Source organism: Mesorhizobium sp. YM1C-6-2 (assembly GCF_003666685.1).
Taxonomy (GTDB): domain Bacteria; phylum Pseudomonadota; class Alphaproteobacteria; order Rhizobiales; family Rhizobiaceae; genus Mesorhizobium_K.
In genome coordinates this window covers 1-109,893 of record NZ_RCIZ01000009.1, presented here as the reverse complement: position 1 = coordinate 109,893, position 109,893 = coordinate 1, and the positions used below count along the sequence as shown (strand labels likewise).

Below are 109,893 nucleotides of genomic sequence, written 5' to 3'. Positions count from 1 at the left end.
CCGCGTCGAGGAGATTGCCGGACGCGCGGCCGGTGCGCAGCGACGCGACGTCGTGCTTGAAGGCGTTGATCGCACCCTCCATGCGCCGCTGAATGTCCTGAAAATCTCCGCTTGCCATATCCGTCTCCTCGAACTTTCCCGTTCGGTTCTTGTCAGTCTTAGCGGCATCGGATTGATCCGCAAACCGCTTCGCGCCTTTGTGTCCGATGTTTAGCCCGCAATCCTGATCGGAAAACCGGCTTTCGCCTTCCCGGAACTGATCTAGTCGGCAACCACCGTGCAGCGACCGCCGCCGCGCAGGATTTCGCCAAAACCGCCCTGCTCGTGTATCGAATAGACGATTATCGGAATGTGATTTTCGCGCGCAAGCGCGATGGCCGCCGTATCCATGATCGACAGGCCCTTGGTGATGACGTCGGCATGGCTGATGTGCTCGAAGCGGGTCGCGTTCGGGTCCTTCTTGGGGTCGGCCGAATAGACGCCGTCGACCTGAGTGCCCTTGAAGAGCGCATCGGCGCCGATCTCCGCGGCGCGAAGGGCGGCTGCCGAATCGGTCGTGAAGAAGGGATTGCCGGTGCCGCCGGCGAAGATCACCACCTTGCCCTGGTCCATGTAGGCGGTCGCCTGGCGCTGCGAGAAGCTTTCGCAGAGTTCCGGCATGGCGATCGCCGAAAGCACGACCGCATCGACGCCGAGCTTGACCAGCGAGGTGCGCAGGGCGAGCGAATTGATGACGGTGGCGAGCATGCCCATGTGGTCGCCGGTGACGCGGTCGCCACCCTTCGAGGCCACCGCGACGCCGCGGAAGATGTTGCCGCCGCCGATGACGACGCCGACCTCGACGCCCATCGCACGGGCCTCGGCGATGTCGGCGGCGATGCGGTCGACCACTGATACGTCGATGCCGAAATGCTGCTCGCCCATCAGCGCCTCGCCCGAAGCCTTGAGCAGGACGCGGCGGTATTTGGGCCTTGCCGTCATGGGATCCTCGTGATTGTGGGCTGCCGGTATCGGATAGCCGCCAGACGCGTCGGGGACGCGCGGCGGCGCGGGGTTGCGATACACGAAGGGCGCCGCGATGTCACGCGGCGCCCTTCGATTTCAGTGTCCGAAACGGTGCGGAAGCGGTTGATGCCGCGTTACTTTTTCACCGTGGCGGCAACTTCCGCCGCGAAGTCGCTGACTTCCCGCTCGATGCCCTCACCGAGCGCGAAGCGGACAAAGGCGGTGATCTTGGCCGGCGCGCCGATTTCCTTCTCGGCATCCTTCAGCGCCTGCTCGACGGTGACGTCGGGGTTGATCACGAAGGCCTGCTTGAGGAGAACGACCTCCTCGTAGAACTTGCGCAGGCGGCCCTCGACCATCTTCTCGATGATGTTCTCGGGCTTGCCGGACTGGCGGGCCTGATCGGAGAAGATCGCCTTCTCGCGTTCGATCGCGGCCGGATCCAGCGCGTCGATGTCGAGCGACATCGGGTTGGTCGCCGCAACGTGCATGGCGACCTGGCGCGCGAAGGCGCCGGCCTTGTGCGCGTCACCGGCCGTCTCGATCGCGACCAGAACGCCGAGCTTGCCGAGGTTGTCGGCGACCGCGTTGTGCACATAGGTCGCTACGGCGCCCTGCGGCACGGAAAGCTTCGCCGAGCGGCGGAAGGAGATGTTCTCGCCGATCGTGCCGATGGCGTCCTTGATCGCCTCGGTGACGGTCTTGTCCGAGCCCGGATACTTTTCGTCGGCGACCTTCTGCTGGTCGCCGCCGAACGCGAGCGCCACCTTGGCGACGTTGCGCACGATGTCCTGGAAGCCGTCGTTGCGGGCGACGAAGTCGGTCTCCGAGTTGACCTCGACCAGCACCGCCTCGCGCAGGCCGGCATCGGCGCCGATCAGGCCTTCGGCGGCGGTGCGGCTGGCCTTCTTGTCGGCCTTGGAGATGCCCTTCTTGCGCAGCCAGTCGACCGCTTCCTCCATGTTGCCGTTGGTCTCGGTCAGGGCTGCCTTGCAGTCCATCATGCCCGCGCCGGTCAGCTCGCGGAGTTCTTTGACCTGTGCTGCCGAAATGCTCATCCTTGCCTCTTCGTCTCGAAACGCGCCGGAGCACCATCGGCTTTCAATGGCGCCCCGCTGCGAAAATCACGCATTCATCAAATGGGAAGGCCGCCGAGAGGCGGCCCTCGAAATCAGCCCTTATCAGGCTTCCGGCTTCGCCGCGTCGTCGCCGAGCACCGGCTCGACCGGAGCTTCCGCCGAGGCGCCGAGGTCGACACCGAGAGCGCCCTGCTGGCGGGCGATGCCGTCGATCGCCGCCTTGGCGATGAGATCGCAGTAGAGCTGGATCGCGCGGGCCGCGTCGTCATTGCCGGGGATCGGGAAGTCGACCTTGTCCGGATCGCAGTTGGAATCGATGACCGCCACGACCGGAATGCCGAGGCGCTTGGCCTCGAGGATGGCGATCGCTTCCTTGTTGGTGTCGATCACGAACATCAGGTCGGGCGTCGAGCCCATGTCCTTGATGCCGCCCAGCGCCTTGTCGAGCTTCTCGCGCTCGCGGTCGAGGTTGAGGCGCTCCTTCTTGGTGAAGCCCTGGCCACCTTCGCCGGCCAGAATCTCGTCGAGCTTGCGCAGGCGGGCGATGGAGTTCGAGATCGTCTTCCAGTTGGTCAGCATGCCGCCGAGCCAGCGCGAGTTGACGTAGTACTGCGCCGAGCGCTGCGCGGCGTCGGCGACGATGTCGGACGCCTGGCGCTTGGTGCCCACGAAGAGCACGCGGCCGCCCTTGGCGACGGTGTCGGAAACCTGCTTCAGAGCCTGGTGCAGCAGCGGCACGGTCTGGCTGAGGTCGATGACGTGGATGTTGTTGCGGGCGCCGTAGATATACGGGGCCATCTTCGGGTTCCAGCGGTGGGTCTGGTGGCCGAAGTGAACACCAGCTTCCAAGAGCTGGCGCATGCTGAAATCAGGCAGAGCCATTCAAAAGTTCCTTTCCGGTTGACCTCCACGGACGTCGACATCTTTGGGCTTGGGCCCTCTAATGCCACCGGCGGTCGCCTCCGGATTTCTCCCGGTCGGAAACCAAAGTCCGTGTGTGGAATGGCCGCGCATATAGACGCTGCAGCGCAGCAATGCAAGCGGCGCAGGCTTTAGGCCGGATTTCAGCCCTCGCGGAAGGGATTTGGATAGGCTTTAAGGCGCCCGGCAGCGCCCAGCATTCCGTTGATGCCGTCCAGCGCCTCCTGCATACGCTCGCGCAGCAGCGCCAACGCCTCGTCGTCCGAACCAGCGACCTCATGCATCGCGAGCGGCTCCGGCACGCGCATGATCGCCGTGCGCGGACCGGCCGGACGCGGCACGTAGCGGTTCAGCGTGTCGCGCAAAATGCCTTTGCAATGGTCGTTGCGCATCCGTTTGATGTGCTCGGCAAGCTCTTCCTGCGTCACCGTTTCGCCCTCGAAGGCGTATGGACCCAGGCGCAGATTGAGCGCCAGCCGGTCGATGGCCGACTTGATCTGCGGCGCAGCCGGATCGGTCCTGGTCTCGCGCAGCTTGCGACGCGCAAGCCGCAGAAGCTCGGACGGTTCGGACGGCAACTTGTCCAGTGAAAGCAATCCGGCAAGGCGCTTGCAGACCGTCCGGATCAGCATCCCATGCCTTGCGGCGAAGGATTGTCGAGGCCCGGGGTCGATGCCGAGATCGGCCTCGTCCCGCGAAAGCAGCGTCTCGTAGAGCCGGTAGACCCGGTCGGGCAGCGAAAGCCCCTCGCCCGGCTCGATCCGCAGCCGTTCCTCGACATAGGCGCATTCCTTGAGAAGCCCGGTCTCGACATCGCGATCGAACACCAGTTTCCAGACGACGGGCGCGATGAAGGCTTGGAATGCCGGATTTTGCTTTCGGCCGCGCCGCAGCGCTTCTTGCGCCATCTCCACTGCGCCCGGCATCAGCGGCGCGACATGGTTGGAATGCCAGCCCACCGCGCCCTCCGGGTGCAACAGCACGACCTTGCCCCGAAGCGCCCAATCGACCGAATGCTCCCGCGCGGGTTCGCTGTTGCCGGGGATCTGCGCGATCAGATTGTTCGCCAGCCAGAATTTCTGGGCCAGGCTGCCGAGCCCGTTGACCACGCCGTTCGTCGCCCAGAACGCAGCCTCCGGAAAAAGGCGTGCGGAAATCTCCTTGTCGAGCATCCAGTCGGTGAAGAATTCGGGATGGTTGGGCGTGACGAAGGTCGCCCTGCCCTCGCCGCAGACGGCCGCGAGCCTGCCTTGCTCACTCTCGGGAAAATCGATCGCACGGATGTCGCAGACGCCGCGCAGCCCGAGCAGGCCACGAAGCATGAAGGACCGGTTCACCGGCGTCATCGAACGGATGAGCCATCTGTTGGGCCGTGGCGGAACAAAGGCGTCGAGCCGGCTCAAACGGTCTCCCTGACCCTGGCAGGGATCGGCCCCTTCTGCCGGTGCACCTTGCCGTTGTGGACTTTCACCCGCCGGAACACCGCGACGATCTCTTCGCGCGTGCAGGCGACCGCGCCGAGCTTCAGCGCCCGGGCGCGCTCCAGGCCGGTGATGTCATAGTGCGGGGCGGAGGTTTTCGGCGGACCCTGGTAGAGCAGCCGATGGACGCCGATCGTCGCCGCGAAGCGGTGAAGCTCCTCCTCGCTGTCGGCCAGCATGTGGCACCATTTGTGCCCGGCCCAGCGCCAGATCGGTTGATCCACGTATACCGCCACGCCTGGCGCGCCTTACCGATCGCAGGTCGACTTGTCGTCCGGCTCGAATACGGCGAGGTCGACGAGCTGGCCGCGGATGATGAAGTCGCCATAGTCCATCTGGAGGTCGCGCGTCAGCCCGTTCTCGTGGAGCTTGAAGCTGATGCGGTACTCGGGCGTGTCCTCGCCGCCGTCTTCCGACGTCTCGTCGAAATAGGCGATGTCGACCGGCCAGAACTTTTCCTGGCTGAGCCCGTCGAGCGCCTTGCGCTCCGGATCGTTGCTGGTGGCGGTCGCCTGCTTGCCGACGATGACGGTGGTGGTCATCGCCTTGTCGGCGTCTTCCGAGCCGTCGAAGATGCTGGTCTCGTAGAAAGTCTCGCCTTCCTTGGCGCGGTGGATCAGGTCGACGAGGTGCTGAGTCGGGAACTGGGTCGGCTGCAGCTCGAAGCTTTTCGACTCGGGCTTGTCGATCGTGATCTTCACGCCTTCCGGCTCACGCGTGGCGTTGCCGCGCAGCTCTTTGTCGAGAGCCTGGTCGGTGTAGGACTTCGTCGCGAAGCTGAACGACTTGCCGTCGGCATCCTCGAATGTGGTCGTCTGCTGGTCGGTGATCTGCGAGGCATCGCGCGTGCTCGACTGGGTGACATAGCGGAATCGCACCGTATAGCCCTCGCAGGCCGAACCCCTGATCTCATAGACCATGCGGCCCGATATGCCCGTGATGCCCGACCGTTCCGACGCCTCGGAAAGCTGCAGATCGTAGACGGCGCGATGCTGGACGAGCGGCACCGCCGCCGCGACGCTGGCTCCGGAAGCAAGAACAGGCGAGAGGAAGAACGGAAGGCATGCTAGGCGCAACAGGCGCATGTGGGACTCCGGCCAGCGCGGCATCCCGCCGCGGTAAAGTTGCCTCACCTTAAAAAAAGTCGTGGCGGAAGCGAGGCAAAAATAGCAGTTTCGGCCGCCAATACGGTCACAGCACAGAGATAGGGAAAGACGATGGGCGAAACAATCGAAAAGCGGCTGAGCGATCTCGGCGTTACTTTGCCGGCTGCCGCCGCGCCTGCCGCGAACTATTTGCCCTTCGTCACGAGCGGCAACCTTCTCTTCACCTCCGGCCAGCTTCCGATGCGGGACGGGAAGCTGCAGGTCTCCGGTGTGGTCGGCCGCGATCTCGATACCGCGGCCGGCATCGAGGCGGCAAAGCTCTGCGCGATCAACGTGCTGGCGCAGGCCAAGGCGGCGCTTGGCGACCTCGAAAAAATCGCCCGCCTGGTGAAGATCTCGGTTTTCGTCGCCTCGACGCCCGACTTCACCGAGCAGCATCTTGTCGCCAACGGCGCATCCGATTTCTTAGCGGCGGCGCTCGGCGAGCGCGGCAAGCATGCGCGCGCGGCGGTCGGCATGGCCTCGCTGCCGCTCAACGCCGCCGTCGAAGTCGAAGCGGTCATCGAGATCGCCTGACATGGCGAAGCTCTCCTGGCTGACCCGGCGGCCGATCGCGCATCGCGGGCTGCACGACCTGAACAAAAAGGTCTGGGAGAACACGCTCTCGGCCTTCCGTCGCGCGGCGGACAGGAATTTCGCCATCGAATGCGACGTGCACCTCTCCTCCGACCGCGTGCCGGTCGTCATCCATGACGGCGACCTGAAGCGGCTCACCGGCGCCGACGGCTTTGTCTGGCAGCGCACGGCCGCCGAATTGCAGGCGTTGAAGGTCGGCGGCACCAAGGACCATGTTCCGCGCCTCAGCGAACTGCTCGACCTCGTGCGCGGCAAGGTCCCGCTGGTGATCGAGCTCAAGGGCATCGCCGGCCACGACGACGGCCTGGTCGAGGCGGTCGCCGCCGCGCTGAAGGGCTACAAGGGCAAGGTCGCCGTCATGTCCTTCGACCACTGGCTGATCCGCGACTTCAAGAAATACATGCCGGACCTGCCTGCGGGCCTCACCGCCTACGGCCGCGAGAACCAGCTCATCGAATCCCATTTCGCCATGCTGGCACACGGCCTCGACTTCACTTCCTATGCCGCCGGCGACCTGCCCAACCCCTTCGTCAGCTTCGTCCGCGACAGGCTGAAGATGCCGGTCATCACCTGGACGATCCGCGACAAGCCGGCGGTCGACCTCACCTTCAGATACGCCGACCAGATGACCTTCGAGGGTTTCGACCCGGACAAGGAATCCACTCGTAATGCCTCGGCCTAGGCTTCCGCTGTTGGGGGCCGTTTGAAAACCGGTCCAGGAACTGCATCGTGGTCGATCAGGCCTGCGCAGCCCGCAGACGCTCCCTCCCTTCCGGACATAGAGCGATCTGCTGGAGAAGCATTCCGGCAGATCCCGGATCTTGCCTGGATCGCCGACGACACGGTCCAGTCGGAAGAGCGCCACCTGCAATTGATGGAAGGCGGGGCAGCCTGGGTCGCCGTCGACGCAACCGATGTTCCCGTCGGTTTTCTCAGCGGCGAACTGCTCGACGGTAATCTTCACATCTGGGAACTCGCGGTGGCCAGCGATCACCAGCGGCGCGGCATCGGTCGCCGGCTGCTTGATCGAGCCAAGCATTGGGCGGCTCAACGGAACCTTGCCGCGGTCACTCTGACCACATTCCGCGAACTCCCCTGGAACGAGCCCTTCTACCGCTCGCAGGGCTTTGCGACCTTGCTCCCCGGAGAACTCACTCAAACGCTGCGCGACGTCCTTGCCAGCGAAATCGACGCCGGCCTGCCGGCGGAACGGCGGTGCGCCATGCGATACCCGGTACCCGCCCCTGACGCGCCGCAGTAGGACGAGCGCCGTCCATGGACAGCTTGCTTATGCTGCAGGGCAGCATAGACTGGACGAGCCGCGGGCGGCGGGATTTCGGCCAGCGTCGTTGACGCCCGGAAACGCTCGCGAAAAACACCTCCCAGGAGACAAGCCATGACCTCGCGCTCGATGACTTCAATCTGCGCCGCCGTGTTTCTTTGGGGGAGCATGCTCGTTTCCACCGTGGCCGAAGCCTGCACGCGGTTTGTCTATCTCGGCAGCAGCGACCAGGTCATCACCGGGCGCTCGATGGACTGGAAGACCGACGTCGGCACCAATCTCTGGGTGTTCCCGCGTGGAATGAAACGGTCCGGGGAGGCGGGGCCGAACTCGGTCGAATGGACCGCCAAGTATGGCAGCGTCATTGCGTCGGGCTACGACGTCTCGACCACCGACGGCATGAACGAGGCCGGCCTCGTCGCCAATGTGCTTTGGCTGGTCGAGTCCTCCTACCCCGCCTACGACGGCAAGGGCCCGGGGCTGACGATCGCCGCATGGGCGCAATATGTGCTCGACAATTTTGCGACCGTGCAAGAGGCCGTCGATACGCTCGCGAAGGAACCCTTCACCATCGTCACCGACAGCGTGCCGGGTGAAGACAGGCTGGCGACCCTCCATCTGTCGCTTTCGGACGCGACCGGCGACAGCGCCATCGTCGAATATATCGACGGCAAACAGGTCATCCACCACAGCCGCGACTATCAGGTAATGACCAACTCCCCGATCTTCGAGGAGCAGCTTGCGCTGAATTCCTACTGGCAGCAGATCGGCGGAACCGTGATGCTTCCGGGCACCAACCGCGCAGCCGACCGTTTTGCGCGCGCCTCCTTCTACGTGAATGCCATCCCCAAGAGCGAAGAGCCGGTGGAAGCGATCGCCAGCGTGTTCAGCGTCATCCGCAACGTCTCGGTGCCTTTCGGCATAACGACGCCTGACCAGCCCAACATCTCGTCAACCCGGTGGCGCACCGTGGCCGACCAGAAGCGTAAGCTCTATTTCTTCGAATCGGCGCTTACCCCGAACATCTTCTGGGCCGATCTGACCCGGTTCGATTTCTCCGAAGAGACCGGCAAGGTGATGAAGCTCGATCTCGGTCCCAACCAGACCAACATCTATTCCGGCCTGGTCAACGCCGAGTTCACGGAAGCCGAGCCATTCAAGTTCCTGGGGCTCTGACTTGTCAGCTTGGGAAGCTGACAACCGACCTTGCGTATGCTGCAGGGCAACATAGATTAGACCGGCAATGGCGAGCGAACAGGAAAGCGTGAACGGGTCTGCCGCGGGCGGCGGGCTGTCGATCCGCATCGTGCCCAGCATCGCGGCGTTCACCGAAGCCGAATGGAGCGCGTTCTCCGGTGCTTCGCGAGACAATCGCGAAACACCGTACAACCCGTTCGTTTCATTCGATTTTCTAAACATCCTTGAAGAGTCCGGCTGCGCCGTGCGCAAGACCGGATGGCAGGGCCATCACCTGAGGCTGGAGGATGCTGGCGGCGCGGTGCTCGGGGCCGTGCCCTGCTATGCGAAGTCGCACAGCCAGGGCGAATATGTGTTCGACCACGGCTGGGCCGACGCCTTCGAGCGCGCCGGCGGCAGCTATTATCCGAAGCTGCAGGCATCCGTGCCCTTCACTCCGGCGACCGGCCCGCGCCTGCTCGTCAGCAGGAACGCCGATCCGGCGGCGGTGAAAGCAGCACTCGCGCAGGGCCTGCGGCAGGTGGCTGAAACGGTCGGCGTATCGTCGGCGCATGTCACTTTCGCCCAGAAGGGCGACATGGCGGCGCTCGAAGGCGCCGGCTTCCTCGCCCGCACCGACCAGCAGTTCCATTTCTTCAACGAGGGCTATTCGACCTATGACGACTTCCTAGCCACGCTCGCCTCGCGCAAGCGCAAGGCGCTGAAGAAGGAACGCCGCGAGGCTTTGGCCGGTGGCATCGCGATCGACTGGCTGACCGGCAGCGACCTCACCGAAAAGGTCTGGGACGATTTTTTCACCTTCTACATGGACACCGGCGGCCGCAAATGGGGCCGGCCCTATCTCAACCGCAAGTTCTTCTCACTGGTCGGCGAGCGCATGGCCGACGACGTGCTGCTGGTCATGGCGAAGCGCGACGGCCGCTACATCGCCGGCGCCATCAACTTCATCGGCTCCGACACACTGTACGGCCGCAACTGGGGCTGCATCGAGGACCACCCCTTCCTGCATTTCGAGGTCTGCTACCACCAGGCGATCGACTTCGCGATCGCCAAGGGCCTGAAGGTCGTCGAGGCGGGCGCGCAGGGCGAGCACAAGCTGGCGCGCGGATACCGGCCGGTGACGACGCAGTCGGCGCATTTCATCGCCCATGCCGGCCTGCGGCAGGCGGTGGCCGACTATCTGAGGCGCGAACGCCGCGAAGTCGAGCACATGGCGGAATATCTCGACGAGCACGGCCCTTTCCGCCGCGGCGAACTCCAGCAGGCCGATTTTCGACCGGTCAGTGAACGATCGTCTTCGACCACAGATTGATGACGATGACGCCGGCCATGATCAGCCCCATGCCGGCCAGTGCCGGCAGGTCGAGCACTTGGCGGAACCAGACCCAGCCGATCGCGGTGATGAAGATGATGCCGAAGCCGCACCAGATCGCATAGACCACGCCGACAGGCATGGTGCGCAGCGGCAGCGACAGGAAGTAGAAGGCGAGCGAATAGCCGGCGATCGAGACCAGCGACGGCACGAGCCGCGTAAACCCCTCCGTCTGCTTGAGCGCGGTCGTCGCGATAACCTCGAACAGGATTGCAACCACGAGGTAGAAGTAATTCAGAAGCATGATGCGCCCTGCCCCATTGACCAGACGATTCGCCGAACCATTATGGCATCCGCAAAGCCGAGAGACCTTACGATGAGCTATGACGACACCAACATCTTCGCAAAAATCCTGCGCGGCGAACTGCCCTCCCACAAGATCTACGAGGATGCCGACACCTTCGCCTTCATGGACATCATGCCGCGCGGCGACGGCCATTGCCTGGTGATCCCGAAGCAGCCGTCGCGCAACATACTCGATGCGGACGCCGCCAGCCTCGCCTCGCTGATCGCCTCGGTGCAGAAGGTGTCGCGCGCGGTGGTGAAGGCTTTTTCGGCCGACGGCGTGACGGTCCAGCAGTTCAACGAACAGGCCGGCGGCCAGGTCGTGTTCCACCTGCATTTCCACGTCATCCCGCGCTTCGACGGCGTGGCGCTCAGGCCCCACACCGGTGATATGGAGAAGCCCGAGACCCTCGCCGCCAATGCCGAAAAGATAAAGGCCGCCCTGGCTCAATAGCCGAAATAGAAGCCGAGGCCGAAGATCGCTTCGGCGACGACGATTCCGATCAGCACTTTTCGCGCGATGAAGAAGTAGGCCGCGAACCCCATCGCGGCCGAAAATACCCGCAGCGCCAGCGTCGTCTCCGCCGCCGGCCCGGAAGGCAAGCAAACGAGATTGCCGATGACCGCCGCCACCAGCGCGGTCGCGATAGCGCGCACGAGCACGAGGATTTCGGAGTCCTCACGGATGCGCCCACCGAGATAGACGCCGAGCGCCCGCCAAGGATAGGTCATCGCCCAGCCGGCAAGCACGATGAACAGGTAGGGCCACCACCAGGCGTCGATCGAGCCGAGCGTCATGCCGAGCGGTCCTTGATCAGATGCGCAGCGAAGGCAAGCCCGCCGCCGATCAGCCCGGCGCCGAGCAGGTCGAAGGCCGGCGCGAACATGTGGATGAGCGGGCCGAGCACGAGGCCGAGCACCATGGCGATATGCGAGGCCTGTTCGCGCGCCGACCCCCAGAGCGAGGTCAGGAAATACATCGGCGTCAGCAGGAAAAGGCCGGCGGCGACGACGGGCGGAAGCGCAGCGGCGACGGCGAACACGATCGCCACCACGATCATGTTGGTGACGACGAGAATCGAGCCGAGGCCGAAATAGTAGCTCGTCCGCACCTCGCGCGGCATGCCACGGATCGTCTCCATGGCGATCACCCACGAGGTGATGGCGATGAAATGCGCCAGCAGATAGAGCGTGAGCTTTCTGGTCCGGCTTCCCCGCAGTTCCGGCACCAGCGATACGACCATCGGCGTCAGCCGCACCGAGGACAACGCGACAGCGAACGCCGTGGCCAGCAGCCCCACGCCGGACAGCACCGCGCCGACGAACACGACCATGCCGGGCAGCGCCCAGATGATGCCGACCATGAACACGGCCTGCGCCATCGTTATTCCGGCCTGCTGCGCAAGGTCGGCGAAACCGATGTGAGCCGTGCAGAGGATGAGGCCGGGAACCGACGCCACATTCGACGCACCGCGCAGGAACCAGCGGCAACGTTCGGCGAAACCGGGGGTTGGAAGGACGGTATCGTCAGGCATCTGCATGCCGGATAACACACGCCCCCTGACGTGGCGATGCGAAACCCGTGCTGGTCCGCATGATTTGGCGCGCCTGTCGATTCTGCTTTACGTTGATCGACGTAGGATTGGCGGCTCGGGCCGCATTGCCATCCGTGCCCGGATTCGCCATCTCTTTCAGCGGATGATCGTCAACGCGAGCGCCTGAGCCATGGCAGTCGACAAGATGAAGCGCAAGCTGACGACCATCTTCTGCGCCGACGTGCAGAGCTATTCGGCGCTGATGGCTGGCGACGAGGCCGAGACGCTGGCGAGGCTGCGGCGCTACCGCTCCATCATGGGCGAGTTGTTCGAGCGCCATGAGGGCCGCAAGGTCAATACCTGGGGCGATGCGGTCATTGCCGAGTTCTCGTCGGTGGTCGAAGCGGTCCGCTGCGCCGTCGAGATCCAGGATGCCATCGGCGCCGAGAACCGCGACCTGCCCGAAAACAAGCAGATGTGGTTCCGCATCGGCATCAATCTCGGCGATGTCATGCAGGACGGCGGCGATCTCTATGGCGATGGCGTCAACGTCGCGGCACGGCTTGAATCGCTCGCCGATCCGGGCGGCATCATGGTGTCTGAGACGGTGTTCAATCTGACCAACCGCCATCTGGCCCTTGGCTACGATTTCGCCGGCGAGCAGAAGGTCAAGGAGCAGGACGAGCCGATCGCCGCCTATCGCGTGCGCATGCCGGGCGACCGGCTCGAAGCCGGCAAGGCTGGGACGGAGGCCGGCAAGCCTGCCGGCGCGCTCCGCGGGCCTGTCGCGTCAGCACCGCCGAGGCCAACCGGCCGGCCCGCCACCAGGCTCGGCAGATGGGGGGCATGGTTCGGACGGCAGTCGCCGCGCGCCGTGCGCGCCTCGATCTTCATGATCCTGATGTTCGCCATGATCAATCTGCTGACGAATGGATTTTCCCACATCTGGTTCGTCTACCCGTCGATCCCGTTTGCGTTCTTCCTGGTCGTGAGGGGCTTCAGCGGCCGGGGGTAGACGGCTGCCGGTGCAGCGCCACTCCGCCCATCACCAGGGCGATGCCGGCGAGATCCCGGAGCGAGGGGATCTGCAGCAGCACGAGCGCGCCGATCGCGGTCGCCATCGCCGGAAGCAGCGCCAGCATCAGCGCGAAGCTCGCACGCGGCAGGCGCGACATAGCCAGCTGGTCGGAGACATAGGGGATGACCGACGAGCAGATGCCGACGCCGATACCGGCAAGGATGAGCTCGGGCGACGACAGCACGCCGATCACCTCCGAGATGCCCAGCGGGAAAGCCGCGACGAAAGCGACCGCCATCGCCGCGCCCAGTGTCTCGACGCCCTTGCCGGCCCCGCCTTCCGCCGCCTTGTGGCCGAGCACGATGTAGACGCCGAACAGGCCCGCGTTCAGCAGGGAGAACCCCAGGCCGACGAGGTCCGACGACCAGCCGAAGCCGATGAGGACGAATACGCCGGCGGCCGCCAGCGCCAGCGCCAGAAAATTGCGCCCGCTGCGCAGCCCATAGAGCGCGATCAGGATCGTGCTGACGAACTCCATGGCGGCGACCAGGCTCATCGGCAGGCGGTCGAGCGCCAGATAGAACGACACGTTCATCGCTGCCAGCGTAAGGCCGAGCGCGACCAGCAGCATGCGTGTGCGGCGGTCGGCGGCCTTGATGGTGTGCAGCGGACGCGTGAACGGGGCGAAGATCAGCGCGGCGGACGCGATGCGCATCCAGGCAACCCCGAGCAGGCCGACCGCCGGGAAAAGCAGCACCGCGAAGGCCGGGCCGAGATAGTGGAAGACCGCGCTCACCGCGAACCAGAGATGCGGCGGCGCTTTTGCGGCGGCTTTGTCGAGCACAAGCATGCGGCATTTGCTCCTCGCAAGATCATATTCTGCGAGGCGGAATTGGCGTTTCCCATGAGTTTGGAAAGGCGTACTCTCCTTGCTTCAAACGAAACAGAGGCAACGAGGATGAAACGCCTTCGATATGAAGACGGCCCTCTCGATGCAGTCGACGCGCGCATCATCAAGACTCTCGCCGAGGACGCGCGGACCAGCGTCGCCGACATCGCCAGGCTGGTCGGACTGTCGGGACCCAGCGTTTCCGAGCGCATCCGGCGGCTCGAGGAAAACGGCGTGATCGACGGCTACACGGTGAGGCTCAACGCCTCCGGGATCGGCCTGCCGATCGCCGCCTGGCTGCGCGTGCGGCCGCTGCCCGGCGAACTCTCGCGCGTCACCGAGATCCTACGGGGCCTGCCGGAAGTCGTCGAATGCGACCGGATCACCGGCGATGACTGCTTCATCGCCAAGGCGCATGTGCGCTCGATGGAGCATCTGGAGAAGGTGATCGACAGGATCATCCCTTTCGCGATGACCAACACCTCTATCATCCAGTCGTCACCCGTCAGGCGGCGCCTGCCGGCTTTTGGGGAGCCTGAGGAACCCGGAGATACAGGCACAAAAAAGCCCCGGCGGACCGGGGCTTTCTGATTTCTCTGGCCTCGCTGCCGTCAGCTCTTGCGCGGCAGTTGCGGCACCAGGCTGCGCTTGTTCGTCGCGTCCGGAGACTTGGCAGCCGGCTTGGCCTTCGCGGCGGGCTTCTTCGCCTTCTTCGGCGCGATCTTCGCCTCTTCCCCGGAAGGATCCTCCTTCTTCGGCTTGACGCGCAGCTCGTCGGCGATCGTCTCCAGCTTGAGGCCGGCCTTGCCGTCCGCGTCGTTCTCGACCGTGACGCGAACCGTGCCGCCCTTCTTCAGCTTGCCGAACAGCACCTCGTCCGCCAGCGGCTTCTTGATGTGCTCCTGGATGACGCGGCCGAGCGGACGCGCGCCCATGCGCTCGTCATAGCCCTTGTCGGCAAGCCAGGCGATCGCCTCCGGCGACAGGTCGAAGGTGACGCCGCGCTCGGAGAGCTGTGCCTCGAGCTGCATGACGAACTTCTGTACGACCTGGTGCACCACCGGCACCGGCAGCGACGAGAACGGGATGATCGCGTCGAGCCGGTTGCGGAATTCCGGCGTGAACAGGCGGTTGATCGCCTCCACGTCGTCGCCCTCGCGCTTGGTGGAGCCGAAGCCGATCGCGGCCTTCTGCATGTCGGACGCGCCGGCATTGGTGGTCATGATCAGGATCACGTTGCGGAAGTCGATCTGCTTGCCGTTGTGGTCCGTCAGCTTGCCGTGGTCCATGACCTGCAACAGGATGTTGAAGAGGTCCGGATGCGCCTTCTCGACCTCATCGAGCAGCAGCACGCAGTGCGGATGCTGGTCGACGCCGTCGGTCAGCAGCCCGCCCTGGTCGAAGCCGACATAGCCGGGAGGTGCGCCGATCAGGCGGCTGACCGTATGGCGCTCCATGTATTCCGACATGTCGAAGCGCAGCAGCTCGACGCCGAGTGACGCCGCAAGCTGCTTCGCCACCTCGGTCTTGCCGACGCCGGTCGGGCCGGAGAACAGGTAGCAGCCGATCGGCTTCTCGGGTTCGCGCAGGCCGGCCCGCGCCAGCTTGATCGCCGAAGTGAGCGCGGTGATTGCCGTGTCCTGGCCGTAGACGACGCGCTGCAGCTCGACCTCGAGGCCGGCCAGCACGATCTCGTCGTCTGCCGAGACGGTCTTCGGCGGGATGCGCGCCATGGTGGCGATCGTCGCCTCGATCTCCTTGATGCCGATCGTCTTCTTGCGCTTGCCCTCGGGGAGCAGCATCTGCGACGCCCCGGTCTCGTCGATCACATCGATCGCCTTGTCCGGCAGCTTGCGGTCATTGATGTAGCGCGCCGACAGCTCCACCGCCGCCTTGATGGCGTCGTTGGTGTACTTCACCTTGTGGAACTCCTCATAATAGGGCTTGAGGCCCTTCATGATGGCGATGGCGTCGTCGACCGTCGGTTCGTTGACGTCGATCTTCTGGAAGCGCCGCACGAGCGCCCGGTCCTTCTCGAAGAACTGGCGGAACTCCTTGTAGGTGGTCGAGCCGATGCAACGGATCGCGCCCGACGACAAAGCCGGCTTCAGCAGGTTGGACGCGTCCATCGCCCCGCCCGAGGTGGCGCCGGCGCCGATCACCGTGTGGATTTCGTCGATGAACAGGATCGCGCCCGGATACTCCTCGAGTTCCTTGACGACCTGCTTCAGCCGCTCCTCGAAGTCGCCGCGGTAGCGGGTGCCGGCGAGCAGCGTGCCCATGTCGAGCGCAAAGATCGTGGCATCCTGCAGCACTTCCGGCACGTCGCCTTCGACGATGCGCTTGGCCAGCCCCTCGGCGATGGCCGTCTTGCCGACGCCGGGATCGCCGACATAGAGCGGGTTGTTCTTCGAACGGCGGCAGAGCACCTGGATGGTGCGGCCGATCTCCGAGCTGCGGCCGATCAGCGGATCGATCTTGCCGGCGCGCGCCTTCTTGTTGAGGTCGATGCAATAGGCCGTCAGCGCGTCCTGCTGCTTCTTCTTGCCGTCCTCGCCCTGCTCGGCGGCGCCGCCGCGCTGCTCTTCCTCGGCGCCGCGCGGGGTGCGCGCCTCGTTGGCGCCCGGCCGCTTGGCGATGCCGTGGCTGATGTAGTTGACCGCGTCGTAGCGGGTCATCTGCTGTTCCTGCAGGAAATATGCGGCGTGGCTTTCGCGCTCGGCGAAGATGGCGACGAGCACGTTGGCGCCGGACACTTCCTCGCGGCCCGACGACTGCACATGGATGACCGCGCGCTGGATGACGCGCTGGAAGCCGGCGGTGGGCTTGGAGTCCTCATCGTAGCCGGTGACCAGATTGTCGAGCTCGGTGTCGATATAGGTGAGGACGGTGTGTTTGAGTTCGTCGAGGTCGACGTTGCAGGCGCGCATCACGGCGGCGGCCTCTGCGTCGTCGATCAGCGCGAGCAGCAGGTGCTCGAGCGTCGCGTATTCGTGGTGGCGTTCGTTGGCGAGAGTGAGCGCCTGATGGAGCGCCTTTTCCAGGCCTTGGGAGAAAGCCGGCATCTACAAAGTCCTCACTTCTTCTCCATCACGCATTGCAGCGGATGCTGATTCTGACGGGCGAAGTCCATGACCTGGGACACTTTGGTCTCGGCGACTTCGAATGTATAGACCCCGCATTCGCCCACTCCGTGGTTGTGAACGTGGAGCATGATGCGGGTCGCTGCCTCGCGGTCCTTCTGGAAGAAACGCTCCAGCACGTGGACCACGAATTCCATCGGCGTGTAGTCGTCGTTGAGGATCAGGACCCTATAGAGGCTGGGCTTCTTGGTCTTCGGCCTGGTCCGCGTTATGACCGCGGTGCCACGGTTCGTTCCGCCGCCGCGGTCGTCTTCGCCATCCTGCATGCGTGTCATGCTTTTTGCGATGGCCGCCCCGCCGATCTTCACCCGGTCAGTCCTCATTTCAATGCTACACCCGACAGCGCTATGTAGTGCTCCGAGTGACGATTTTAAGCCCTTCTGTCTTGGTGACAATATGGCTGCCTCCGACGCGGGCGGGATTCATGCAATCGTGAACGCCTTCCGGCGTCCGGCGGGCGGCAAGCACCCGTCCGCCGCATCGGACTGCGATGCGGACGCCGGCAACTTGCCGCGCAGGGAAGCTATTTCGCCTTGGCGACCAGCGACTCGAACGGCCTGCAGGCATCCTTCGCCAGGTCAGCATAGAGCTGGCTCATCCTGCTGCTTTCGGCGATGAAGCCTTCATAGGCCTCTTTCGCATAGGCGGTCTGGATCTCGATCACCTTCTCGATCGATTTCGCAGAAAGCAGCTTCTCGGCCGCCGCCGTGCCCGTCTCGAAGACCTGCTTGGCGTAGTTCGACGCCTCGCCGGAAATGGCCTGCGCGTCGCGGGTCACCGCGGCGATGCTCTCGAAACCGGACTCGAGGAAGTCCCTGCCGTATTTACCGGCGTCGTCGAATGCCTGCGTCATCTGCATTTCCTTTCGGTGCGTCTGAACCGCCCTTCGAAAAATCTATTGTGCACCGCACAACAAGTCAAACGATCGGCCCGCGGCCCGGAGTCGAGCGGCTTTGCACCGCTTTGATTTTCGGAAAATCCGTCTCAAAGCCGGACAAAAGTATGAACGATCCGGTTACCATAAACGGATTGGTAACGCTGACCCCGCTACTGTCGCCCGAATGCGAGACGGGCCTTTGCCGTCTCTCCCCTTGCAACGTGCGACCTCAAAGGGTGTAACAGTGCGTCAATTGCTGACTGGCATCGCTCGCCGGACCATTTCTTCCTGCAAACTGACGCTCGCCGCTTTGGCTGCATTGGGTATCACCAGTGCGACGGTGCCGTCGGCGCAGGCCAATTCGAAATATGCGGCCATCGTGGTCGACGCCAACACCGGCAAGACGCTGTTCTCGTCGAGCGCCGACGCCGCCCGCTACCCCGCGTCGCTGACCAAGATGATGACGCTCTACCTGACCTTCGAGGCGCTGGAGAGCGGTAGGCTGAAGACGTCGAGCAAGGTGCGCTTCTCCAAGAACGCCGCCGCCGAGCCGCCGACCAAGCTCGGCGTCAAGGCCGGCGGTTCGATCACCGTCGAGACGGCGATCCTTTCGCTGGTGACGAAGTCCGCCAACGACTCGGCCACCGCGCTTGCCGAACTGCTCGGCGGCTCCGAAGCAGGCTTCGCCCGCATGATGACTGCCAAGGCGCGGCAGCTCGGCATGACGGGCACCATTTTCCGCAACGCCCACGGCCTGCCTAACCCCGCGCAGCACACCACCGCCCGCGACATGGCGACGCTGGGCATCGCGCTGCACGAGCACTTCCCGCAATATTACGACTATTTCTCCACCCGCTCCTTCACCTACGGCAAGCAGCGGCTCGCCAACCACAACCGGCTGCTCGGTCGCATCAAGGGCGTCGACGGCATCAAGACCGGCTACACCCGCGCTTCCGGCTTCAACCTCGCTTCCTCCGTGTCGGACGGCAATCGCCGCATCGTCGCCGTCGTCCTGGGCGGGCAGACCGGGAAGTCGCGAGACAACCACATGGCCGAGCTGATCCGCACCTGGCTGCCCAAGGCCTCGACCCGTCGTGGCAGCGGCGATCTCGTCGCCAAGGCGGGCGCTGCCTCCAATTCCCCGATCCGTGCGCTGACCGCCCTGCTGCCCGGCGCCAAGGAAGCGCCGCGGCCGAAGCCGCGCCCTGAAGAAGAACTGACCGCCTTCGCCGATACCGAAGAGGCCGAGGTTGTCGAGCAGGGCGATGCCGAGCCGGATCTCGTCGAACAGGCCTACGCGGCGCCGATCCCGGCCCGCATGGCCGACATCGACCCGATCAGCACCGCCGCCGTGCCGAAGTCGGGCTGGTCGATCCAGGTCGCCTCCTCGCCGAGCGAGGTCGAGGCGCGCGCCTTCCTGACCAGGACCACCAGACAGGCCGGCGATGCGCTCGCCGATGCGTCGCCCTACACCATGACCTTCGAGAAGGGCGGCGTCACCTACTACCGCGCCCGCTTCGGCGGCTTCCAGAACAAGGGCGACGCCTGGGACGCCTGCAAGGCGCTGAAGAGGAAGAAGATCGAGTGCTACGCCGTCGAGCAGTAGACGGCGCGATCGAGGAACTCCGGAATGTACCGTGTAAAAGGAGAATTACCCGTGATTGGAGAGCAGGACGTCCTTGGCTTCGTTGATCCGCGCCGCCAGGAAAGAGGTCCCTCCGAGGTCGGGGTGCAGGCGCTGCATCAGGCGGCGGTGCGCCTTGCGGATATCCGCAGAGGTGGCTCCCGCTTCAAGACCAAGGACCTTGTAGGCCTCCTCCTTAGTCATGGGGCCAGAACCTGGCGCAACACCATGCCGGTCGTCACCATCCGGCTTAGCGTTGTCGCGCCAAGCGGGGAACCGGCCGTCAAGATACGTCTCTAGGAGCTGCCGGCTCTCACCGTCGCCGGCGAGATCGTCATAAAGCTCCTTCAACTGCTTCAGCGTCATGCCGGAGAGCATTTTCTGCTCATGGCGCCCGGCAAGGACCATGCCTTCCAGCGCGCCGGTATCGTGGTCGAGCTCCATCTCCAGGGCAGCCGTCCTGACCGTCGAGCGCTGGCCTCGCGGCTTCGCCACCCGCCCCTTCGCCCGGCCGAGCCCGTACCAGGCGAAGGCGCCCGACAGCAGCATGCCGCCGATGGCTGCGCGTCCGGTGACGGTGAGAAGCGCGCCGGCAATGGCAAGCACCGCCGGCCCGGCGAGGCGCAAGCTTGCGGCAAGCTGCGAAGCATCGACGCGCAGGAACGCGGCGACCAGGCCGACCGCCACCAGCAACACGGCAAGGATGCCAAGCACCACGCTCATCCCGTCTTGCCGCTCCGCATGCTCTCGATCATCAGCCGGTCCTCCGGGCGGCCTCGCGCCTCGAGCGCCTTCAGCCCGCCCGTGGCAAACACCGCGACTGCCGACAGCAGTTTTGCCAGCGTCGCGGCGGAATTGCGGTCGAAGCGGAACCAGGCGCCCCTGGACAGCCGCGCGATCTCCTTGAAAGCCCTTTCCGCGATGGGGTCCCTGCCCTCCTGGAAGACGAAGACCGGCACGCCGCGCAGACCCAGATTGCCGGCCTTGGCAGCGAGTTCGTCGAGTTGTTCCTCCATGGCGTCGCCGATATAGACCAGCGCATCGACCTTGCTCGCCGCAGTCTCCTTCAGCGCATGGCTGAGCACCTTGCCGATCTGCGTATTGCCGCCTCGGCAGGAGATGCTCGTCATCAGCCGCTTCAGCGCATCCGTGTCGCCGACGAACTTCGACGCCTGGCATTCACCGAGACCGCGGAAATAGACGAGTTGCACGCCGAGTGCGCCCGCCTTGCCTCCTGTCTGGCCGACAGCGTCGAACATCTCCGCCTGCAGCGCGCAGGCCATGTCCCAGGTCGGCTGGCGGCTCATCGTGGCGTCGAGCGCGAGGATCAGGCGTCCACCCGCCGTGCGCGTGGCCGCGACCGCCTTCGCCTGACGCAGGAAGGCGTCGATCTCGCCGGATGACGACCGCTTCTCCGGCGCTTTCATGGCGCTCTTGGCCGGCAGAGGCGCTTTGTCCTTACTCATGGGCAAAAGATGTGACGACGCCGCGCAGCTTGCAAGCCCGGCAAGGGTTACGCGACCTATATAGTGCCCTTGCGCCGTTCTCTAATCTGCAGCCATGATCTGAAGGCGTCTGCAGAAATCATGAAGACAGAACCTGCCATTATCGTGAATACATATTTCCAATATTCCTGCCCATACACCGGAATTGCGAGCACGGCCATGGCTGTGTAGCAAAGTTCAACCATCCAACGGCAATAGTTCTTTGTAAGTCTCGGAATAAACGGCAAAGCCTTGTCGCGCTCGATCTCCGCTTCCAACGCCAACCTATCCCTGACATCCCAAGTGAGGGAATAAGCCATTCGCAACGGTAGCCTTCCAGCGATCAAAGCTAAGGACAAACTTGCAAATATAACTGCCGTCGACCCTACGAAAAAGGCATAGTTACCGGCGACGTAGGCCAAGACCGCAAGAACCAGGAAGACTGCATTCAGCACTGAGACCACGATGCCCCCTACTCGCACGTCGCCTTACAGAAGTCCTAACTCCGCCAATTCCTGCCTCAGCTTCGGCGGCATCTCGGCGATGCCCTTGCGGCCCTTGCCAAGGTCGGCGGGCGCCTCGTTCTGCTTCAGGTAGCGCCAGCCCTGGAAGGCGCGGCGTGGCTGCCATTCGGTCCGCACCACGACGGGATCGAGCATCAGGCGGCAGCGCGAGATGCCCTCGTCGTCGACGAACGGCCTGACTTCCAGCAGGCGCTGGCGGCACTGCACGCTGCCCTTGATGACCCAGTAGAGCGACCCGCCATCCGTGATCTCGGCTGCGCGCGTCGGCACCATGCGCGTCGTGTGCCAATGCTCCACCGGCTCGCCGGCGCGGCGGCGCTGCTCGAGCTTCTCCGCGATCCATTCTTCCAGATCTTCGACGCTCTCGCAGCCGACGCAGAGCTTTAGGATGTTCAGGGACATGCAGAAGATTTAGCGACGGCACAGCCGCGGTTCAATCGAAAGCCGCGTTATGCACAGGCGTAGAGGCCTCACGTCATGTTCGAATATGAAAATTAGCCACATCTAATTGATTTGAAAGATTATCTTTTGGCGACGGCTCCCGCCGCGATTGGAAATGCTCTAACGTCGCCTCCTTCCGGAGGGGGAGCAGATGACAGTTCTGGCGCAGCCGCGTGGCCGGTCTTGGCTCCCTGCGGCCACGATCGGCTTGCTGGCAGGGGTCGACAATATCGCGGCCTCGCTGGCCATAGCCGCGCTGCTTTTCGCCGGACCACTGTCAGCCGGACTGGGCGTCGGCGTCGGCATCGTGCTCGTCGGCGGTGCCATCCTCGCATTGGTTGTCGCGCTGCGAAGCACGCTTTCCAATTCCGTCGCCCTGGTACAGGAAAGCTCGGTCGCCATTCTGGCCGCTGCGATCATCGGCGCCACCGCACCGCTCGCCGGACCCGCCGAAGTCAGGGTCGCCACCGCCGTGGCTGTTCTTGGCGTTTCCACGCTGGCGACTGGGGCTCTCTTCTGGATCACCGGCCGGCTGAAACTCGGCGGGCTCGCACGGTTCCTGCCCTATCCTGTCGTCGCGGGCTTTCTCGCCGGATCGGGATGGCTGCTCGTCGACGGGGCGGCCGTCATGATGACCGGCAGCCACATCAACCTGGAGATGATCGAACGCGCCAGCCAGCCGGCAACGGCGCTTCTCATCGTTCCGGCCATCCTTTTCGCGATCAGCCTCCAGCTTGCCATCGATTGGCTCAGGCATCCGGCGACGATCGCGGTGGTCATGGTCGCTGCGGCGGTCGCGTTCTTCCTCGTCCTTGCTCTCTCTGGCATGTCGATCGAAGAGGCCCGTTCGTTCGGGTATTTCCCGCCATTGACCGCGCATGGCGGCGTTGAATTCCCGACCCTCGACATGCTCGGCCGGGTCGACTGGCAGGCGGTGTTCCTTGCTGCCCCGACCATCATTGCCGTGGCCGCCGTCAGCATGGTCGGGCTGCTGCTCAATCTCGGCGGGCTGGAGTTGGCCGTCCGGCGCGACATCGACGTCAATTCCGAGCTGAAATCCACCGGCATCGCCAACCTTCTCTCGGGCATCGTCGGCGGCCCCTCGGGTTATGTCGGGCTTGGCATGACCATCCTGGCCGAGCGCACCGGCGTTCACGGACGCGGTGCGGGCATAGCGACGGCGATTGCCATGATGGTCGGGCTCGTCGCCGCCGGTTCGTTCATTTTCCAGATACCCGTCTTCCTCGCTGCCGGCTTCGTGCTTTTCATGGGCATTGGCCTGCTCAAGGAATGGCTGATCGCCACACGCCGCGAGCTGCCGCTCGGCGAATGGCTGATCGTGCTCTTCATCCTCGCCTGCATCGTGCTGCTCGGGTTCCTGGAAGGGCTTGCGGTCGGCCTTCTGGTCTCGATCGCAGTCTTCGTCTTCAACTACGCCCGGCTGCCCATCGTGCGCGTCAGCGCAAACGGCATCGAATACCGCAGCTCAGTCGACCGTTCCGCCTCGGCCACGCGCTTCCTCGGCCGGCATGGCGAAGCGATCGAGATCATCCAGCTCCAGGGATATCTCTTCTTCGGCTCGGCCGACGGCATGGTGAAATACGTGCAGCGCAGGCTGGCGGATACCCAACGCATGCCGCTGCGTTTTCTCGTCCTGGATTTCCGCCATGTCACCGGTCTGGATTCCGCCGCCACGAGCGGCTTCCTCAAGATACGCCGGCTGAGCGAAGACCACGCGGTCAAGGTGTTCCTGACCCACGTGCCGGACGACGTCCGCAAGATCCTCGAACTGGCGAGTATCCGGTTTGGCGACGACGGGACAATGACGCTGGAAACCGACATCGACCATGCGCTGGAGCATGCCGAGGAGGCCATCCTCTGCGAGCAGGAGGACGACAGCGAGACGGGACTCCTCGGCCACTTCAACGCATTGGCCGGCCCGCACCCCAGGATGGGCGATCTCCTGTCGCTGATGACCAGGGTGCCGGTCGAGGTTGGCGACAGGATCATCACGGCGGGCGATAGGGCGGATGATCTTTTCTTCATCGCGCACGGCCGGGTCCGCGTACAGGTGACATTCCCGAATGGACGGAAGCTGCGTCTTCGCACGATGACGGATGGCTCCTTCGTCGGCGAGATCGGCCTCTACATGAGGCAGGAACGAACGGCGGACGTGATCGTGGAAAAGGCCTCGGAGATATTCCGGCTGGGCGCTGACGACCTGGCGCGGCTGGAGACGGATGACCCGGAGCTGGCCCTGCTCGCACACCGCCTGCTCGCGACCAACCTCTGCGAGAAGCTCAGCGTGGCGAACCAGACGATCAAGCGCGGCGAGCGCTGAGGCAATTCCAACAGGTTTGCCTCAGGACGTGCAAAAACTGGTAGTGCTCAGCACTCCACGACGTTGACCGCCAGCCCGCCGAGGCTGGTTTCCTTGTATTTCTCGCTCATGTCGAGGCCGGTCTGGCGCATCGTCTCGATCGCCGCGTCGAGCGGCACGAAATGCGTGCCGTCGCCCTTGATGGCGAGCGAGGCGGCGGTCACGGCCTTCACCGCGCCCAGCGCATTGCGCTCGATGCAGGGCACCTGGACGAGACCTCCGACGGGGTCGCAGGTCATGCCGAGATGATGCTCCAGCGCGATCTCGGCTGCGTTCTCGACCTGCTCCGGGGTGCCGCCCATGACGGCGCAGAGGCCCGCCGCCGCCATCGCCGAGGCCGAGCCCACCTCGCCCTGGCAGCCCACCTCGGCGCCGGAGATCGAGGCGTTTGTCTTGATGATGCCGCCGACCGCCGCCGCCGTCAGCAGGAAGTCGCGAATGCTTTCCTGGTCGGCTTCCGGGTGGAAATGCAGCCAGTAGCGCAGCACGGCGGGCAGCGTGCCGGCCGCGCCGTTGGTCGGCGCGGTGACGACGCGGCCGCCGGCCGCGTTCTCCTCGTTGACGGCCATCGCGTAGATCGACAGCCAGTCATTGGCGAGCAGCGGGTTCGGGCGGTTGGTGCGCCAGTCCTCGTTCAGCTTGTCATGCAGCGCCCGCGCGCGGCGCTTCACCTTCAGTCCGCCCGGCATGATGCCGTCCTGCGACAGGCCGCGCTCGATGCAGCCGAGCATGGCGCCCCAGATCGCATCCAGCCCCTCGTCGAGCTTCTCGCGCGCCATGTGGACTTCCTCGTTGGCGCGCTTCATTTCGGCGATCGAAAGGCCGCTTTTCTTCGCCATCGCCAGCATCTCGGCGGCGTTCCTGAAGGGATGGGGCACGCGCGTCGAGGACTTGTCCGGCCCCTTGGACTTCAGCCGCTGCAATTCCTCCTCCGACACGACGAAGCCGCCGCCGATCGAATAGTAGATGCGTTTCAGGAGCAGCCGGTCGTCCGCATCATAGGCCGAGAAAGCCATGCCGTTGGCGTGGCCGAGCAAGGGCGTCTTCTTGTCGAGCAGCAGATCCTTCGCTGGATCGAAGCGGTAGTCTGGATGGCCCGACGGCGAGATCCGCTTCGCCGCCGCGATCCCCGCGACAATGCCGTCGGCCTTGTCCGGATCGACCGTCTGCGGCGTCTCTCCGGCAAGGCCGAGGATCACCGCGCGGTCCGTGCCGTGGCCGACGCCGGTATAGGCGAGCGAGCCGTGTAGGCTGACGAAGATGCGGTCGACCTTTGCGCCCGCCGGGCGAGGCCAGTCGTTTCCGGCAATCTCGTCGAGAAAGCGCCGCGCCGCCGTCATCGGCCCCATCGTGTGCGAACTGGACGGACCGATGCCGATCTTGAAGAGATCGAATACCGAAAGGAACAAGGACTGGCTCCCTGCGCTGACCGACTGCGCTGTCTGAGGCTGTTTCGGGCCTTTTTCAAGGCCGGGCTTCACGTCCGCCGACTTCGGATGATCCGCCAGCGACATTGCGTATATAGTGCCCCGACCGGATGCAAGAAACGGGTTGCCGCATGCCCCTGTCCACCGCCGATCTCGCCGCTCTGGCTTTCTTCCTCGTCGTCTGGGCGTTTCACTCGCTGGCGACTGACGGGAGGCTTTTCAACCGCGTCTCCCTCTCGTCTGCCATGAACAGGCAGCGCGAGACCTGGATGCGCACCATGGCGCGGCGCGACCTGCGTATGATCGACACCTCGATCATGCTCGGCCTGCAGCAGGGCACCGCCTTCTTCGGCTCGAGCTCGCTGATCGCCATCGGCGGCTGCTTCGCCCTCATCGGATCGAGCGACCGCGTGCTCAACGTGCTTTCCGACCTGCCACTGTCCAACGCCGCAGCGGCGCGGCCGGTCTTCGAGGTCAAGGTGATCGGCCTGATCCTGCTGCTCGCCTATTCCTTCTTCAAGTTCGGCTGGTCCTACCGGCTGTTCAACTACTGCTCGATCCTGATCGGCGCCGTGCCGGTGCAGAAGGACGAGCCCGGCCACGCGGAAGAGACGGAAAAGGCGGTCCAGCGCGCCGCCAGGATGAACGTGCTGGCCGGCAAGCATTTCAACGCCGGCCTGCGCATGATCTTCTTCTCGATCGGCTATCTCGGCTGGTTCGTCGGCCCTGCCGTCTTCGCGCTGACCACGCTGCTGATCCTCGCCGTGCTTGTGCGCCGCCAGTTCTTCTCGGCGGCGCGCCGCGCCGTGCTCGACGGCTAGCAGTTCCAGAAAAGCGGGACCCGGTTTTCCGTCCGGAATTGCGGCGGACGGGAACTAGTCGTTCGGGCCCGGGAAGACGGAATCGATCCGTCCGACGAACTTGTAGGCGACCAGCCCGAACCATTCGCGGATCGCCATCGTCGTCGTCTGCAGGGAATCGGCCGGGTTGTCGCGCATCACGCCGACGCCCTCCTGGCCCGAGGTGCGGTAGTCGACCGGCCAGGGCACCACCGGGAACGCCGCCTTGCGGAACAGGCCGACCGAACGCGGCATGTGGAACGCCGACGTCACCAGCAGCCAGGTCTCGTCCTTGCCGGGCATCACCAGCCGCCGGATGTTCTCGACATTCTCGTAGGTGTTGCGCGATTCCTTCTCGAGCACGAGCCGGCTCTCCGGTATGCCGAGCGCCGTAAACAGCTTCGACGCGGTGTCGGCATCCCCCTCGCCGTCCAGCACCAGCGTACCGGTGCCGCCCGAAACCACGATCTTGGCGTCCGGATAGCGGCGCGCCAGCACCGCCGCCTCGATGAAGCGGTCGCCACCGCTGTTCACGTCATAGCCGCCGCGCGCGAGGTTGATCGCACCCTCGAAACCACCGCCGAGCACGATGATGCCGGCGACCTTGTCCGGCGCCGGCGGGCGCGGAAAACGCTCCTCCAGCGGATTGAGCATCAGCGCGCCGAGCGAGGTCCATGCCGACAGAGCGAGGATCAGCAGGGAGAGGAACGCGGAGACGCCGCCGAGCTTGCGCCAGCCGAACAGCGCGACAAGCAGCGAGAAGGCGAGCAGGAAGATCGCCAGGTTGAGCGGCTGGGCCAGGAACCAGAAGATTTTGGAGAGATAGAAAAACAAGAAGAACTCCGCCGCTTGCCGACCCTACCAAACTCTGCCCGCCAGACAACCGGCCCCGGCTCTTGTCCTCAGCCGCCTTGGTGTTTCACCGGCCGGGCCGCATAACCAGCGGCGTCACCACCACTTTTCCGGCGCGAAGCGCCCGGCGGCCTGCTCGATGACGTGCCCGGTCTGGAACAGCGTCTCCTCCTCGAACGGCTTGCCGATGAGCTGCAGCCCGAGCGGCAGCCCCTTGGCGTCGAGCCCGGCCGGCACCGCGATGCCCGGCAGTCCGGCCATGTTCACCGTCACCGTGAAGATGTCGTTTAGATACATCTTGACCGGATCGGCGGCCATGTCCTGGTCGGCGACACCGAAGGCGGCCGACGGGGTCGCCGGCGTCAGGATGACGTCGACGCCCGCGTCGAACACCTTTTCGAAGTCGCGCTTGATCAGGTTCCTCACCTTCTGCGCCTGCAGGTAGTAGGCGTCGTAATAACCGGCCGACAGCACATAGGTGCCGATCATGATGCGGCGCTTGACCTCGCGGCCGAAGCCGGCGGCGCGCGTGTTCTCGTACATCTCGATGATGTCCTTGCCCGGCACCCGCAGGCCGTAGCGCACGCCGTCATAGCGGGCGAGGTTGGACGAGGCCTCGGCCGGCGCCACGATGTAATAGGCCGGCAGCGCGTATTTGGTGTGCGGCAGCGAGATGTCGACGATCTCGGCGCCGGCATCCTTCAGCCAGGCGATGCCCTTCTGCCAGAGCGCCTCGATCTCCTCCGGCATGCCGTCGACGCGATACTCCTTCGGGATGCCGACCTTCATGCCCTTGACCGAGCGGCCGAGCGCCGCCTCGTAGTCCGGCACCGGCCGGTCGACCGAGGTGGTGTCCTTGGGATCGACCGACGCCATCGATTTGAGCAGGATCGCGGCGTCGCGCACGTCGCGCGCGATCGGGCCGGCCTGGTCGAGCGACGAGGCGAAGGCGACGATGCCCCAGCGCGAGCAGCGGCCATAGGTCGGCTTGATGCCGACCGTGCCGGTGAAGGCCGCCGGCTGGCGGATCGAGCCGCCGGTGTCGGTCGCGGTCGCGCCGGCGCAGAGGAACGCTGCCACGGACGCCGCCGAACCGCCCGACGAGCCGCCGGGCACCAGGTCGGCATTGCTGCCATTGGCGCGCCAGGGGTTTATCACCGGCCCGTAATGCGACGTCTCGTTGGACGAGCCCATGGCGAACTCGTCCATGTTGAGCTTGCCGAGCATCACCGCGCCGTCGGCCCAGAGGTTGGACGTCACCGTCGATTCATAGCGCGGCTTGAAGCCGTCGAGCACATGGCTGCAGGCCTGCGTGTGCACGCCCTCGGTGGCGAACAGATCCTTGATGCCGAGCGGAATGCCTTCCAGTGCCCCGCCCTCGCCCTTGGCGAGCTTCGCATCGGACGCCGCCGCCATCGTGCGCGCCTTCTCCGGCGTCACCTCGATATAGGCGTTCAGAGCCGGGTTGGCGCGCTCGATCGCGGCCAGATAGGCGTCGGTGATCTCGGCCGCCTTGATCTCCTTGGCGCGCAGTTTTTTCCTGGCGTCGGCAATCGTCAGTCTGGTCAGGTCGCTCATGCAGAAATCTTCTTTTCGTAAAAGCGCGAAAATCCCGAGTCCGGGTAGTCGAGCACTGCGCCGCAGACAGTGAAGCCGCCGCGCTCGTAAACCCTGTAGGCCGGCTCGAAGCCCACGGCCTCGCCGGTTTCGAGCACCAGCCGCGAAATCCCCTTTTCGCGCGCCAGCCTTTCGATGCGCTGGAGGAGGAGCGAGCCGACGCGTCTGCCCCTGACTTCCGGCAGCGTGAACATGCGTTTCACCTCGCCGAGCCCGCCGCCGTGATCCTTGAGCGAGCCCATGCCGACATGGCGTCCGCCCTCGTCGCGCGCGACGAACACGGTGATCGACGGATCGGCCATCTGCTCGACGGTGAGCTGGAACTGGAACTCGCGCGGCGTGAGCGGGATCATCGTCGCGTTGAGGTCGGCGACCATGGCGCGAACGTCGTCCTGCAGGGGCGTCTCTTCCGCGATCGTGATCGCCACGGCCTACTCCACCACCTTCGGCACGAGGAAGAAATTCTGGTCGGTCGCCGGCGCGTTGGCGACGATGTCGGCGGCCTTGTTGCCGTCGGTGACGGCGTCCTGGCGCTCCTTCATCTCCATCGGGATGACGGAGGTCATCGGCTCGACGCCGGTGACGTCGACCTCGTTCAACTGCTCGACGAAGCCGAGGATGGTGTTCAGCTCGCCGGTCATGCGCGCGGCGTCCTCCTCGCTGACCGCGATGCGGGCAAGGTGCGCGACGCGCTTCACTGTGGCGATATCGACGGACATGCGAAAACTCCGGCAAACCGGCTGGAACAGGGTGTCCGGGCTATAGCGAGGCGAAGCGTGCGGCGCAACAGAGATGCTGAGCGCAACGCCCCGTATGCGCGCCCCAAGAGATCAAATTCATATGAATGATGGCGGACCGGCGGTCCTGCGGTCATTCATATGTGACGAAGGAAAAGACGTTCCCGTCGGTGTCGCGGACGTGAAAATCCGTTCCGCCCCATTCCTTTTTCGTCGGCGTCTGCGCGAACGCGACGCCGCGTTGCCTGAATTCCTCGAACAGCGCCCGGACATCCGAGACCTCGATCGTGGCGAGGATCAGCGACACCTCCCGCGCTGCGAGTTCGGCGAAGTTCGGCTCATGAACGCAGCGCAGATGCAGGCACGCCTCGCCACGCGAGACCGAACCGTAGAACGGCGGGTCGCCGTGCAGGAAGTCTATCGCGAAGCCCAGCTTCTCCTTGAAGAAGCCGGCGCTCGCCGGCACGTCGCGGACGAACAGGATCGGGACAGCCGGTCTTATGACGACATCGCTCATCGGTATCCCCTCCATCGCGTCGTTCAAAAACGCAGGCGCTTTCCCAAACCTGTCAGGATGCTCAAGCGTCGTTTCCGTAACCGCTCGGCGTGGCCGAACGCAACCGTCCGCGTCACCGCAGACAGCGCGGTTACGGCTCCCAGGACTTGGCCTGGCCTGTCGCGGCGTCGATCTTGAGTTCGACCTTGGCGTTGTCGGACGTGTAGTAGGTGATGTTGTAGGTGCCTTCGCTGTCCCACTCGATATCGCTGACGTACCGAAAGCTCTCCCTTTGCTCGACCTTGGCGATGATCTCGGAAAGCTTGATGGCTTTTTCCGGCGGAACGGACGGCGGCTTTGTCTGCGCCTGGACTGCCCCGCCAAGCATCAGGAACGTGCAGGCGGTAGCAGCAAGGATTGTGTTGCGGGACATCGATGTTTTCCTTTCGCGGAACGCGACAGAAGAACGGGAAATCGACATCGCGGTTCCAGGACGGCCCAGGGCGGCGCGGGGGGCGCCCTGCCCCACCGCTACAATTCGACAGCCTTCCCCAGATCCGGCACGACCACTTTGGCGCCTGAGCCTTCCATGCCCTCCACGAACTTGTCGGCCGTCTGGTCGAGCAGACCGAAGGTCTTGTAGTGACAGGGAACCACGGTCTCGAAGTTGAAGAAGCGGCGGCAGGCGAGCGCGGCCACTGCACCGCCCATGGTGAAGCGGTCGCCGATCGGCACCAGCCCCACCTGCGGCTGGTGCAGCTCGTTGATCAGCGCCATGTCGGAGAAGATGTCGGTGTCGCCCATGTGGTAGAGCGTCTTGTCCTCGGGGAAATGCAGCACCAGGCCGAGCGGATTGCCGAGATAGACGTTCGAACCGTCGCCATTGTTGAAGGACGAGGAATGCAGCGCCTGCACGAAGGTCGTGGTGAAGCCCCCGCAATCGACGGTGCCGCCGGTGTTTCCCGGATTGATCTTCTCCGGCGATACGCCTTGGCCGACGAGATACATGCAGATCTCGAAATTGGCGACCAGTTGCGCCCCCGTCGCCTTCAGGATGGCCGCCGAGTTGCCGATATGGTCGTTGTGGCCATGCGTCAGGAGCACATGGGTTACGCCTTCCGCCGGGCCCTCCCAGCCCTGGTTCCAGAGCGGACTGTCGAGGAACGGATCGATCAGGATCGAGGCGCCTTTGACGTCGACGCGAAACGCCGACTGCCCGTACCAAGTCAGTTTCATCGAATTCTCCCTGATTTCTGCGGCTGGAGCGTCACGCCTTAAAAGGATAGAACGCAGGCGATCCGTGTCAAAGGAAGACCCTTGCCAGTCATTGCCATAGACGATGTAGCGGCCGCGCTGGAAGGCGGCAAGACGCTCGCCGGGCTGGACCTCGGCGAGAAGACGATCGGCGTCGCGGTGTCGGACCGCGGCCTTTCCTTCGCGCATCCGCGGCCGGTCATCCTGCGCAAGAAGTTCTCCATCGATGCAGCGGTCCTGCTGGATCTGCTGACACGCGAGAACGTAGGCGCGGTGGCGATGGGCCTGCCCGTCAACATGGACGGCTCCGAAGGTCCGCGCGCCCAGGCGTCCCGCGCTTTCGTGCGCAACATGGCGAAGCTCACCGATCTGCCCTTCGTCTTCTGGGACGAACGGCTGTCGACGGTGGCGGCGGAACGCACGCTGATCGAGATGGATTTTTCCCGGAAGAAACGCGCCGGCAAGATCGATTCGGCGGCGGCCGCCTTCATCCTGCAGGGCGTGCTCGACCGGCTTCACGCACTCGGCGAAGCGTCCGCTCCGAAATAGCGCCGGTGCGCGGCGCGAGCCACCCCGCGATCGCCTTGCGGCGACGGAACGCCCAGATCGCCAGGATGAGCAGCGTATCGAGGATGCAGGCCTTGGCGACGAGCAGGGGGATCGTCGACGGTTCGATGCCGAGCGCATCGCCGTACAGCTGGAAGAACAGGTCGTGCACCTGCCTGGTCAGCATGACGTAGCCGAAATTCATGTCGTTGAGCGACAGGAAGTACCAGCCCCAGAAGATGCCCATCGGCAGGGCCCAGGCTGCGAAGACCCAGCGCATCAGGATATACCTCCCGCTGCGCTCGCGTTTCCGTTCGGCGCCACGGCTTCTCTGGCTATCAAGCTGTTCGACACAGGCCGCATGAGAATCCCTTCGCTGTCTGGAGAGTGGTCCTCGCCAAAACGGGATGCAATGTAAACCATTTGTTAAGGTTAACAAAAAGTTGCCGTGGACGATCGACTTGTCCGCTTGACGGCCCTCAACGACGTGGATCTGCGCGATTCTTCAGTTTGCCGGCGGGTACAGCGTGTCGATGATCAGCCGCGCATCGTGGCGCGCGTCGATCATGCCGTAGGTGGTGCGCCACTGGCCGGCGAGCCGGGTCTCGATGAAGGCATCGGCGATCCGCCCCGCCCCCATGCGCTTCAGCTCGGCGGCGGCCGCCGACAGCGCCAGTTGCTCGGTGAGGATCCTGGCCGAACCCTCGTCGGAGCTGGCGACCTGCATGGCGGCTTTCAGCACGGCGACCGTGCCCGGTCCCCCGGCGCCGAGATCCTTCTCGATGCCGGCCAGCACCTCGTCGAACAGGCCGGGCGCCCGGCCGAGCACGCGCAGCACGTCGAGCGCCATGACGTTGCCGGAACCTTCCCAGATCGCGTTGACCGGCGCCTCGCGGTAGTAGCGGGCGAGCGGCATCTCCTCGACATAGCCGTTGCCGCCCAGGCACTCCATCGCCTCGTAGAGCAGCGCCGGCGCGATCTTGCACACCCAGTATTTCACCACCGGGGTCATCGCCCGCGCGAAGGACGCCTCGCGCTGGCTGCTCGCCGCCTCGTCGAAGGAGCGCGCCAGCCGGAAGGACAGCGCCGAGGCGCCAGCGACGTCGAGCGCCATGTCGGCGAGCACGCGCTGCATCAGCGGCTGGTCGACCAGCTTCTTGCCGAACACCTCGCGGTGGCGCGTGTGGTGGATGGCTTCCGCCAGCCCTGCCCGCATCAGCCCGGACGAGGCGACGGCGCAGTCGAGCCTGGTCAGCGTCACCATGTCCATGATCGTCTTGATGCCGGCGCCGGGCTCGCCGATCATCTGGCCGATGGCGTTGACGAGTTCGACCTCGGAGGATGCGTTGGAGCGGTTGCCGAGCTTGTCCTTCAGCCGCTGGAAATGGATGCCGTTGCCGCTGCCGTCGCCCAGCACGCGCGGCACTAGGAAGCAGGAGAGCCCCTCGCTCGCCTGCGCCAGCATCAGGAAGGCGTCCGACATCGGCGCCGACATGAACCATTTGTGGCCGTTGAGGCGATGGAAGTCGCGGCTCGCGCGCTCCGCCCTCGTCGTGTTGGCGCGCAGGTCGGTGCCGCCCTGCTTCTCGGTCATCCCCATGCCGAGCGTAAGCCCGGTCTTCTCGATCGGCGGCTTGCTGCTCTGGTCGTATTTGCGGGTAGTGACGCGCGGCGCCCACTCGCGGAACAGTTTCGGGCTCGCCATCAGCGCGGCGAGCGAGGCGCTCGTCATGGTGATCGGGCAAAGATGCCCGGTCTCGAGTTGCGCCGACAGATAGAAGCGCGCCGCCCTCACCTGGTGGCGCCGGCCCGTCTCGGCCGCGCCGTTCTCCCATATCGAGGAATGCAGGCCGCTCGCCACCGAGCGGCGCATCAGCGCGTGATAGGCCGGATGGAAATCGACCGTGTCGATCCGCCTGCCCTGCCGGTCGTGCGTCCTCAGCACCGGCGGCTCGACATTGGCGAGCCGCGCCGTCTCGTGCGCTTCCTGGCTGAGCACGAAGCGGCCGAGATTGTCGAGGTCCTTGCGCACCGGCGCGGCGAAATCCTCGGCGATCTGGATAAGCAGCGGATCGCCGCGCCAGGCGTTGCCGCCGGTGATCGGCGGCGTCTGGTTGGTTACCTCGTCGACCACGCGCTGTCCTTGTTGCTGTCAGCCGGCCACCGAATCCGGCTGGCCCTTGCCGGCTTTATATAGCCGAAGCGATCGTTAACGCGCGACCAAAATACCGGGGAGAAGCCTTTCAATCCAAAGCTCTCCGGCTTGCGAGCAGGCGACTGCCCGCCTATAGCAGCGCCTTGAGATGACTGAAGCGCCCCCTCCGCCGCTCTTCCCGCACCGCCATTTGCTTGGCATACGCGACCTGTCCCCCCCTGACATAGAAATGCTGCTCGACCGCGCCGATGCGGCCGTCTCCATTTCACGCCAGCCGGAGAAAAAGACCTCGACGCTGCGCGGGCGGACCCAGATCAACCTCTTCTACGAAGCCTCGACGCGCACGCAGTCGTCCTTCGAACTCGCCGGGAAACGGCTCGGCGCCGACGTCATGAACATGTCCGTCGCCAGTTCCTCGGTGAAGAAGGGCGAGACCCTCATCGATACCGCCATGACGCTGAACGCCATGCGGCCGGACATACTGATCATCCGCCACCAGGCTGCCGGCGCCGCCGCGCTGCTGGCGCAGAAAGTCGCCTGTTCGGTGGTCAATGCCGGCGACGGCGCCCACGAACACCCGACCCAGGCGCTGCTCGACGCGCTCACCATCCGCCGCGCCAAGGGACCGCTGTCGAAGCTGATCGTCGCGATCTGCGGCGATATCCTGCATTCGCGCGTCGCCCGCTCGAACATCATGCTCCTGAACGCGCTCGGCGCCCAGGTGCGCGTCGTCGCGCCCTCGACGCTGCTCCCCTCCGGCATCGAACGCATGGGCGTCATCGTCGCCAAGACCATGGCCGAGGGCCTCAAGGATGCCGACGTCGTCATGATGCTGCGCCTGCAGCGCGAGCGCATGGCCGGCGCCTTCGTCCCTTCGGTGCGCGAGTATTTCCGCTATTTCGGCCTCGACGCGGAGAAGCTGAAAGCCGCCAAGGACGACGCGCTCGTTATGCACCCCGGCCCGATGAATCGTGGCGTCGAGATCGCCTCCGAAATCGCTGACGGCCCGCAAAGCGTCATCCAGGAGCAGGTGGAGATGGGCGTCGCCGTGCGCATGGCGGTGATGGAGGCGCTGCTCGATCCGCGCCGCAATCCGGACGGAGGCGCGAAATGACCGTCACCGTCTTCCAGAACGCACGCATCGTCGACCCCTCGCGCGGCATCGACGAGACCGGCAGCGTCGTCGTCGAGGGCAAGAAGATCGCCGCCGCCGGCGCTTCCGCCCATAACCAGGGCGCGCCCGAAGGCGCCACTGTCATCGACTGCACAGGCAAGGCGATTATCCCGGGCCTCGTGGATTCACGCGTCTTCATCGGCGAGCCAGGCGCCGAGCACCGCGAGACCATTCACTCGGCGAGCCAGGCGGCTGCCGCGGGCGGCGTCACCTCGATCGTCATGATGCCCGACACCGACCCGATCATCGACGACATCGCGCTGGTCGAGCACGTGCTGCGCGCCGCGCGCGACACCGCGTCGGTGCATGTCTATCCGGCCGCCGCGATCAGCAAGAACCTCGAAGGCCACGAGATGACCGAGTTCGGCCTTTTGCGCGAGGCGGGCGCTGTCGGCTTCACCGACGGCCGCAACACCATCGCCAGCTCGGCGCTGATGCGCCGCGCGCTCACCTATGCGCGCGACTTCGGCGCTGTCATCGCGCATGAGACGCAGGACGCGGAGCTGTCGGCCTCCGGCGTGATGAACGAAGGCCTCTACGCAAGCTGGCTCGGACTGTCGGGCATTCCGCGCGAGGCCGAGGCGATCCCGCTCGAGCGCGACCTGATGCTTGCGCGCCTGACCCGCGGCAACTACCACGCGGCCAAGATTTCGACGGCGATGTCGGCCGCGGCGATCGCCCGCGCCAAGGCGGACGGCGCCAATGTCACCGCCGGCGTCTCGATCAACAACCTCTCCCTCAACGAGAACGACGTCGGCGAATACCGCACCTTCTTCCGCCTCTCGCCGCCGCTGCGCGCCGAGGACGACCGGCTCGCCATGATCGAGGCCGTCAAGGACGGCTCCATCGACGTCATCGTCTCCTCGCACGACCCGCAGGACGTCGACACCAAGCGGCTGCCCTTCGCCGACGCCGCTGTCGGCGCCATCGGTCTGGAAACGCTGCTCGGCGCGGCGCTGCGCCTCTATCACAATGGCGATCTGCCCCTGCTCAGGCTGGTCGAGGTTCTTTCCACCGCCCCGGCAAAACTCTTCGGCCTGCCCGGCGGACGGCTTTCGCCCGGCGCGCCGGCCGACCTCGCCGTCGTCGACCTCGACGAACCCTGGGTCGTCAACGAGGCCGACATACGCTCGCGCTCCAAGAACACCTGCTTCGAGGGCGCCCGGATGCAGGGCCGGGTCTTGCAAACCATGGTCGCGGGCCGCACAGTCTTTTCGTCGTAAGGCGGCAGCAAGCCCGCCGGGGAGGTCTCATGTCCTACGCGACGCTGATCGCGCTGGTTTTCGGCTATCTTCTGGGCTCCATCCCCTTCGGCCTGGTGCTCACGCGCGCGGCGGGCCTCGGCGACGTGCGCAGCATCGGTTCGGGCAATATCGGCGCGACCAATGTGCTGAGGACAGGCAACAAGGGCCTGGCCGCCGCGACCCTGGTCCTCGATGCGATGAAGGGCACGGCGGCCGTGCTGGTCGCCGCCCACTACGGCACCGAGGCCGCCATCGCCGCCGGCCTCGGCGCCTTCCTCGGCCATCTCTTCCCGGTCTGGCTGCGCTTCAAGGGCGGCAAGGGCGTCGCCACCTATATCGGCGTGCTGTTCGGCCTGATGTGGCAGGCGGCGCTGCTCTTCCTCGCCATCTGGATCGCGGTCGCGGTCGCTTTCCGCTACTCGTCGCTCTCGGCGCTCATCGCCTGCGTCGTCACGCCGGTCGCGCTCTGGTTCTGGGGCCAGCTCGACCTCGCCGTCCTCTTTGCGGTCTTGAGCATCATCGTCTTCATAAAGCACCGGGCCAACATCTCGCGGCTCCTTGCCGGCAGCGAAGGCAAGATCGGGGCGAAGGGCTGATGCGGTGAACAAGCCGGCCGCTGCCCCTCGCCTCAGCGACCGGCAACGGCTCAACTGGCTGCGCCTCATCCGCACCCCGAATGTCGGCCCGGCGACCTTCCGCGACCTGATCAACCGCTTCGGCTCGGCCGAGGCGGCGCTGGAGATCCTGCCGGAGCTGGCGATAGCCGGCGGCGCCGGACGCGCCATGCGCATCCCTTCCGTGGGCGAAGCCGAGGCCGAAATTGCGGCTGCCGCGAAGCACGGCGCGCAGTTCGTCGGCATAGGCGAGCCGGACTATCCGCCGCTGCTCAAGCGCATGGACCACCCGCCGCCCCTGCTGGCGGTCAAGGGCACGCCCTCGGTGTTTGCGCTGCCGCCGGTCGCCATCGTCGGCGCGCGCAATGCCTCGCTCGCCGGGATAAAGATGGCGCGCATGCTGGCCGGCGAGCTCGGCCGCCAGGGCTACGGCGTCGTCTCGGGCCTTGCGCGCGGCATCGACACGGCCGCCCATGAAGGCAGCCTGTCAACCGGCACGGTCGCGGTCCTGGCCGGAGGCCTCGATAGGCCCTATCCGCCCGAAAACATCGGCCTTCTCGAGGAAATCATTTCGGGCAGCGGCGCGGCCGTCTCCGAAATGCCGTTCGGCTGGGAACCCCGCCCGCAGGATTTCCCGCGCCGCAACCGCATCATCGCCGGCCTTTCCCTCGGCCTTGTGGTGGTCGAGGCGGCGAAGAAATCCGGCTCGCTGATCAGCGCGCGCCTCGCCAGCGAGATGGGCAGGCTGGTCTTCGCCGTGCCCGGCTCGCCTCTCGATCCGCGCGCTGCCGGCGCCAACGGCCTGCTCAAGGAAGGCGCAACCCTCGTCACGGAGGCGACCGACATCATCGAGGCCATCGCGCCGCTGACGGGCGCCGCGATCCAGCTTCCCCCTAAGCTCGACGAGCCGCCCGATTTCGGCTCCACACCGCCCCCCCAGGACGGCGACCGCGAGCGCGTCATCGAGGCGCTGGGGCCGACGCCCGTCGGCGTCGACGAGATCATCCGCCACACCGGCCTCCATCCGGCGCAGGTCTTCATGATTCTTTTGGAACTCGACCTCGCCGGCCGGCTCGAACGCCACTCAGGCGGAGCTGTTTCGCTTCTGCTCGGTGATGCGTAGGTTCGAAATCAGGCGGCTTTGTCCTGCCGGGTTGAGCGGATGAGGATGTCTCCCGAAATACCCAGGCCTTCGTTGAGGCGCCGGATCATTTCGATCGAAAGCCCTCGTTTCCTGTTCATCACCTCCGCAACGCGTGCACGCGATCCGATGTATGGCTCCAAATCCTTGCGAGTCAGGCCAAGCTGTTCCATCCGGAACTGGATAGCTTCGATCGGATCGGGAGGATCGAAGACGTAGAGCTTCTCCTCATAGGCCTCTATGAGCGTCACCAGAACGTCGAGCCGATCTCCTTCCGGCGTTCCGCTTTTTGCGCCCCAGAGCCGTTCGACTTCTGCCATCGCGCGCTCATGATCGGCCTCGGTCCGGATCGGCTTCAGGTCATTTTTCATGCTCGATCTCCGCTACGTCGATCCGATCGTACTGCAGGTGGGTTCCTATCCACTTGATCCAGACAATCGCCTTTTCATAGTCGACAGACACCACAAGTCGGTAATCGTTGCCTTTGATATTGAAGACGATCCTGTCAGCGCCGACGATGCTGGCCGTAGCATACAGTCGCTTCACGTCAGTGGAATTGCGCCAGGCCGCCCTGCTTACTTCAGCATACCATGCATCAACCGCGGCACGGACAGCACGCTGGTCCTTTCGGCCGGCAAGTTTATCTACGAAGACGCGCAGAGTTCGCCGGGCGATTATCCGCATTACCAGATAATATCACGCTCCCATAATGGGAGCAAGTCGCTCAAGCCGAGCTGTTTCGCTTTTGCTCGGCACCCCGTGAGCGGCGCTCGCCATTGAGGAGGTCGCTTGCTTCGAGGTAGGCCATTTCGATCAGGTAGGCGAGCATCTCGCAGCGCTCGGCTTCCGCCATGCTGCGCAGCTGTGCCAGCATCGACTGCATGTAATCGAGCGTTTCCGTACGCTTTCTGCTGGGCAGGGCATGCATCGTGCAAGACTCCATTGCCACCCCAGGCGCAGTTCATATGCGCGAGGCCATCGTTCAGTCTCTGGAATATTTTGCGGTTGTTCGCGACAGTCTCTTCCCATGAATATCACTAGCATATTTACTACAGGTTGCAAGGAATTTTTCCCTAGCGCAAAAGTTGCACAGGGTCGTGCGATCCGTGATTTTCGGCCCGCGGACTTGACCGAATGGAAAACCGCAGCCATTTGACGGACGATTCCGAAAAATCCGGCGCAGCCTTTCTTTATCTTGCGCCGCCCGCAGGGAAGTTTGAATCGCTCATGGACGTCGTCGTCGTCGAATCGCCTGCAAAGGCGAAAACGATCAACAAATATCTCGGCCGCAACTATAAGGTCCTGGCCTCCTATGGCCATGTCCGCGACTTGCCGGCCAAGGACGGCTCGGTACGGCCCGACGACGATTTCTCCATGTCCTGGGAGGTCGACGGCCCCTCCTCCAAGCGGCTCACCGACATCGCCAAGGCGGTCAAGGAGGCTGACGGCCTGATCCTCGCAACCGACCCCGACCGCGAGGGCGAGGCGATCTCCTGGCACGTGCTGGAGGTCTTGAAGAACAAGCGCGTGCTGAAGGACAAGCCGGTCAGCCGCGTCGTCTTCAACGCGATCACCAAGCAGTCCGTGCTCGATGCGATGGCCAATCCGCGCCAGATCGACGCGCCGCTGGTCGATGCCTATCTCGCCCGCCGCGCGCTCGACTATCTGGTGGGCTTCACGCTCTCGCCGGTCCTCTGGCGCAAGCTGCCGGGCTCGCGTTCTGCCGGCCGTGTCCAGTCGGTGGCGCTGCGGCTGGTCTCCGACCGAGAGGTCGAGATCGAGAAGTTCATCCGCGAGGACTACTGGCAGATCGTCGCCCAGCTCGGCACGCCGCGTTCCGATAGTTTCGAGGCCCGCCTCACCGGCTTCGAGGGCAAGCGGCTCCAGAAGCTCGACATCTCCTCGCAGGTCATGGCGGACGACATCCGCGCCATGCTGGAAGGCGCGTCCTTCAAGGCGCTGTCGGTCGAAGCAAAACCGACCAGGCGCAACCCCGGACCGCCCTTCACCACCTCGACGCTACAGCAGGCCGCCTCCTCGCGCCTCGGCTTCTCGGCGACGCGCACCATGCAGATCGCGCAACGACTCTATGAAGGCATCGACATCGGCGGCGAGACCGCCGGCCTGATCACCTATATGCGAACCGACGGTGTGCAGATGGCGCCGGAGGCGATCTCCAGCGCCCGCGATGCGATCGGTAAGGAATTCGGCGAAAAATACCTGCCGGAGAAGCCGCGCTACTATTCCACCAAGGCGAAGAACGCGCAGGAAGCTCACGAGGCGATCCGCCCGACCGACTTCTTCCGTACGCCCGGCCAGATGAAGCAGTATCTGGATAGCGACCAGCTGCGCCTTTACGACCTGATCTGGAAGCGCGCCATCTCCTCGCAGATGAACCCCGCCGAGATCGAGCGCACCACCGCCGAAATCGAGGCGGTCAACGGCTCGCGCACGGCGACCCTGCGCGCCGTCGGCTCCGTCATCCGCTTCGACGGCTTCATCGCCGCCTACACCGACCAGAAGGAAGACGACGCCGAGGACGAGGAAAGCCGCCGCCTGCCGGAGATCCGCGCTGGCGAATCGCTGAAGCGCGAGAAGATCGACGTCACCCAGCACACGACCGAGCCGCCGCCGCGCTACACCGAGGCGACACTGATCAAGAAGATGGAAGAGCTCGGCATCGGCCGCCCCTCCACCTATACGGCGATCCTGAAGACGCTCGAGGACCGCGAATATGTCACCATCGACAAGCGCCGGCTGATCCCGCAGGCCAAGGGCCGCCTGCTGTCGGCCTTCCTCGAAAGCTTCTTCGAGAAATATGTCGAATACGACTTCACCGCCTCGCTGGAGGAGAAGCTCGACGAGATTTCCGACGGCAAGCTCGCCTGGAAGGAAGTGCTGCGCGATTTCTGGCGCGATTTCTCCGCGGCGATCGACGAGATCAAGGACCTCAGGATCTCCGAGGTGCTCGACGCGCTGAACGAGGACCTTGCGCCCCTGCTCTTCCCTGCCCGCGCCGATGGCTCGAACCCGCGCACCTGCCCGAAATGCGGTACCGGCACGCTGTCGCTGAGGCTTGGCAAGAGCGGCGGCTTCATCGGCTGCTCCAACTATCCCGAGTGCAACTACACCCGCCAGTTCGGCGCCGAGGGCGCCGAGAACGGCGAGGCCGAAGGGCCGAGGGAACTCGGCAAGGATCCCTATACCGGCGAGGAGATCACGCTCCGCAACGGCCGTTTCGGCCCCTATCTGCAGCGTGGAGAGGGCAAGGAAGCCAAGCGCTCCAGCCTGCCCAAGGGCTGGACGCCCGACAGTATCGATCACGAGAAGGCGCTGGCGCTGCTGTCCCTGCCGCGCGACGTCGGCCAGCATCCGGAGAGCGGCAAGATGATCTCTGCCGGCCTCGGCCGCTACGGGCCGTTCGTCCTGCACGACGGCACCTACGCCAATCTCGAATCCATCGAGGACGTCTTCTCGATCGGTCTCAACCGCGCGGTCACCGTGATCGCGGAGAAGCTCTCCAAGGGCCGCGGCGCGCGGAACGGCGGAACTCCGGCGGCGCTCAAGGAGTTGGGCGAGCATCCGGACGGCGGCAACATCACCGTCCGCGACGGACGTTTCGGCCCCTATGTGAACCATGCGAAGATCAACGCCACCCTGCCGCGAGGCAAGGACCCGATGTCGGTGACGCTCGACGAGGCGCTCGCGCTGATCGCCGAGAAGGCTGCCAAGAGCGGTGGCGGCCGGCGACCCGCACGCAAGGCGGCGGCCAAGACCGGCACCGCTAAGAAGCCGGCGGCAAAGAAGAGCGCGGCCAGAAAGAAGGCATAGTTGGCAAGGCGAATTCCCGGCACCGGCCAGAAAGCGTCCCGCAAAGCCGCGGGCAAGGTTGCCGCATCGAAGGGCGACTTCCGGCCGTCGAAGGATGACGTCCTCAAATACATCGCCGAAAACCCCGATCGCTCGGGCAAGCGCGAGATCGCCAAGGCGTTCTCGCTGAAAGGCGACGACCGCATCTGGCTGAAGGACATGCTGCGCGACCTGCAGGACGAAGGCCTGCTCAACAAGGAGCGCAAGCGCCTCACCCGCGCCGGCAGCCTGCCGCATGTCAGCGTGCTCGAAATCTATTCGCGCGACGCCGATGGCGGGCTGCTCGCGCGGCCCAGCGAATGGAACGAACGTTTCGGCGAGCCGCCGGTCGTCTCGCTCCGGCCCTCGCGCAGCGGCCCGGCGCCGGGCGTCGGCGACCGCGTTCTGGCGAAGACATTCCCGTCGGAGGAAGCCGAAGGCCCCGCCTATACCGGCCGCGTGATGAAGGTGTTCGAGAAGCGCGCCGAGGCAGTGCTCGGCGTGCTGCGCCAGGCGGCGGACGGCTCCTTCCGCATCGAGCCGGTCGAGCGCCGCCAGTCGGAGATGACCGTCTCGCGCGACGACCTCAACGGCGCGGAAAAAGGTGATCTCGTCGAGGTCGAGCAGACCTCGTCCGCCCGCTACGGCCTGCCCCGCGCGCGCGTCCTCCAGGTGCTGGGATCGCTGACCTCGGAAAAGGCGGTCTCGATGATCGCCATCCACGCGCACGAGATCCCGCACATCTTCCCGCAGGACGTGCTGGCTGAGGCCGAGGCGGCAAAACCCGCCACCATGGCCGGCCGCGAGGATTTCCGCGACCTGCCGCTCATCACCATCGACCCGGCCGACGCCAAGGACCATGACGACGCCGTCCATGCCGAGCCCGATGCCGACGAGAAGAACCTCGGCGGCGTCATCGTCACAGTCGCCATCGCCGACGTCGCCGCTTATGTCCGCCCGGGCTCGCCGCTCGACCGCGAGGCCCTGCGCCGCGGCAACTCGGTCTATTTCCCCGACCGCGTCGTGCCGATGCTGCCCGAGCGCATCTCCAATGACCTCTGCTCGCTGAAGGGTGGCGTCGACCGGCCGGCGCTCGCCGTGCGCATGACCTTCTCGGCAGAGGGAAGGAAGATCCGCCACAGTTTCCACCGCGTGATGATGAAGTCGGCGGCGAAGCTTGCCTACCGCCAGGCGCAGGCGGCGATCGACGGCGCCCCCGACGACGTCACCGGCCCGATCCTCGACACCGTGCTGAAGCCGCTCTGGGATGCCTATGCGGTGCTGAAGCGCGGCCGCACCGCCCGCCAGCCGCTCGAGCTCGACCTGCCCGAGCGCAAGATCCTGCTGAAACCCGACGGCACCGTGGACAAGGTGGTCGTCCCCGACCGCCTCGACGCCCACAAGCTGATCGAGGAGTTCATGATCCAGGCGAATGTCGCGGCGGCCGAGACGCTGGAGGCAAAGCTCCAGCCGCTGGTCTACCGCGTCCACGACGCGCCATCGCTCGCCAAGCAGGAATCGCTGCGCGAGTTCCTCGCCACGCTGGGCATGTCGCTGGCGCGCGGCGCCTCCCTCACCCCGCGCCAGTTCAACGGCATCCTGGCGCAGGTCGAGGGCGCCGACAACGAGGCGCTGGTCAACGAGGTGGTGCTGCGTACCCAGAGCCAGGCGATCTATTCGCCGGAGAATCTCGGCCATTTCGGCCTGAACCTGCGCCGCTACGCGCATTTCACCTCGCCGATCCGGCGCTATGCCGATCTCATCGTCCACCGCGCCCTGATCTCGTCGCTGAAGCTCGGCTCCGACGGCATCACCCGCGCCGAGGAGGAGCGGCTGGAGGAGATCGCCGGCCTGATCTCCGCCACCGAGCGCCGCGCCATGGCCGCCGAGCGCGAGACGGTCGACCGGCTGATCGCCGCCTATCTCGCCGAGCAGGTCGACCAGACCTTCGAGGCGCGCATCTCCGGCGTCACCAAGGCGGGACTATTTGTCCAATTGCCGCAGTATGGCGCCGATGGTTTCATCCCCATATCTTCGCTCGGAGACGATTATTACCATTTCGATGAAGCCGCGCGCGCCCTGTTCGGCAGCCAGTCGGGCAAGGGTTTCCAGCTCGCGGACCATGTTGAGGTCAAGCTGGTCGAGGTGGCGCCGCTCGCCGGCGCGATGCGCTTCGAGATGCTGAGCGAGCCGAAGCCCCTGCCGGGGTCGAAGCGCTCGTTCCACAAATCGAAGGGCGGCCGGAAATTGCGTGAACGCGCGTCGCAGTCGCGCCGCGGCAAAAGGAGATGAGAATGGAAACCCAGGTCTTCGGCGGCGAGCACCACACCGGCCGCATCGCCCGGCCGCTCTGGAACGCCATGTGGAACGGTTTCCGCTGCCGCTGCCCGAAATGCGGCGAAGGCAAGCTCTTCTCGGCCTTCCTGAAGATCGCGCCGGCCTGCGATCGCTGCGGCGAGGAGTTCCATCACCACCGCGCCGACGACCTGCCGGCCTATCTGGTCGTGGTCATCGTCGGCCATGTGATCATCGGCGCCTTCATGGGTGTCGAGGCCAACAGTTCGCTGTCCACCTGGCAGCATCTGGCGATCTGGGCGCCGCTGACGGTCATCATGTCGCTCGCCCTGCTCCGCCCGGTCAAGGGTGCGGTCGTCGGCCTGCAATGGGCGCTCTACATGCACGGCTTCGGCGGCGAGACCGACGCCATCGACACCCATCCGGAAGCCTAGGCGCGTCCCTGCGGACGCGCACTGCGCACCATTCTGAGTCCTTGAAACTGCCCGCCGGAACGCCGGATTGTCCGATCCCGGCGTCAGCGCGTCCCGCCCGGCCAGGGATATTCGAGCTGCGTGGCGACGAATTCCGCCGTCCGTGTCCCGTAGCGGGCGGCAATCGCCCGCAGCGCCTCGTCCAAGGCAAGCGCCGGCCGCTCGGCGATTTCAGGCAGCGTCTGCCCCTCCGGCCAGCCGGCCGCGACCTCGTCCGGCAGCACGCGCAAGCCGTTCCGGGTTTCCACGGCGCCGGCGTCGCCTGCGAAAGTCACCGCCCGCGACCGGTAGGTCCGCGACCATGCGTCCGCCACCAGCGCAAGCGACACTTCGTCGACCCCGGGCGCGAGCTCCAGGCCGAGCTTCTCCCGGTTCCAGAAGGCGAGCGTGTTGCCGATCGCCGTCAGCGCGAACTGGCGCGTCAGCTGGAAGGCGCGGCTGTCGTGCCGCGCATCCCAGTCGGCGAGGCCGAGATCCTCGGCGACCGCCTGCGCCTTGTCCCGGCCGGCAATCGCCTCGATCAGGGTGAGCGACATCGGCATCGACGCGGAGATACCGGTCGTCGTCGCGACGCCGTCGTCGACCACCAGCCGCCGGTCGGCGACATACTGCATGCGCGGGTTCTCCTCGCGCAGCTCCTCCAGATAGTACCAGTGGGTCGTCGCCTGCCTGCCGTCGAGCAGCCCCGCTTCGCCCACGACCTTCGCTCCGGCGCACACCCCGATGACGATGGCGCCCTTCGCCGCCTGGCTGGTGATCCAGTTGAGCGCCGCCGGGTCGTCGTCGCGGCTCATCGCCGGCACGATCACATAATCGGCGCCGTCTGGATGCTGCGCGTCGAACTCGGCGGTCGTCGCCTGCGGCTCGACCCGCAGCGCCGGGTAGAGCGTCACCGGTCCCGGCTGCGTCGCCAGCGCCACCACATCGGCGACGTCGGCGCGCTTCAATATGCCGTAGGGCATGAGGTAGTCGGTGGTTTCGGTGGCGTCGTTGATGCCGATGATGGCGATCAGCGGACGCTGGCGCTTCGGCGGCTTGAGGCTCGCGACGGTGGCGTCGGTCTCCTGCCTGGCGATCGGCGGCGGCGCTTCCGTCCGTTCCGCCGAAGGCAGCGACAGAAGCCAGCCCGCGCCAAGCGCCGCCAGGAGCGCGACGACGCCCAGGCCGCTCCACAATGCGAGACGGGTATTGAAGACCATGTACTTTTTTCTCGCCGAAATGCCGGAGAATTGCATCCCCGGCGACCCGAATCCCGCCGGACGAATTCCATCCGGGTCTTTAATGAACTAGGGTAACCCCATGGATGGAATGAGCAAAGCCCAAGTGGATAAAGCCGACGCACGCGACAGGGCCCTTGGCCCCGGTCCGCTGCGCCCCCGCGACGCCGCCACCCTCGTCCTTCTCGACCGCAAGGGCGGCGACTTCCATGTGCTGATGGGTCGCCGCCACATGCGGCACGCCTTCATGCCGGGCAAGTTCGTCTTTCCGGGCGGCCGCACCGACCCTTCCGACAGCCGCGTCGCCATCGGCTCCGGCCTGCATCCGCACGAGGAAGCGAAGCTGACTGCCGGCGTTGGCCGCACCAGCCTTGCGCGCGCCCGCGCCATCGCGCTTTCGGCGATTCGCGAAACCTATGAGGAGGCCGGCCTTCTGATCGGCGAGAAGGCACCCTTCGTCGCCGGCAAGGCCGAATGGCAGGCGTTCGCCGACCATGGCGTGCGCCCCGCCCTCTCGGGCCTGCGCATGATCGCCCGGGCGATCACCCCGCCCGGCCGCGTGCGCCGCTTCGACACCCGTTTCCTCAGCGCCTGGAAGAGCGACGTCGCCGTCGAGTTGCCCGAGGGCGGCCCGACCAACGAGCTCGAGGAACTGGTCTGGCTGCCGCTTGGGGATGCCAAGAACGCCGACATACCCGACATCACCCGGGCGGTGCTGGGCGAGCTTGAAAAGCGGCTGGCCGAAGACCCGCAGCTTACGCCGGGTGGTCCGACGCCCTTCTACCGCATGATCAGGAAACGCTTCGTCCGCGAATTGCTCTGAAGGCCCGGAGCCCTGCTCCAGGACGATCACTGCGACTCGGGCGTCAGTTCCCTGACCTCGAAGCGGGACAGGTTGAGCTGGGTCTTGGCACGGCCGGTCTGCGCGGCGGCCAGTTCGAAGCCGACCAGCGAGCCGCCTTCGGGCGCCATCGCCTCGAACTCCGCCACCGGGCGGTCGTTCACCTTGAAGGTGACCATGTTGCCCTTCATCACCGCCGAGATCTCGAACTTGTCGCCGGCGGCGAATTTGCGGCCGCCCGGCAGCGCCGTCCAGTTCACCGGGGTCAGCCATTTGTTGTTCTGCAACCGCTGCACGCTGTAGATGCCGACCAGCGGGGCCACTTCGAAGGCGTAGTAATTCTCGAGGTCGACGCCCCAGACGATCAGCCCGACATAGGGCTGCGTCTCGCAGCGATCGGCCTCCGTGCAGTTGTAGGTGACCGAATAGGTCGCGCAGGCGACGGCATTGTCGAAGAAGCCCCACTGGCTGATCGCGCGCTTGACCGTGCCGGCGGGATAGTCGGTCGACAGGCCCTCGCCGTCGACGCGCTCGAGCTTCGGATCGATCGCCACGCCCCAGGCGCGGTTCAGCTTGTTGAAATTGTCCTCCATCAGCACCTTGCCGCCCTCGCAGGCAAAAGCTGCCGCTGGCGCCAGCAGCAAGCCCGCCGCCACCGCAGCCGCACTCAGGAAAGCTCTCAACATACGCGTCCTCTCAAGGCTCCTCCGCCGCCCGCCGCGGCGCTTTCCCGGCAACAATAGCATGTCCGGCGGTCACGCATAGTCTCGCTCCGCGCTAATACAGCAGCCGGACCGGTCTTTCGGCGAAGCCACGTTGCAAGACCAGGCATGCGTCAGCTTCCGACCCCATTGTCGCCGTTCGGGGCGTTTCCGTCGCCGCCCGAAACTTGCCGTTCGTTAAAATCCGCCACCGCAGAGCTGGGCCGACTTCGGACGGCCCGGTTACCGAAGCGGTCGGGGAAAACTGTTGCTCTAAGGCGAGCCTTCGGCGAGGTGCCCCCTCTGCGTGCTTTCAACTTGACCGCATCCTCGACCTCCAGATAGCGTCGAGAATCAACGACAAGGAGCAGGATGTTGTCGGCTGCTACTTTGCCTAGAAGAGGCTGCTCTTTCGTCGTAACGGCCATTGCGATTCTCACCTTGGCTCCAGCGGCCATAGCTTCCGGATCAGACCCAACCGGACCTTTGCCTCAAACCGACAGATTGTCGGAAATGTTCACATGGTGGAACCAGGCAATGAAGACGCCCGGGGCATTCACCGCCGAAGCATTCTCAGAATATTTTACCGATGACGCGCCGCTCGTCATCGACGGCAAGGAAGTCATGCGGGGGCCTGAGGGCTGGGCGGATCGCTTTCGAGCCATTCAGGCCGCCACCGACGCCGTGGAGATCGTCGTCCCTTTCAGGCACGTATTCCAGAGCGGTGACCAGATCTACACCTACCACATCATCCGCAGCCGGGCGCAGGGCAAGGTCTCGTGCATGCTGGCGGCGGGCCATGCCGACCTTGTCGACGGCAAGCTAGGTGCCGTGACGCTGGTGCGCGCCGAAATCGATCCGGCTTCCGATCCGGACTGCTGGCGCGAATAGCGCAACCACGCCGTCACGCAATCCAACGAGGACAAGAGCATGCGCCTGAATCCAATCGCCCTGTTCGCGATGGCCGCCATCGCGGGCGCTGCGCCGCAATCCGCTATCGCCGAGCCCAAAGCCCTGATCGCGGCGGGGTATGTCGATGTGTTGAATGGCGACTTGGTCCGTGACGCGGTCATCATCGTCGATGCCGGCCGCATCGTCGCCGCCGGCCCGGCGTCGGAAACTCAGATTCCGGACAACGCCAAGCAGATAGATTTGCCCGGAAAATGGCTGATACCCGGCCTGATGAATGTGCATGTCCATCTGGGGCTGATCCTGCCCGGGATCCAGATGCTCGAACTGGCGGGCGAAAGCGAAGCGGCGCTGGCGCTGCGGATGGCCGACAATGCCTACAAATCGCTGCTCAGCGGGGTGACCACCATCCGCCTGACCGGAGAGTTGAAACACGCCGACCTGGCCGTGGCCCATGCGATCGCCCGCGGGCAGTTTCCCGGCCCACGTATCTTCACCGCCGCCGAGATCGTCAGCATCACCGGCGGCCACGGCACCACGCTGGAGCCTACCAATGACGGCCCCTACGAAGTGCGGAAGGAAACCCGCAGGCAGATCAGGGCCGGTGCCGACTGGATCAAAATCGCCATTACCGGCGGGATCGGCACGCCGGGCGGCGGCGTCCAGCAGGGTCTCATGATGCCCGACGAGATCGAGGCGGCAGTCGAAATCGCCACCCGGCACGGCATCAAGGTGACGGCGCATTCCGGCTCGTCCGAAGCAACACGCGAGGCGGTGGCGCTCGGGGTCAAGGGGATCGAGCACGGCTACTTCCTTGACCGCGAAGTGCTCCAGTTGATGCATCAGCAGGATGTCTGGTTCGTGCCAACCATGATCGTCAGCCAGCCAGCGACCTTCGAGTTCTTCAGGCGCATCGGGGCGCCGGACTGGTACATGGCGCGGGTGAAGGAGGTCGGCGTCGATCACTGGAACGCGATGAAGATGGCGGTCGAGGAGAACGTGAACATCGCACTTGGCAGCGATCAGTTCCCGTTCGAGCCGAATGACGGCACCACGGCGACGATCCGGGAGGCCGAATATTATCTTGAAGCGGGGATGAGCCCGCTCGAGGCGTTGCAGGCGGCGACGATCCAGCCGGCCAGGATGCTCGAGGCCGATGCGGACACTGGCTCGATCACGGTGGGCAAATTCGCCGATATCGTCGCGATCGACGGCAACCCGCTGGAGGATTTCAAAGCCCTGCGGTCGCTGGGATTCGTGATGAAAGGCGGCCATGTCTACCGCAATGACTGGGGCGACGACGATGCGCGGACCGTGCCACTTCCCGACGAAGAGGCCGGGGACGGGCACTATCACGATCCGTTCTGAGCTCGCTCGAAGGCGCGTTGTCGCCGAAGCTCGTTGACTCGGTGAAGGTCAGCTTCTCGACGTTGCCGCCCGAAACCCTCTAGTCTGCAATCCACCCCATACTCGCCGTTCCGATATGACTCTGATTATGCCGAACTACCGCATGGCCGAAAACCGGCATATCAGCCGCCAAACACGACCATACGGCATAATGCGTCCTATGCCGTCGGCATAAGGGCCAATGGATCCGCGCTGAAGTCCTGCGCGACCCGCGATTCTACCTCATCTGCCTGGGCGTGCTCGCTCCCGCCTTCGTCGGAACGGCCATCTTCTTCCACCAGGTCTATCTGACCGAACTCAGGGGCTGGCCGCTCGAACTCTTCGCCAGCGCCTTTGTCGTGATGTCGGCGACGACGGCGGCCTTCGCACTGCTCGGCGGCTGGCTCATCGACCGCTTCTCCGCGGTCCGGCTGCTGCCGCTTTTCCTGCTGCCGCTGGCGCTTTCCTGTTTTGCGGCTTCCTAGCTGACGGCGCCTTTCGCGATCTTCGTCTTCATGGCCCTGCTTGGCATCAGCTACGGCTTCTCCTCCACCCTCGAAGGCGCGATGCGGCCGGAAATCTACGGGACCGACCATCTCGGCTCGATCCGCTCCGTCGTGGTCGCCGCGATGGTCCTGTCGTCGGCCGTGGGTCCTGGCGTGACCGGTTATCTGATCGACATCGGCGTCGACCACTCGCTCCAGTTGGCGTCGATGGGGGCCTATGCCCTGGCGGCGACGGTCCTCATGTGGAAAGTGTCCCGGAGCCTCGCCAGGCGCCACGGATGAGGCCCCGCTGCCCGCAATTCGCCCGAAATGCCCGCCAGAACACACGCCCGAACGCTCCATCCGGATGCCCGCCCCGGTTGGGAGGCTGCTCCGTATGCGGCCTTGGCCTCACCATTTCCTGTCGCCGCGCATTGACACTGCGTCCGATTTAGGCGACCGGCGTCCCATCCCGAACCGTCCCCCGAATTCGGCATAGCCGCCCGTACATGCACTCACCCGCCAAGGACCCCGACAAGCTGCATTGGCTGCCCATCGCGGCCGCCATTTCCTCGATCTCGGTGGTGGGCATCGCCATCGGGCTCGGCATGCCGCTGCTCAGCATCATTCTGGAGACGCGCGGCGTCTCCGCGACGATGATCGGCGCAAATACCGCCGTCGCCGGTCTGGCGTCGATCGCCGCAGCCCCGCTCGCCACGCCGCTCGCGGCGCGTTTCGGCGTCGTCTGGACCATGCTCGGCATGATCATGCTCGGCGCCTTCGCCTTCCTCGGCTTCCATTTCGCAACCAGCTTCTGGATGTGGTTTCCGCTGCGCGTGGCGCTCCACATCGCGCTCACCGTGCTCTTCATCCTCTCGGAATTCTGGATCAGCACCTCCGCGCCGGCCCGCCGGCGCGGTTTCGTGCTCGGCCTCTACGCCACCGTCCTGTCGCTCGGCTTCGCCGGCGGGCCCTGGCTTTTCGCGCAGATCGGCAGCCAGGGCTTCCTGCCCTTCGGCATCACTTTCGTTCTGGTCACCCTGGCGGCCATCCCCGTCCTCGCCGCCTGGCGCGAAAGCCCGGACATCAGGGCGGGGAGCGAGGACGAGACGACCGGCTTCCTTCGCTTCATCTGGCTGGTGCCGACCGCCACCGCCGCCGTGCTGGTCTTCGGCGCGGTCGAGACCGGCGGCTTCGCCCTCTTCCCGGTCTACGGCGCCCGCATTGGCTATACGGAAGCCGACGCTGCGCTGCTCCTCAGTATGATCGGTCTCGGCAACGTCATGCTGCAGATCCCTATCGGCATGCTCTCCGACCGCATCGGCGACCGCCGCCATCTCCTGCTCGGCTGCGCCGTGGTCGGCCTCGTCGGCACCGTCCTGATGCCGCACCTCTCCGCCAACTGGCACGTCATGGCGGCGTTGCTCTTCCTCTGGGGCGGCGTCGTCGCCGCCCTCTACACGATCGGGCTCGCCCATCTCGGCTCCCGCCTGTCCGGCCGCGACCTTGCCTCGGCCAACGCCGCCTTCGTGCTCTGCTACGGGCTGGGCATGGTGCTCGGCCCGCAGGCGGTCGGCATCGGCATGGACCTCTTCGGCACCAACGGATTCGGCTGGTCGCTGTCCCTCTTCTTCGCCGCCTATGTCGCGCTGGTCGTCTGCCGCCTCATCCCCGGCCTCAGGCGGCATCTCGGCTGAAACGAGCCTCTATTCCGGACCTTGGCCGGTTCCCCGGCCCTCGGGGTTGAAGATATCGAACCGCCTCCATTGTCATGAACCGGACATCCACTTGACTTTCGGGCAGCGATCTTTATGTGTCGCGCCAAGTTTTCCGCGGCAGGGCCAAGGTCCGGACCAGCCCCGCGTTCAGGCGGCATGAACTCCAGACAATCCAACGGACGAAAAAATGGCCAAGGCTGCAAAACTCAAGATCAAGCTTCTGTCGACCGCCGATACCGGTTTCTTCTATGTGACGAGCAAGAACAGCCGCACGAAGACCGACAAGCTGTCGTTCCGCAAGTACGACCCGGTCGTCAAGAAGCACGTCGAATTCAAGGAAACCAAGATCAAGTAAGATCGGGGTCATTCCTGAAGATCAAAACGCCGCCTTCGGGCGGCGTTTTTGTTTGGCCTATGGCTTTTTGAAACCCGGCGGATGCTTGTGAACAAATAAGCGCCGGTCCGGCCGTCCGTTCAGCGCAACCCGTTGCTTCCGCGCGGCTTTTTGAATGCGCGATTTGCCGGACAGCGTTTTTTATCCACGCCGCGCCCGTACAGGCCGATTTCTCGGATTCCGGATTATCAAGCATAAACAATGCGCTCTGAGGGTTTCAGAATGCATTGCAGGAGATGGGAATCGAGGGGGCCGGTCGGCGGTTGGCAGCGGTACGAGGAGGCCACTATGTGCCAGCGCCGGCCGGCCGACCCCACGGACCCAGGAGATGCGGCGGACCTGAGCATCATGGGGTATCTGTCAGGCGGTACGGCTCGTCTTTTCCTCGTCCCGGCGCCTGCTTGATGAAGGCACCTTCGCGCAGAGACGCTTGGAAATCAATACTTTCTTAACCAACCCTCGCGAATCGCTTGGGTTAAGGTAAATTCTGGAAAAGCCTGTCTTGACGTGGTTTTTGCTTGCCGGCGGCTCACGCTGCCCTGGCGACCACCCGGTTGCGGCCGCCGCTCTTGGCCTCGTAGAGCGCGACGTCCGCCCGCTTCAGCAGTTCGGCCACGGAATCGACGCCGCGCTTCAGCGACGACACCCCGACGCTGACCGTCACAGGGATGCTTACGCCGTTGATAACAAAGGGTAATCCGGCGATTTCAGCCCGCACCCGCTCGGCCACCTTCTCGGCGACCGCCCCCTCGGTGTCGGGCATCACCACGACGAATTCCTCGCCGCCGAACCGGCAGGCGAGATCGATGCCGCGCACATTCTTCCTGAGCCGCCGGGCGAATTCGCGCAGCACCTCGTCGCCGCCGTCATGGCCATAGGCGTCGTTGATCGACTTGAAGCGGTCGAGGTCGGTGATCATCAGCGACAGCGGCCGCCGCCGCGCCACCGCGCGCTCGAACAGCGTATCGAGGTGGCTGTCCAGGTAGCGGCGGTTGTGCAGGCCGGTGAGGCCGTCCGTCACCGCCATCTCGATCGTCTGCGTGACGCTCGCCCGCAGATGGTCATTGTAGCGCTTGCGCCGCACCTGCGTGCGCAGCCGCGCGGTCAGTTCCTGCCGGTCGATCGGCCGGGTCAGGTAGTCGTTCACGCCGAGCTCCAGCCCGCGCAGGATGCGGTCCTCCTCGCCCTCGTCCGCCAAGAGGATGATCGGCACGAAGCGGGTCCGGTCGAGCGAGCGCAGTTGCGAGCAGAGGCGCAGCGGGTCGAACTCGGCGAAGCCCGTGGAGACAAGCACGCATTCATAGGGCTCCTCCGCCGCCTGGAAGAAGCCGACATGCGGGTCCGCCACGACGTCGACCTTCGCCGTCTTGCCCAGCATGCCCGCGATTCTGGCGCCAGACGCCTGCCGCTCGTCGATGAGCAGAACCCTCGGCACCGCCTCGCTCGCCGGCTGCCGGCCCGACAGCAGCTCTTCGATGCCGATGTTTCTCGTGGTCGAAGCGCGCAGCCTGAGTTCGTCGGTCAGCATCTTCAGACGCACAAGGCTCCGCACCCGCGTCATCAGTTGCAGGTCGTTGACCGGCTTGGTGAGGAAATCGTCGGCGCCGGCCTCCAGCCCGCGTATGCGGTCGGACACGTGGTCGAGCGCCGTCACCATCACGACCGGGATATGCGAAGTCGCCGGGTCACCCTTCAGCCGTCGGCAGACCTCGAAACCATCCATGTCGGGCATCATCACGTCGAGCAGCACGACGTCGACCTTGCCGTTCTCGCAGCTTTCCAGCGCCTCGGCGCCATTGCCGGCGGTCAGCACCTCGAAATATTCGGCAAGCAGCCGCACCTCGAGCAGCTTCACATTGGCCGGGATGTCGTCGACGACGAGGATGCGCGCAGTCATCAGGCGTCACCCAGATAGGACTTGATCGTCTCAATGAAGCGCGGCACCGAGATCGGCTTGGAGATGTAGGCCTCACAGCCGCCCTGGCGGATGCGTTCCTCGTCGCCCTTCATGGCGAAGGCCGTCACCGCGATCACCGGAATCTTGTGGAGGTCGTCGTCCTCCTTCAGCCAGCGCGTCACGTCGAGGCCGGAAACCTCCGGCAACTGGATGTCCATCAGGATGAGATCGGGCCGGTGCAGCCGCGCCAGATCGAGTGCTTCCAGCCCGTTTCGCGTGCGCACGGTCTCGTAGCCGCTGGCCTCGATCAGGTCGCGAAAGAGCTTCATGTTGAGCTCGTTGTCTTCGACGATCATCACTTTTTTCGGCATCGACTTCCCGTTTCAGCCGCCCTAACCGATCGGGCAGGCATCGCCGCAACGCCTCTCAGGGCGTCAAAAACCCCGTGGTGACATTACGCCAAGAACATTGACGAAACGCAAACCCATAGGCTCGAAGGCAGTCTTTCCGGCATATTGCGGCCGCCGGAATCGATCTTGCGCCTAGGACTTAGGATAGGTACTCGAATCGCGAACCGAAAGGCTAGGACAGCATGACCGACGACCGCCAGAAACACTGGAATGCCGAAGCGCTGGCAATCCGGGCGCTCGGCTTCGTCGCCGCCGACCCGGAACTTCTGCCGCGTTTCCTGGCCATCACCGGCATCGAGGCGCAGGCGATCAGGCAGGCGGCGCGAGAACCCGGCTTCCTCGCCGGCGTGCTGCAGTTCATCGCCGCGCACGAGCCGACCCTGCTGCGCTTCTCCGAGGAAACGGGCATCCCGCCGCAGCAGGTTTCCCGCGCCCTGCGCGCGCTGCCTTTCGGCGACGACAGCCACGACCGCTCAGCTTGAGCATTTCCTGCGGGATTCAAAGGACATAACGCATCAACGGCCGGCCGGCCTTGCGCTCCACGACACGCGCAAAGCCGGCCCTCTCGAAGACACGCGTCGAGCCGACGAACAGGCTGATGGAGCGCGAATCCTTCGACAGATCCATCGGGCACGCCTCGACAAACCGCGCGCCACTGTCTCTGGCAAACGCAAGCCCGCCTTGCACCAGTTGGTGGGTAAGGCCCCGGCCCCGAACCCCGGTGCGCAGAAAGAAGCACGAAATCGCCCAGGCTGCCGGATCGGACGCGTCGGCAGGATCGACGGGCGCCGAACCCCTGCCGGCATTGTTCCATTCAGGCACGTCCGCGCGCGGCCCGATCTGCATCCAACCGACGGCCCGATCGCCTTCGAAGGCGAGCAGGCCAGGCGGCGGCCCGCGCTCGATCCGCGCCCTGATATGCTCCTTGTTGCGCTCGCGGTTGTTCTCGCGCCGTGTCGCCGGCGGCAACCGGAAATGCGTGCACCAGCAGCCGTAGCAGGCGCCCTGCTTGCCGAACAAATCCTCGAAGGCAGGCCAGAGATCCGGCGTCAGCGGCGAAATGGCAACAGGCATGGCAGCATCCTCCCGTACCGCCTTGCCCACGGGCGCACGGTGCAATAACATTTGCAATGTTCTCTTTATGTTCGCAGTGATGGCGGCCCCTGTCAACGATCCCGAGCACGGTTTCTGCCGCGACTGCCTGACCCTGCAGGCGAACGAGAAGCCGCGCTGCGACCGCTGCGGCAGTCCACGCCTTGCGCGCCACCCCGAACTTTACCGGCTGCGGCTTGCCCATATCGATTGCGACGCCTTCTACGCTGCGATCGAAAAACGCGACAATCCCGCGCTGAAGGACAAGCCGCTCATCATCGGCGGCGGAAAGCGCGGCGTGGTATCGACCGCCTGCTACATCGCCCGCATCAAGGGCGTGCGCTCGGCCATGCCGATGTTCAAGGCGCTCGAAGCTTGCCCCGAAGCCATCGTGCTGCCGCCCGACATGGAGAAATATGCGCGCGTCGGCCGCGAGGTGCGCGGCATGATGCAGGCGCTGACGCCGCTGGTCGAGCCGCTGTCCATCGATGAGGCGTTCCTCGACCTCTCGGGCACGGAGCGGCTGCATGGACGTCCGCCAGCGATGGTGCTTGCCGACTTCGCCCGCAAGGTCGAGAGCGAGATCGGCATTACCGTCTCGGCAGGCCTTTCCTACTGCAAGTTCCTGGCAAAGGTCGCATCGGACTTCCGCAAGCCGCGCGGCTTCTCGGTGATCGGCGAGGCCGAGGCGACAGAATTCCTCGCCGAACAGCCGGTGACGCTGATCTGGGGCGTCGGCAAGGCGTTCGCGGCGACGCTCGAACGCGATGGCATCCGCATGATCAGCCAGCTCCAGAAGCTCGACCGCGCCGAGCTTATGCGCCGCTACGGCTCGATGGGTGACCGGCTCTACCACCTTTCGCGCGGCCAGGACGAGCGCGTCGTCTCGGCCGACCGGGACGCCAAGAGCGTGTCGGCCGAAACCACTTTCGACATAGACCTCGCCTCGCCGGCGGACCTGGTGCCAGTACTGCGTGCGCTGTCCGAGAAAGTCTCAGCGCGGTTGAAGAAGGCGGGCATTGCCGGCCGCACGGTCGTGCTCAAGCTCAAGACGCAGGATTTCAGGATCCGTACCCGCAACCGCCAGCTCGGCGATCCCACAAGGCTGGCCGACCGTATCTTCCAGACGGGCCTGCACCTCCTGGAGAAAGAGGCGGACGGCACCAAATACCGGCTGCTCGGCATCGGCGTCAGCGACCTGACCGGCGTCGAGAAGGCCGATCCGCCCGATCTCGTCGACGTCACCGCCCGCAAGCGCGCACTGGCCGAAGGCGCCATCGACAGCCTGCGCGAAAAATTCGGGAAGACGGCGGTCGAGACCGGCTACACCTTCGGCAGAGGCCGCAGTGCGAATCCGCCGGAATTGCTCGACCGGGACGAGGACTGACGCCGGCGTTCAGGAGCGGCTGAGGTCGATCCTGCCGGTGACGACGGTCCGTCCCGTCTTCGGATCGACGTCCGTGGTGGTGAGCTTCATGCCGTCTTCGCCCACCTTCTCGACTTTCATCTGCGCCTCTCGATCGCCGTTGACCGACTTGGCCCAGCGTATCGACAGGTCGAAGCCAGTGCCTGTCCGCCTGCCGGACAGGCCGGCTGACCCGGTCGTCGAGCCGACATAGGAGCCCGACACCCCTTCCCCGTCGGTCTTCAGCTTGACGCCGATCCGGCGGGAGACGACGACCATGCCGCGGCATTTGCCTTCGAGCGACAGGCTGGTCGGCGACGTTGCGGCGTCAAACGCGCAAGCGACCGACATCGGCGACGATCCGGCCGTGATGCGGAATTCGCCCTTTCCGCTCCAGCTTCCGGCGAAGGAAGCGAGGAATGCCTCGTCGTCGGCCAAAGCCGGCGAAGCGGACGCAGTCACTGCCGCTGCGAGCAGAATTCCGAAAGCTTTGGTCATGGCGGCCTCCGAGAATCAGACGCTGAAGAAGGTCGACGCGCTTCTCGCACGCATGTTTGACAGGCGTGTGTAGGCCGATCTCCGTCTGGCCCAGACGATTGGTCTCTTCAAAGGGTTGCGAGCGAGCGCGTCGCTTGCCACAGAACCCGGCATGACAGAGACGCAATCGACAGTCCGGGCGGCGCTGTGGATGGGAGGCTCGATCGCCTCCTTCGTCACCATGACGGTCGCCGGCCGCGCGATCATGCCGGAGCTCGACGTTTTCCAGGTCATGGAGATGCGCTCCGTGATCGGCTGGTTCATTCTCCTGCCGATGGTTTTCGCGGCGGGCGGTTTCGCGGCGATGCGCACTAGGCGGCCGCTGCAGCATATCGGCCGCAACGTGGCGCATTATGCCGGACAGTTCCTCTGGCTGCACGCGCTCACCATGATCCCGCTCGCCGAGCTCATCTCGATCGAGTTCACGACGCCGGTCTGGGGCGCGCTTCTGGCGGTGCTTTTCCTCGGCGAACGCATGAGCCTGCGCAAGGCGGCGGCGATTCTGTTCGGCCTCGTCGGCGTCTTCATCATCGTGCGTCCCGGCGTCACCGAGGCCGACCCGGGCCACCTGATCATGCTGGCGGGCGCCGTCGGCTTCGGCATAGCCCTGGTCATGGTGAAGTCGCTCACCCGAACCGACAGCGTGGTCGCCATCATCTTCTGGATGCTCATCATCCAGTCCGTCATCGGCCTGGTTCCAGCGATCGCGGTATGGCAGGCACCAGAGCCGTGGATGTGGCCCTGGATATTCGTCATCGCCTTCACCGGCATGTCGTCGCACTTCTGCATGGCCGGCGCGCTGAGCCACGCCGAGACGATGGTGGTGATGCCGATGGATTTCCTGCGGCTGCCGTTCTTCGCCCTGACCGGTTTCCTGCTCTACAACGAGCGGATCGATCTCTATACCGCGATCGGCGCGGCGCTGATCCTGGCCGGCAACCTTTTCAACATCCAGCGCCGGGCGCGCGAGCCGGAAATAGCGACGTCCTGAGCGTCACTCCCCTTCGTCGGGTATCTTCAGCAGATGGCCACATGCCTTGCAGTGAACGGCGTCCGGCTCGTGACGGCGCAGCCCGCAGCTTGGACATTCGAAGAATACCTTAGCCGGACGAAAGACCGCCTGCGCCAGCTTCACGAACAGCGAGATACCGACGATCATGGCCACGATCGATGTGAGCTTGCCGGCAGTGCCAGGCAGCGTGATGTCGCCGAAGCCGGTGGTGGTGATCGTCGCCACCGTGAAATAGAGCGCGTCGACATAGCCTTCGATGCCGGCGCCATCCATGAAGAAGAAGGTGTAGACGAAACCCGTTACGATGAAGAGGAAGGTGACGAGGTTGACCACCGCGACGATCGGCTCCCGCCATTTGAGCAGGCCGCGCTCCTCGAGTGGGGTCAACAGCGCCCGGCTATGCGCCAGCGACCAAAGCCTGAGGATGCGCAGGAAGCCGAGATTGGCGAGCGCCTGCGGGAAAAGCAGCGTCGCGAGGATGAAGATGTCGACCCATGAGGTCGGCTGGCGCAGCAGCCTCAGCATGTCGGTGGAGGCGAGCAGCCTGGCGATCATGTCGAGCGCGACCACCGCCGCGACCGAATAGTCGATCCACAGGAAGGTCGGCGTTTCCGACAGCACCGGCGTGGCGATGAAAAAGGCGATGATGGCGAGGTCGATGACGATCACCGCCACCTGGAAGCGGACCGCCGCCGGCGTGCGGCCGTGGTAGAGCCGCCGCAAGGTGTCGCGCAGCTTGGCAAGCCCGGTCAGGGGTTTTTCACTGTCAGCCTGCGTCGCCACCATGAAAGCCCCCCTCCGCGCCGCCGGACGGGCAGCCAAACTACAAACGCCTTGGCGTGAGCGAGGTTGCCTATACCAGCTCCACCTCGACGACGCCCGGCACCGCGCGCATGGCCGACGCCACTTGCGGCGAGATACGATAACGGTCCTGGAGTTCGATTTCGACCTCGCCCTGGCCCTCGGCCTTGATGACGATGATGCTGACGCGCCCATCTCCGCGCTGCGTCAGCTGCGACTGCAAGGTCGGAGCCGGCCGGTCGTCGCGTATGAATACGCGCATGGCCTTCTGGGACTGCGAGGCGGCCTCGTCCAGCGACTGCACGGTCCCGATGCGCATGTTGATGCCCTCGGGCCTGTCCTCGGCCGATACGGTGATCACCAGCGACTTGCCGGGCTCCAGCATGTCGCGATACTGGGCGAGCCCCTCGGAGAAGAGCACCGCCTCGTACTGGCCGGACGTGTCGGAGAAGTTGACGACGCCCATCTTGTTGCCGGTGCGCGTCTTGCGCTCCTGCTTCGAGGTCACCGTACCGGCCAGCCGGCCGGCGGTGGCGCCCTGCTTCACGGCCGCCGAAAACTCCGCATAGCTCTGCACCCGCATCTTCTTCATCGCGGCGCGGTACTCGTCGAGAGGATGCGCCGACAGGTAGAAGCCGACCACCTGGAACTCGCGGTGCAACCTGTCGGCCGGCAGCCACGCGGCCGTCACCGGCAGATGCAGCTTCGGCTGGCTGGCAGCCGAGCCGCCGAACATGTCGGTGATGCCGAGCGCCGCATCCTCGTAAGCGCGCGAGGCAAGGCCCATCATGCGGTCCAGGCCCGCCATCATGGCGGCGCGGTCGTAGCCGAAGCAGTCGAGCGCTCCGGCCATGATCAGCGTCTCGAACACACGCTTGCCGACGACCTTGGGATCGACCCGCTCGCAGAAATCCTCAAGGCTGGCGAACTGCCCTTCCTTGCGCTTGGCGACGATGTGCTCGACAGCGGCGTCGCCAACGCCCTTCAACGCGGCCAGCGAATAGAAGATCTTGTTCTCGCCGACTTCGAAATCGCGGAAGCTGGTCTTCACCGAAGGCGGCACGACGTCGATGCCGAGCCTGAGCGCATCCTGACGGAAATCGGCGAGCTTGTCGGTGTTCGACATGTCGAGCGTCATCGACGCGGCAAGGAACTCGACCGGATAGTGCGCCTTCAGGTAGGCCGTCTGGTACGAGACGACCGCGTAAGCGGCCGCGTGCGACTTGTTGAAGCCGTAGTCGGCGAATTTGGCGAGCAGGTCGAAGATGAAGTCCGACTGCGGCTTCGACAGCCCGTTCTTCACCGCACCGTCGACGAAGCGCACGCGCTGCGCGTCCATCTCGGCGCGGATCTTCTTACCCATGGCGCGGCGCAGAAGGTCTGCTTCGCCCAGCGAGTAGCCGGACAGTTCCTGCGCGATCTGCATCACCTGCTCCTGGTAGACGATGACGCCCTGCGTCTCCTTCACCAGGTGGTCGATCTTGGGATGGATCGAGGCGATTTCCTCCTCGCCGTGCTTGCGCGCATTGTAGGTCGGGATGTTCTCCATCGGACCGGGACGGTAGAGCGCGACAAGCGCGATGATGTCCTCGATGCGGTCCGGCTTCATGCCAACCAGCGCCTTGCGCATGCCCGCACTTTCCACCTGGAAGATGCCGACCACCTCGCCGCGCGACAGCATGGCGTAGGTCTTCTCGTCGTCCAGCGGTATGTGCGCCAGGTCGATCTCGATGCCGCGCCGGCGGATCAGCTTCACCGCGCGATCGAGCACGGTCAGCGTCTTCAGGCCGAGGAAGTCGAACTTCACCAGCCCGGCGTCCTCGACCTTCTTCATGTTGAACTGCGTGACCGGCATGTCGGAGCGCGGATCGCGGTACATCGGCACCAGTTCCGACAGGGGTCGGTCGCCGATCACGATGCCGGCGGCGTGGGTCGAGGCATGGCGGTACAGGCCTTCGAGCTTCTGCGCGATCTCCAGCAGCGTATTGACGATCGGCTCCCTCTCCGCCTCCTCGGCAAAGCGCGGCTCGTTGGCGATGGCGTCGGCAAGCTTCACCGGGTTCGCCGGGTTCTGCGGCACCATCTTGCAGAGCCGGTCGACCTGTCCGTAGGGCATCTGCAGGACGCGGCCGACGTCGCGCAGCACAGCGCGCGCCTGCAGCGTTCCGAAGGTGATGATCTGCGCGACCTGGTCGCGGCCGTATTTCTCCTGCACGTAGCGGATCACCTCGTCGCGGCGGTCCTGGCAGAAGTCGATGTCGAAGTCGGGCATCGACACGCGGTCTGGATTGAGGAAGCGCTCGAACAGCAGCGAGAACCGCAGCGGGTCGATGTCGGTGATGGTGAGCGCATAGGCGACCAGCGAGCCGGCGCCAGAGCCGCGCCCCGGCCCGACCGGAATGTCGTGTACCTTCGCCCATTTGATGAAGTCCGACACGATCAGGAAGTAGCCCGGGAACTTCATCCGGGTGATGATGCCGATCTCGAATTCCAGGCGCTTCTCGTAGTCCTCGACGGTATAGCCCGGCGTCGGCCCATGTGCGTCCAGCCGCCTTTTCAAGCCTTCGCGGGCCTGGCGTGCAAGCTCATCCGCCTCCGCGGCGAGCGCGGCTTCCGCATCGGCCGCATCCGCGCCGGTGAAGCGGGGCAGGATCGGTGCACGATTCTTCGGGTAGTAGGAGCAGCGCCGTGCGATCTCGATCGTGTTGTCGATCGCCTCCGGAAGGTCGGCAAAGAGCGCCGCCATCTCCTGCTGGGTCTTCAGGTAGTTGCCGGGCGACAGGCGGCGGCGCTCGTCGCTGGCGATCACCGAACCTTCCGCTATGGCGATCAGCGCGTCGTGGGCCTCGTAGTCTTCCCGCGCCGGGAAGAACGCTTCATTGGTCGCCACCAGCGGCAGATCGTGGCTATAGGCGAGATCGACTGTCTTCGCCTCGACCACGCGGTCGTAGCCCTCGGCACGCTCCAGTTCCACGTAGAGCCGGTCGCCGAAAATCTCTTTCAGCGCGAGAAGCCGGTTTTCGGCGAGTTGCGAATGGTCGGTCTTCAGCGCCGCGCCGACTGCCCCCCGCGGGCCACCGGTGAGGCAGATCAGGCCTTCGGAAAGCTCTGCAACCCAGCCTAGCGAGGCATGGACGGGGTCCCCCGGCCCGTTGCCGAGATAGGCGCGGCTGACCAGGCGCACGAGGTTGCTGTAGCCGGCCTCGTTGGCAGCAATCAGCACGAGCGGAAACACCTCCGGCCCCTGCCGCTTGTGGTGGCTGCGGCTGGCGTCCGAACTCTCGTCGCCGAAGGATATGTCGAGCTGGCAGCCGATCAGCGGCTGGATTCCGTCCTTGACGGCATATTGCGCGAATTCGAGCGCACCGAAGAGATTGTTCGTGTCGGTGATGGCGATCGCCGGCGCGGCGTCCTTCACCGCATGGGCCACGATCTTCTTGGCCGGGAGAGCGCCCTCCAGCAGCGAATATGCCGAATGCACGCGCAGATGCACGAAAGGCCGAGCGTCGGGCTCGGGCGTTGCCGTCTTCGTCATCGCTTCACGCAGGATAGGATCGCGTGGCGGCCGCTCGCTGCTCATTCTTGCCTGTTCCGGGACTCAAAGGATTCGAGGCGCCATTGTTTCGGAATGGGACCGTCGGGTCGAGCGGAAATAGGCATTGGACACAGCCGTTTGAAGACGGCCGTCGATCCCGGGCTATTGGCTGTTACTGCCCTTGCCGAGGATATCCTGGGCCAGCGCGATCGCCGTGCGGCGGTCCGCCTCGCCGGCAAGCGAGAAGGCCTCTTCCTGCATGCCGCGGATCCACGGCTGGTCGGCGGGCGACGCCCGCTCGAGCGCCGCCGTCATCATGGCGAGCCCCCGCACCACCCTGCCGCTCTGGAAGAGCAGGTTGCCGAGCGTCGCCTGCGCGCCGGCGTGGCCCTTTTCGGCGGCAAGCTGGAACCAGCGGCCGGCCTGGCGAACGCTGGCCTTCACGCCGCCCTCGCCCTTCAGGAACATGTTGCCCATCTCGTACTGGGCGCTGGGGTTGCGATAGGTGGCGGCCGCGCGCATGTAATATTCCTGCGCCGCAACCGGGTTGGCGTGCACCGGAGTGCCGGGTATGCCGGTTTTCAGGTAGCCGGCGAGCGCCACCAGCGCGTCGGACACATAGCTCTCGTCGCGGCTGCCCGGCTCGACATCCTGTTCGACGATCTCGGAGAAGAACTTGAACGCCTCGTAGTCGTCGCGCGCCACGCCGTCGCCGGACGCATACATGCGCGCGAGCTTCCAGGTGGCGCCGATCTGGCCGTTCTCAGCGGCGTAGCGATAGGCTTCGGCAGCCTGGTCCTTGTGGCCGCTCTTGTAGGCGGAATAACCGAACTGGAAGACGGCCCAAGGGTTGGATTCGGCCTTCACGCCGCCGGCCTCGTCGAACACCTTGTCGTCGAACGCCAGCGCGCTGTCCGTGCCCGCGGCCGAAGCCGCGGCGACGGCGCCGCCGAACACGCAAACCCTGACTAACTCAAATATCCGCATAGCAATGTGTTTCTTTCGCACCCCCCGGATGGGTGACCGCCCCGTCGCGGGCGGAACCGACCGTTTGTGCATATTTCCAGATCGCGCCGGACTGGTAGTCGGTCTTGCGCGGCTTCCAACGTTTCGCCCGATCCGCCAGTTCCGCTTCCGGCAGCGCCACGTCGATCGTGCCCTTGGTGGCGTCGATCGTGATGACGTCGCCGTTCTCCAGCAGCCCGATCGGACCGCCCACGGCCGCCTCCGGCCCGACATGGCCGATGCAGAAGCCGCGCGTTGCGCCCGAGAAACGCCCGTCGGTGATGAGGGCCACCTTGTTTCCCATGCCCTGACCGTAAAGCGCCGCCGTCGTCGACAGCATCTCACGCATGCCAGGGCCGCCCTTGGGACCCTCGTAGCGGATGACGAGAACCTCGCCTTCCTTGTACTTCCTGTTGCTGACCGCCTCGAAGCACTCTTCTTCCGAGTCGAAACAGCGCGCCGGCCCCGAGAATTTCAGCTCGGACATGCCAGCAACCTTCACGATCGCACCCTCGGGAGCCAGGTTTCCTTTGAGGCCGACGACGCCGCCGGTCACCGTGATCGGCCGGTCGGCTGGGCGCACGACGTCCTGATGATCATTCCAGGAAACGTGCTCCATATTTTCGGCCAAAGTGCGGCCTGTTACCGTAAGGCAATCCCCGTGCAAGTAGCCGTTTTCAAAGAGAGTTTTCATGAGGAGCGGAATCCCTCCCGCCTCGAACATGTCCTTCGCCACATATTTGCCACCAGGCTTCAGATCGGCGATGTAGGGCGTCTTCTCGAAAATGCGCGCGACGTCGAAAAGATCGAACTTGATGCCGGCCTCATGGGCGATCGCAGGCAGGTGCAGGGCGCCGTTGGTGGAGCCGCCAGTGGCCGACACCACGGCCGCCGCATTCTCCAGCGCCTTGCGGGTGACGATGTCGCGCGGGCGGATGTTCCTGGCGATCAGCTCCATGATCTTCTCGCCGGAGGCGAAGTTGAAGCGGTCGCGCATCTCGTAGGGCGCCGGCGCGCCGCAGGAATAAGGCAGCGCAAGCCCGATCGCCTCGGCGACCGTCGCCATCGTGTTGGCGGTGAACTGCGCGCCACAGGAGCCTGCGGAGGGACAGGCCGCCTGCTCGACCTCGAGCAGTTCTTCGTCGGTCATCTTGCCTACCGAATGCTGGCCGACCGCCTCGAACACGTCCTGGACGGTTATCTGACGGCCGCGCCAGGAGCCGGGAAGGATCGAGCCGCCGTAGATGAAGATCGAGGGCACGTTGAGGCGCACCATCGCCATCATCATGCCGGGCAGCGACTTGTCGCAGCCGGCCAGCCCGACCAGAGCGTCATAGCAATGGCCGCGCATGGTGAGCTCGACGGAGTCGGCGATTACCTCGCGTGACACCAGCGACGACTTCATGCCCTGGTGGCCCATTGCGATGCCGTCGGTGACGGTGATGGTGCAGAATTCGCGCGGTGTGCCGTTGGCAGCGGCGACACCCTTCTTCACCACCTGCGCCTGGCGCATCAGCGAGATGTTGCAGGGCGCGGCTTCGTTCCAGCAACTGGCGACGCCGACCAGCGGCTGGGCGATCTCGGCGGCCGACAGGCCCATGGCATAGAGATAGGAACGGTGCGGGGCGCGCGCCGGACCCTCGGTCACGTGGCGGCTCGGCAAATCTGACTTCGAGATTACCCTGGCGTCCATTCTCTTCCTTGCCGCCCAACTTACGGCACGTTTCCCGTCGTCTGCGTCTTTGTCGCGGCGCCGCTCCGTATGGGAGGCCTTCCGGGTGCGCCCGGTTTATGGCGGCAACGGGGCAATTCGTCCGGCCGGAACCTTAGCGCAATGGATGTTGAGAGAGTGTTGCCGAAACGTCACAAATCACGGATGGGACGCAAACGTAGCGCGGCGGCAACACCGTCATCCGTGCCAAAAGAAAAGCCCGGCATTGCCGGGCTTTTTTCTTTTTCCTTTGAGGAGCTTACCACTGGATCTTGTAGCCTGCTGAAAGCGCATAGACCCAGTCGCCCCCGACGCTGTAGCCGAAACTCGCGCCTCGATCGACCACACCGGGCAACTGGGGTTGGGTTTCGGCCGACACGCTGGCAGAGGTCAGGTAGCTGATGGCGCCACCGAAACGGACTTCCCCGCCGAGCTTGTCCTTGATCGAGACGCCGGCCGCCGCCGTATAGCTGTCGCTCAGCGTGTCCTCTGTCGTCGATACGCCGCGATCCCAAGTGAAGCCAACAACGCCGGAAATGGTCTCGCTGAAGACATGCCCGATACCGCCGGTCACCGTCCAACCGTCCTTGTAGTAATATTCAAGTTCCTTAGCCCCGCCGATAGGCTGCGGAGCGACGAAAATTGTATAGTCAAGCGTGTCCAGCACGCTCCAGTCAGTCCATCGGACGGAGCCGAATGCCAGCCAGCCGGGAGCAATGCCGGACTGAAGTTTGAGTTCCAGCGACTGAGGAAGCGTTCCGTTTCCGACGGTCGGGGCCGGGCCGCCAATCATCGGATCAAGTGGCGACGTGAACGTACCGTCAGGCGTATGCTCAACTTTCGAGCGATACATGATCTGTGCGCGCAACGCGATCTCGGGTATTTCGTAGGCAGCACCTATCCGGAAGCCGGGTTCGTAGCCGCCATCGAACTTGAGCGTCCCGGTGCCGCCACCAACTATGGGAAATATATCCGCGAACTGGACAGTCTGCGAATAGCTGAAGTCCTGCAGGAAGCCGCCGCCCAGAAGCCACGCCCGGCCTTTTGCGAGATCGAATTTGTATCCGCAGGTCAGTCCGAATTCATTAGTTTCGAACCCCTCGTTTATCGTACCGGTACCATCTGCGGCCATGCCGAACAGGATGGCTTGCGGTCCATACTCCGAATCCGCGCCGAATGGCTGCGTGTAAGTGCCTGCGCAACGCAGGTCTTCCATCACATTGAACTTAATGGCAGTCGAAGGGATGGCGTATGTCTGGGTGTAATCCCCGTCGGTTGCGGGAACAGAAATCGAAGTGCCGGGGACCGTCAGAGTCTCGTACCCGCGCCGCGGCATGACCACCGTCACGCTCGCCCGCATGTTGAAGTTGCCTTCCTCGAAGATGATATCGGTGTCGGCCACGCCGCGGCTGAAGCCACCTGCTCCTGCCTGGCCAACGGCCACAAGCGTCGTGCATCCCGCAAGAAGCGCTGTGACATGCAGCCTTTTCATGGCTCTCTCCGAAATGCCCCTCCGCCAAAGCTAAATTGAATTCGTTGATTCTTCGCAACTGACAAATCCGCAGACCGCGTCACGCCAAGGCAGGTGACGCGGAAAACCTCCGCGAAAGACTGGAGAAGAGCCGCAAAATGCCGTCCGTTCCGGATGGCTTTGCCAGCTTGTGTCGACCGAAACCCTTGGAAGTCCGGGCTTTGGCCGCGGAAATCCGGCTCAGTTCACAAAGATGTTACATTATCGCCACAGCGCAGCAGAAAATTCCGCTTTTTCAAGCCTCACGCTGCGGCATATGGGCTCAACGAAGCCCGCGCCGCAGCGGCAAGCTTATATCCCGCTCAGCCCCCGCTCCGCACACGCGAAAGCGCGGTGTCGAGCTTGGCCTGCGCCTCGCGATATTCGTCGAGCTTTTCGCGTTCGGCGGCGACGACATCCTCCCGCGCGTTGGCGACGAATTTCTCGTTCGACAGCTTCTTGTGCAGGCGCGCGATCTCCTCGGTGACCTTGGCGATCTCCTTCTGCAGCCTCGCTGCTTCGGCCTCGACGTCGATCAGCGCGCCGAGCGGCAGGCATGCGGTTGCCTCGCCGACCACGAACTGCGCCGAGGCGGCCGGCGCGGCCTCAGCATGGCTGATCTCGCCGACGCGGGCGAGCCGCCGGATGGCAGCCTCGTGACGCGCCAGGCGCTCCTTCGTTTCGTCGTTCGCGCCGAGCAGCACCAGCGGCGCGATCGCCGCCGGCGGCACGTTCATCTCCGAGCGCACCGAGCGGACGCCGGAAACGAGATCGATCAGCCAGTTGATCTCGGCCGCCGAACCGGCGTCCTCGAAGTCCGGCTGCGGCCATGCGGCATGGCAGAGCAACGTCGACCGGGTCTGCCCCTCGCCCGCTGTCTGTGCCCAAAGCTCTTCGGTCATGAACGGCATCATCGGATGCAGCAGCTTGTAGATCTCGTCGAGCACGAAGGCCATCGTCGCCCGGCTTTCGGCCTTGGCCGCTTCGTCGTCGCCCATGAAGACCGGCTTCAGGAGCTCGACATACCAGTCGCAGACATAGTTCCAGACGAAACGATAGGCGGCCGCACCCGCCTCGTTGAACCTGTAGGAGGCGATGCCGTCGGTGATCTCCTTCGCCGCACGGGTCAGCTCGGTCAGGATCCAGCGGTTGACGGTCAGCTTCGCGTCGTTCAACCAGAACTCGTCGTTGCGCGCGACCCCGTTCATCTCGGCGAAGCGGGTGGCGTTCCAGAGTTTTGTGCCGAAGTTGCGGTAGCCGGCGATGCGCGCCGGGTCGAGCTTCACGTCCCTGCCCTGCGCCGCCATGATCGTCAGCGTGAAGCGCAGCGCATCGGCGCCGTATTCGTCGATAAGCTGCAACGGGTCGATGACGTTGCCCTTCGACTTCGACATCTTGGCGCCGTTCTTGTCGCGCACCAGCGCGTGGACGTAGACCGTGTGGAACGGCTCCTCGTCCATGAAGTGCAGGCCCATCATCATCATCCGGGCGACCCAGAAGAAGATGATGTCGAAGCCGGTCACCAGAACGTCGGTCTGGTAGTAGGTCTTCAGCTCCGGCGTCTCGTCCGGCCAGCCGAGCGTGGAGAACGGCCACAGCGCCGACGAGAACCAGGTGTCGAGCACGTCCTCGTCGCGGGTGAGTATCTCGCCCGGCGTAAAATTCTCGAGCTTGTCCTCGACCCAGGCCTTCCACGGGCCTTCGAGCGCCAGGTAATATTCGACCGCGGCATCCAGCGCTTCCTGCTCGGTCTTCTCGACGAAGACGTGGCCGTCAGGCCCGTACCAGGCCGGAATCTGGTGACCCCACCAGAGCTGGCGCGAGATGCACCAGGGCTGGATGTTCTCCATCCAGTCGAAATAGGTCTTTTCCCAGTTCTTCGGCACAAATTCGGTGCGGCCCTCGCGCACCGACGCGATGGCCGGCTTCGCCAGTTCGGCGGCGTTGACGTACCACTGGTCGGTCAGGAACGGCTCGATCGGCACGCCGCCGCGGTCGCCATGCGGAACGGTATGGCGGTGCGGCTCAATCTTCTCGAGGAAGCCGCCCTCCTCCATGATCTGGACGATCAGCTTGCGCGCCTCGAAACGATCGAGCCCGTGCAGCTGGTCCCACACGCCTTGGCGCTGTGGCGTCGCTTCAACGCCTTCGAGGAAATCCTCGTTATCGTTGATGTTTATCTTTGCCTCGACGGTCAGGATATTGATCGCCGGAAGCTTGTGGCGCTTGCCGACCTCGAAGTCGTTGAAGTCGTGCGCAGGGGTGATCTTGACCGCGCCGGTGCCCTTTTCCGGATCGGAATACTCGTCAGCGACGACGGGAATCCTGCGCCCGACGATCGGCAGGATGACCTTCTTGCCGACAAGATTCTTGTAGCGCTCGTCGTCGGGATGCACCGCGACGCCGGTGTCGCCGAGCATCGTTTCCGGACGGGTCGTCGCCACCGTGATGTAGGTCGAGGGATCGTCGGCATTATAAGTGACGCCGTCGACCGGATAGCGGAAATGCCAGAGATTGCCGTTGAGCTCGACCTGCTCGACCTCGAGGTCGGAGATGGCGGTCAGCAGCTTCGGGTCCCAGTTGACCAGCCGCTTGTCCTTGTAGATCAGCCCTTGCTTGTAGAGCGTGACGAAGACTTCGAGCACCGCCTTGGACAGGCCCTCGTCCATGGTGAAGCGTTCGCGCGACCAGTCAGCCGAAGCGCCGAGCCGCTTCAGCTGGTTGAAGATCATGCCGCCGGATTCAGCCTTCCACTCCCACACCTTCTCGACGAACTGCTCGCGCGTGAGGTCGCGGCGGTGGATCTGCTTCTCCATCAACTGCCGTTCGACCACCATCTGCGTGGCGATGCCGGCATGGTCCATGCCCGGCTGCCAGAGCACGTTCTTGCCGCGCATGCGCTCGAAGCGGATCAGGATGTCCTGCAGCGTGTTGTTGAGCGCATGGCCCATGTGCAGCGAACCGGTGACGTTCGGCGGCGGGATGACGATGGTGAACGGCTCGGCGTCCGGCTGCGCACCGGCCCCTGCCGCGAAGGCGTCGGCATCTTCCCAGATTTTCGCGATCTTCGGCTCGACGGTCTTGGCGTCGTAGGTCTTTTCAAGCATGGGGCTATCGCTGTCCGGATTTTTCGCGACCGGTAAATCGGAAGGGCGGCGGCAAGTCAACCGGAGGCGGGAGCCCCGGTCGTCGTCAATGAAAAACGCCGCCCGGAGGCGGCGCTTTTCATATATAGGTAGTCCGTGGCGAAATTACTGCGCGCCGCGTGCCACCCGCTCGATCTCCTCGCGCACCAGGCGCTCCACCAGCGTCGGCAGGTTGTTCTCCATCCAGTCGCGCAGCAGCGGCTCGATCATCTCCTGCGCCATCTCGTCGAAGCGCTTCTGGCTGCGCGCCGCGAAAGCTTCGGAAAGCTCGCTGAACGACGCCGCAACCTGGCGCTCGACGCGTTCGGAGAGAAGCGCCGGCTTCGGAGCCGTGCTTTCCACAGCCGGCAGGCGGCTCGGCGCCGCGGCGGCGGGCCGTTCCTCGGCCAGAGTTTCCCAGACCGGCTCCGGCTCGCTCCGGTACGGCTCGGAAGGCTGGGCGCTGTTCGCCGGCTCGGGGATGCCCAGCAGCGCACGGGCGTCCTCGCGCGCGGCACGCGAATTCTCGATCGCCTTCTTTATGTCGTCAGGCGACCGCTCATAGGGTGGCCGCTCGGTGACAGGCCTCTCGGCGACAACGGGTGCAGCCGGCTCGGGATCCATCCAGCGCGACGGCACGGCAGCAGCCTCGGCCGTGATCTGCGCCTGCACCTCGGCAAGCGTAACCGGCTTCTTCTGCGGAGGCATCTCGCGCGATACCGGCGCACTCGCTTCGGCCTGCTGCATCCGCAACTCGCTACGGAAGGCGTCGACCTCGATTACCGTCCGCTCCGCCGCGGCCGGCGCCGAGGCGCGCGCCTGGCTCTGTTCGGGTTCGCCGGCCTGTCTGCGGCCGGCATCGTTGTCCTCGATAATCCGCCGGATCGAGGCCAGAATCTCTTCCATGGAAGGTTCGCGCTGTGCGCTGCTTGCTTGTGCCATCGTCACGTCCGCCCGCCCTGTGGCCAGTTCGGCTTTGCCCTCGCGGCTGGCCGAATCATCGATAGAAAGCGTAGCGGACGGGCGGGTCTGCGAGAATCCCCAAACTCAGGGCGCCGGGGATTTCAACAAGATTGCTAATTCAACGACTTGCAGTGGATTCGAGCGACGGCAGCTCAGCGGCCGTCAGGCGTCCTCAGACCGCCCCACTTGTCCTTGACGGCATTGTAATGCTCCTGCGGCCGGTGCACGGCAACCTGCAGCCCGAGGCGTTCGGCCGACAGCGCGCCCATCGACTGGACGATGGCGTAGCTCGCCACCACGACGTCGCGCTGCGCACTGGCCAGGTCGATCTGCGCGGCGATGACGTCGGCCTGCGCGTCGAGAACGTCCAGCGTGGTGCGCTGGCCGACATTGCGTTCTTCGATCACGCCGTTGAGCGCGAGCTGCTGGGCCGCGACCTGCTCGGTGTTGGCGGTCACGCTCTCGCGCGCGGCCACGTATTGGGTCCAGGCCGAGACGACCGCCTGACGCACCGTGTCGCGAGTGACATCGACCTGGATGCGGGCCTGGCCGAGCGATTCTTTCGACTGCCTGACCTGCGCCGAAGTCCGCCCGCCCGTGTAGATCGGGATCGTCAGCGTCGCGCCCACGCTTGCGGAATTGAACGTTCCATCGGTGCCCGTTCCGACACCCGGCAGGCCCTCGGTGTTCTGGTAGCTGCGCGACACGCCGGCGGACGCCGAAACCTGCGGCAGCAGGCGACCTTCGGTCGACTTCACGGTGAAGCCGGCCGCGTCGACCAGATATTCCATGGCGATGATAGCAGGATGCTCCCCGGCGGCCATCGCAACCGCCTGGTCCATGCTCTTTGGCAGCATCTTGGCGAGCGGCTGCCCTGGCTGAAGTTTACCGGGGGCGTCGCCGACTATCTGCTGGTAGGTGGCCTCACTCGCCTGGGCCTGCGCCCGCGCTGCGGCGAGCTGGGCGACCGCCGCCGAGCGGCTCGCGTCGGCCTGGGCAACGTCGGTGCGGGTGCCCTCGCCGACCTCGAAGCGCGAGCGCGCGGCGCGTGCCTGTTCGGTCAGGAACTGAAGGTTCTGCTCGGTGAGCACGGCGATCCGCCGGTCGCGGATGACGTCCATATAGGCGCTCGCCGCGTCAAACAGCGTGTTCTGCTCGTCGTTGCGCAGGCTCTCGACGGAGGCGCGAACCTGCGCCTCGGCCGCACGGACGTTGTTCCTGGTCTGGAACCCGTCGAACAGCATCTGGTCGATCTGCACGCCGAAGGAGCCAGTGGTCAGTCGGGCGGATCCCAGCGTCCTCTCACTGGAGGTGTAGTCGATATTGCCGCTGGCGCCGATGGTCGGCCGAAAGCCGGACTTGGCAATGGGCACGTTCTCGTCGGTGACGCGAACGCCGGCCCGGCTGTAATTGAGCGTCGAATTGAGCTGATAGGCCTTCGAAAGCGCGCCGAACAGGGTTTCGGCGTTTACTGCCGTTGAGGACATCGCCGTCGCGGCAAAAAGCGCAGCGGCGAAAACATTCTTGGCTACCAACGACACACTACCCTCATTCCGCTTCGCTGGAATCGCGGACCGATTCGGTCCCACCAGACTCCTCGCCGGCTGTCCGGCCCTCGGTTTCCGGCCAATCCGACGCGATGCGTCGATCGGCGACAACGGTCCCAGCCATTAGAGCATCACGGCTCGACGGCGCGTGCAAGAGCCAGGCCGTCAGAATTCGAACGCAGGAGTGCGTTCGAATCCCGGTAGTGGCTTTACTGCCGCATTAAAGGCGCGGCGACCTGTCGCAACACCGTTGGATTTCAGATAGATGCGCGCCACCGCGCCGGCGCCGCTGCCTTCGACCACCACCAGCCGCCCGCCCTCGGCGAGCTGCTTGGACAGGGTTTCCGGGAGTTCCTCGACCCCGCCTTCGACAATGATGGCGTCATAAGGCGCGCCCGCCTTGTGTCCGGCATTGAGCTCGCCGCGCACGACCGAGACATTGTCGCAACCCAGGTTCGCCAGCCTCGACTCGGCCGCGGCGGCAAGCGAATCTTCGCTTTCCAGCGCGACGACGGACTTCGCCAGGCGCGAAAGAACGGCCGCCGAATAACCGGTGCCGGTGCCGACATCGAGCACCTTGTCGTTGGGGCCGACCTCGGCGAGTTGGACCAGCTTGGCGAAGGGCGACGGCTTCATCAGATAGCGTGCGCCTGGACCGGCCTTTTCGGAGATCAGTATGTTCTCGTCGATATAAGCGAGCGCCTTGCGGCTGTCCGGCACGAATGCCTCGCGCGGAATCTCGAGCATGGCCGAAAGCAGCGGCAGGCTGGTGACGTCGGTGGTGCGCAATTGGCCATCGACCATCTTGACGCGGAGTTCGGAGAAATCTGCAGTCATCTTCGTCAGGCCCGAACTATGCGCGCACCGCGCGCCCCTCGATTACGCGTTCCCTGGCGATTCTGCGGTCGCCCGGTCGCGTCGCACGAAGTGGAGGCCTCGCCCGGAATCGAACCGGGGTGCAAGGATTTGCAGTCCTCTGCGTAACCACTCCGCCACGAGGCCTCGCCGCTTCGGCGCATCGGTTCAATAGGTTGCAGCGCAATGGGCGTCAAGCGGCTGCGCAGCGTTCCGAGACGTTTCCGCAGATACCGCCGCGTCCATATCTCGGGCTTGGCCGGCTGGCAGCCGGCTGCGATTTTCGCAACCTCACAAATGGTTTATCGGATGTTCCTTTAGGAACTCCACAGCGCGCTGCTTGAAGCTCCTGTCGCCGACAGCCAGCATGTGGTCGCGTCCTTCGATGGCGAAGCTTTCGGCGTTGGGCATCAGGCCGGCGAGTTCGTCGGGCGAGCCGCCGATATCGTCATTGGTGCCAACAGCAACCAGCGTCGGCTGGGTGATGCGGGCAACCTCGGCCTCGGTCAGATCGGCGCGCGAGGTAGCGATGCAGGCGGCGAGCGCCCGGCGGTCGCTCTTTGTCTGGTCGGCGAAGGCGCGGAAGGCCTTGCCGCGCGGATGGGTGACGCTGGCCGCGTCCTCGGCGAGCAGCGCGGAGGCGATCGGGTCCCAGTCGCCGACGCCGTCGACCATGCCGCTGCCGAGCCCGCCGAAGATCAGCGTGGCCACCAGTTGCGGCTCGGCGAGAGCCAGGAAGGCAGCGATTCGCGCGCCCATCGAGTAGCCCATCACATGAGCGCGGGATATGCCGAGATGGCCGAGCAGCGCCGCGGCGTCGCCCGCCATCTTCTGCGGCGTATAGTCGGCGGTGTCGTAGCTCTTCGACGTCGAGCCGTGGCCGCGATTGTCGAGGGCGATCGCCCGGTAGCCGGCGTCGGTGAGCGTCTTCACCCAGCCCGGCGATACCCAGTTGACCATATGCGTGGAGGCGAAGCCGTGGATCAGCAGCACCGGCTCGGCCTCGGGCGACGGCTGCTGGTCGATATAGGCGAAGTCGAAGCCATCATGGCTGAAGAACTGCATTGCGCCGGCTATTCCCTTGAGGATCGAGACCAACCTACTTACCGCCCCGATTCATCTCAGGCCAACCCCTGGCCACGCGCTAGCCGCCATTGCCGGCACCGGACGTCGCGTCGATCGCCGGGTGGCGAAGCAGGTCGCCGTCCTTTATGCCGGCCTTGTCGGCGGTGCCGCGCTTCAGCTCAAGGACGAAACGCACCGGCTTGCCGGGCGAGATGACCGCCTCCGAGAAAGGTTCGCCCGGAAGGATGCCGCGGACCCGCCCGTCCTCGCCGATGAAGATCAGGTCGAGCGGCATCGGCGTGTTCTTCATCCAGAAGCCGGCTTCCTTCGTCTCGGGAAACACGAACAGCATGCCGTGGTCGTCGTCCATGTTCTCGCGGAACATCAGTCCGGCTGAGCGCTCGCTCGTATCGTCGGCGACCTCGATGGTGAAGGATCGCTCGCCGCCGGCCGTTTCGACGACCAGCGGCGCCGGGTCGACCGGCAGGCGCATCGACTGGTCCGCCGACGACTGCGGCATGCCGAGGTAGAAGCCGAGCGCGGCGACGATGACGACAACCGCCACGATGGCCAGCAATATCTTGCGAATCATTCAGGCAGTCCCCAGGCCGTCGCCGACGGCCGCGACGGGATCTCTAGTGCGCGACCGGCAGGGTCCCGATATCGGGGTGAATTTCGGCGGCCATAAGGCCCTTGTCGCCGCGGCCGTAGCGCACCAGCACGACCTGCCCCGGCCGGAGCTCGGTCAGCCCGTAGCGCCTGAGCGTCTCCATGTGCACGAAGATGTCCTCGGTGCCTTCGCCGCGCGTCAGGAAACCGAATCCCTTCGTGCGGTTGAACCACTTGACCAGCGCCCGCTCCAGCCCGCTCTCCGGCGTGACGACGACATGCGTGCGCTGCTCCTGCATCTCGGCCGGATGCACCGCGGTCGAATTGTCCATCGAGAGGACGCGGAAGGCCTGCAAACCGCGGTCGCCCTTCTTCACCAGGCAGACGACCCGCGAGCCCTCGAGCGCGGTATGGAAACCGTCGCGCCTGAGGCAGGTCACATGAATGAGAACATCACTGAGAGCACCGCCGTCAGGCAGGATGAACCCATACCCCTTCGCGACGTCGAACCATTTGATGGCGCCGGAAACCTCGATGACCCCCGCATCGCTGTCTTCGTTGCCGACAAAGGCTTCGTCTCTGGCATCTTGATGCCTCGTGATAGAGGCTTTTTCCCCCATCAGAACGCCCCCTGTCATGGACTGGCACAGCTGATTCTAGATTTAAAGATTAACACTGCGCGCAAGCTTATGTGCAAGGGCTGCTCAGGCTTTTTTCACACATCACCCAGGATTTGAAGGTCTGATGGTAAATCGCGCCAGTAAAGCCCGGCCGCGCGGGTTGCCGGCCGCAGTGCCCCGCCCTATGTTCCCGCACCGCTGAAATCCGAGGAAGAGACATGCGCTATCTGCACACAATGGTCCGCGTGAAGGACATCGACGAAGCACTCGATTTCTACGTCAGGAAGCTCGGGCTGAAGGAGGTCCGCCGCATGGAGAACGAGCAGGGTCGCTACACGCTGATCTTCCTCGCCGCGCCCGAGGACGAGCAGAGCGGCATCAACGAGAAGGCGCCGCTCGTCGAGCTCACCTACAACTGGGATCCGGAGGACTACAAGGGCGGGCGCAACTTCGGCCATCTCGCCTACGAGGTCGACAATATCTACGACACCTGCAAGCGCCTGATGGATGCCGGCGTCACCATCAACCGCCCGCCGCGCGACGGCAACATGGCCTTCATCAAGTCGCCGGACGGTATCTCCATCGAACTGCTCCAGAAGGGCCCTGCCCTCGACAAGGCAGAGCCGTGGGCTTCGATGGCGAACACCGGGAGTTGGTGACGGCACAATCCGCCGGTCGTTCGGCGCGATAAAGCAAGGGACTGCAGAACGCCCGTCGCTCGCCGCGACGGGCGTTTTGTTTATTGGAACGTTTTCGCGATGGCGGGGGTTTTGGTCTGAGCTGTTTGAGGGCCCGGCTCGTCCAAACAGAAAGGAACTCCCCCATGAAACTCTTCACAGCAGCAGCCGTCGCCATCCTGCTTTCGTCGGGCATGGCTTTCGCCCAGGACAGCACGACCACGGGCAGCACCACCGGCGCTGACTCCGATCCCTCCAACTACCTGGCGGGACCCAACATCCACCGCTTCTACCAAGACGACTCCATGACCGAGTTGAAGTCCGAAGCCGACTTCAAGGCGGCCTGGGATGCGATGACCGACAAGGATCGCTCCGATCTCAAGCAGGCATGCATGGGCAACAAGGACAACAGGTACAATCCGCTCTGCAACTCGGTTGCAGCGATGTAGCTCCTCTCCGAACCATCTGAAAAAGGCTCGCCCGACGGCGGGCCTTTTCCGATCCTGCCGGCCGGGGCCATTCAGGCGATGGCGTCGGCCATCGTCGCCAGCGCGACCACCGTGTTCCAGTTGCGCGCCGTGTTCGGCACGCCGATCCCCTTGTCGAATTTCTCCGCCAGCTTGGACGTGCCGAAACCCTCCGGCGTGTGGATGTAGGCGACATTGCCGGCGATCTCTATGGCCTCGCCGACTCTTGCGAAGGCGCGCAACGCCTCCACCTTCCCTTTCTCCGGCTTGCCGGCCAGCACCGCCGCATGGAGAAACTTCGGGATGGCGACCGCGTCCGGAAACGGATTGTTCCCGATCAGCTCGCGCCACTCTTCCCGCGTGACCACGTGGATCGCCTTGTCGAAGCCGAATTCCTTCTTGGTGATTTTTGCGATGTCGGTAGTGACGCTCGCCGCGCTCTTCCTCGACGACAGCACCGCGTTGCCGCTGTTGATGTAGGTGGCCACGTCCTTGAAACCCGCAGCCGTCAGTGCCTCGCGCAGCGGCTTCACCGGAAGCTGAGTCGCGCCGCCGACACCGCGGAAGAGGATGATGTAGACCGTCATATCACCAGCCCCGCGATCGTCTCGTTGTCGGTGATGTCCTGATACGCCCAGCCCGCCTCGTGGAAGCGCTTCGCCAGCACGTCGAAGTTCTTGCGGTCCTTCGTCTCGATGCCGATCAGCACCGAGCCGAAATTGCGTGCCGACTTCTTCAGATATTCGAAGCGGGCGATGTCGTCGTCCGGTCCCAGCAGGTCTAGGAAATCGCGCAGCGCGCCCGGCCGCTGCGGGAAGCGGAAGACGAAATATTTCTTCAGCCCTTCGAAGCGCAGCGCTCTCTCCTTGACGTCGGGCAGCCGCTCGAAATCGAAATTGCCGCCGGAGACGACGCAGACGATCGTCTTGCCGCGGATCTCCTTGCGCGCAAAATCCTTCAGCGCGTCGATCGCCAGCGCGCCGGCCGGCTCGAGCACGACGCCTTCCACATTGAGCATCTCGATCATCGTTGCACAGAGCCGGTTCTCCGGCACCAGCCGCACCGCATCGGCCGGAAAGTCCTTGAGGTGCCTGAACGGCTCGCGGCCAATCTCGGCCACGGCCGCCCCGTCGACGAAATTGTCGACGCTTTCGAGCTTCAGCCGCCGCCCCGCGGCGAGGCTCTGCGCGAGGCTCGGTGCGCCTGACGGCTCGCAGAACAGGAAACGCATGTCACGGCCGGTTTCGCGGAAATACTGCGTGACGCCAGCCGAGAGACCGCCGCCGCCGACCGGCAGCATCATGATGTCGGGTACACGCCCGCCCGGCATCTGGTCGGCGATCTCCATCGCGACGGTTGCCTGCCCCTCGATGATGTCCTTGTGGTCGAAGGGCGGTACCATATGCGCGCCGCTCGCCTCAGCGAACTCCAGCGCCGCGCGATAGCACTCGTCGAAGAAGTCGCCGTGTAGCCTTATCTCGACGAACTCGCCGCCGAACAGCTTCGTCTTGTCGATCTTCTGCTGGGGCGTCGTCACCGGCATGTAGACGACACCCTTTTTGCCGAAATGACGGCAGACGAAGGCGAAGCCCTGCGCGTGGTTGCCCGCCGAGGCGCAGACGAAAACCTCCGCCTGGTTGCCCGCCGCGAGCGCATGCCGGAAGAAGTTGAACGCGCCGCGCAGCTTGTAGGAGCGCACGGGCGTCAGGTCCTCGCGCTTCAGGAACACCTTGGCGCCGTGCTTCTTCGACAGATAGTCGTTCTCCTGCAGCGGCGTGGCGGGAAAGATGCCGCGCATCGCGCTTGCCGCATCCGAGACTTTGTTGGCGAAGCTGGCCATGACGGGCTCCTCGTTGCATGGCTTTCCTGCCGCCCTTTTGGCTTTCGCGCAACAGTGCAGAGCCCGTCGCACGCCGCCGTGCCCATTTATCGCCTTTGCGCCTTGTTAATGCCTTTTTCGGAGGTTCGGGGAGGTTGGGCCAAAAACAACAGGCCGAATGGCCGGAGACGGTAGACAGTGGTGAACCCGAAACTTCTGATCCTCGCCGCCGCGCTGCTCGGCGCCGGCTGCATGACGAACGACAACGCCACCGATCTCGTCGGCACGTCGGCAATCCAGGTCCCTGTCACCGAGATCGCCGGCAATCATTCGATCTTCGTCGCCACGACGCGCAAGGCCTCGGCCGACGCCAAGGTCTTCGGCAATTCGCGCTCGGCGAAGCTGAACTTCGCCCGCGTCAACGTCACCGTGCCGAAATACCACAAGACCGGCCAGATCGAGCGCAAGAAGCCCGGCAAGGCCGACGACCCGCTGCAATTCTTCACCGCGACCGAAGTCGTCTCCTATGATGCGCAGCCGCAGTTCTCCTCGGCGCTCAGCGCCGACATCGCCGCGCGCGGCGGACGCGCCATGATTTTCATCCACGGCTACAACACGTCCTTCGACAGCGCCGTCTACCGCGCCACGCAGATCGCGCACGATTCCGGCTATCCGGGCACGCCGGTGCTTTTCTCCTGGGCATCCGGGGGCACGACCAAGGACTATGTCTACGACCGCGAGAGCGCCAGCGTGGCGCGCGACCAGCTCGAAGCGACGCTGCGCCTGCTCGCCCAGTCCGGCGCCCGCCGCATCGACATCGTCGCGCATTCCATGGGCACGTGGGTGACGATGGAGACCCTGCGCCAGCTTGCGCTGACCGGCGACCGCAATCTCGGCGGCAAGCTCGGCGATGTCGTCCTGGCTTCGCCCGACATCGATATCGACGTGTTCCGGAGCCAGATGGAGCGCTACGGCAAGCCGGACCGCCCCTTCTTCCTGCTGCTGTCGTCCGACGACCGCGCACTCAGGCTTTCCGGCATCCTGGCGGGCAACAAGCCACGCGTCGGCGACTTTGGCGATCCCGCCGTCCTTGCCGACCTCGGCGTCATGGTCGTCGACGTCTCGCACGAGAAGAGCGGCGACCGGCTGAATCACACCAAGTTCGCCGACAATCCCGAGATCGTGAAGCTGCTCGGCCAGCGGCTGCGCGAGGACGACGGTTATGCGTCGGATCGCGAGGTGACGGACCGCATCAACATGCTCAACCAGGGTTCCTGAGAGGCTGACCTTTACCGTAACTTACAGCCGCTCGCGCCATTTTGGGCTGGACCGCCTGTCCTCCAGGCCCTATCGGTGCTGATAACGTCGGACGGGGCGACGCGGAGTTCGTAAGTGCGTCCAAGGCTGCTCATCGTCGTGTTCCTCGCGCTGGCCGCCTCGGGCTGCATTAGCGAGCGCAAGCATGAGTTGCTGGCCGCCAATCCCGCGGCGCCGCCTCCCGCAGGGGTCGAGGCCAAGCACGACATCTTCGTCGCCACCACCCGAAAAAGAGCCGCCGATCAACGCGTCGTATTCGACCGGCAACGGTCCGACATGCTCGCCTTCGGCCGCGTCGGCGTGACCGTGCCGAAGGGGCACCAGATCGGGCGGATCGAGCGCGCAAAGGACGGCAATCCGGGCGATCCGGCCAAGGATTTCACCGCCGTCGACCTCACCATCTACGATTCCCCCTCGGCCTTCACTACCGCGGTCGCCAAGCGCGGCGACCGCGTCCTGGTTTTCGTTCACGGCTACAACACCGGCTTCGACGACGGCGTCTATCGCCTGACGCAGATCGCGCATGACACCAAATATCCGGGAACGCCGGTGCTCTTTTCCTGGGCTTCCGGCGCAAGGACGCGCGACTACGTCTACGACAAGGACAGCAGCACCGCCGCCCGGGACGATCTCGAGTCGGTACTCGTCATGCTGTCGCGGACGCGCGGTATCAAGAGCATCGACATCATCGCACACTCGATGGGCAACTGGCTGGCCATGGAGACGCTGCGCCAGCTCGCGATTGCCGGGAACCGCGACCTCGGCGGCAAGCTCGGCTACGTCGTGCTCGCTTCGCCAGACATCGACGTCGACATCTTCAGGAAGCAGATGGAGCGCTACGGCAAGCCCGACCGGCCCTTCGTGGTGCTGCTCTCGAACGACGACAAGGCCTTGCGCATATCCAGCCTCATCGCCGGCAAGGAAGCCCGCGTCGGCGACTATTCCAATGCCAAAGAACTGGCATCGCTGGGCGTGACGGTCGTCGACCTCAGTGCGACTGCGGGGGGCGACAAGCTCAACCACGCCAAATTCGCCGACAACCCGGTCCTCGTGCAGCTGCTTGGCGAGCGGCTGCGAATGCCGGAAAGCCTCGAGCCGACGCCTCAGCAGGCGAATGAGCGGGTCAACGAACTGGCCGGCGGACTGGGCCAGGCCGCCTCCGTCATCATCACGACGCCGCTGAGGATCATCACCCTCGGCGCCATCCAATAAGGCGCAGTCGCCTCAGACGAACAGCTCGACCTTCTCGAACGTCCTCACATCGACCAGTCCCACATCCGAGATCCTGAGCTCTGGGATGACCACCAGCGCCAGCAGCGAGTGCTGCATGTAGGCGTTGTTGAGCGTGCAGCCGCAGGCGCGCATCGCCTCGGTCAGCTTCTCGGCCTTGGCAGCGACGATCTCGGCGCGCTCGTCCGACATCAGCCCGGCGATCGGCATCTCGACCAGCGCGAGTTCCTTGCCCTCGGAGAATAGCACCACGCCGCCACCTACCTCGGCGAGCCGGTTCGCGGCCAGCGCCATGTCCTCTTTGTTGGTGCCGACAACGATCATGTGGTGGCTGTCATGCGCGACGGTCGATGCCAGCGCGCAGTCCCGGCTGTAGCCGAAGCCCGAGACCAGCGCGTTGACCACCTTGCCAGTGCCCTTGTGGCGCTCGACGACCGCGATCTGGCAGACGTCGTTCGCGCGGTCCATCGCGACCAGCCCCTCCTCGACCGGCAGGTCGGCCTCCAGCGCCTTGGTCGGCGCCTGGTTCTCGATCACGCCGATCACACGCGCCCTTACCTCGTTGGCGCCGGCCGGAGCCTTGATGTCGAAGTCCCGCGCCTCGATCGTCCTGCCGACATGCACCGTGTTGCGCGCGCTCTCTGGATAGTCGTAGGGCGGGATGTCGATGACGAGTTTTCCGGCCTCCGCCGCGAGCACGCCGCGCGCATAGACCTGGTCGATCTTCAATTGCGCCAAGTCGGACACGACGAGAAAATCTGCAAGCCGCCCCGGCGCGATGGAGCCGATCTCGCGCTCCAGCCCAAAGTGCTGCGCCGTGTTCAGCGTCGCCATCTGGATCGCAGTCACCGGCTTCAGCCCCTGCGCCATCGCATAGCGCAGCACGCGGTCCATATGGCCTTCATTGACCAGCGTCCCGGAATGGCTGTCGTCGGTGCAGAGCACGAAATTGCGTGGGTCGATGCCCTGTTCCGTCACCGCCTTCACCTGCTCGGCGACGTCGAACCATGCCGAGCCGAGGCGCAGCATCGCCTTCATTCCCTGCCGCACCCGCGCGATGGCATCCGCCGCGCGCGTCCCCTCGTGGTCGTCCTCCGGTCCTCCGGCGACGTAGCCCGCGAAGGGCAGGCCGAGATCGGGAGAAGCATAGTGGCCGCCGACCGTCTTGCCGGCCTTCATCGTCGCGGCGATCTCCCCGGCCATCTTCGGATCGTTGGCCGAGACGCCGGGGAAATTCATCACCTCGCCAAGACCGATGATGTTTTCCCACGTCATCGCTTCGGCCACCTCGGCTACGCCGAGCATGGCACCGGGATTCTCCAGCCCCGGCGCGGAAGGCACGCAGGAGGGCATCTGCACATGCACATTCACAGACATCGCCAGCGCCTCGTCATGCATCAGTCGAACACCCGGCAGGCCGAGCACATTGGCGATCTCGTGCGGATCAATGAACATCGAGGTCGTGCCGTGCGGGATCACCGCGCGGCAGAACTCGGTCACCGTCACCATGCCGCTCTCGACATGCATATGCCCGTCGCAGAGGCCCGGCACGAGATAGCGCCCATCCGCATCGACGACTGTGGTCCCCTCGCCGATCGCGTGGCTGGCGTCCGGCCCGCAATAGGCGAAACGCCCGCCTGCTATCGCGATGTCCGTGCCGGCAATGATCTCGCCCGAATGGACGTTCACCCAGCGCCCGTTGCGCACCACCAGTTCGGCGGGCTTGCGGCCGGTCGCGACGTCGACCAGCGTGGTCGCCATCTCGGCCCAGGGTTTCGGCTTTCCAGCCCCATTCGCCATGAACATGCTCCTTGCTTTCGCCGGACTTTGCCAACAGTGACCGTGAAGCGCCAGTATCCGTCCTTTCCGATACGCGCAATGATCCCGGAGCCCCATGGCAGGCCGCCGAGCCTTCCCCAGGGGCACCCGTCCGCTATCTAAGCCTTTCGTCTAGCAACGCCCGTGCAATGGCTTTCGCGGCGGGTTTTCAGTTGATTTTCCGCGCGAAACAGAAATGTTGAGGTCAAAACGCCCGGCGCGGGGGAACTGCCGTGTGCGAGCCAGAACAGTTCGTTCCCGGAATTACCGGAACCAGGGAGAAGACAATGAAATCGCTTTTAGCATCGATTGCCCTTGCCGGCGCTGCCTTCGCGCTGCCGCACGCCGCATCCGCCCAGACCTATCCGGAGCGCACCATTACAGTGGTCGTGCCCTTCGCTGCCGGCGGACCGACCGACACGGTGACGCGCCTCGTCGCGGAATCGATGTCCAAGGATCTCGGCCAGCAGGTGATCGTGGAGAATGTCGGCGGCGCCGGTGGCACGCTCGGCGCCGGTCGTGTGGCGCAGGCCGATCCCGATGGCTACACGCTGCTTCTCCATCACATCGGGATGTCGACCAGCGCGACCCTCTATCGCAAGCTGCCCTACGACACGCTCAACGCCTTCGAATATATCGGCCTCGTCACCGACGTGCCGATGACCATCGTCGCTCGCAAGGACCTCGAGCCGACCGATCTCAAGGGGCTGATCGAATACGCCAAGGCCAATGCGGACACCGTCACCGTCGCCAATGCCGGCATCGGCGCAGCGTCGCATCTCTGCGGCATGATGTTCATGAGCGCGATCGAGACGCCGCTCGTCACCGTCCCCTACAAGGGCACCGGCCCGGCCATGACCGACCTGCTCGGCGGCCAGGTCGACATCATGTGCGACCAGACCACCAACACCACCAAGCAGATCCAGGGCGGCACCATCAAGGCCTATGCGGTGACCTCGCCCGCCCGCCTCGACGTGCTGCCCGACGTGCCGACCGCCGAAGAGGCTGGCCTGCCCGGCTTCCAGGTCGGCATCTGGCACGGCCTCTATGCTCCGAAGGGAACGCCGGCGGAAATCACCGAACGTCTGTCGAAATCGCTTCAGGTCGCGCTGAAGGATCCGAACGTGGTCGCGCGCTTCGCCGAACTCGGCACTGCCCCCTCGCCCGAAGCCGACGCGACGCCGGCCGCACTCAAGGCCAAGCTCGAAGCCGAGATCGCGCGCTGGAAGCCGGTGATCGAAGCCGCCGGCCAGTACGCCGACTGATTTCCGACCCTCGAACCATGAAACGCATGAACCGGGCGTCGCCGCTGGGCGGCGCCCGGTTCAACGCAGCCCCGGTTGCCTGCACTTGTCTCGCCGTTTTGTCGGGCAGAGTATGGAGACGGGGGAGTCGGCTCCGCATCGTCCGGGAGCGCGCGGCCTGAATTCGAATCTGCCAGCAGGGAGGAACAAACTTCATGAAGCAGGCGACATTCGACCCGACCAACATCATCTGCGGCGCATTCTTCATCCTTGTTGGAGCGGTTTTCGCCTGGCAGTCGCTTGAGGTCGAGCTCGGCAGCTGGCTGCGCATCGGCCCCGGCGGCATGCCGCTGGCGCTCTCGCTGCTTCTCATCCTTCTCGGCCTGATCATCCTGCTGGCGGCGCTGCGTGAGGTCGGCGAACCCGTCGGCGCGATCGCCTGGCGCGGCATCGTCTTCATCACGCTCGCGCCCATCATCTTCGGCTTCACCGTTCGCGGCCTCGGTTTCGTCGGCGCGGTCTTCATCACCGCGCTGTTCGCCTCCTTCGCTTCGCTGAGGATGACGCCGCTGCGAGCGCTGCTGCTGTCTGCAGCACTCGCTGCCTTCTCGACGGCGGTGTTCAGCTATGGCCTTGGCCTGCCATTCGAACGCATCGGCCCCTGGCTGCGCTGAGGAGGACAGGCTCATGGATCTCCTTGGCAATCTTGCACTCGGCTTCGCTACCGCCTCTACCCTGGCGAATGTCGGCTTCTGCCTGATCGGCGTCCTGCTCGGCACGCTGATCGGCGTGCTGCCGGGCATCGGCGCCACCGCCACCATCGCCATGCTCTTGCCGATCACCTTCCAGATCGGCGACCCGGTCTCGTCGCTGATTATGCTGGCCGGCATCTATTACGGCGCCCAGTATGGTGGCTCGACCACCGCCATCCTCATCAACATGCCGGGCGAATCCTCCTCGGCCGTCACCGCTATCGACGGCTACCAGATGGCGAGGAACGGCCGCGCCGGCGTGGCGCTCGCCACTGCCGCGATCGGCTCCTTCGTCGCCGGCACGATCGCCACGGTGCTGATCGCCCTCTTCGCGCCGCCGCTCACCACGATCGCGCTGAAGTTCGGCTCCGCCGAATATTGCTCGCTGATGGTCGTCGGTCTCGTCATGTCGGTGGCGCTGGCCCACGGCTCGGTCGTCAAGGCGATCGCCATGGTGGTGCTCGGTCTGCTGCTAGGCCTCGTCGGCCAGGACGTCATCTCCGGGGCATCACGCCTGAACTTCGGCCTTATCCAGCTTGGCGATCAGCTCAATTTCGTCGCCATCGCCGTCGGCCTGTTCGGCATCGCCGAGATTCTGCGCAATCTCGAGGATGAACGGACCCGCGAGGTGCTTATGGCACGGGTTACCGGCCTGATGCCGACGCGCGAGGATTTCCGCCGCATGGCCGCCCCCATCCTGCGCGGCACCGCACTCGGCTCGGCGCTCGGCATCCTGCCGGGCAACGGCGCGGTGCTCGCCGCCTTCGCTTCCTATTCCATCGAGAAGCGCGTGTCGGATCGGCCGGAGGAATTCGGCCGCGGCGCGCTCGCGGGCGTCGCCGGTCCCGAATCCGCCAACAATGCCGGCGCGCAAACCTCCTTCATCCCGATGCTCACGCTGGGCATTCCCGCCAATCCGGTCATGGCGCTGATGATCGGCGCGATGATCATCCAGGGCATCGTGCCAGGCCCGAACGTGGCTGCGGAAAACCCCGCCCTCTTCTGGGGACTGATCGCCTCCATGTGGATCGGCAACCTGCTGCTGATCATCCTCAACCTGCCGCTGATCGGGCTTTGGGTGAAGCTGCTCAAGGTGCCTTACTACGTGCTGTTCCCGATCATCATGGCGTTCTGCTCGATCGGCGTCTACAGCGTGAACTCCAACGTCTGGGACCTTTACGTCGTCGCCTTCTTCGGCCTGCTCGGCTATTTCCTGCTGAAGCTGCGCTGCGAGCCGGCGCCGCTGTTGCTCGGCTTCGTCCTCGGCCCGCTGCTGGAGGAAAACCTGCGCCGTGCCATGATCCTGTCGCGCGGCGACCCCACGACCTTCGTCACGCGGCCGATCAGCGCCGGTCTGCTGCTCTTGGCAGTCGCCGTGCTCGTCGTGGTCTTCCTGCCGTCCGTCCGCAGGAAGCGCGAGGAAGTGTTCGTCGAGGAGGAGTGATCGCCCGGCTACTGCCGGATGATTATGCGCGTGTTCGCCAGACCCTCGGCCTTCGTCAGCGAGAACAGCTTGGCCGCATGGTCCGGCGCCAGGCGAACGCATCCGGCGGATGCCGGCCGGCCGAGCTTGTTCGTCTGATAGGTCCCGTGCACCGCGAAGTTTCCGTTGTAGAAGATCGAATACGGCATCGGCGCGTTGTTGTAGCGACTGGACTTGTGATGCCGCGACAGCCATTTCGCGCTCCAGTTTCCGGTCGGCGTCACCTTGCCCCGACGGGCAGTGGAAACCGGCCAGCGGCCGACAACCGTGCCGCGATGGATGACGGTCATGGTCTGGCTGGAGATCGATACGTTCGCCGTGAGCGTCGCGGCGGACGCAGCGGGAACCTGGAGGAGCGCGAGACCGACGGAGGCTGCGATCAGTGGTAGAAATCTTTTCATGACAGCGTTGCCTGTGATGAACCGACGCTATTAAGTCCCACGAATCGTTGCCAATTTATTGATGGCCGAGCACAACTGCCCGGCGAACTCGCGTCTCGATGCACTGGCTTGCCAGCATATGAGCGCGCGCTCATACTCCGACCCGGCCTGCGGCTTGCAGGCGTGGGAGGGGGACCAATGGTAAACTGGACGTCTATCGGCCGCCTTGCCGGTCTCTGCATAGCTGTCGTCCTGCTGGCTGCAACCGCAGCAGGGCTCGGCGGCGCGGCCGCTGCAACAGTCACGATCCAGCGCACGACCATCTATATCAACACGCTGCCGAAAGGCTGCGTGAAGACCGTCTACAACAATGGCGAGGTGGTCATCTGGAAATGCGGAAAGCTCTACTACCAGCCCTATAACGGCCGTTACGTCCGCGTTTACATCAGCTGAATCGGCAAGCCGCCCCCGGCGACCCGCGCCGGAGAAGTATCTGGTGCGGACGGTGGGACTCGAACCCACATGCCGTAAGGCGAGGGATTTTAAGTCTTCTGCGCGGCCCCCAAAAGGCTGAAAATGCGGCATTTTCGCGAAGAGCGAAGGCACCATTTGGGCACGGCGGGCACAGGATTGGTCACGAGTTTGATACCTCCGATCGTTGTCATTTCATCAGGGATATGTAATCCCCGGTATGCGCTGCGGGCGTGGAGGAATTGGTATACTCAAGGCACTTAAAATGCCTCGGCCCTAGGCCATGCGGGTTCAACTCCCGCCGCCCGCACCAAGCTTCCTAGCATTCAAGAAGGATTTCGCCTTGGCCAAGAAGCGAGCACAACAACAAATTCCCGCAGGACCACACAGCCTCGCGCTGCGGTTAGACGTGATGGGCATAACCGCATACATGACGAAACCTGCGATTGAAGAACTTATTAGCCAGTTGAAAAGGATAAGTGAGGCTGCTCCGGAGGAACTCTACGATGTGCATATTGCTATGCACTTTGGAGGCTGGAGTGGCGAAGGTGACTACATCCCTCCGAGTTTTGGTCACCACGACGGCCTCGGACCGGTCGTCAAAAAACTCCGTAATGAGAACAATCAACTGAAGGCTGGGATGTCACAGCAGGAGATTGAAATCGGCATTACACCCGACGAGGCATACCGCCCCTTCGACATCACCATCATGCACGTTACTCCCGAAGTAGTTCAGAAAGTTACGGCGGAAAACAACGAGCTCGATTTTTGACCCCTGCGTGGTCACAAAATCCCTTGTGAAAAAATATATCTGCGCGCTAAATTCGGCGAGAATGCTAAACCATTGGTTTTAAATGCTAATCTGGACAACGCAGATGTGGCGCGTGCATTGGTGACTGATATTTAGGAACAAGACCAAAAATACGACCTTAAACGAACGCCTAAGTCATTGATTACATTAAAGACGGAACACTAAAGGTTTTAAGTCCCTTGCGTCTACCGGTTCCGCCACGTCCGCGCCGCCCGTCTTTTCAGGCCCCGCGCACGAACCGTCAAGCGGCCCGGCGGCTTTCTCCGGCTGAAAAGGACACGGGGGCCTGTGTCGTCCCTCACCCGGCGTGCACCGGAACGCGCCAGCGGCACCGGCCGCTTTTGGCGGGCCAGCGTGTCGATCGTCTTGAAACACCGGCAAGCCTCGACGGCTATGCCGCCTTGGCCATGACGAGCCGCAGCCTGGTGCCTGCGATTCGCCCCTCTCCGATCCGGATCGGCTGCTCGGCATTGGCAAGCGAGGCGAGTTTCATCGCCTGCCCCATTCCAAGCCCGATCAGGACCACATCACCGAATTCCGCAGGCACGTTCTCGACAGTGTCGAGCACCGCCCACGTGCAAGTCGGTTCCTGCACGGCGACAAATCTTTTCATGGACGCAGCAAGCTCCCCAGCACAGTGCGAACGCCGCGAGACTATCCCGCACCGCCGCCATATGCCAGCCCCGGAGGCGGATTCGTCCGAATCAGGGGAACGGAAGGGGCAAGTTGGCCGTTCACGGGCTGCGGATCATCGAGATGCGTCATGGCCGCGGCATTTCGGGGCGGACCCTGTCGAACGGAGATTCTGGCATGAGCACCCCCGAGGAACGTGAGAACCGCGCTGCGAAGACGGATCGGGAGGCTTGGATCCTGCTTGTTGCCGAGCGGAAGGCGCGCGACGAGAAGACGGCCCGCCTCCGGGCGCTTCGCCAAGCGGCAAGCGAGCCACCGCCTGCGAGAAAAGCCAGGCGAAAGTCGAGCCGACCGAGCCGGCCCTAATCCGGGACGAGGCCCGGCAGCTCCGATCGAGCAAGGTTTCGTTAACCATCCTCACCGCGAACCTTGAACCACTGCCGCACCGCGCCGTTCTGCCTGGCGAGGTACCTCATGGACAACCACCACCGGAGATTTCGCTGCCTGCCCGAACCGTCGGGAACATGGATGGTGTGGGACGAGGCAACCGGCGCTGTCGCGACGCTCGGCGGCTGCGCGCTCCGGGGGCGCAGCGAGGAGCGCGCCAGGGCGGCCTGCGAGATCCTGAAGCGCATCTACCGGAACCGGCTCGACGCCGCTTCGATGCGCGACGCGAAACGTTCCGGCCTGGACCGCAGGCGGTCGGGCGGCCTGCGCCTCGCCAGCCGCTGATCGGCGAAGCGGCGGTTGCCGGTTACGCGAACGCTTTTGCGGCGATCCGCTTTATCATTGCAGCCACCCGGTCGCCCGCCATGAACTGCAGCATGTGCCCCTGGCCCTCGGCCAGGTCGAAATCCAGCCCGGCGATCTTTTCGCGCATCGGCAGCCCGTGCCGCCTGTAGTCGAGCACCCGGTCGGCCGCACCGAACATCATGGCGGCCGGCATCCCGATCTCGCCGTAGCGCTTCTCGATCTCCCCCAGATCCTTCTCGATCGCGACGATATCGCTCGACGTGGCGTAGATGTGGCTGGGTCTCAGCCCCAGCATGCCGCCGCCCGCGATGACATAGTCCTCCGGCCATTTCTGCGGACCGAACACGAAATCGAGGGTCTGCGGCGCATATTTCAGCGAGGTCGGCACGGCGACCGTCTGCGCCACCAGCCAGCGCTTGAGCTTCGAGGTGATGTAGAGGCTCCTGAACTCGGCCCGAATTTCGTCCTCCATATGCGTCAGCGGTGCGAGCGTCACGACGCCGGACACCGCGTCGGGGTGGTCGAGCGCCACCGTCAACGCCACCGCGCCGCCGAGCGAATGGCCGACCAGCAGCGGCTTCTCCAGCCCGAGCGCCTCGATGAATCCGGCGACGATGTCGGCCTGCTCCGGCAGCCGCGCGGTCGCCCCGGCGGCACGCACCGAATAGCCCGACCCCGGCCTGTCGAGGGCGATCAGGCGATAGCCGGCCAGCAACGGGAAGAGCGGATGGCGGAAGTGGTGCAACTGGCCGCCGAGCCCGTGAACGAAGACGATCGGACGCCCCTCGCCCGTGTCGACGTAATGAATGCGGTTGCCCGCGACATCGATGAACCTGCCGGACGCCGGCACCAGCCGCTCAGCCTCGCGGGCCGTGCGCTGGGTCGTCAGCACGAAATAGCCAGCGATGAAGGCCGCGATTAGCAATGCGGCGCCGACGATCCAGCCGATGACCAGAGCCATGATCTCCCCGCGGCCTGCAATTCTGCATGCAGACTATCGCGTTGAAGCCGGCGGACAAGCCGCCGGCCCGAAACGAGAACGGGCGGCCCAGATAGGCCGCCCGCCTTGCATTTGGTTAAAAACGCTCAGCCGTGGAGCTTGATGGTGATCTCGGCCATCCGCTTGCCCTGGAACTTCGCGCCTTCGAGTTCCTGCGCGGAGGGCTGGCGCGAGCCGTCGGTATCCGAAGTCGTGGTCATGCCGTAGGGCGAACCGCCGCGCACCACGTCGTTGCCCGACTGCCCCTGATAGGCATAGGACAACGGCACGATGATCATACCGTGATGCTGCAGCGAAGCCTGGGCGGAGAGGATCGCCAACTCGGCACCGCCATGCTGGGTGGCGGTCGACGACATCACGGTCGCGACCTTGTTGACCAGCGCGCCCTTGGCCCACAGCGGCCCCGTCTGGTCGAGGAAATTCTTGAGCTGCGCGGCCATCGCGCCATAACGCGTGGAGATGCCGAAGATGATGCCGTCGTACTTCTCGAGTTCCAGCGGCTCTGCGATCGGCGCGTCCTGGTCGAGCTTGTAGTAGGCAGCCTTGGCGACCGCCTCGGGAACCAGTTCCGGAACCCGCTTGATCGTCACGTCCGCTCCGGCTTCTCTCGCCCCTTCGGCGGCAGCCTTCGCCATCTGCTCCATGTGTCCCCAGCTCGAATAATAGAGGACCAGAATCTTCGCCATCGTATTTTTCTCCATCGAATTTTCGGCTCGCCGGATGCGCTCCGGCTGTGCACGCGGCGAACTTAGGATGGCGTTCGTTCAATGGAAGTAGTCGATATGCCTACGGATTGTTCACTGTATGCATAACGTTGCGGTCGGCGGGCCGTCGCGCTATCTGATGTGCGCTTTCCGAGGTTTCCCATGTCAGACATCGTCACCGCCGCCATGATCGTCATCGGCGACGAGATTCTCTCCGGCCGTACCAAGGACCGGAACATCGGTCACCTCGCCGACATGATGACCGCCGTCGGCATCGACCTGAAGGAAGTCCGCATCGTCCCCGACGAAGAGGATGAGATCGCCGCCGCGGTCAATGCGCTGCGCCACCGCTACGACTATGTCTTCACCACCGGCGGCATCGGTCCGACGCATGACGACATCACGGCCGACTCGGTTGCCAAGGCGTTCGGCGTGCCCTGCGACTACGACGCCAAGGCGATGGCGCTGCTTTCCGAGAGCTATGCCAGGCGCGGCATCGAGTTCAACGATGCCAGGAAGCGCATGGCGCGCATGCCGGTCGGCGCCACCCACATCGACAATCCGGTCTCCGCGGCGCCCGGCTTCAGGATCGGCAACGTCCATGTCATGGCCGGCGTGCCCTCGATCTTCCAGGCCATGCTCGACAATGTCGTGCCGACCCTGAGGACCGGCGCCAAGCTGCTCTCCGCCACCGTCCCGTGTCCGCATGGCGAAGGCATCATCGGCGGGCCGCTGGCCGAAATCCAGAAGGCGCATCCCGACACGATCATCGGCTCCTACCCGAAATATCTCGACGGCACCTTCCGCACCGATCTGGTCGTGCGTGCCCGCACCCAGGAAGCGCTGGACGCCGCCAGGAAGGCCGTCGAGGAAATGGTCGCGGCGCTTCCGCCAGCCGCATAGCCGTGCGGAACATGCACCCGGCACCAGGCGTTTATGTCGGGCAGTCCGGCCTGCGACTACACGCTGCTTGCGCGGCCGTGGAGAACCAATACAGTTCACAGGTGGTTGCTGCACTGCGCCTTTCCGTTGGGAGGAAGCCATGCCGTTCAAGACCATCCTTGCCATCATCCAGAGCGCGGAGGACGCCGAGCGCGTAAGCGATTGCGCCGGCGCGCTCGCCGCCCGCTACGAAGCGCATCTCATCGGCCTGCATGCCGAGGCGCTGCCTGTCCCCTACACCTCGACGATCGGATTCCCCGATGCCGAGTTCATCCAGGCTTCGACCGAGGTGAACCAGGAACGCTCGAAGAAGATCGAGGCGATCTTCAGGAAGCACACGACCGACGCCGGCATCGCTGCCGAATGGCGCAGCCTGGAGAGCTTCTCCGGCGACAGCGCCCATTCCGGCGTCGCCAGCGCCCGCAGTTGCGATCTCGTCGTCGCCGCCCAGTCCGGGTCGGACGGCGCTTCACCCGACGTCGACTCCCTGCTGTATGAGGCAGGCCGCCCGGTTCTGATCACCCCGCATGACGCCCCTTGCCTGGCCTCATTCCGGCGCGTGATCGTCGCCTGGAACGGAAGCCGCGAGGCGTCGCGCGCCACCTTCGACGCCCTACCCTTCATCCTCGAGGCCGAGAGCACCGAGATTCTGCTGGTCGACCCGCCTGAAAACCCTGATGTCGTCGAGGCGGGAGCCGACATCGCCGCCGCGCTCGAGCGCCACGGCGCCAACGTCACCGTCCACACCGAGGCGTCGGGCGGCCTCGCCACCGACGACGTCATCCGCGGCAGGCTCGCCGCTACCGGGGCCGATCTCCTCGTGCTCGGCGCCTACAGCCACTCCTGGCTACGCGAACTTCTCTTCGGCGGCGTCACCCGCACGGTGCTGCAATCCATGCCGGTAACCGCCTTCCTGTCGCGATAGCTGCGGAAATCGTCGCCATCGTCCGGGTCAAGGCTTGCCAGAGGCCCGGATTCCCGGCTAATTCCGCCTGCATTCCAACCGCCGGAGTGCAGCCGCATGTCGCTTCCCGAAAAGGCCTTTCCCGTCTCGTGGGACCAGTTCCATCGCGACGCCCGCGCGCTCGCCTGGCGGCTTGCCGGCGTCAATGGCGAATGGAAGGCGATCGTCTGCATCACCCGGGGCGGCCTCGTGCCGGCGGCGATCATCTCGCGCGAGCTCGGCATCCGCATGATCGAGACCGTCTGCGTCGCCTCCTACCACGACTACGCCTCGCAGGGTCAGCTCAAGGTGCTGAAGGAGATCACCCCTTCCCTCCTGGAGAATGACGGCGAAGGCGTGCTGATCGTCGACGACCTCACCGACACCGGCAAGACAGCCGGCGTCGTGCGCGCCATGCTGCCCAAGGCGCATTTCGCCACCATTTACGCCAAGCCGAAGGGCCGCCCGCTGGTCGACACCTTCGTCACCGAGGTCAGTCAGGACACCTGGATCTATTTCCCCTGGGACATGGGCTTCACCTATCAGAAGCCGATCGCCGACGACCACGCCGGCTGACCTCACTCTCCTGTTACGATCTTTGATCGGCCCCGTCACACCGGGGCTACAGAATCATGTTCAGGTGTCGGCTGTCGCGGGCTGACGCCTGCCGGCCCTTGCGCGAAGCTGGAATCTTGAAATCCCGAAAAGAATTTTTACTTTTATTATAGCTAATTAGCCTTAGAATTAATAAGGCGGCAAACGAATCGGAGCCGGGGACGTTATCCTCCTGATGATCATGAACGCGCTGACAAGCAACCAGTTGGTGGAAAGGGTGCGCCGTCTGTTCGGCAAGGTGCCTTGCCGCCTGCAGGTTGCCGCCTTGCCCTGGCGCACGGCCGGCGACGGCGTCGAAATCATGCTCATCACCAGCCGCGACACCGGCCGCTGGGTCCTGCCCAAGGGCTGGCCGGAGAATGACGAGAACCTCTACGACGCCGCGGCGCGCGAAGCCGCCGAGGAAGCCGGCCTCTCCGGCTCGGTCTCGCGCCAGCACGCCGGCCGCTACTACTATTCCAAGGCGCTGTCCTCAGGCGAAGACGTACCCTGCGAGGTGCTGGTCTATGCGCTTGAGGTCGACAAGGTCGCCGAGAAATGGAAGGAAAAGCGGCAGCGCAAGCGCAAATGGGTGACGCCCTCCGAGGCGGCGCGCATGCTCAACGAGCCGGACCTATGCAAATTGGTCTCGGCCTTCGGCGCCGACCCGCGCAGATTCGCAGCCTGAGCCTGGCCTAGACCCCGTAGCGTTCCGTGGCGATCAGCGCAGGCTCCACGCCGGCATTGATAGCATGCTGGGCCGCGTTCTCCACGAACGGGTTCGAGCCGCAGATGTAGATGCGCTTCGGCTTGCCGGGCAGCCTCGCGAGGCTGCCCGCGATCATCCCCGCATCGAGCCTGCCCTTCGATATCCCCGCCGGCGGCATTTCTTCACGCGTCAGGGTTGCAACCATGTCAAAGCCGTCGCCCCGGGCGCGCAGTTGTTCGAGCTCCTCGATATAAAGCAGGTCGCGCCGCGTGCGTGCCGAAAACAGCAGCAGCATCGGTGCGGACGAACCGGCGAGCGCCTTCTGCCGGGCCATCGACACGAAAGGCACGACGCCCGAGCCGCCACCGATCATGAGCATCGGCCCTGCATCCTCCACGCGCCAGATGAAATGGCCGCCGATCGGCTCGGAAAGCTCTATCTCGTCGCCGACCTCGACCACCTCATGGAAGAAAGGCGACACCTCGCCATCCTCCAGCCGCTCGATGGCGAGTTCGATGTGGCCGGTCGTATCTGGGGCCGAGGCGATCGAATAGCTGCGTTGCGCGCGGTAGCCGTCGGGCGCCGTCAGCCGCACGCTGACATGCTGCCCGGCGGTGAACGGGATGAATTCGGGCAGCTTGAAGAAAAAGCTGGAAACCGTCGGCGACCGCCGCACGATCTCGGTGACGACTCCCCTTTGCCAGCGCATGGAATTAGTCGTTCGTGTAACGCTGCTCCCGCCACGGATCGCCGTAGCGGTGGTAGCCGCGCAGTTCCCAGAAGCCGAGTTCATCCCTTTCGGTGAACTGCAGCCCGTTGATCCATTTGGCCGACTTCCAGAAATAGAGATGCGGCACCAGCAGTCGCGCCGGCCCGCCATGGTCGGGCGTGATCGGTTTGCCCTCGTAGCGTAGCGCGACCATGGCCCTGCCCCCGACAAGATCGGCGGTCGGCACGTTGGTCGTGTAGCCGTCATAGGAATGCGCCAGCGTGAAGTCGGCCGGCGGCTCGATATAGGCGTCGGCGAGGATGTCGTCGACCATCACCCCTTCCCACGCCGTGTCGAACTTCGACCAGGTGGTCACGCAGTGAATGTCGCGCGTCATCTTCGTCTGCGGCAGCGCGTTGAACTCGGCCCAGTTCCAGCGCTTCACCGGCCTGACGCCGTTCTTCAGCGTAAAGCTCCACTCCTCGGTCTTGATGCGCGGCGTCGGGCCGGCCGAAAGGACGGGAAAGCCGCTTTCGAGGAACTGGCCGGGCGGCAACCGTTCGGTCGTTCCCTCCGGGCCGCCCCGTCGTCCAACGAATCCCCGCGTCGCCATTGGAATGCCCCGTTGCAAGACCGTTATGAAGTCTTCCGTGCAACGATCCCACCCAAGCCCCGCAGGATCAAGCCCTATCGTTCCAATTGCTGGAAGCAAGGCGTCACATTGCATCGCAGCCCTGCTTTTGCACCGGACGATACAGCGCTGTAACACTTGTCTTGTAGCCGTCTTCGTAAGTTCAGCCAGGGAGCACGGAAGCGTGGACGCGAAGGACGTCGAAATCCACTCTCAAGAGCCGCAGCGGGGCACGGCTGCGGAAGTGTTCAGCGCCTTCCTCACCCTCGGCGTGACATCGTTCGGTGGGCCTGTCGCGCATCTCGGCTATTTCCACGAAGCCTTCGTCGTCCGCCGGAAGTGGATCGGCGAGGCCGCCTATGCCGATCTCGTTGCTCTCTGCCAGTTCCTGCCAGGCCCGGCCTCGAGCCAGGTCGGAATGGCGCTCGGGCTCCGCCGCGCCGGTTACGCTGGCATGCTGGCCGCCTGGGTGGCCTTCACCCTGCCCTCTGCGATCCTGCTTGTCGCTTTCGCCTGGGGAGCGGCCGCGATCGCTCCCGAAGCCGGCGGCTGGATCGAAGGGTTGAAGGCGGCCGCGGTCGCCGTCGTCGCGCAGGCCGTTATCGCCATGGCCGCCAGCCTGACGCCGGACCGTGAGCGTGCGACGGTCGCAGTAGTGGCAATGATCGTCGCCATGCTGGTGCCGACCGCTGCGGGACAGGTGCTCGCAATCGCCGCCGGCGGCATCGCCGGCCTCGTCTGGCTGCGTCCGTCGCTGCCGCAGATGACCCGCCACGATTCGCTTGCCGTTACGACCGGCAAGACTGCCGGCGTCGCGTTCCTGGCCGTCTTCGCCTTGCTGCTTGTCGCCTTGCCCCTGCTCGTTTCGTGGACCGCCGATCCGGTGCTCGCGATGATCGACAGCTTCTACCGCACCGGCTCGCTGGTCTTCGGCGGCGGCCACGTCGTGCTGCCGCTGCTGGAAGCGGAGGTGGTACAGACCGGTCGTGTCGGCGAGCAGGCGTTTCTCGCCGGTTACGGCGCGGCGCAGGCCGTTCCCGGCCCGCTCTTCGCGTTCGCCGCCTATCTCGGCGCGGTCTACACAAGCGCGCCTTCCGGCCTGCTTGGTGCAGCCATCGCGCTTGTCGCCATCTATCTGCCGTCGATGCTGCTCATCGTCGGCGTACTGCCTTTCTGGGAAGGGCTGCGCATGGCGCCACTCGCCCGCCGCGCGCTGCTCGGCGTCAATGCAGCGGTGGTAGGCCTGCTCGCCGCAGCGCTCTACGATCCCGTGTTCACGGTCGGCATCGTCTCCGGCAACGCCATGGCGATTGCGGCCGCCTCCTTCGTCGCGCTCACCGCCTGGAAGGCGCCGCCTTGGGCAGTCGTCGTGGCGGCCGGCGTCGCCGGTTTCCTGATCCTCTAGCGGGTTGTTCCGGCCGCACTCTGGAATTCCGGCCGTCCTTCCGCTATAGGCGACGCATCCTATGGAGCCTGGATGTCTCTGTCTGCTCAGACCCGGTAGTGCCCTGACCTCGTAGCGAGGCAGGGCATCAACACCTGAACCCCGTGCCGCGATCTCTCGCGGCTGCGGATTTTGGCGTTCGGCCGCGTGCCTGCTCTTCGTATCAGCAGCCCGGCCAGGTTACCGGAATTTCCCACATGGACATCTCGCGTTTGGAACAACGCGTTCTGCACCTGCTCGCGCAAGGCGGGCGGATTGAAATCGAAAAGCACAGCAAGCGCATCGCCGAGGTCGTCTGCCTCACCCGCGACGGCTGGCGCTATCCAGGGGTCGACCTCGAGCTTTTCAGGAAGCTGAAGCGCAAGAAGGCGGTATCGTCTTCGGACGGCGGCCCCTACCGCATCACGCGCAGGGGGCTCGAACTGGTGCGCGCGCAACTCGACAATAGGTAAGAAAGAGGATCCCGCCGGTTCTGGCCGGCGGGATCCGGATTTTCAGGCTGTGGCTATATAGCTGCGGATGTCCTCCGCCTCGCGCTCGACATCCTCTATGCGCCGCTTCACCACGTCGCCGATCGAGATGATGCCGTCGAGCTGCCCGTCCTTCTCCACCGGCAGGTGGCGGAAACGTCCGCGCGTCATGATCTCCATGACCTCATGGACCGTGTGATGCTCGTTGCAGATGTTGACCTTCGGCGTCATCACCTGGCGCACGGTAAGGTCAAGCGCGGCGGCCCCTTCCTTGCCGATGACACGCACGATGTCGCGTTCCGAGAGGATGCCGACCACCTTGCGGTCGCCATTGGTGACGACCAGCGCGCCGATGCGGTGTTCTGCCAGCAGCCTGATCGCCTCCGACAGTTTCTCGTTCGGCCCGAGCGTGAAAACATCATGTCCCTTGGCGTCGAGAATGGCTTTTACCGTCACCGCGTCCTCCTGCTTTTAGTGCGTCGACCGACCGCCCCCACTTATTGCTTGCGGGTCCAATCGTGCCGTTGGAACGCGACCTTTTCAAGAGGGTTAATCCGGTCGGGCAGCCGACGCTCAGATCCGGCGGCCGCCAACGAAGCTGGACACGAAGAAGAAGCCGACGACGAAGCCGCCTATATGCGCCTCCCAGGCGATCTGGCTGTCCTGGCCCGGCACGAAGCCGACCAGTCCGGTGACGATGTTGATCACCATCCAGACGGCGAGGAAGGCCACCGTTCCGCGCATGGTGAGCACCTGCGAGATCGGCAGCACCGGCCCGCCGAAAGCGGGACGGCCCGAGGAGCGGTCTATGCGGAATCCGAAGCGGGCCGCCGCCCCCATCATGCCGGAGATCGCGCCCGATGCGCCGACCAGCGGCGCCTGGCTGGTCGGATAGATCATGTAATGCAGCCCCGCCGCGGCAAGCGACGTGACGATCCAGAACAGCACGAAGCGCAGCGGCCCGGTGCGGTTTGCGAGCGGCGAGCCGAATGCCGCGAGCCAGATCATGTTGACGGCCAGATGCGCGATGCTGCCGTGCATGAGCGAATAGGTGACCGGCCCCGCCACCGGATAGAAGTCGAGCGGGATTTCGCCGCTGTAGAGGACCGGGATGAACGCCGCATGGAGCAGCAGCCAGAAATATTGCTGGTCGTCGAGCAGGTAGCTGCTGGCGAAATAGCCGGCCACGCAGATCGCGATGAAGGCGATCACCACGCCCGGCAGGTTGAACACCGGCTCCCGGCGGCGGGGTTCCCTGCTGTTGTCGGGCTCGGTGTTCGGCTGGGTCTCGGGGACCGGCTCTGTCATGCGCAATGGTTCCGGTGAGGTTTATCCGCGTTTAGTCGAGCCAGGCCCGAATCACAAAAGGAAAAGCCGGCCGGAACAGTGCGAATCACGAAAGAAAAAACCGTCCAGGGTTTCCCCTGAACGGTTGGTTGAGTCCCCCGACCCTCCCTAGAATTTGACTGGAAGTGCTGTCCTAACCCCGGATTTTGTATGCCACGGCGGCATTCGACCTGCAATGTAAACCCATTGTTAACCTTAATGACCCCGGTCCGTTAACAACCCCAAACCCCTGCTGGCACGCATCCTGCTGCACCCGGCATGTAGGTCGTCGGAGGGCGCCATTCTGTTCGGCGTTGGCACACCTAACGACCGGACGAGCGGAGCTAAGTGGCATGAAGCAGGACGGATCAATTGCGTTGTTCCACTATTGGAATCGCCTTCGCGACGGCCGCCCTGCCCCGAAACGGACCGAGATCGAGCCGGCCGACATCAAGACCCTGCTCGCAGACACCTTCATTCTGGAGCGGGATACACGCAGCGAGGCCGTGTTCCGGCTGGCTGGAAGCAGGCTCTGCGCTGCCCATGGCCGCGAGCTCAAGGGGTTTTCCTTCCCTTCGCTTTGGCAGGACAGGGACCGGAAACTGGTCGGCCGCCTTGTCCAGGGTGTCTTTGAATCCAGCAACGTCGTCGTCATCGCCTTCGAAGGCATCAGCAACAGCCAGCGCTCCAATCCTTTCGAGATGATCATCCTGCCGCTCGAAGGAGGCGCCGACAACCCGCGATGCCTGGGCGCGGTATCCGCAGTGCAAAAGCCGTTTTGGCTCGGCGCGGACCCGATCGTCGAAGCCCGGATCGTGTCGGTCCGCGTCGTCGATCCAGACGCCGAGCCGTTGTTCCTGAAGAACCGGCCGGCCATCGACGTTCCGGCCCTTTCTCCGACCGAACTACCGTCCGTGCAGGACCGCGGAATGGCCGGTTCGCGCCGGATCCGTCATCTTCTCGTGCTCGACGGCGGACGCGACTGACGCGCTTTTCCGTTAGCATCCGAAGGCCAAAACTTACCGCTTGTTAACCCCTATGGCGCTAATTTCGGCGGCGTATCTTCGTGCGGCTCGCGAAGGTTTCAGCGGAGGTTGAGGGAAGCGATGAGGTCAGCGGCGATCGACTATGCGCCGTCCGCGGCTGAAAGGCGTAGCTTCCAACGCGTCCGCGTGAAGATCTACGGCCGCTTCATGCTTGAAGACCGCTCCGAGCATCCCTGCCAGGTCATCGACATGTCGCCCGGCAACGTCTCGCTGCGCACCGACCGCATCGGCCAGCCCGGCGAGAGGATCATCGCCTACATCGACCACATCGGCCGTGTCGAAGGCGTCGTCACCCGCACCTTGCAGGACGGCTTCGCGATGACGGTCGTCGCGTCCGAGCGCAAGAAGGACAAGCTCGCCGCGCAGCTCACCTGGCTCGCCAACAAGCATGAGCTCGACCTGCCCGAAGATCGCCGGCACGAGCGCGTCGCGCCGCGCAATCCGATGAGCGTGCTCCATCTGCTCGACGGCCGCCAGTATCCCTGCCGCATCATCGATCTGTCCCTTTCCGGGGCGGCGATCGAGATCGAGGTCAAGCCTGCCGTCGGCATCCAGGTCACGCTAGGCACGATGCGCGGCCAGGTGGTGCGCCACTTCGAGGACGGCCTCGCCATCGAGTTCGCCGTCATCCAGCGCCCCGAGACGCTGGACAGCGAATTCGGCGGACGGATTTCGTAAAAAACGCTCCTGCCGTCACTTTTTTGCCGGACCGGCGCCGCCGCAGGCCCGTTCCGGGCCTCCCGCGCAACGCCTTGCCAGGCAAGGGCTCGATCTATCGGCCCAGACAATCTTAACCAAGCTTGTTGTGTATTTTATTCTCAATTCTTTACAACTAGTTCTTGATTTTACTCAAGATTCCGACCTGGTTTTTGCGTGAAGTAAATCGGGCCCTGCCATTGTCCTCCTCGAACGGGGAGACAAAAAATGTTCAAGAGGGCGGGGACGCCGTTGCTCCTTGCGGTGATGATCGGGCTCGGCGTCTGGGGAGACGCTGCCCAGGCCGGACCGGCCTTTATGCACACGGGCGGACGCACGACACAGCCGATCGGCCACTACGAATTCTGCCAGCGCGAGCCGGGCGAATGCCGCCAGAAGACGCCGAAGCAGGCGCCGATCGAACTGACGCGCCAGCTCTGGGCGACGATAATCGACATCAACAATGCTGTGAACGCTGCTGTGACCCCGCGCACCGACATGGAGATGTGGGGCAAGGAGGAGGTCTGGTCCTACCCCACCAATATCGGCGACTGCGAGGACTATGCGCTGGAGAAGCGCCGCCGCCTGATGGCGCTGGGCGTCCCGGCCGGCGATCTGCTGATGACGGTGGTGCGCCAGCGCAACGGCGACGGCCACGCGGTGCTGACGATCCGCACCAGCCACGGCGACTTCATCCTCGACAATCTCGAGCCGCGCGTGCTCGCATGGTCGGATACCGACTACACCTATCTGAAGCGCCAGTCCGAAAGGCACTCGGGCGCCTGGGTTTCCATCGACGACAGCCGCTCCGCCATCGCCGTCGGCAGCGTGAGGTGACGTACGAGAAGAAGTCCTGCCCACGGGTGTGATTTCAGGGAAAACCCGGTCGAGTCCCCACCCTCCCCGTCCCCAACGACCGGGTCAGGAGCCGGCCCCTTGTCCCCGGGGCCGGCTCCGCCGTTTCAGCCGACCTGCGCCAGGCCGCTGATGAACCGCTTGCCGTTGCGCACATAGTGCTCGGCCGCCGAGCGCAGCCCATTCACGGCTTCGTCGTCCAGCACGCGCACTACCTTCGCCGGCGAACCGATGATCAGCGAATTGTCGGGAAACTCCTTGCCCTCGGTCACCAGCGCATCGGCGCCGACCAGCGAATTCCTGCCGATCCTCGCGCCGTTCAGCACGATGGCGCCCATGCCGATCAGGCTGTTCTCGCCGATGCTGCAGCCATGCAGCAGCGCGCGGTGCCCGATCGTGCAACCCCGGCCTATCGTCAGCGGAAAACCGGGATCGGTGTGCATGACCGTATGCTCCTGCACATTGGTGCCTTCGCCGATCTCGATCAGCTCGTTGTCGCCGCGCAGCGCAGCACCGAACCAGACCGAGACGTCGCGACCGATGCTGATCCTGCCGATCAGAGTGGCGTCAGGCGCGATCCAGTTGCTGGCGCGGTCGGCGAAAACGGGTTCTATCCCGTCAATGGCATAGATCGGCATCATCATTCCTCTGTCTGTCCTCGCAGTGATTAAGAGGATCGGCACGCCATGTGCAAGGTCGACGGCGGGCAGATGCAGCGGCGCCTTTACCTTCCGTTTACCATGACCGCGCCAGAGTGGCCGGGATCGTCAGAAGAGATCTCCATGACACAGGCCTCATCGCTGGCCGGCGAGCCGCGCAACGCTCACGCGATCTCACCTTCCTTCGTGATGAAGGTCTTCTATGTCTTCGCCGCGCTTGCCCTGCTGTCGCTTGCCATCAGCGTCGGCGGCAAATGGTTCGGCCGCTCGATCGCGCTTGCCGGCCACACCGACGACACCACGCTCCACGAGATTGTCATCGGCAACAACGTGATCCTGGCGCCGGCCAACGCCGTCCGCTTCGACCGCCAGCGCCGCGACGGCGTGGCGGAGCGGCTCGACCTCTATCTGCGCTGGCCCGGGCTCGATGGCTACAGCGACGCCGCCCGCGACGACTTCAATCATGCCGGGGACTCGCGCAGGATCCTCTTCCTGTCCTTCGAGGAACGCATCATGTCGCGCGACATGAGCGGCCGTCTCCAGCCGATCTACGCATCCATGCTCGTCCGCCCCGGAACGGAAGGTCCCGGCGGCACGACGCTCTACGCTTTCGACGGCAGGTCGGGATACCAGAACGAGGTGCTGGCTGTCGCCGCCGGACCCGACGGCGAGACCTTCGTCGCGCGCTGCCTCGACGGAGAGAGTGCGGCGGAATCGCTCGCGCCCTGCGAGCGCGACATCCATGTCGGAAACGACCTAAGCCTGTCCTATCGCTTCCCGAAAGAACTGCTCGGCGACTGGCAGAAGCTCGACGCGGCGATTCGCGCCAAGGCGGCCTCTATGCTCAAGACCGCCGGCTGACGGACTTCACCGTCGAACCGAAGGGGCGCCTCAGTTCAGGTCGATGTCGAGGATCGCCATCGAGAAATTGTAATCGCCGTCCTCTTCGTCCTTGTAGACGAGGCCGATGAACTCGTCGCCGACATAGACCTCGGCCGAATCTTCCTTACGCGGGCGCGCCTTCACGTCCATGTTGGGGTTCTGGAACACGCGCTTGAAATAGGCGCTGAGCTTCCTGATTTCTTCCGGCTTCAATATTCTTCTCCGGTTGGATCGGTGCATGATCCGAAGCGCGAGCGGCTTCCAGTGGATCGTGCCTTCTCTGATTGGACGCGCTTCTGGCACGGCGCAGCCTGCGCTGTAAAGGCTGACCGGGCTATGCTCGACGCGATGCCATCACGAATGCGGCATGTGCAGTTGGACGGCCCGCCGCCTCAGATATCGAAGCTTACAACGTGGTCCATCGCCTGCGACGGCAGCAGCTGGTCCATCTGGCGGGACGGATGGTCGCAGCCGCTTTCGCCGACGACGCGGGCCGGCACACCGGCCACCGTCTTGTTGTGCGGCACAGGCGCCAGCACCACGGAACCAGCCGCGATCTTGGCGCAATGGCCGATCTCGATGTTGCCGAGGATCTTCGCGCCGGCGCCGATCAGCACGCCGTGGCGAATCTTCGGATGGCGGTCGCCGCCGGCCTTGCCGGTGCCGCCGAGCGTCACGCCGTGCAGGATCGAGACGTCGTCCTCGATCACCGCCGTCTCGCCGACGACAAGGCCGGTCGCATGGTCGATGAAGATGCCCTTGCCGATCTGCGCGGCCGGGTTGATGTCGGTCTGGAAGACCGACGAGGAGCGGCTCTGCAGGTAGAGCGCGAAATCCTTGCGGCCCTCCTTGTAGAGCCAGTGCGCGAGGCGGTGCGTCTGCACCGCATGGAAGCCCTTGAAATAGAGGACCGGCATCAGGAAGCGGTCGCAGGCCGGGTCGCGGTCGTAATAGGCCTGGATGTCGACGCGGACGATCGAGCTCCATTCCGGATCGGCCTTCAGCATCGCGTTGAAGCTCTGGCGGATGATGTCGGCGCCGAGATCCTGGTGCGCAAGCCGCTCGGCCAGGCGATGGATGACGGCATCCTCCAGGCTGTCCTGGTTGAGGATCGTCGCGTAGAGGAAGGCTGCGAGCAGCGGATCGCGCTCCACCGCCTCCGTCGCCTCTTCGCGGATGGCGGTCCAGATCGGATCAACCGGCTGGAGGTTGGGGCCGCGGGCCACGTTCAGCTTGTTCATGGGGTCTGCTCCCATTGCCTGTCTGCGCATTGGCCGTTCCTATAGAACGGATGATACCACTGTTGAACTCAATTTTCCTTAGTGCTCTTTCAAATGGAATTGGTTCATCCGGATTCAAGGCACGATGGCAAACGAACCCTTGATCGGCGAGGCGCTGAAAACCGAGCTTTCAGCACTCTACCACCAGCCCGGCCGTCACTATCACGGCATGGCCCACATCGAAGCACTGCTGGCGCTCCTGCACGAGCACCGGGCGGAACTGTCCGACCCGGAGGCCGTCGAGGCCGCGATCTGGTTCCACGACGCGGTCTATGACAGCCGCCGCAGCGACAACGAGGCGAGAAGCGCCGCCCTCGCCGTGGAAAGGCTCTCGTCCCGCATCACGCCCGCGCGGCTGTCGCGAATCGTCGCCATGATCGATGCCACGGCCACGCACACCCTGCCCGCCCTTCGCGGCCGTGGCGCCCGCGGCGATGCCGCCTTCTTCCTCGACATGGACCTGTCGATACTCGGCGCCCCCAGAGGAACATTCGATTCCTACGAGGCGGCCGTCAGGCGCGAATACGCATGGGTGGATGACAAGGCATGGCGGTCGGGCCGTGCGGCGGTGCTGAGGAAATTCCTCGCCCGTCCCCTGATATTCCACACGGAAGCCTTCAGGCAGCGCTACGAGGCTGCTGCCCGTGGGAACATCGAGCGTTCGATCGCGGCGCTGGCCGGCGGCGGCCGACTTGCGCCCGGACGCGACGAATCGGCCTAGACGACGATCTAGCGGCCGTTCCCGCTCGCGCCGTTGCGGCGACGCCGCCTTTTCTCCCACCAGACCTCCAGCCGGCGGCGACGCCGCCGCACCCAGGCCAGGTCGTGCGAAAGCACCAGCAGGCCGAGCGGGATCATCCAGAAGCCCAGCACGGGCAGGAAGCCGAACATGCCGAAGACGACGAGCAGCGTGCCGATCGTCATCCGGACCGGGCGCGAGTGCGGCAGCGGCATGGTGCGGCCGAACAGGCGGATTCTGCGGCGGGGCAAAGCGTTGCAGTCGCTGTCTTTTTCGGTCGTTCCGGTCATACGGATAATTTGCGCGCCATCGCTTGTTGTCGCACCCCGGCGACCTACATGGACATGTGGAATGCCCATATGATGCGTTCTGGCTGAAATTGCGAGCAGGCCGCGAAAGGAAGCAGCCGAAAAAGTTCCTTTCGCCCCTTTGCAAATGCAAAAGGTGTGCTATTAGCAGCCCGCGTTCACGCGAGCCTGTTCCCTGATAGCTCAGCTGGTAGAGCGTTCGACTGTTAATCGAATGGTCGCAGGTTCGAGTCCTGCTCAGGGAGCCATCTACCTCATCTAACGCCTTGTAAAGCAAGGGAAATCGCCAAAACGGCGCTTCCCTTCCCCGCTTTCCCTCCCCGCTTTTGAGCAACACACATATTTTATCGCCGGGCCGAGCAGAGCCGTGCTAACGCGAGGGAATGACCGATCAATCACCCATCAAAAGCGTTGCCGTCGAATACTCAGGCGGCCTGTGGTGGGTCACGATCATCGAAGACGGGCAGCAGTACCGGCAGTCGTTCGAGTCGCAGGAGTTCGCCGAGAACTTCGCAACAGGCCAGCGCATTCGGCTTGGGATCGAGGAATAGCGCCTTGTTCCAAACGCAATGATATCCTATCTAACGAACATCGCACTGTGATGGAGCGGGAAGGTCTGGGCAGATAGCCCGTGAGATCCCCCAAAAGCGGTTGCGGTTATTTGTACCGGTCGACGGCTTGGTGACCATGAAGGAACCGGCACCAAGCAAGTCTCGGGAACGAAGGAAAGCGGGCTAGCAGCCCGCTTTTTTGTTGCATGCACGAAAAAGCCCGCCCCGGAGGGTGGCGGGACGGGCAATGTAAGCGGCCGAATTTTAGGGGGCCGGTGGGTGACGGCCGCCGACATATTAGCAAACCAGCAAGAAAAAGCCCGCCGAAGCGGGCTTCTCTCTCCGAATGAGGCGGCGCCTACTCGCCGTCTTCGTAGCCGTCGTCGAAGCCCATGCCGGTAAGCTCGCTCTCGCGGAACCACTTCTTGATGTACTTTCCGTCCCGGTCATATCCGCACAGGAGGCGGTCGCCGCGGCGCCCGTAGATGGCCACGAGAATTGTGGCGAGTTCGCCGACTTGAATGGGCTTGGGTTCGTTAACCTCGATCTCGGTGTTGTAGATTGCGGCCGGCGCTACCCGCGCGGCGGGCACCTGCTGTGAACTTGCAAGCATATTTCCCTCCATAAAATGTACGCACCCGCCATCTTTGGCGTGCGTTGACAGTATTATGAGTCTAGAAACTTCGCAAGACAGAAAATATGAATCTATGACACCCTAATTTGAAGCTAATACGCCCTATAACGAACCGATTTAACGATTTAATACTATGACATTATTTCGGTAAAGCGGTAGGTATTATTGTTGCTCCTCCATAGAAGCGGCACGACTTGCCCGCGTTCAAAGAGCGCGGCATGCTGTCCTCAGGTCGGGAGGGCGTCATGAAAATCATCTGGTCCGGTCGCACGCACGATCCTGTGCGATATGGTCGCTTCGAAGGCAAAGTCGTCGCGGAGATTCACACTCTCGGGACGCACACTCATGTCAATCGAAACAACGACATCTATTCCGTAACAGTGCTGGGCAAGCAGTTGGCGCAACGCTACCGGTACGTCGACGAGGCGAAACGCGCTGCCGTAGCTAAGTTGCGATCTTCGCTCAGACGGACGTGAAGCAGGCGGGCAACCCTGGCGTGAGGCTGCGGGATTGGTAGCGATAAAATGAGTAATTTAAGGCAAATCTCGGGAAATATTGGGCTCTACCATACAGCGAGAGAGCTTTCTCGCGTAGGGTGGAACGTTATGCCCACTGTGCGGAACGCCAAGGGAGCGGATCTTTATGCGTCATCTGATGATGAGCGTACAATCCATCCGATTCAGGTAAAGGCTCATGCAGGAAAACCACAGGATACAAGCCTTGGAATTAACCCCGAGCGGCTTGTCACGCCCTGGTGGATAATAGTTGTTTACGCGAGCACGCCGGACATCGCATGTTACATTTTTACGCTCGATGAAATTAGGCATCGAATGCAACGCGACCCGGGAACAAGGAGCGGCAAACCTGAGTCTGAACGCGGCTACTGGCTGCCTCGACGACACTACACGCCAGGTAACGCGGGAGAAGACAAAGACTTTCGAGATGCTTGGTCGAGGCTCGGGATTCCTAGATGAACGATCGCTACAACGATCGTACGAGTTCATCATCCCAAGTGTCCGACCAAAGCTCGGTCTTCGCATCGGAGGCTAATCCGTTCGATTCCGGGGCGAGGCCTCCACCGCCCCCCCTAATCCTCCCGCGACCGTTCTTTAGCAAGCCAGGCACGCAAGCCGCGCCATCCACTACCTTATTAGGTGTCCTACCAGGGGCCACACGATTAGCACGCTGACGGCGGTGCAGAAAACGCAGGCAATGATGGTCACGACTCGCTCCAGCGTTTGCTCACTATCTGCGGGGCTATGCGATTGCTGAGACAAGTGCCTGCTCCTCTCTAACTCGTCCACGAATGGTGTACCTGGGCGCCGCCGGATCATCTCGGCAGAAGGCGCTTCATCTTACAGCCATGACAGCATGAAAAAAATCAGGGCTATGCCTACGACGCATCCCGCGAGCAGGATCAATGCAATCGTCGGGGTCATGGCGGCTACCTTTATGGTGGACGACCGACCAACTGGCCGTAAAAGCGCGCCCTGGATAAGCGCTCCTAGCAGTTTGGAGCCAACCGGCAAAGCGCAATTCCTTCGTCCGAGGGCTCAAATACCATGCGAGGAAATCTCCACAACATGCTACGGTGACTTTCGATCCTCGAAAGGATCTTCCGCTGCCATGCGTTCGACCCCCCACCTAAACGATCAACGGTTCGATCCACCCGTCACAGTTTTTACTGACCCGGCTGGGGGACAAACTGTGATTTCAGACATCAGGGCCTGTGGCGAGTTTCTACATAAGCGGTGGCCGAGCAAGCGAACTGACAAGCGCCGTTCCGCGCTTCGCGCATGCTCCGATGTCGAATCCGGCAACCAGTCAACGGAAACCGCGCGCCTCGCTTTCATAGCTGCTGCGCGCGAAGTGGGCATTCTGGTAAACCCGTGACCGAACCCATGGGCTCTGAACGCGAGATCGGTGTGGTTTGCCGGCATTGCGGGCGCGTCGAAAAAAAGACAATCGGCTGGCTCCGGGTTAATACTGAGTTTTTGTGTCGTGGATGCGGCCGCGACACTGACGTTAGCAGCGAGCAGTTCAAGCGCGTCGATTAAAAAACCCGACGCTGCCGCGCGATGCGTGCTAGCGTCGCTTTGGCGCTACCCCACCCATTGGGGCCTAGCGACGGGGCTGGCGGCGAGAGGTGGTCGGGTCGCCAGCCTGCTACCTCCCCCAACGTCGCCCCTGATTGACAATCCCTTGCCGCCGCGCGCCTGATGGCTGATTGCCGCCACGCACGCGAACACGTGGTGGCTGCCCGCCGTGTGGAAGTCAGCAGCACGGCGGGCTCTTTTTTCTCCGACATTGCCCCGGCCGTGTTTTCGGGCCTACCATGGCCTTGGTGGTCCGACATGGCTACCCGCAGAGCCGGCGCGGCTGCAGAGCCCCAATCTCTCCCGCTCGCGCCGGCTTCGCCGGTCAGGGCCGGATTCCATCAGCCGTTGACATCCCCTCCCGCGCGCGCTCGTATTTGCGTTGGTGAAATGAGAAGCCCTCTAATGCCGCGTTTGCCGGCGCGGGATCAATTCGACGAGCGCACTAACGCGGTGAACGACAATCGGCCGCCCGCCG

Annotated in this window: 117 protein-coding genes and 3 tRNA genes (1 of these 120 only partly in view); 54 read left to right on the top strand and 66 right to left on the bottom strand. The window is 64.4% G+C overall.

Features of this window, described 5'->3' with window-relative positions; genetic code table 11:
* The 7 genes from frr to D8676_RS20425 form a co-directional block, all read right to left on the bottom strand.
* Positions 1-118, bottom strand: the beginning of a protein-coding gene (gene frr / locus D8676_RS20455; protein ID WP_121582940.1) for a ribosome recycling factor. It extends 440 nt beyond the left edge of the window; 118 of the gene's 558 nt are visible here — the first part of the coding sequence; its start codon is at positions 116-118; its stop codon lies off the left edge, out of view.
* A gap of 143 nt (positions 119-261) precedes the next feature.
* Entirely contained in the window at positions 262-981 is a 720-nt protein-coding gene (pyrH, locus tag D8676_RS20450; protein WP_121582939.1) for a UMP kinase, read from the bottom strand.
* Positions 982-1,139: 158 nt separating this feature from the next.
* Positions 1,140-2,063: a translation elongation factor Ts gene (tsf, locus tag D8676_RS20445; RefSeq protein WP_121582938.1), complete on the bottom strand. Its 924-nt coding sequence runs from the start codon at positions 2,061-2,063 to the stop codon at positions 1,140-1,142.
* 123 nt (positions 2,064-2,186) lie between these two features.
* Positions 2,187-2,966: a 30S ribosomal protein S2 gene (rpsB, locus tag D8676_RS20440; protein ID WP_121582937.1), complete on the bottom strand. Its 780-nt coding sequence runs from the start codon at positions 2,964-2,966 to the stop codon at positions 2,187-2,189.
* Positions 2,967-3,148: 182 nt separating this feature from the next.
* The gene (locus tag D8676_RS20435; RefSeq protein WP_121582936.1) at positions 3,149-4,408 is read right to left on the bottom strand and encodes a hypothetical protein; all 1,260 of its coding nucleotides are present in this window, start codon (positions 4,406-4,408) and stop codon (positions 3,149-3,151) included.
* Positions 4,405-4,722 (bottom strand): DUF4031 domain-containing protein, encoded by a 318-nt coding sequence (locus D8676_RS20430; RefSeq protein ID WP_121582935.1) that lies wholly within the window; start codon positions 4,720-4,722, stop codon positions 4,405-4,407. The genes D8676_RS20435 and D8676_RS20430 overlap by 4 nt, the downstream gene beginning before the upstream one ends.
* A 12-nt stretch (positions 4,723-4,734) precedes the next feature.
* Positions 4,735-5,571 carry a cell envelope integrity EipB family protein gene (locus tag D8676_RS20425; RefSeq protein WP_121583034.1) on the bottom strand — a complete coding sequence of 279 codons (837 nt, stop codon included), beginning with the start codon at positions 5,569-5,571 and terminating at the stop codon, positions 4,735-4,737.
* A 132-nt stretch (positions 5,572-5,703) separates the two neighbouring features.
* On the opposite strand from D8676_RS20425, the gene D8676_RS20420 reads away from it, so the two are divergent.
* The 5 genes from D8676_RS20420 (at position 5,704) to D8676_RS20400 (ending at position 10,019) form a co-directional block, all read left to right on the top strand.
* Positions 5,704-6,168: a RidA family protein gene (locus D8676_RS20420; protein ID WP_121582934.1), complete on the top strand. Its 465-nt coding sequence runs from the start codon at positions 5,704-5,706 to the stop codon at positions 6,166-6,168.
* Between the two features lies 1 nt (position 6,169).
* Positions 6,170-6,910, top strand: coding sequence for a glycerophosphodiester phosphodiesterase (locus D8676_RS20415; RefSeq protein ID WP_121582933.1), 741 nt, complete (start codon positions 6,170-6,172; stop codon positions 6,908-6,910).
* Between the two features lie 21 nt (positions 6,911-6,931).
* Entirely contained in the window at positions 6,932-7,489 is a 558-nt protein-coding gene (locus D8676_RS20410; protein WP_121582932.1) for a GNAT family N-acetyltransferase, read from the top strand.
* Between the two features lie 150 nt (positions 7,490-7,639).
* Entirely contained in the window at positions 7,640-8,686 is a 1,047-nt protein-coding gene (locus D8676_RS20405) for a linear amide C-N hydrolase (RefSeq protein ID WP_245427011.1), read from the top strand.
* An 88-nt stretch (positions 8,687-8,774) separates the two neighbouring features.
* Complete coding sequence (locus D8676_RS20400) at positions 8,775-10,019, top strand: GNAT family N-acetyltransferase (RefSeq protein WP_245426959.1); 1,245 nt, start codon at positions 8,775-8,777, stop codon at positions 10,017-10,019.
* On the opposite strand, the gene D8676_RS20395 is transcribed toward D8676_RS20400, so the two are convergent.
* On the bottom strand, positions 9,988-10,317 hold the full coding sequence (locus D8676_RS20395) for a multidrug efflux SMR transporter (protein ID WP_281034294.1): 330 nt from the start codon (positions 10,315-10,317) through the stop codon (positions 9,988-9,990). The two genes, D8676_RS20400 and D8676_RS20395, sit on opposite strands and share 32 nt — an antisense overlap.
* 78 nt (positions 10,318-10,395) lie before the next feature.
* Between D8676_RS20395 and D8676_RS20390 the strand changes: the two genes are divergently transcribed.
* On the top strand, positions 10,396-10,818 hold the full coding sequence (locus D8676_RS20390) for an HIT family protein (protein WP_121582928.1): 423 nt from the start codon (positions 10,396-10,398) through the stop codon (positions 10,816-10,818).
* Here D8676_RS20390 and D8676_RS20385 read toward each other — a convergent pair.
* Together D8676_RS20385 and D8676_RS20380 are read right to left on the bottom strand one after the other, a co-directional pair.
* Positions 10,812-11,162 (bottom strand): AzlD domain-containing protein, encoded by a 351-nt coding sequence (locus D8676_RS20385; RefSeq protein ID WP_121582927.1) that lies wholly within the window; start codon positions 11,160-11,162, stop codon positions 10,812-10,814. The genes D8676_RS20390 and D8676_RS20385 overlap by 7 nt on opposite strands.
* A complete protein-coding gene (locus D8676_RS20380) occupies positions 11,159-11,899 on the bottom strand; it encodes an AzlC family ABC transporter permease (RefSeq protein ID WP_121583033.1) in 741 nt (246 codons plus the stop codon). The genes D8676_RS20385 and D8676_RS20380 overlap by 4 nt, the downstream gene beginning before the upstream one ends.
* Positions 11,900-12,089: 190 nt before the next feature.
* On the opposite strand from D8676_RS20380, the gene D8676_RS20375 reads away from it, so the two are divergent.
* On the top strand, positions 12,090-12,914 hold the full coding sequence (locus D8676_RS20375) for an adenylate/guanylate cyclase domain-containing protein (protein WP_121582926.1): 825 nt from the start codon (positions 12,090-12,092) through the stop codon (positions 12,912-12,914).
* Here D8676_RS20375 and D8676_RS20370 read toward each other — a convergent pair.
* Positions 12,898-13,767, bottom strand: a complete 870-nt coding sequence (locus D8676_RS20370) for an EamA family transporter (RefSeq protein WP_121582925.1) — start codon at positions 13,765-13,767, stop codon at positions 12,898-12,900. The genes D8676_RS20375 and D8676_RS20370 overlap by 17 nt on opposite strands.
* Before the next feature lie 108 nt (positions 13,768-13,875).
* Between D8676_RS20370 and D8676_RS20365 the strand changes: the two genes are divergently transcribed.
* Positions 13,876-14,397 (top strand): Lrp/AsnC family transcriptional regulator, encoded by a 522-nt coding sequence (locus D8676_RS20365; RefSeq protein WP_121582924.1) that lies wholly within the window; start codon positions 13,876-13,878, stop codon positions 14,395-14,397.
* 20 nt (positions 14,398-14,417) lie between these two features.
* On the opposite strand, the gene clpA is transcribed toward D8676_RS20365, so the two are convergent.
* From clpA to D8676_RS20350, 3 genes are all read right to left on the bottom strand, one after another.
* Complete coding sequence (gene clpA, locus D8676_RS20360; protein WP_121582923.1) at positions 14,418-16,871, bottom strand: ATP-dependent Clp protease ATP-binding subunit ClpA; 2,454 nt, start codon at positions 16,869-16,871, stop codon at positions 14,418-14,420.
* Between the two features lie 11 nt (positions 16,872-16,882).
* The gene (clpS, locus tag D8676_RS20355) at positions 16,883-17,224 is read right to left on the bottom strand and encodes an ATP-dependent Clp protease adapter ClpS (RefSeq protein WP_245427008.1); all 342 of its coding nucleotides are present in this window, start codon (positions 17,222-17,224) and stop codon (positions 16,883-16,885) included.
* A 248-nt stretch (positions 17,225-17,472) separates the two neighbouring features.
* On the bottom strand, positions 17,473-17,802 hold the full coding sequence (locus D8676_RS20350) for a phasin family protein (protein WP_121583031.1): 330 nt from the start codon (positions 17,800-17,802) through the stop codon (positions 17,473-17,475).
* A gap of 268 nt (positions 17,803-18,070) precedes the next feature.
* On the opposite strand from D8676_RS20350, the gene D8676_RS20345 reads away from it, so the two are divergent.
* Positions 18,071-19,432 (top strand): D-alanyl-D-alanine carboxypeptidase family protein, encoded by a 1,362-nt coding sequence (locus D8676_RS20345; protein ID WP_245426956.1) that lies wholly within the window; start codon positions 18,071-18,073, stop codon positions 19,430-19,432.
* 45 nt (positions 19,433-19,477) lie between these two features.
* On the opposite strand, the gene D8676_RS20340 is transcribed toward D8676_RS20345, so the two are convergent.
* Genes D8676_RS20340 through D8676_RS20325 form a run of 4 tightly spaced genes read right to left on the bottom strand, consistent with a single transcriptional unit; the run spans position 19,478 to position 21,860 of the window.
* Positions 19,478-20,173: a DnaJ domain-containing protein gene (locus D8676_RS20340; protein WP_121582921.1), complete on the bottom strand. Its 696-nt coding sequence runs from the start codon at positions 20,171-20,173 to the stop codon at positions 19,478-19,480.
* A complete protein-coding gene (locus D8676_RS20335) occupies positions 20,170-20,916 on the bottom strand; it encodes a VWA domain-containing protein (protein WP_121582920.1) in 747 nt (248 codons plus the stop codon). The genes D8676_RS20340 and D8676_RS20335 overlap by 4 nt, the downstream gene beginning before the upstream one ends.
* A gap of 56 nt (positions 20,917-20,972) precedes the next feature.
* Entirely contained in the window at positions 20,973-21,398 is a 426-nt protein-coding gene (locus tag D8676_RS20330; RefSeq protein WP_147448230.1) for a hypothetical protein, read from the bottom strand.
* A 24-nt stretch (positions 21,399-21,422) separates the two neighbouring features.
* Complete coding sequence (locus D8676_RS20325) at positions 21,423-21,860, bottom strand: DUF1489 family protein (RefSeq protein ID WP_121582918.1); 438 nt, start codon at positions 21,858-21,860, stop codon at positions 21,423-21,425.
* 190 nt (positions 21,861-22,050) lie between these two features.
* On the opposite strand from D8676_RS20325, the gene D8676_RS20320 reads away from it, so the two are divergent.
* The gene (locus tag D8676_RS20320; RefSeq protein ID WP_121582917.1) at positions 22,051-24,240 is read left to right on the top strand and encodes a SulP family inorganic anion transporter; all 2,190 of its coding nucleotides are present in this window, start codon (positions 22,051-22,053) and stop codon (positions 24,238-24,240) included.
* Between the two features lie 47 nt (positions 24,241-24,287).
* Here the strand turns inward: D8676_RS20320 and D8676_RS20315 are convergent, their stop codons facing one another.
* The gene (locus D8676_RS20315; protein ID WP_121583030.1) at positions 24,288-25,688 is read right to left on the bottom strand and encodes an L-serine ammonia-lyase; all 1,401 of its coding nucleotides are present in this window, start codon (positions 25,686-25,688) and stop codon (positions 24,288-24,290) included.
* Between the two features lie 149 nt (positions 25,689-25,837).
* On the opposite strand from D8676_RS20315, the gene D8676_RS20310 reads away from it, so the two are divergent.
* Positions 25,838-26,527, top strand: a complete 690-nt coding sequence (locus D8676_RS20310; RefSeq protein ID WP_245426952.1) for a DUF599 family protein — start codon at positions 25,838-25,840, stop codon at positions 26,525-26,527.
* A gap of 54 nt (positions 26,528-26,581) precedes the next feature.
* Here D8676_RS20310 and D8676_RS20305 read toward each other — a convergent pair whose 3' ends face one another.
* The 7 genes from D8676_RS20305 to D8676_RS20275 all read right to left on the bottom strand — a co-directional run bounded on the left by D8676_RS20305 (position 26,582) and on the right by D8676_RS20275 (position 31,483).
* Positions 26,582-27,379 carry a YdcF family protein gene (locus D8676_RS20305; RefSeq protein WP_121582915.1) on the bottom strand — a complete coding sequence of 266 codons (798 nt, stop codon included), beginning with the start codon at positions 27,377-27,379 and terminating at the stop codon, positions 26,582-26,584.
* 114 nt (positions 27,380-27,493) lie between these two features.
* Positions 27,494-28,975, bottom strand: a complete 1,482-nt coding sequence (gene gatA, locus D8676_RS20300; protein WP_121582914.1) for an Asp-tRNA(Asn)/Glu-tRNA(Gln) amidotransferase subunit GatA — start codon at positions 28,973-28,975, stop codon at positions 27,494-27,496.
* The gene (locus tag D8676_RS20295) at positions 28,972-29,442 is read right to left on the bottom strand and encodes a GNAT family N-acetyltransferase (protein ID WP_121582913.1); all 471 of its coding nucleotides are present in this window, start codon (positions 29,440-29,442) and stop codon (positions 28,972-28,974) included. The genes gatA and D8676_RS20295 overlap by 4 nt, the downstream gene beginning before the upstream one ends.
* A gap of 3 nt (positions 29,443-29,445) precedes the next feature.
* Positions 29,446-29,733 (bottom strand): Asp-tRNA(Asn)/Glu-tRNA(Gln) amidotransferase subunit GatC, encoded by a 288-nt coding sequence (gatC, locus tag D8676_RS20290; RefSeq protein ID WP_121582912.1) that lies wholly within the window; start codon positions 29,731-29,733, stop codon positions 29,446-29,448.
* Positions 29,734-29,884: 151 nt separating this feature from the next.
* On the bottom strand, positions 29,885-30,268 hold the full coding sequence (locus D8676_RS20285) for a VOC family protein (RefSeq protein ID WP_245426949.1): 384 nt from the start codon (positions 30,266-30,268) through the stop codon (positions 29,885-29,887).
* Positions 30,269-30,398: 130 nt separating this feature from the next.
* Positions 30,399-30,680 (bottom strand): PepSY domain-containing protein, encoded by a 282-nt coding sequence (locus tag D8676_RS20280; protein WP_121582910.1) that lies wholly within the window; start codon positions 30,678-30,680, stop codon positions 30,399-30,401.
* A 98-nt stretch (positions 30,681-30,778) separates the two neighbouring features.
* Entirely contained in the window at positions 30,779-31,483 is a 705-nt protein-coding gene (locus tag D8676_RS20275) for a metal-dependent hydrolase (RefSeq protein WP_121582909.1), read from the bottom strand.
* Positions 31,484-31,564: 81 nt separating this feature from the next.
* Between D8676_RS20275 and ruvX the strand changes: the two genes are divergently transcribed.
* Positions 31,565-32,050, top strand: coding sequence for a Holliday junction resolvase RuvX (gene ruvX / locus D8676_RS20270; RefSeq protein ID WP_121582908.1), 486 nt, complete (start codon positions 31,565-31,567; stop codon positions 32,048-32,050).
* Here ruvX and D8676_RS20265 read toward each other — a convergent pair.
* Together D8676_RS20265 and D8676_RS20260 are read right to left on the bottom strand one after the other, a co-directional pair.
* A complete protein-coding gene (locus D8676_RS20265; protein ID WP_348629027.1) occupies positions 31,989-32,327 on the bottom strand; it encodes a DUF6105 family protein in 339 nt (112 codons plus the stop codon). The two genes, ruvX and D8676_RS20265, sit on opposite strands and share 62 nt — an antisense overlap.
* Positions 32,328-32,552: 225 nt before the next feature.
* The gene (locus D8676_RS20260) at positions 32,553-34,181 is read right to left on the bottom strand and encodes a DNA alkylation response protein (protein WP_121582907.1); all 1,629 of its coding nucleotides are present in this window, start codon (positions 34,179-34,181) and stop codon (positions 32,553-32,555) included.
* Positions 34,182-34,350: 169 nt separating this feature from the next.
* On the opposite strand from D8676_RS20260, the gene D8676_RS20255 reads away from it, so the two are divergent.
* The 4 genes from D8676_RS20255 to dprA are packed head-to-tail and all read left to right on the top strand — an operon-like array spanning position 34,351 to position 38,357.
* Entirely contained in the window at positions 34,351-35,316 is a 966-nt protein-coding gene (locus D8676_RS20255) for an aspartate carbamoyltransferase catalytic subunit (protein WP_121582906.1), read from the top strand.
* Positions 35,313-36,599: a dihydroorotase gene (locus D8676_RS20250; RefSeq protein ID WP_121582905.1), complete on the top strand. Its 1,287-nt coding sequence runs from the start codon at positions 35,313-35,315 to the stop codon at positions 36,597-36,599. Before D8676_RS20255 ends, D8676_RS20250 begins: the two co-directional genes overlap by 4 nt.
* Before the next feature lie 29 nt (positions 36,600-36,628).
* The gene (plsY, locus tag D8676_RS20245; protein WP_121582904.1) at positions 36,629-37,216 is read left to right on the top strand and encodes a glycerol-3-phosphate 1-O-acyltransferase PlsY; all 588 of its coding nucleotides are present in this window, start codon (positions 36,629-36,631) and stop codon (positions 37,214-37,216) included.
* A 4-nt stretch (positions 37,217-37,220) separates the two neighbouring features.
* A complete protein-coding gene (dprA, locus tag D8676_RS20240) occupies positions 37,221-38,357 on the top strand; it encodes a DNA-processing protein DprA (RefSeq protein WP_121582903.1) in 1,137 nt (378 codons plus the stop codon).
* A gap of 8 nt (positions 38,358-38,365) precedes the next feature.
* On the opposite strand, the gene D8676_RS20235 is transcribed toward dprA, so the two are convergent.
* The 3 genes from D8676_RS20235 to D8676_RS20225 are packed head-to-tail and all read right to left on the bottom strand — an operon-like array spanning position 38,366 to position 39,303.
* Positions 38,366-38,746: a helix-turn-helix domain-containing protein gene (locus D8676_RS20235; RefSeq protein ID WP_121582902.1), complete on the bottom strand. Its 381-nt coding sequence runs from the start codon at positions 38,744-38,746 to the stop codon at positions 38,366-38,368.
* Positions 38,736-39,059 (bottom strand): type II toxin-antitoxin system HigB family toxin, encoded by a 324-nt coding sequence (locus D8676_RS20230; protein WP_121582901.1) that lies wholly within the window; start codon positions 39,057-39,059, stop codon positions 38,736-38,738. The genes D8676_RS20235 and D8676_RS20230 overlap by 11 nt, the downstream gene beginning before the upstream one ends.
* A 40-nt stretch (positions 39,060-39,099) precedes the next feature.
* Positions 39,100-39,303, bottom strand: coding sequence for a hypothetical protein (locus D8676_RS20225; protein ID WP_121582900.1), 204 nt, complete (start codon positions 39,301-39,303; stop codon positions 39,100-39,102).
* A 299-nt stretch (positions 39,304-39,602) separates the two neighbouring features.
* On the opposite strand from D8676_RS20225, the gene topA reads away from it, so the two are divergent.
* The 3 genes from topA to D8676_RS20210 are packed head-to-tail and all read left to right on the top strand — an operon-like array spanning position 39,603 to position 44,953.
* A complete protein-coding gene (topA, locus tag D8676_RS20220) occupies positions 39,603-42,206 on the top strand; it encodes a type I DNA topoisomerase (RefSeq protein WP_121583028.1) in 2,604 nt (867 codons plus the stop codon).
* Positions 42,207-44,516, top strand: coding sequence for a ribonuclease R (gene rnr, locus D8676_RS20215; protein ID WP_183097177.1), 2,310 nt, complete (start codon positions 42,207-42,209; stop codon positions 44,514-44,516).
* A gap of 2 nt (positions 44,517-44,518) precedes the next feature.
* Positions 44,519-44,953, top strand: a complete 435-nt coding sequence (locus tag D8676_RS20210; protein WP_121582899.1) for a DUF983 domain-containing protein — start codon at positions 44,519-44,521, stop codon at positions 44,951-44,953.
* An 83-nt stretch (positions 44,954-45,036) separates the two neighbouring features.
* On the opposite strand, the gene D8676_RS20205 is transcribed toward D8676_RS20210, so the two are convergent.
* A complete protein-coding gene (locus D8676_RS20205) occupies positions 45,037-46,191 on the bottom strand; it encodes a DJ-1/PfpI family protein (protein WP_121582898.1) in 1,155 nt (384 codons plus the stop codon).
* 100 nt (positions 46,192-46,291) lie between these two features.
* Between D8676_RS20205 and D8676_RS20200 the strand changes: the two genes are divergently transcribed.
* Positions 46,292-47,032 carry an NUDIX domain-containing protein gene (locus tag D8676_RS20200; protein WP_121582897.1) on the top strand — a complete coding sequence of 247 codons (741 nt, stop codon included), beginning with the start codon at positions 46,292-46,294 and terminating at the stop codon, positions 47,030-47,032.
* A gap of 26 nt (positions 47,033-47,058) precedes the next feature.
* On the opposite strand, the gene D8676_RS20195 is transcribed toward D8676_RS20200, so the two are convergent.
* A complete protein-coding gene (locus D8676_RS20195) occupies positions 47,059-47,736 on the bottom strand; it encodes a hypothetical protein (RefSeq protein ID WP_121582896.1) in 678 nt (225 codons plus the stop codon).
* Between the two features lie 552 nt (positions 47,737-48,288).
* On the opposite strand from D8676_RS20195, the gene D8676_RS20190 reads away from it, so the two are divergent.
* From D8676_RS20190 to rpmG, 6 genes are all read left to right on the top strand, one after another.
* Positions 48,289-48,642: a hypothetical protein gene (locus D8676_RS20190; RefSeq protein WP_210210738.1), complete on the top strand. Its 354-nt coding sequence runs from the start codon at positions 48,289-48,291 to the stop codon at positions 48,640-48,642.
* A 39-nt stretch (positions 48,643-48,681) separates the two neighbouring features.
* Complete coding sequence (locus D8676_RS20185; RefSeq protein ID WP_121582895.1) at positions 48,682-50,028, top strand: amidohydrolase family protein; 1,347 nt, start codon at positions 48,682-48,684, stop codon at positions 50,026-50,028.
* 275 nt (positions 50,029-50,303) lie between these two features.
* Complete coding sequence (locus D8676_RS27725; protein ID WP_245426947.1) at positions 50,304-50,531, top strand: hypothetical protein; 228 nt, start codon at positions 50,304-50,306, stop codon at positions 50,529-50,531.
* 30 nt (positions 50,532-50,561) lie between these two features.
* Positions 50,562-50,834, top strand: coding sequence for a hypothetical protein (locus tag D8676_RS27720; protein WP_245426944.1), 273 nt, complete (start codon positions 50,562-50,564; stop codon positions 50,832-50,834).
* 206 nt (positions 50,835-51,040) lie between these two features.
* Positions 51,041-52,228, top strand: coding sequence for an MFS transporter (locus D8676_RS20175; RefSeq protein WP_121582894.1), 1,188 nt, complete (start codon positions 51,041-51,043; stop codon positions 52,226-52,228).
* 208 nt (positions 52,229-52,436) lie between these two features.
* Positions 52,437-52,604: a 50S ribosomal protein L33 gene (gene rpmG / locus D8676_RS20170; protein WP_121582893.1), complete on the top strand. Its 168-nt coding sequence runs from the start codon at positions 52,437-52,439 to the stop codon at positions 52,602-52,604.
* A 568-nt stretch (positions 52,605-53,172) separates the two neighbouring features.
* Here the strand turns inward: rpmG and D8676_RS20160 are convergent.
* Complete coding sequence (locus tag D8676_RS20160) at positions 53,173-54,540, bottom strand: PleD family two-component system response regulator (protein ID WP_121582892.1); 1,368 nt, start codon at positions 54,538-54,540, stop codon at positions 53,173-53,175.
* A complete protein-coding gene (locus D8676_RS20155; RefSeq protein ID WP_281034292.1) occupies positions 54,540-54,896 on the bottom strand; it encodes a response regulator in 357 nt (118 codons plus the stop codon). Before D8676_RS20155 ends, D8676_RS20160 begins: the two co-directional genes overlap by 1 nt.
* 236 nt (positions 54,897-55,132) lie before the next feature.
* Here D8676_RS20155 and D8676_RS20150 point away from each other — a divergent pair, with 236 nt between their 5' ends.
* A complete protein-coding gene (locus D8676_RS20150; RefSeq protein ID WP_121582890.1) occupies positions 55,133-55,432 on the top strand; it encodes a DUF3572 domain-containing protein in 300 nt (99 codons plus the stop codon).
* Positions 55,433-55,448: 16 nt separating this feature from the next.
* On the opposite strand, the gene D8676_RS20145 is transcribed toward D8676_RS20150, so the two are convergent.
* Positions 55,449-56,024, bottom strand: coding sequence for a GNAT family N-acetyltransferase (locus D8676_RS20145; protein ID WP_121582889.1), 576 nt, complete (start codon positions 56,022-56,024; stop codon positions 55,449-55,451).
* 67 nt (positions 56,025-56,091) lie between these two features.
* On the opposite strand from D8676_RS20145, the gene D8676_RS20140 reads away from it, so the two are divergent.
* On the top strand, positions 56,092-57,429 hold the full coding sequence (locus D8676_RS20140) for a DNA polymerase IV (protein WP_121582888.1): 1,338 nt from the start codon (positions 56,092-56,094) through the stop codon (positions 57,427-57,429).
* Positions 57,430-57,438: 9 nt separating this feature from the next.
* Here D8676_RS20140 and D8676_RS20135 read toward each other — a convergent pair whose 3' ends face one another.
* Positions 57,439-57,945 (bottom strand): hypothetical protein, encoded by a 507-nt coding sequence (locus D8676_RS20135; protein WP_121582887.1) that lies wholly within the window; start codon positions 57,943-57,945, stop codon positions 57,439-57,441.
* Between the two features lie 151 nt (positions 57,946-58,096).
* Between D8676_RS20135 and D8676_RS20130 the strand changes: the two genes are divergently transcribed.
* The gene (locus D8676_RS20130) at positions 58,097-58,975 is read left to right on the top strand and encodes a DMT family transporter (protein ID WP_121582886.1); all 879 of its coding nucleotides are present in this window, start codon (positions 58,097-58,099) and stop codon (positions 58,973-58,975) included.
* A 3-nt stretch (positions 58,976-58,978) separates the two neighbouring features.
* On the opposite strand, the gene D8676_RS20125 is transcribed toward D8676_RS20130, so the two are convergent.
* The 13 genes from D8676_RS20125 to D8676_RS20065 all read right to left on the bottom strand — a co-directional run bounded on the left by D8676_RS20125 (position 58,979) and on the right by D8676_RS20065 (position 76,342).
* Entirely contained in the window at positions 58,979-59,782 is an 804-nt protein-coding gene (locus tag D8676_RS20125) for a potassium channel family protein (RefSeq protein ID WP_121582885.1), read from the bottom strand.
* 67 nt (positions 59,783-59,849) lie between these two features.
* Positions 59,850-63,332 (bottom strand): DNA polymerase III subunit alpha, encoded by a 3,483-nt coding sequence (gene dnaE / locus D8676_RS20120; protein ID WP_245427003.1) that lies wholly within the window; start codon positions 63,330-63,332, stop codon positions 59,850-59,852.
* Positions 63,333-63,494: 162 nt separating this feature from the next.
* Positions 63,495-64,319: a tetratricopeptide repeat protein gene (locus D8676_RS20115; protein WP_121582883.1), complete on the bottom strand. Its 825-nt coding sequence runs from the start codon at positions 64,317-64,319 to the stop codon at positions 63,495-63,497.
* Entirely contained in the window at positions 64,306-66,030 is a 1,725-nt protein-coding gene (gene ilvD / locus D8676_RS20110) for a dihydroxy-acid dehydratase (RefSeq protein ID WP_121582882.1), read from the bottom strand. Before ilvD ends, D8676_RS20115 begins: the two co-directional genes overlap by 14 nt.
* Positions 66,031-66,307: 277 nt before the next feature.
* A complete protein-coding gene (locus tag D8676_RS20105) occupies positions 66,308-67,540 on the bottom strand; it encodes an aromatic hydrocarbon degradation protein (RefSeq protein ID WP_121582881.1) in 1,233 nt (410 codons plus the stop codon).
* 341 nt (positions 67,541-67,881) lie between these two features.
* Positions 67,882-70,665 carry a valine--tRNA ligase gene (locus tag D8676_RS20100; RefSeq protein ID WP_121582880.1) on the bottom strand — a complete coding sequence of 928 codons (2,784 nt, stop codon included), beginning with the start codon at positions 70,663-70,665 and terminating at the stop codon, positions 67,882-67,884.
* A 144-nt stretch (positions 70,666-70,809) separates the two neighbouring features.
* The gene (locus D8676_RS20095; protein WP_245426941.1) at positions 70,810-71,589 is read right to left on the bottom strand and encodes a DUF2497 domain-containing protein; all 780 of its coding nucleotides are present in this window, start codon (positions 71,587-71,589) and stop codon (positions 70,810-70,812) included.
* Positions 71,590-71,798: 209 nt separating this feature from the next.
* Positions 71,799-73,187, bottom strand: coding sequence for a TolC family outer membrane protein (locus tag D8676_RS20090; RefSeq protein WP_281034290.1), 1,389 nt, complete (start codon positions 73,185-73,187; stop codon positions 71,799-71,801).
* A 171-nt stretch (positions 73,188-73,358) separates the two neighbouring features.
* Positions 73,359-74,030, bottom strand: a complete 672-nt coding sequence (locus D8676_RS20085) for a protein-L-isoaspartate O-methyltransferase (protein WP_121582878.1) — start codon at positions 74,028-74,030, stop codon at positions 73,359-73,361.
* A gap of 91 nt (positions 74,031-74,121) precedes the next feature.
* Positions 74,122-74,195, bottom strand: a tRNA-Cys gene (locus tag D8676_RS20080).
* Positions 74,196-74,339: 144 nt separating this feature from the next.
* The gene (locus tag D8676_RS20075) at positions 74,340-75,113 is read right to left on the bottom strand and encodes an alpha/beta fold hydrolase (protein WP_121582877.1); all 774 of its coding nucleotides are present in this window, start codon (positions 75,111-75,113) and stop codon (positions 74,340-74,342) included.
* A 79-nt stretch (positions 75,114-75,192) separates the two neighbouring features.
* A complete protein-coding gene (locus D8676_RS20070) occupies positions 75,193-75,705 on the bottom strand; it encodes a DUF192 domain-containing protein (RefSeq protein ID WP_121582876.1) in 513 nt (170 codons plus the stop codon).
* A gap of 43 nt (positions 75,706-75,748) precedes the next feature.
* Positions 75,749-76,342 (bottom strand): cold-shock protein, encoded by a 594-nt coding sequence (locus tag D8676_RS20065; protein ID WP_121582875.1) that lies wholly within the window; start codon positions 76,340-76,342, stop codon positions 75,749-75,751.
* A gap of 218 nt (positions 76,343-76,560) precedes the next feature.
* Here D8676_RS20065 and gloA point away from each other — a divergent pair, with 218 nt between their 5' ends.
* Entirely contained in the window at positions 76,561-77,001 is a 441-nt protein-coding gene (gloA, locus tag D8676_RS20060) for a lactoylglutathione lyase (protein WP_121582874.1), read from the top strand.
* 164 nt (positions 77,002-77,165) lie between these two features.
* Positions 77,166-77,468 carry a hypothetical protein gene (locus D8676_RS20055; protein WP_121582873.1) on the top strand — a complete coding sequence of 101 codons (303 nt, stop codon included), beginning with the start codon at positions 77,166-77,168 and terminating at the stop codon, positions 77,466-77,468.
* Between the two features lie 71 nt (positions 77,469-77,539).
* Here the strand turns inward: D8676_RS20055 and D8676_RS20050 are convergent, their stop codons facing one another.
* Both D8676_RS20050 and ilvA read right to left on the bottom strand, forming a co-directional pair.
* Positions 77,540-78,073 (bottom strand): DUF1697 domain-containing protein, encoded by a 534-nt coding sequence (locus D8676_RS20050; protein ID WP_121582872.1) that lies wholly within the window; start codon positions 78,071-78,073, stop codon positions 77,540-77,542.
* Positions 78,070-79,326 (bottom strand): threonine ammonia-lyase IlvA, encoded by a 1,257-nt coding sequence (gene ilvA, locus D8676_RS20045; RefSeq protein WP_121582871.1) that lies wholly within the window; start codon positions 79,324-79,326, stop codon positions 78,070-78,072. The genes D8676_RS20050 and ilvA overlap by 4 nt, the downstream gene beginning before the upstream one ends.
* A 231-nt stretch (positions 79,327-79,557) precedes the next feature.
* On the opposite strand from ilvA, the gene D8676_RS20040 reads away from it, so the two are divergent.
* Positions 79,558-80,583, top strand: a complete 1,026-nt coding sequence (locus D8676_RS20040) for an alpha/beta hydrolase (RefSeq protein ID WP_121583025.1) — start codon at positions 79,558-79,560, stop codon at positions 80,581-80,583.
* 114 nt (positions 80,584-80,697) lie between these two features.
* Positions 80,698-81,834, top strand: coding sequence for an alpha/beta hydrolase (locus tag D8676_RS20035; protein ID WP_121582870.1), 1,137 nt, complete (start codon positions 80,698-80,700; stop codon positions 81,832-81,834).
* Between the two features lie 12 nt (positions 81,835-81,846).
* Here D8676_RS20035 and ade read toward each other — a convergent pair whose 3' ends face one another.
* Positions 81,847-83,652: an adenine deaminase gene (gene ade, locus D8676_RS20030; protein ID WP_121583024.1), complete on the bottom strand. Its 1,806-nt coding sequence runs from the start codon at positions 83,650-83,652 to the stop codon at positions 81,847-81,849.
* A gap of 305 nt (positions 83,653-83,957) precedes the next feature.
* Here ade and D8676_RS20025 point away from each other — a divergent pair, with 305 nt between their 5' ends.
* From D8676_RS20025 to D8676_RS20015, 3 genes are all read left to right on the top strand, one after another.
* Positions 83,958-84,935 (top strand): tripartite tricarboxylate transporter substrate-binding protein, encoded by a 978-nt coding sequence (locus tag D8676_RS20025; protein WP_121582869.1) that lies wholly within the window; start codon positions 83,958-83,960, stop codon positions 84,933-84,935.
* 194 nt (positions 84,936-85,129) lie between these two features.
* Positions 85,130-85,588 carry a tripartite tricarboxylate transporter TctB family protein gene (locus tag D8676_RS20020; RefSeq protein WP_121582868.1) on the top strand — a complete coding sequence of 153 codons (459 nt, stop codon included), beginning with the start codon at positions 85,130-85,132 and terminating at the stop codon, positions 85,586-85,588.
* A 13-nt stretch (positions 85,589-85,601) separates the two neighbouring features.
* Positions 85,602-87,110, top strand: coding sequence for a tripartite tricarboxylate transporter permease (locus tag D8676_RS20015; protein WP_121582867.1), 1,509 nt, complete (start codon positions 85,602-85,604; stop codon positions 87,108-87,110).
* Between the two features lie 8 nt (positions 87,111-87,118).
* Here D8676_RS20015 and D8676_RS20010 read toward each other — a convergent pair whose 3' ends face one another.
* Positions 87,119-87,550 carry a L,D-transpeptidase gene (locus D8676_RS20010; RefSeq protein WP_121582866.1) on the bottom strand — a complete coding sequence of 144 codons (432 nt, stop codon included), beginning with the start codon at positions 87,548-87,550 and terminating at the stop codon, positions 87,119-87,121.
* Between the two features lie 177 nt (positions 87,551-87,727).
* Here D8676_RS20010 and D8676_RS20005 point away from each other — a divergent pair, with 177 nt between their 5' ends.
* The 3 genes from D8676_RS20005 (at position 87,728) to D8676_RS19995 (ending at position 88,772) form a co-directional block, all read left to right on the top strand.
* Entirely contained in the window at positions 87,728-87,982 is a 255-nt protein-coding gene (locus D8676_RS20005; RefSeq protein ID WP_121582865.1) for a hypothetical protein, read from the top strand.
* Between the two features lie 245 nt (positions 87,983-88,227).
* Positions 88,228-88,313, top strand: a tRNA-Leu gene (locus tag D8676_RS20000).
* A 30-nt stretch (positions 88,314-88,343) separates the two neighbouring features.
* Positions 88,344-88,772 (top strand): hypothetical protein, encoded by a 429-nt coding sequence (locus D8676_RS19995; protein WP_121583023.1) that lies wholly within the window; start codon positions 88,344-88,346, stop codon positions 88,770-88,772.
* Positions 88,773-89,202: 430 nt separating this feature from the next.
* Here the strand turns inward: D8676_RS19995 and D8676_RS19990 are convergent, their stop codons facing one another.
* A complete protein-coding gene (locus D8676_RS19990; protein ID WP_121582864.1) occupies positions 89,203-89,424 on the bottom strand; it encodes a hypothetical protein in 222 nt (73 codons plus the stop codon).
* 494 nt (positions 89,425-89,918) lie between these two features.
* On the opposite strand from D8676_RS19990, the gene D8676_RS19980 reads away from it, so the two are divergent.
* Positions 89,919-90,176 (top strand): hypothetical protein, encoded by a 258-nt coding sequence (locus tag D8676_RS19980; protein ID WP_147448229.1) that lies wholly within the window; start codon positions 89,919-89,921, stop codon positions 90,174-90,176.
* Between the two features lie 22 nt (positions 90,177-90,198).
* On the opposite strand, the gene D8676_RS19975 is transcribed toward D8676_RS19980, so the two are convergent.
* Both D8676_RS19975 and wrbA read right to left on the bottom strand, forming a co-directional pair.
* A complete protein-coding gene (locus tag D8676_RS19975) occupies positions 90,199-91,158 on the bottom strand; it encodes an alpha/beta fold hydrolase (RefSeq protein ID WP_121582862.1) in 960 nt (319 codons plus the stop codon).
* Between the two features lie 125 nt (positions 91,159-91,283).
* Positions 91,284-91,883: an NAD(P)H:quinone oxidoreductase gene (gene wrbA, locus D8676_RS19970; protein ID WP_121583021.1), complete on the bottom strand. Its 600-nt coding sequence runs from the start codon at positions 91,881-91,883 to the stop codon at positions 91,284-91,286.
* 180 nt (positions 91,884-92,063) lie between these two features.
* Between wrbA and D8676_RS19965 the strand changes: the two genes are divergently transcribed.
* From D8676_RS19965 to D8676_RS19950, 4 genes are all read left to right on the top strand, one after another.
* Positions 92,064-92,804: a competence/damage-inducible protein A gene (locus tag D8676_RS19965; RefSeq protein ID WP_121582861.1), complete on the top strand. Its 741-nt coding sequence runs from the start codon at positions 92,064-92,066 to the stop codon at positions 92,802-92,804.
* Positions 92,805-92,943: 139 nt separating this feature from the next.
* Entirely contained in the window at positions 92,944-93,768 is an 825-nt protein-coding gene (locus D8676_RS19960) for a universal stress protein (protein ID WP_121582860.1), read from the top strand.
* Positions 93,769-93,864: 96 nt separating this feature from the next.
* A complete protein-coding gene (gene gpt, locus D8676_RS19955; RefSeq protein ID WP_121582859.1) occupies positions 93,865-94,362 on the top strand; it encodes a xanthine phosphoribosyltransferase in 498 nt (165 codons plus the stop codon).
* A 220-nt stretch (positions 94,363-94,582) separates the two neighbouring features.
* Positions 94,583-95,068, top strand: a complete 486-nt coding sequence (locus tag D8676_RS19950; RefSeq protein WP_245426938.1) for an NUDIX hydrolase — start codon at positions 94,583-94,585, stop codon at positions 95,066-95,068.
* A gap of 7 nt (positions 95,069-95,075) precedes the next feature.
* Here D8676_RS19950 and D8676_RS19945 read toward each other — a convergent pair whose 3' ends face one another.
* Both D8676_RS19945 and D8676_RS19940 read right to left on the bottom strand, forming a co-directional pair.
* On the bottom strand, positions 95,076-95,798 hold the full coding sequence (locus D8676_RS19945) for a ferredoxin reductase (RefSeq protein WP_121582857.1): 723 nt from the start codon (positions 95,796-95,798) through the stop codon (positions 95,076-95,078).
* Between the two features lie 4 nt (positions 95,799-95,802).
* Positions 95,803-96,411, bottom strand: coding sequence for a sulfite oxidase-like oxidoreductase (locus D8676_RS19940; protein ID WP_121582856.1), 609 nt, complete (start codon positions 96,409-96,411; stop codon positions 95,803-95,805).
* A gap of 202 nt (positions 96,412-96,613) precedes the next feature.
* Between D8676_RS19940 and chrA the strand changes: the two genes are divergently transcribed.
* Both chrA and D8676_RS19930 read left to right on the top strand, forming a co-directional pair.
* On the top strand, positions 96,614-97,834 hold the full coding sequence (gene chrA / locus D8676_RS19935; protein ID WP_245426934.1) for a chromate efflux transporter: 1,221 nt from the start codon (positions 96,614-96,616) through the stop codon (positions 97,832-97,834).
* Between the two features lie 236 nt (positions 97,835-98,070).
* Entirely contained in the window at positions 98,071-98,325 is a 255-nt protein-coding gene (locus D8676_RS19930; RefSeq protein ID WP_121582854.1) for a YjhX family toxin, read from the top strand.
* Between the two features lie 42 nt (positions 98,326-98,367).
* On the opposite strand, the gene D8676_RS19925 is transcribed toward D8676_RS19930, so the two are convergent.
* Complete coding sequence (locus D8676_RS19925; protein ID WP_121582853.1) at positions 98,368-98,799, bottom strand: CBS domain-containing protein; 432 nt, start codon at positions 98,797-98,799, stop codon at positions 98,368-98,370.
* A gap of 117 nt (positions 98,800-98,916) precedes the next feature.
* On the bottom strand, positions 98,917-99,651 hold the full coding sequence (locus D8676_RS19920; RefSeq protein WP_121582852.1) for a rhomboid family intramembrane serine protease: 735 nt from the start codon (positions 99,649-99,651) through the stop codon (positions 98,917-98,919).
* Between the two features lie 371 nt (positions 99,652-100,022).
* Between D8676_RS19920 and D8676_RS19915 the strand changes: the two genes are divergently transcribed.
* From D8676_RS19915 to D8676_RS19905, 3 genes are all read left to right on the top strand, one after another.
* Positions 100,023-100,655: a PAS domain-containing protein gene (locus D8676_RS19915; protein ID WP_121582851.1), complete on the top strand. Its 633-nt coding sequence runs from the start codon at positions 100,023-100,025 to the stop codon at positions 100,653-100,655.
* A 120-nt stretch (positions 100,656-100,775) separates the two neighbouring features.
* Positions 100,776-101,393, top strand: a complete 618-nt coding sequence (locus D8676_RS19910) for a PilZ domain-containing protein (RefSeq protein WP_121582850.1) — start codon at positions 100,776-100,778, stop codon at positions 101,391-101,393.
* A 246-nt stretch (positions 101,394-101,639) separates the two neighbouring features.
* Positions 101,640-102,248, top strand: a complete 609-nt coding sequence (locus D8676_RS19905) for a transglutaminase-like cysteine peptidase (protein WP_121582849.1) — start codon at positions 101,640-101,642, stop codon at positions 102,246-102,248.
* Between the two features lie 125 nt (positions 102,249-102,373).
* Here D8676_RS19905 and D8676_RS19900 read toward each other — a convergent pair whose 3' ends face one another.
* Positions 102,374-102,904 carry a gamma carbonic anhydrase family protein gene (locus tag D8676_RS19900; RefSeq protein ID WP_121583020.1) on the bottom strand — a complete coding sequence of 177 codons (531 nt, stop codon included), beginning with the start codon at positions 102,902-102,904 and terminating at the stop codon, positions 102,374-102,376.
* Positions 102,905-103,114: 210 nt separating this feature from the next.
* On the opposite strand from D8676_RS19900, the gene D8676_RS19895 reads away from it, so the two are divergent.
* Positions 103,115-103,786 carry a hypothetical protein gene (locus tag D8676_RS19895; RefSeq protein WP_121583019.1) on the top strand — a complete coding sequence of 224 codons (672 nt, stop codon included), beginning with the start codon at positions 103,115-103,117 and terminating at the stop codon, positions 103,784-103,786.
* 30 nt (positions 103,787-103,816) lie between these two features.
* Here D8676_RS19895 and D8676_RS19890 read toward each other — a convergent pair whose 3' ends face one another.
* Both D8676_RS19890 and cysE read right to left on the bottom strand, forming a co-directional pair.
* Positions 103,817-104,020 (bottom strand): DUF3126 family protein, encoded by a 204-nt coding sequence (locus D8676_RS19890; RefSeq protein WP_121582848.1) that lies wholly within the window; start codon positions 104,018-104,020, stop codon positions 103,817-103,819.
* A 179-nt stretch (positions 104,021-104,199) separates the two neighbouring features.
* On the bottom strand, positions 104,200-105,048 hold the full coding sequence (gene cysE, locus D8676_RS19885) for a serine O-acetyltransferase (RefSeq protein ID WP_121582847.1): 849 nt from the start codon (positions 105,046-105,048) through the stop codon (positions 104,200-104,202).
* A 124-nt stretch (positions 105,049-105,172) separates the two neighbouring features.
* Between cysE and D8676_RS19880 the strand changes: the two genes are divergently transcribed.
* Positions 105,173-105,808: a hypothetical protein gene (locus D8676_RS19880; RefSeq protein ID WP_121582846.1), complete on the top strand. Its 636-nt coding sequence runs from the start codon at positions 105,173-105,175 to the stop codon at positions 105,806-105,808.
* An 8-nt stretch (positions 105,809-105,816) separates the two neighbouring features.
* On the opposite strand, the gene D8676_RS19875 is transcribed toward D8676_RS19880, so the two are convergent.
* Positions 105,817-106,116: a PGPGW domain-containing protein gene (locus tag D8676_RS19875; protein ID WP_121582845.1), complete on the bottom strand. Its 300-nt coding sequence runs from the start codon at positions 106,114-106,116 to the stop codon at positions 105,817-105,819.
* A 190-nt stretch (positions 106,117-106,306) separates the two neighbouring features.
* Between D8676_RS19875 and D8676_RS19870 the strand changes: the two genes are divergently transcribed.
* Together D8676_RS19870 and D8676_RS27430 are read left to right on the top strand one after the other, a co-directional pair.
* Positions 106,307-106,382: transfer RNA gene (locus tag D8676_RS19870), tRNA-Asn, on the top strand.
* A 135-nt stretch (positions 106,383-106,517) separates the two neighbouring features.
* Positions 106,518-106,685, top strand: a complete 168-nt coding sequence (locus D8676_RS27430) for a hypothetical protein (protein WP_183097175.1) — start codon at positions 106,518-106,520, stop codon at positions 106,683-106,685.
* Positions 106,686-107,043: 358 nt separating this feature from the next.
* Here D8676_RS27430 and D8676_RS19865 read toward each other — a convergent pair whose 3' ends face one another.
* Entirely contained in the window at positions 107,044-107,298 is a 255-nt protein-coding gene (locus D8676_RS19865) for a hypothetical protein (RefSeq protein WP_121582844.1), read from the bottom strand.
* A gap of 266 nt (positions 107,299-107,564) precedes the next feature.
* Between D8676_RS19865 and D8676_RS19860 the strand changes: the two genes are divergently transcribed.
* A complete protein-coding gene (locus D8676_RS19860) occupies positions 107,565-107,795 on the top strand; it encodes a hypothetical protein (protein ID WP_121582843.1) in 231 nt (76 codons plus the stop codon).
* Positions 107,796-109,893: the final 2,098 nt, after the last annotated feature.

Bases quoted from the DNA above. Each gene is read 5' to 3' on its own strand.
- D8676_RS20105 (WP_121582881.1), bottom strand. From the start codon at position 67,540: ATGAAAAGGCTGCATGTCACAGCGCTTCTTGCGGGATGCACGACGCTT.
- rpsB (WP_121582937.1), bottom strand. From the start codon at position 2,966: ATGGCTCTGCCTGATTTCAGCATGCGCCAGCTCTTGGAAGCTGGTGTT.
- D8676_RS19895 (WP_121583019.1), top strand. From the start codon at position 103,115: ATGAAGGTCTTCTATGTCTTCGCCGCGCTTGCCCTGCTGTCGCTTGCC.
- gatA (WP_121582914.1), bottom strand. From the start codon at position 28,975: ATGAGCGACCTGACCAGACTGACGATTGCCGACGCCAGGAAAAAACTG.
- gpt (WP_121582859.1), top strand. From the start codon at position 93,865: ATGTCGCTTCCCGAAAAGGCCTTTCCCGTCTCGTGGGACCAGTTCCAT.
- D8676_RS20150 (WP_121582890.1), top strand. From the start codon at position 55,133: ATGACCGACGACCGCCAGAAACACTGGAATGCCGAAGCGCTGGCAATC.
- D8676_RS19990 (WP_121582864.1), bottom strand. From the start codon at position 89,424: ATGAAAAGATTTGTCGCCGTGCAGGAACCGACTTGCACGTGGGCGGTG.
- D8676_RS20020 (WP_121582868.1), top strand. From the start codon at position 85,130: ATGAAGCAGGCGACATTCGACCCGACCAACATCATCTGCGGCGCATTC.
- clpS (WP_245427008.1), bottom strand. From the start codon at position 17,224: ATGACACGCATGCAGGATGGCGAAGACGACCGCGGCGGCGGAACGAAC.
- D8676_RS20390 (WP_121582928.1), top strand. From the start codon at position 10,396: ATGAGCTATGACGACACCAACATCTTCGCAAAAATCCTGCGCGGCGAA.
- D8676_RS20370 (WP_121582925.1), bottom strand. From the start codon at position 13,767: ATGCTTGTGCTCGACAAAGCCGCCGCAAAAGCGCCGCCGCATCTCTGG.
- wrbA (WP_121583021.1), bottom strand. From the start codon at position 91,883: ATGGCGAAGATTCTGGTCCTCTATTATTCGAGCTGGGGACACATGGAG.
- D8676_RS19965 (WP_121582861.1), top strand. From the start codon at position 92,064: ATGTCAGACATCGTCACCGCCGCCATGATCGTCATCGGCGACGAGATT.
- D8676_RS20325 (WP_121582918.1), bottom strand. From the start codon at position 21,860: ATGTCCCTGAACATCCTAAAGCTCTGCGTCGGCTGCGAGAGCGTCGAA.
- D8676_RS19960 (WP_121582860.1), top strand. From the start codon at position 92,944: ATGCCGTTCAAGACCATCCTTGCCATCATCCAGAGCGCGGAGGACGCC.
- D8676_RS20340 (WP_121582921.1), bottom strand. From the start codon at position 20,173: ATGAGCGTGGTGCTTGGCATCCTTGCCGTGTTGCTGGTGGCGGTCGGC.
- D8676_RS20385 (WP_121582927.1), bottom strand. From the start codon at position 11,162: ATGACGCTCGGCTCGATCGACGCCTGGTGGTGGCCCTACCTGTTCATC.
- D8676_RS20010 (WP_121582866.1), bottom strand. From the start codon at position 87,550: ATGAAAAGATTTCTACCACTGATCGCAGCCTCCGTCGGTCTCGCGCTC.
- D8676_RS20135 (WP_121582887.1), bottom strand. From the start codon at position 57,945: ATGACCAAAGCTTTCGGAATTCTGCTCGCAGCGGCAGTGACTGCGTCC.
- D8676_RS20115 (WP_121582883.1), bottom strand. From the start codon at position 64,319: ATGCGGATATTTGAGTTAGTCAGGGTTTGCGTGTTCGGCGGCGCCGTC.
- D8676_RS20195 (WP_121582896.1), bottom strand. From the start codon at position 47,736: ATGTTGAGAGCTTTCCTGAGTGCGGCTGCGGTGGCGGCGGGCTTGCTG.
- D8676_RS20160 (WP_121582892.1), bottom strand. From the start codon at position 54,540: ATGACTGCGCGCATCCTCGTCGTCGACGACATCCCGGCCAATGTGAAG.
- D8676_RS20075 (WP_121582877.1), bottom strand. From the start codon at position 75,113: ATGCAGTTCTTCAGCCATGATGGCTTCGACTTCGCCTATATCGACCAG.
- D8676_RS20320 (WP_121582917.1), top strand. From the start codon at position 22,051: ATGACAGTTCTGGCGCAGCCGCGTGGCCGGTCTTGGCTCCCTGCGGCC.
- D8676_RS20205 (WP_121582898.1), bottom strand. From the start codon at position 46,191: ATGGTCTTCAATACCCGTCTCGCATTGTGGAGCGGCCTGGGCGTCGTC.
- D8676_RS20250 (WP_121582905.1), top strand. From the start codon at position 35,313: ATGACCGTCACCGTCTTCCAGAACGCACGCATCGTCGACCCCTCGCGC.
- D8676_RS20380 (WP_121583033.1), bottom strand. From the start codon at position 11,899: ATGCCTGACGATACCGTCCTTCCAACCCCCGGTTTCGCCGAACGTTGC.
- D8676_RS27720 (WP_245426944.1), top strand. From the start codon at position 50,562: ATGGCCCTGCTTGGCATCAGCTACGGCTTCTCCTCCACCCTCGAAGGC.
- ilvD (WP_121582882.1), bottom strand. From the start codon at position 66,030: ATGGACGCCAGGGTAATCTCGAAGTCAGATTTGCCGAGCCGCCACGTG.
- D8676_RS20070 (WP_121582876.1), bottom strand. From the start codon at position 75,705: ATGATTCGCAAGATATTGCTGGCCATCGTGGCGGTTGTCGTCATCGTC.
- D8676_RS20100 (WP_121582880.1), bottom strand. From the start codon at position 70,665: ATGCTTGAAAAGACCTACGACGCCAAGACCGTCGAGCCGAAGATCGCG.
- D8676_RS19905 (WP_121582849.1), top strand. From the start codon at position 101,640: ATGTTCAAGAGGGCGGGGACGCCGTTGCTCCTTGCGGTGATGATCGGG.
- plsY (WP_121582904.1), top strand. From the start codon at position 36,629: ATGTCCTACGCGACGCTGATCGCGCTGGTTTTCGGCTATCTTCTGGGC.
- D8676_RS20230 (WP_121582901.1), bottom strand. From the start codon at position 39,059: ATGCGGATAATCGCCCGGCGAACTCTGCGCGTCTTCGTAGATAAACTT.
- D8676_RS20185 (WP_121582895.1), top strand. From the start codon at position 48,682: ATGCGCCTGAATCCAATCGCCCTGTTCGCGATGGCCGCCATCGCGGGC.
- D8676_RS20420 (WP_121582934.1), top strand. From the start codon at position 5,704: ATGGGCGAAACAATCGAAAAGCGGCTGAGCGATCTCGGCGTTACTTTG.
- D8676_RS20275 (WP_121582909.1), bottom strand. From the start codon at position 31,483: ATGAAACTGACTTGGTACGGGCAGTCGGCGTTTCGCGTCGACGTCAAA.
- D8676_RS19945 (WP_121582857.1), bottom strand. From the start codon at position 95,798: ATGCGCTGGCAAAGGGGAGTCGTCACCGAGATCGTGCGGCGGTCGCCG.
- D8676_RS19860 (WP_121582843.1), top strand. From the start codon at position 107,565: ATGAAAATCATCTGGTCCGGTCGCACGCACGATCCTGTGCGATATGGT.
- tsf (WP_121582938.1), bottom strand. From the start codon at position 2,063: ATGAGCATTTCGGCAGCACAGGTCAAAGAACTCCGCGAGCTGACCGGC.
- ade (WP_121583024.1), bottom strand. From the start codon at position 83,652: ATGGCGAATGGGGCTGGAAAGCCGAAACCCTGGGCCGAGATGGCGACC.
- D8676_RS27430 (WP_183097175.1), top strand. From the start codon at position 106,518: ATGACCGATCAATCACCCATCAAAAGCGTTGCCGTCGAATACTCAGGC.
- D8676_RS20065 (WP_121582875.1), bottom strand. From the start codon at position 76,342: ATGGGGGAAAAAGCCTCTATCACGAGGCATCAAGATGCCAGAGACGAA.
- D8676_RS20015 (WP_121582867.1), top strand. From the start codon at position 85,602: ATGGATCTCCTTGGCAATCTTGCACTCGGCTTCGCTACCGCCTCTACC.
- D8676_RS20040 (WP_121583025.1), top strand. From the start codon at position 79,558: ATGACGAACGACAACGCCACCGATCTCGTCGGCACGTCGGCAATCCAG.
- D8676_RS19875 (WP_121582845.1), bottom strand. From the start codon at position 106,116: ATGACCGGAACGACCGAAAAAGACAGCGACTGCAACGCTTTGCCCCGC.
- D8676_RS20125 (WP_121582885.1), bottom strand. From the start codon at position 59,782: ATGGTGGCGACGCAGGCTGACAGTGAAAAACCCCTGACCGGGCTTGCC.
- topA (WP_121583028.1), top strand. From the start codon at position 39,603: ATGGACGTCGTCGTCGTCGAATCGCCTGCAAAGGCGAAAACGATCAAC.
- D8676_RS20050 (WP_121582872.1), bottom strand. From the start codon at position 78,073: ATGACGGTCTACATCATCCTCTTCCGCGGTGTCGGCGGCGCGACTCAG.
- D8676_RS20190 (WP_210210738.1), top strand. From the start codon at position 48,289: ATGAAGACGCCCGGGGCATTCACCGCCGAAGCATTCTCAGAATATTTT.
- D8676_RS19880 (WP_121582846.1), top strand. From the start codon at position 105,173: ATGGCAAACGAACCCTTGATCGGCGAGGCGCTGAAAACCGAGCTTTCA.
- D8676_RS20095 (WP_245426941.1), bottom strand. From the start codon at position 71,589: ATGGAAGAGATTCTGGCCTCGATCCGGCGGATTATCGAGGACAACGAT.
- D8676_RS20140 (WP_121582888.1), top strand. From the start codon at position 56,092: ATGTTCGCAGTGATGGCGGCCCCTGTCAACGATCCCGAGCACGGTTTC.
- D8676_RS20350 (WP_121583031.1), bottom strand. From the start codon at position 17,802: ATGACGCAGGCATTCGACGACGCCGGTAAATACGGCAGGGACTTCCTC.
- D8676_RS20130 (WP_121582886.1), top strand. From the start codon at position 58,097: ATGACAGAGACGCAATCGACAGTCCGGGCGGCGCTGTGGATGGGAGGC.
- D8676_RS20265 (WP_348629027.1), bottom strand. From the start codon at position 32,327: ATGCGCTGGGTCTTCGCAGCCTGGGCCCTGCCGATGGGCATCTTCTGG.
- gloA (WP_121582874.1), top strand. From the start codon at position 76,561: ATGCGCTATCTGCACACAATGGTCCGCGTGAAGGACATCGACGAAGCA.
- D8676_RS20425 (WP_121583034.1), bottom strand. From the start codon at position 5,571: ATGCGCCTGTTGCGCCTAGCATGCCTTCCGTTCTTCCTCTCGCCTGTT.
- D8676_RS20005 (WP_121582865.1), top strand. From the start codon at position 87,728: ATGGTAAACTGGACGTCTATCGGCCGCCTTGCCGGTCTCTGCATAGCT.
- D8676_RS19950 (WP_245426938.1), top strand. From the start codon at position 94,583: ATGAACGCGCTGACAAGCAACCAGTTGGTGGAAAGGGTGCGCCGTCTG.
- D8676_RS19900 (WP_121583020.1), bottom strand. From the start codon at position 102,904: ATGCCGATCTATGCCATTGACGGGATAGAACCCGTTTTCGCCGACCGC.
- D8676_RS19980 (WP_147448229.1), top strand. From the start codon at position 89,919: ATGGACAACCACCACCGGAGATTTCGCTGCCTGCCCGAACCGTCGGGA.
- D8676_RS19940 (WP_121582856.1), bottom strand. From the start codon at position 96,411: ATGGCGACGCGGGGATTCGTTGGACGACGGGGCGGCCCGGAGGGAACG.
- D8676_RS20055 (WP_121582873.1), top strand. From the start codon at position 77,166: ATGAAACTCTTCACAGCAGCAGCCGTCGCCATCCTGCTTTCGTCGGGC.
- rpmG (WP_121582893.1), top strand. From the start codon at position 52,437: ATGGCCAAGGCTGCAAAACTCAAGATCAAGCTTCTGTCGACCGCCGAT.
- pyrH (WP_121582939.1), bottom strand. From the start codon at position 981: ATGACGGCAAGGCCCAAATACCGCCGCGTCCTGCTCAAGGCTTCGGGC.
- D8676_RS20415 (WP_121582933.1), top strand. From the start codon at position 6,170: ATGGCGAAGCTCTCCTGGCTGACCCGGCGGCCGATCGCGCATCGCGGG.
- D8676_RS20405 (WP_245427011.1), top strand. From the start codon at position 7,640: ATGACTTCAATCTGCGCCGCCGTGTTTCTTTGGGGGAGCATGCTCGTT.
- D8676_RS19930 (WP_121582854.1), top strand. From the start codon at position 98,071: ATGGACATCTCGCGTTTGGAACAACGCGTTCTGCACCTGCTCGCGCAA.
- D8676_RS20200 (WP_121582897.1), top strand. From the start codon at position 46,292: ATGGATGGAATGAGCAAAGCCCAAGTGGATAAAGCCGACGCACGCGAC.
- clpA (WP_121582923.1), bottom strand. From the start codon at position 16,871: ATGCCGGCTTTCTCCCAAGGCCTGGAAAAGGCGCTCCATCAGGCGCTC.
- D8676_RS20280 (WP_121582910.1), bottom strand. From the start codon at position 30,680: ATGTCCCGCAACACAATCCTTGCTGCTACCGCCTGCACGTTCCTGATG.
- D8676_RS20025 (WP_121582869.1), top strand. From the start codon at position 83,958: ATGAAATCGCTTTTAGCATCGATTGCCCTTGCCGGCGCTGCCTTCGCG.
- dnaE (WP_245427003.1), bottom strand. From the start codon at position 63,332: ATGACGAAGACGGCAACGCCCGAGCCCGACGCTCGGCCTTTCGTGCAT.
- D8676_RS20255 (WP_121582906.1), top strand. From the start codon at position 34,351: ATGACTGAAGCGCCCCCTCCGCCGCTCTTCCCGCACCGCCATTTGCTT.
- D8676_RS20310 (WP_245426952.1), top strand. From the start codon at position 25,838: ATGCCCCTGTCCACCGCCGATCTCGCCGCTCTGGCTTTCTTCCTCGTC.
- D8676_RS20210 (WP_121582899.1), top strand. From the start codon at position 44,519: ATGGAAACCCAGGTCTTCGGCGGCGAGCACCACACCGGCCGCATCGCC.
- D8676_RS20235 (WP_121582902.1), bottom strand. From the start codon at position 38,746: ATGAAAAATGACCTGAAGCCGATCCGGACCGAGGCCGATCATGAGCGC.
- gatC (WP_121582912.1), bottom strand. From the start codon at position 29,733: ATGTCCGTCGATATCGCCACAGTGAAGCGCGTCGCGCACCTTGCCCGC.
- D8676_RS20175 (WP_121582894.1), top strand. From the start codon at position 51,041: ATGCACTCACCCGCCAAGGACCCCGACAAGCTGCATTGGCTGCCCATC.
- D8676_RS20285 (WP_245426949.1), bottom strand. From the start codon at position 30,268: ATGAGCGATGTCGTCATAAGACCGGCTGTCCCGATCCTGTTCGTCCGC.
- D8676_RS19915 (WP_121582851.1), top strand. From the start codon at position 100,023: ATGAAGCAGGACGGATCAATTGCGTTGTTCCACTATTGGAATCGCCTT.
- D8676_RS20145 (WP_121582889.1), bottom strand. From the start codon at position 56,024: ATGCCTGTTGCCATTTCGCCGCTGACGCCGGATCTCTGGCCTGCCTTC.
- D8676_RS20225 (WP_121582900.1), bottom strand. From the start codon at position 39,303: ATGCATGCCCTGCCCAGCAGAAAGCGTACGGAAACGCTCGATTACATG.
- ilvA (WP_121582871.1), bottom strand. From the start codon at position 79,326: ATGGCCAGCTTCGCCAACAAAGTCTCGGATGCGGCAAGCGCGATGCGC.
- cysE (WP_121582847.1), bottom strand. From the start codon at position 105,048: ATGAACAAGCTGAACGTGGCCCGCGGCCCCAACCTCCAGCCGGTTGAT.
- D8676_RS20375 (WP_121582926.1), top strand. From the start codon at position 12,090: ATGGCAGTCGACAAGATGAAGCGCAAGCTGACGACCATCTTCTGCGCC.
- D8676_RS20335 (WP_121582920.1), bottom strand. From the start codon at position 20,916: ATGAGTAAGGACAAAGCGCCTCTGCCGGCCAAGAGCGCCATGAAAGCG.
- D8676_RS19920 (WP_121582852.1), bottom strand. From the start codon at position 99,651: ATGACAGAGCCGGTCCCCGAGACCCAGCCGAACACCGAGCCCGACAAC.
- D8676_RS19975 (WP_121582862.1), bottom strand. From the start codon at position 91,158: ATGGCTCTGGTCATCGGCTGGATCGTCGGCGCCGCATTGCTAATCGCG.
- D8676_RS19865 (WP_121582844.1), bottom strand. From the start codon at position 107,298: ATGCTTGCAAGTTCACAGCAGGTGCCCGCCGCGCGGGTAGCGCCGGCC.
- D8676_RS20155 (WP_281034292.1), bottom strand. From the start codon at position 54,896: ATGATCGTCGAAGACAACGAGCTCAACATGAAGCTCTTTCGCGACCTG.
- D8676_RS19910 (WP_121582850.1), top strand. From the start codon at position 100,776: ATGAGGTCAGCGGCGATCGACTATGCGCCGTCCGCGGCTGAAAGGCGT.
- D8676_RS20365 (WP_121582924.1), top strand. From the start codon at position 13,876: ATGAAACGCCTTCGATATGAAGACGGCCCTCTCGATGCAGTCGACGCG.
- D8676_RS20085 (WP_121582878.1), bottom strand. From the start codon at position 74,030: ATGACTGCAGATTTCTCCGAACTCCGCGTCAAGATGGTCGATGGCCAA.